The sequence below is a fragment of the Nonomuraea sp. NPDC049421 genome (genome assembly GCF_040677005.1).
GTDB classification, from domain to species: Bacteria; Actinomycetota; Actinomycetes; order Streptosporangiales; family Streptosporangiaceae; genus Nonomuraea; species Nonomuraea salmonea.
The window spans coordinates 163,605-276,132 of sequence record NZ_JBFAQA010000004.1; the positions used below are offsets into that span (position 1 = coordinate 163,605).

Below are 112,528 nucleotides of genomic sequence, written 5' to 3' on the forward strand. Positions count from 1 at the left end.
CGCCGCCGCCCGGGTGGCCGCCGCCCGCCGGCGCGTCTCCGTGGCGGAGACCGTCAGCCAGACCATGGCGATGGCGTGGCGGGCGCTGAAGAAGATGCGCCGCAACCCCGAGCAGTTCTTCGACGTGGCGTTGCAGCCCATCCTGTTCACCGCGATGTTCGCCTACGTCTTCGGCGGCGCCATCGCCGGCGACGTCGAGAGCTACCTGCCGCTGATGATCCCCGGCATCCTCGCCCAGACCGTGCTGACGACCTGCATGGCCACCGGTACGCAGCTGCGCGAGGACATGGAGAAGGGCGTCTTCGACCGGTTCAAGTCGTTGCCCATCGCCCGGATCGCGCCGCTCGCCGGCCCCATGGTGGCCGACCTGTCGCGCTACACGATCGCGGCCACGCTGACCTTCTCCATGGGGCTGGTGATGGGCTACCGGCCGGGCGGCGGGGCGGGCGGCGTGCTGGCCGCGATCCTGCTGGCCATCTTCACCGGCTGGTCGCTGGCGTGGATCTTCACCTGGATCGGCACGATCGCCAGGAGCGCCCAGGCCGTGCAGGGCTTCTCCATGATGATCCTGTTTCCGCTGACGTTCCTGTCGAACGCGTTCGTGCCGGTGGAGAGCCTGCCCGGGTGGCTGGCCGCGTTCGTCCGGGTCAACCCGGTCTCACACCTGGTCACGGCGGCCCGCGACCTGGCCAACCACGCCACCGTCTCCGGCGAGGTGGCCTGGACGATCCTCGCCGGCCTGGCCGTCATCGCGATCTTCGCGCCGCTGTCGGTCCGCAGCTACAAACGGCACCTGTGACCCGACCGTCGGCTCTGCGGCCTGCTCGACGAACCGCTGCGCCTCCCCGAGCAGGCCGGCACCGCGCCGGTCGCCGTACTCGGCGCGGACGGCCGCGAGCAGGCCGGGCGCGGCCCGCTCGGCGTGCGGCTCGATGCGCTCGATCGCCATGCTCGGCAGCAGGATGTTGTACGAGAACCGCTCGGCCAGCACCAGCAGCCTGATCGCGGGCTCGGCGGGCATGGCGCCGCGCAGCAGCCCCCAGGCGCCCAGCCCGAAGAGCATCGACCCGCACATCGGGTAGTCGAGGTGGGGGTTGTGGGGCGAGAGCAGGTCGTGGCGGGCGACGTCGGCGAACAGCCGCTCGCCGTAGCGGACGTCGTCGCCTCGGGCGTGGTACGCGTGCGCGGTCAGCGCGATCGACTCGGCGACGACCGTCCACGGGGCCGCCTCCACGTCCGCCATGCCGGGCACCCGCAGCTCGCGCGCCCGCTGCACGCCCAGCCTGAACGCGGCGAGCGCGCTGTCGGTCTCGCCCCTGGCCAGCGCGATCTCGGCGGAGCACAGCGCGAGCGTCGCCACCCCGCCCATCACCGGCTCGTTGTCGTTGATGCGCCCGATGACGGCCAGCTCGGCCTCCGCGCGCTCAAGGTCGCCGTCGGCGATGGCGGCCGACACCAGCACCGCCCGCAGCTGCGCCTCGTCGTCGGAGGCGCCGATGCGGTGCAGCACGGGCAGGGCGATCCTGGCGTGCTCGACGGCCCGCCTGCGGTCGCCGAGCTGCAGGATCAGGTGGGCCTGCATGGCGTGCATGATCGCGCCGAGCCATTGGCCGTCGTCCTGCTTCAGCAGCGCCACGGTCTGCTCGGCGGCCTCGACCGCGCCCGCCACGTCGCCCGCGTTCTCCAGCAGGTGGGCGCGCTGCCGCGTGGCCGCGAACGCGACGTACTCGTCGTCACTCGTGGACAGCTCGGCCAGCCGCTCCAGCATGGCGGGGGTGTCGAGCCCCTCGCCGGCGAGTGTCACCACGGTCAGCGCCACCAGGCGGGGGTCGGTCTCGGCGCCGACGGGCAACCGGCGCAGCAGATCGAGCAGCGCCTGCCCGCGGTGCTCGGCGACGACCATGATGTTGGAGAGCGTGACCAGCGTCGCCGCCCTGGTCACCTCGACCAGGGCGGGCGGCGGGGTCCAGCCGGTGAGCGCCTCGCTGATGGCGTCGCCGTGCACGAGGATGCGCTCGTGGTCGCCGCGTACGGACCACATCGCGCCGAGGCCGGCCAGCAGCCGCACGGTCGTGGCCGGGTCGGGCTCGGCGAGCGCCTGCCTGAGCAGGTCGGCGAGGTTGCCCTCCTCGGCGCGCAGCGCGTCGGCCGCCGCGAACTCCTCGGGACCGAACAGCCGGGTGGCGTGACCGAGCGAGTAGGCCGCCGCCCATGCGAGCTGCGCCCGCCGGGCGGGCTCCTCCTCGCCGGCCTCCTTCAGCTTCATCCTGCCGAACTCCCTGACCGTCTCCAGCATGCGGTAACGCAGGCCGTGGGCGGTCTCGCGGACGCTCAGCATCGACTGCTCGGCCAGGGCGTCCACGGCGTGCAGGGCGCCGTGACCGAGGACGGCCTCGGCCGCGGCGAGGGTGAAGCCGTCGCCGAACAACGACATCCAGCGCAGCGCCCGGCGTTCGGGCTCACCCAGCAGGTTCCAGGACCAGTCGATGACGGCGAGCAGCGTGCGGTGTCGGTCGGGGGCGGTCCTGTTGCCGCCGCGCAGCAGGGCGAACCGGTCGGCCAGCCGCCGCTCGATCTCCGCCACCGCCATCACCCGCACCTTGGCGGCGGCCAGCTCGATCGCCAGCGGCAGCCCGTCGAGGCGGGCGACCACCTGCTCGACCGTCGTGTCGTCGAGCAGGACGCCGGGGCGGGCGGCCGTGGCGCGCTGGCGGAACAGCTCGACCGCGTCCTGCCTCGGCAGCTCGCCCAGCAGGTAGACGCGCTCGGCGGGGATGGACAGCGGGGCGCGGGAGGTGATCAGCACCCGCAGGTCGCGGGTCGTCACGGTGAGGAACGCCACCAGGTCGGCGACGGCCTCGATCAGGTGCTCGCAGTTGTCGAGGATCAGCAGCGCGGGCGTCTGGGAGAGCTGCTGGGCGATCCTGGCGCGTACGTCCGAGCGCTGCTCCGCGGTCAGGATGCGGCGTCCGCTGATCGAGTCGCGCACCCCGAGCGCCGAGCCGACCTCCCCCACCACGCCCTCAGAGGAGGAGACGCCGACCAGCTCGACGAAGTGGGCGACGGGCTGCGCGGCGTGCCTGCCGACGACGTGGGCCAGCCGGGTCTTGCCCAGGCCGCCGGGGCCGACGATGGAGACCACCCGGTGGGCGTGCAGCAGGGCGTGCAGCGCGCGGATGTCGTCGTCGCGGCCGAGCAGGGTGGAGCCGTCGTACAGGATGCCCTGGCGCACCGGGCGGTCGGCGGCCAGCAGCTCGGCGTGCACGCGGGCCAGGTCGGGGCCGGGCCCGGTGCCGAGGCGGGCGGCCAGCTCGGCGCGGTGGCGCTCGTAGCGCTCGAGCGCGGCGGGCGCGCCGCGGACGGCGGACTCGCTGCGCAGCAGGCAGGCCAGCAGCTCCTCGTCCTGGGGGCGGCCGGCGGCGGCCTGCTCAAGCAGCGGCAGGGCCTGGTCGTGCGCGCCGGCCCGCGAGTGGGCGATCGCAGCCACCCTGCGGGCCTCGGCGGCGCAGGCGGCGGCGAGGTCGCGCAGCTCGGACAGCGCGCCCGCCGCCCGGTCGGCGCCGCCGAGCGCGGACGTCATGGCCAGCGCCTCTTCCGCGTGCCGGACGGCGAGCGCCGTGTCGCCGCCCGCCAGCGCGTCGCGGGCGCGCTCGGCCAGCGCTTCGAGCAGCAGGACGTCCACGTCCTGCGCGGGCAGCCCGAGCCGGTAGCCGCGCGGCGTGCGCTCCACGACGGCCGCGCCCGTCGCCGCCCTGGTGCGGGAGACGACGACCTGCAGCGCCTTCGTCGGGTTGGCCGGCGGCTCCTCCGGCCACAGCTCCTCCACCAGCCGCTCGTCGCTGACCCCCGCGCGGCCGCGCAGGGCGAGCAGGGCCAGCAGCGTGTGGGCGCGATCGCCGGACACGCGGGCACCCTGCCAGCGCAGGCCGTCCAGCAGAACCAGAGCGGGGGACATACCGACAGCTTAGGACGAGCGGCGCCCGCCCCGCTGATCGATGATCACCAGGTGGTCGTCTCCACGGTGAAGGCGGGGACGAGGTTCTCGCGCAGCGCCTCCAGGAAGGTGACGATCTCGGCGGCGACCGCGCGGTGCTGAAGGCCGTCGAGCACGTCGTGGTGGGCGCCCCTGACGACGGCCAGGCGGGCCTTCGGGAGGGTCCTGGCCGCTGCGACGATCGCGCCGAGGTCCGCCGAGGTCGGCGTCGCCGGTCAGCAGCAGGTGGGGGATGCCGGTGGTGTTCGCGTACGCCGCGTCGAGCAGGTCCTGCGGCAGGACGGTGGCCAGCGTGCCGCGCCGTACCCGCTCGTCGCCGGTCAGGACGCCGGGATGGGTGGGGCAGGACGTGCGGACGTCCAGCTCGTCCTCCCATGAGGCGTCCTCCCGCGTGCCGATGGCGGGGAGGCCGGCGAGGACGACACCGTCCGGCCACCAGACGTCGTGCGGAGGGGCGGGGGCGAGCAGGGGGCGGCTGCGGGACCCGCGACCGGCGCGTCCACGACGCGGACGCGGTAGGCGTCGTAGGCGAGGCGGGCGCCGAGGCGGGCGTAGGTGGCGCGGGTCTCGCCGCGGCCGGGCACGACGATGACCGTGCCTCGGGTCCGCAGCCCTTCGGGGGCGTGGTGGTCGCCGGTGTGCGTCATGTGCGAGCTCCAGGTGGTCATGAGAGGTCGGAGGGGGTCAGGGCGCGTACCTGCTCCCGCAGGGCCCGGCGGGCGGCGGGGTCGGGGGGCTGCTCGTCCCTGATCGACGGCACGGACGTACCAGCAGCCGGGTGTAGGGGTGGCGCGGCGCGAGGAAGATCTCCTCGGTGGTGCCGGTCTCCACCGCCCGCCCGTGGTGGAGCACGACGACGCGGTCCGCGACGCCGCCGAGCGAGCCGAGGTCGTGCGTGATGAGCAGGACGTCGAGGTCGCGGGTCTCGCGCAGGCGCAGCAGGAGTGCGGCGCGACCCGTACGGCGCCGCTCGCTGTGACGCCGCCCCATCACGCGCTCGCCGTGTCCGGGGCGCGCGCCGTCGCCGAGCGGGCCGGGGTCGCCTTCCTCCGGGCAAGCGAGCTGCCCGGTCTGCGCCGGCCCGACCGCACCACGTACGTCTTCGACGTCCGCACGGCCGCCGTACGCGCGCGGGCACCTCGACGGCGCCCGGCACGCGCCCGGCGGGCAGCTCGTCCAGGAGACCGACCACTACGCGCCGGTGCCCGGCGCCCGCATCGTGGTCGTGGACGACGACGGGGTACGCGCGGCGATGACCGGCTCGTGGCTGGCCCATCCCCGGCGCCTGGTACGCCGCCCGCGCCCTGCTGCCCGCCGCGCTCGCCGTGATCGACGCCGCGCCCCGGTACGTCCTCATCTCACCGACCGGCCTCCTGGCCCGCTTCGTCGCCGCCGACCCCCGCCACGCTTTCGCCTTGGAAGGCGGCACCGCGGCCTGGCACTTCCCCCTGGAGACGGCCGGGGGCCGGTACGCGGTCGCACCGGCCGACCGGTACCGGCGTCCGTACGAGGGCACGGACAACCCGCGGGAGGCCGTGGAGGCGTACCTGGAGTGGGAGTTCGGCCTGGTCGAGCAGCTCGAACGCGACGGCACCCGCCACTTCCAGGTGCTGCGCTGAGCACGAGGTGTCCTACAGGCCTGGAGGCAGATCCGTGCTGACGCGCACGCCGACACCGAGCCCGCTTGCAACGACCGCCCCGGTGGTGCCAGGAGACCCGTCGTACCTCTTGTTACGGGCGGCGGCGGGGTAAGCCGCATACGGCATGTCCGGCGAATCGGCGAGCTTCTGCATCTCTTTCGGGTTGAGAATGGCGAGCGTCGAATAGCCGGTGCCGATCACCCCGTCCCGGCGCCAGCGGCGGAGGGTGCGCCAGACCGACGACTCGCTGACTCCGATCCACGCAGCGAGATCAGCGTGCGACAAGGAAGGAGCGAGGACGTTACGGCCGCCGGCCTGCCGTTCTCCGAAACGGTGCAGCAATGCCAGAAGAAGCCGCGCCAGCCGGGTTTCGATGTCGAGCCGGACGGCGGCGCGCACCTGGTCGTCGAAATGTTGTTTCTCACCTTGCACCTGGTGGATGAGCGTACGGATCCCGGGCATGTCGTGCATGGCGATCGGGACGAGCTCAGGAGCGATGTGAAGGACTCGTCCCTTCGTCAGCACGATCCCCTCCACGTGCGGCGTCTCCCTGTACTGGTAGGGGACGTACGAGGAATCGACGAGATCGCCGGGCGCGGCCACATCGACGACCTGCCGCGTCGTGGAGGCACTTCCCACCTGGAGCAGGATCCAGCAGCCCGCGGTCAGGACCGTGATGCCCTGCCGGGGACGGGCGGTCAGACGGTCGCCTTTGAACACGTGCCGCTGCGTTCCCAGGCGCAGCAGGGCCTGACGTTCCAGGGCGGGAAGCGCACGCCAAAAGGCGAGCCGGCTGGGTCTTCTGGGGGGCGGTAGCGCATGCATCGCAGCGCCCCTAAGCGCCGTAGAGTGCGTACAGGATCGCCGGGATGGCGCCCAGCGTGAGGGTGAGCGTGACCAGCACCCGTACGAGAGCGGCGGGAGCGCGCTTGGCGACTTTTATGGCGACGTAGCTGTAGATGACGATGATTGCTGCAACGAGCAGCGCGCCCATACTGAAGGTGAATACGTTTCTCATTATCCTTTGCCTCTTTGTCGATTTATTCGCGCTTTGTAGGCTTGGTAGGAGCCCGCGCAGGAACGACATTAAAGGTAACTCGACGACGAGAGCCAGCGATACCTTCACATTGACGGCTTTCCACCCGAAAATCGAGTCAGACCTGCGAAAACATCAGACATTTCCTTCAGATGACGGGATTGGCGGAGGAAGATTCTCCACCTTTCGCCGTAGAAAGTATTCTCCCGGGGGACATCATTCCCCTGCCCGGTTGTTCCGTGCACGACGCTGAGGTTCGATGGTGACGCTGATGCCTCATGCCTCTTTGTCGAGTTCGTTGAGCCGTCAGTCCACGAGGATGGGGGCGTGGGGGTGGTAGCCCACTCCCCCATCCCTTCTCGCCTGACTACTACGCCGGGCGCGCCCGACAAGAGGGCGCGCATCGGGACTCGATCTTGAGCGATGCGCGCAGACAACGGTCCTCATCGCATGCCGGCTTTGTCCCGCTAACCTACCATTTGGCTAGGCAATGTTGCGGGAGAGAGGAAGCGCCGTGCCGCTGCCCACGCGACCCCTGCGCAAGCTGGGTTTCCTGACCATCGGCCTGTTCGACGGGGCCGACCCCCGCCCCGGACACGAGTCGACCCTGCGGATCAACGAGCTGGGTGAGCGGCTCGGCTTCGACAGCGCCTGGGTACGCCACCGCCACCTCCAATACGGCATCTCCTCCCCCGTCGCCGTCCTCGCCGCCGCCACCCAGCGCACCACCCGCATCGAGCTGGGCACCGCGGTCATCCCGCTCGGCTGGGAGAACCCGCTGCGGCTGGCCGAGGACCTCGCCACCGTCGACATCCTGTCCGGCGGCCGGCTCAACCCCGGCGTCAGCGTCGGCCCGCCCATGCACTACGACCGGGTCAAGGACGCGCTCCACCCCGGCACCGCCGACCTGGAGGACTTCAGCTACGAGCGGGTACGGCGGCTGCTCGGCTTCGTCCGCGGCGAGGCGGCCACCTCCTTCAGCGGCACCGAGGGCTTCGAGGTCTTCTCCGACCGCGTGCAGCCGCACTCACCCGGCCTGGGCAGCCGCATGTGGTACGGCGGAGCCGGCCTGCGCTCTGCCCGGTGGGCGGGCGAGCACGGCATGAACTTCCTGACCAGCAGCGTCGTCAAGGCCGAGGAGTCGGAGGACTTCGCGCGGATCCAGCTCTCGCACGTACGGGAGTTCCGCGCGCAGCACCCCGACGGCGACCAGGCCCGCGTCTCCCAGGGCCTCGTCGTCATCCCCACGGACTCGGCCACCCCGCGGCAGCGGGCCAAGTACGCCGAGTACGCCGCCTTCCAGGAGATCGACGAGGTGGCGTTCGCGCTGCCGTTCACCTTCGAACACGAGGACTATGTCCAGATCCTCACCGACATCGCCACCGAACTGGGGCCCGGACTGGGCTGGCACCCGGCCTGACGTCGCAGGGCCGCACGCAACGCCGGAACGTGGGCCCCGACGCGAACGCCCGCTGCTCCGGCAGGCGCAGCGGGTGCCCGCGTCCAGGGCATCTCCATCGCCTCGAACAGCCGCCGCCCGAACGGGAACGCCGGGCAGAAGATGACGTCGTAGTGGCGCTCGGGCAGCTCCGCCGTGGTGATGTCGCATCGGCGGAAGCGCACCGTGGGCGGCATCCCCTCCTCGTCGAGGATGGCGGACGTGTCGATCGCGTCCACCTCCAGGCCCCGCCCGGCCAGCCGGCGGGCGAACGCGCCGGTGCCGCAGCCGACGTCCAGGGCCTTCTTCGCACCTTCTGGGATCTCCCGGATGAGCAGCTCGTGATAGTGCTCGTTGTGATCGAAACCCATGCCCGGACTGTACTCGCGGAACTTCCTCGATCGTTTCGCGGTCAAACAGGACGGGAGTACTTGTCTCGGCGGGCAGGAGGGGCACGATGTGGAGTGAGGCGTTGGCGGCGTTGGTCGCGGCGGGAGCCACGACGTTGGTGTCGGAGATGACCACCGATGCGTGGACGTCCGTGAAGCAGCGGTTCGCCCGGTTGATCGGGCGGGGTGACCCTGAGCGGGAGGAGGTCGTGGTGCGGCGGCTGGAGCGCTCACGGCAGGAGCTCGTCGGCCGGACCGGGGCCGAGCTGGAGCGGGCCCGCGCCGAGCAGGAGGCGGCGTGGCGGTCGCGGCTGGGCGATCTGCTGGAGGACGATCCCGCCGCCGAGGCCGAGCTGCGGGAGCTGGTCGCCGAGTTCGGCGCGGGCGCCGTCGCCGCCGGCGAGCGTTCCGTCGCGATCGGCGAGAACACCGGCATCGCCTCCACCGGCGACCATGCCACGAACGTGCGGTTGCGGGCCGAGGCATCGGGCTCCGGCCGCGTCTACCAGAGCGCACGCGACCAGACCATCAACGAACGATGACCACCCCACCACCGGACGACCCACCGACGACGACCCCACCTCAACCCGAGGGGCTCACTGCGACGGGCTCCGGGGCGGTGGAGGTGCGGATGGAGGCGACGGCCTCCGGGAATGCGCGGATTTATCAGGCCGGGCGTGACCAGGTCGTCAACGAGACGGTGCTGCCGGAGATCGTGCTGCGGCCCGTCACCGAGGTCGTCGCGCCGCCTGGCCTGGTGAATCTGCCCCGGCACACCCGGACGTTCGTGGGGCGTGGGGACGAGCTGGCGCGGCTGGAGGTGGCGCTGCGGGGCGGGAACGAGGTGGTGGTCTCCGCGGTGCACGGCCTGGGCGGCGTCGGCAAGTCCACGCTGGCCGCTCACTACGCGCTGGCCCAGGCCAGAAGGCAGGACGCCGGGCGGCCGAACCCGGTGTGGTGGATCACCGCCGAGTCCGGCCAGGCCGTCAGGACCGGGCTGGCCAGGCTGGCGGTCGCCCTGCAGCCGGAGCTGACCACGGCCCTGCCCTTGGAGGCGCTGGCCGAGCGGGCCACGGCCTGGCTCGCCGCCCACCAGGGCTGGCTGCTGGTGCTGGACAACGTCGACGAGGTCGCCGACGTGCAGCCGCTGCTGCGGCGGGTCCTGACCGGGAAGGTGCTGGTGACCAGCCGCCTGGGCGAGGGCTGGCACCGCCTGGACGCCCAGGTCCTGCGCCTGGACGTGCTGAGCGAACGAGAAGCGATCGAACTCCTGACCCGCCTCGCCGCCCCGGAGCTCGTGGACGGCGGAAACCTGGACGGAGCCGTACGGTCTACGGACGCCGGGGACCCCGGCAGAGCCGCCGCGACCGAGCCCGGCGAGAGCGGGGGTCTCGATGGGGCTGCTGAGCTGGTGCGGGAGTTGGGGTACCTGCCGTTGGCCATCGAGCAGGCCGGGGCGTACCTGCATCAGACGAGGATCACGCCGCGCGAGTATCTGGAGTTGCTGCGGCGGCAGCCGGCCGTCATGTACGACCAGGTCGCCCGTGGTGGCGACGCCGAGCGGACGATCGCGCGGGTGTGGCGGCTCACCCTCGACCGCCTGGCCGGCACCCCGTACGCCGTGGACGTGCTGCGCGTCCTGGCCTGGTACGGCGCGCAGCCCGTCCCCCGCATCCTGCTGGACGGCATGGACGCGGGCCAGGCCGAGGTGCGGCACGCGCTCGGTGAGCTGGCCGCGTACAACATGGTCACCCTGGACCGCGAGACGGTCACCGTGCACCGGCTGGTCCAGGCCGTGACCCGCACCCCTGACGACGCCGACCCGCACCGCCCGGCCACGGCCGTCGACGCCGCCCGCACGCAGGCGACCGCCCTGCTCGACACCGCGGCCGCCCCTTGGCCGCGTGACCCGGCCGGCTGGCCGCTGTGGCGGGCTCTGCTGCCGCACGTCATCGCCTTGACCGAGCACGCCGCCCCCGGCACCGACACGCTCACGACCGCGGGCCTGCTCGACAGGACCGGCGTCTTCCTCAACGGCCAGGGCTCGCTGGAGAGCGCGATCGAGCTGCACACCAGGGCCCGCGCCACGTGCGAGCGGCTGCTGGGCGAGGACGACCCGGCCACGCTGTCGTCGAGTGACGGCCTCGCGAGCGCCTACCGCGCGATGGGCGACCTGGAGCACGCCGTCCCGATCTACGAGGAGACGCTGGAGCGCACGGAACGGCTGCTGGGCACCGACGCCCCGCAGACCTTGACCACCCGCAACAACCTGGCCGCCGCCTACGAGGCGGCGGGCGACCTGCGCCGCGCCATCCCGATCTACGAGCAGACCTTGGACAGCTCGCAGCGGGTGCTGGGTGCGGACCACCCGGACACGCTGACCACCCGCAGCAACCTCGCCCTCGCCTACCAGACGGCGGGGAACCTGAGCCTCGCCACCCGCCTGTTCCGGCAGACGCTGGAGGACCGCGAGCGCGTCCTGGGCCCCGACCACCCCGACACGCTCACCTCACGCAACAACCTGGCCCACGCCTACCGGGAGGCCGGCGACCTGCGCCGCGCCGCGGAGCTGGACGAGCGCACGCTGGCGGACCGCGAACGCGTGCTCGGCCCCGACCACCCCGACACTCTGACCTCACGCAGCAACCTGGCCGTCACCTACGAGTGGGCAGGCGACCTCCGCCGCGCCGTCGCCCTGTTCGAGCAGGCGCTGGAGGACCGCGAACGGGTCCTGGGCCCGGACCACCGCGACACGCTCACGTCACGCAACAACCTGGCCCACGCCTACGAGGCCGCGGGCAACGTCCGGCAGGCCCTGCGGCTGTACGAGAGGAACCTGAAGGACCGCGAACGCCTCCTGGGCCCCGACCACCCCGACACGCTCATCTCCCGCAACAACCTGGCCCACACGTACCAGTCGGCGGGGGACCTGGCCGAAGCGCGACGCCTGCACGAGCAGAACCTGAAGGACCGCGAACGCCTCCTCGGCCCCGACCACCCCGACACCCTGATCTCCCGCAACAACCTCGCCCACGCCTACCAGGCCGCGGGAGACCTCGACCACGCCATCCCCCTGTTCCAGCGCACGCTGGAAGACCGCGAACGCGTCCTCGGACCCACCCATCCCGCCACACTGAACTCCCGCAACAACCTCGCCATCGCCTACGACGCCGCCGGCGACTCGCGCCGCGCGCTCCGCCTGCTGGTGGAGATCCTGGTGGACCGCGAGCGGATCCTGGGCCCCGACCACCCCGACACCCTCGCCTCCCGCAACAACCTCGCCTACGCCTACGAGTCGGCCGGCAACCACAAGCGCGCGGTCCAGCTGTACGAGGAGACGTACGCGGGCTCGGAACGGGTTCTGGGCCCCGACCACCCCGACACCTTGATGTGCCGCAACAACCTGGCCGCCGCCTATCACGCGGCCGGTGACGTGCGCCGCGCCACTCCCCTGCTGAAACGGGCGCTGGCCGAGTGCGAGCGGGTGCTGGGCCCCGGCCACCCCACGACGACGCTGGTGCGGGCCAACCTGCGGGCGGTCCTGCGAGGCCGGCCATAAGCCGCTTCCACCAGGGATGGCGCATGGTCGCGGCCCTGGCCGTCACCCAGACCATCGGATACGGCGTGCTCTACTACGCCTTCTCCGTCTTCCTCACCCCCATGACCCGCGACCTGCGGGCGGGCGGGACGCAGGTCGCCGCCGCGCTCACCCTCGCCGTCGCGACCACCGCGCTGTGCGCGCCGTTCGCGGGCCGGTGGCTGGACGCCCGCGGCGGGCGCGGCCTGATGACGGCGGGGTCGGTGCTCGGCACGCTGGCCGTCCTGGGCTGGTCGCAGGTTCACACCCTGCTCCAGCTGTACGGGGTGTTCGTGGCGATCGGGGTGGCGTCGGCGATGGTGCTGTACGAGCCCGCCTTCGCCATGATCATGGCCTGGTTCGACGGGCCGGCGTACCGGCAGGGCAGGGCGAACGCGCTGCTCGCGGTGACGATCGTGGCCGGGTTCGCGTCGGCGGTGTTCCTGCCGCTGTCCGGCCTGCTGGTCGAGCATTACGGCTGGCGCCAGGCCCTGGTCGTGCTCGGTCTCGGCTACGGCCTGGCCGCGATCCCGCTGCACGCCCTGGTCCTGCGCGGGCCCGCGCACCAAGCCGCCAAGGCCACCGCCACGACCAGGGGCGAACTGGTCAGGTCCGCCGTACGGGGGCGCCCTTTCTGGCTGCTGGCGGCGGCGTTCACGGCGCACAACGGCGCGGTGGCGACCATCGCGGTGCTGCTGGTCACCTACCTGATCCACCTCGGGCATCCGCCGGTGTTCGCCGCGACCGTCGCCGGGCTGCTCGGCGTGCTGTCGGTCACCGGCCGCGTGGTCACGACCGGCCTGCGCCGCCGCTGGGCCGCCGCCCCGGTCGCGGCGGGCGTCTTCGCGGTGCAGGGCGCGGGCGCGCTGCTGATGCCGGTGGTGGCGGGGAGCGCGGCGGGGGCGATCGGGTGCGTGCTGCTGTTCGGGATCGGGTTCGGGGTGGGCACGATCACGCTGCCGCACCTGCTCTCCGAGCGGTACGGCACCACCGCCTACGCCAGCCTGTCGGGCCGGATCGCGCTGTTCGCGGTCGCCGACAAGGCCGCCGCCCCGCTCGCCGCCGTCGCGCTGGCCCAGGCGGCCGGGTACGGCTGGGTCATGGGGGCGGTGGCCGCCGCCTGCGGGGTCGCGGCGCTCGCCCTGCTGGCCTACCACCGCTTGTGACGCGAGCGGTGAACACGGTTATCGTTGCCTTCTGATGGCGGCGGGCGGGAGGATCGAGAGTGCGCGGACGATCGGTGATCATGGTGCTGGCGCTGCTGGCGGCCTTAGCCGGCTGCGGCCAGGCCGAGCAGGACGGAAAGAGGCTCACTCTGGCCGCTCCACGCGACCTGGTCGCCGGGCCGGAGGATCCGTACTTCGTCCACGAGACCTTGGGGGTGTGGGAGCCGCTGGTGACCGTGGACGACGAGTTGCGGCCGGTCCCTGCGCTGGCCGCCTCGTGGGACAGCGCGGACGAGGGGCGGCGGTGGACGTTCACGCTGCGGCAGGGGGTGCGCTTCAGCGACGGCACGCCGCTGACCGCCGAGTCGGTGGTGGCCAACGTCGAGCGGTTCCTGCGCATCGCGCCCCGGCAGTCGGCCTTCTTCAGCCTCGACGCGGGCATGGAGGCGGCGTACGGCAGGCTCGGGCGGGTGCGGGCCGAGGGCGGCAAGGTGGTGTTCGAGCTGAAGGAGGGCGTGGCCGACCTGCCGGGCCGGCTGGCCGGGTTCTTCAGCATGGTGCAGTCGCCGAAGGCGTTCGCGGGCGGCGACTCGTTCGGTGACCGGCCGATCGGCACCGGGCCGTACACGCTGGCGAGCTGGACCAAGGGGCAGCAGGCGGTGCTCACCGCCAACCCGCATCACCACGGCGGCGCGCCCGCGTACGACACGATCGTGGTCAAGGTGATCCCCGACGCCAACGCCCGCGTCGCCGCGTTACGCGCCGGCGAGGTGGACGGGCTGATCGACAAGGGCGCGCTGCTGCCCGCGCAGGTCGCCGCGGTCGCCGCCGACGGACGCTTCCGCGTGGTGCGCAGCCCGTCGGTGCTGACGCACTACCTGACCTTCAACGCCTCGCGCCCGCCGTTCTCGGATCCGCGCCTGCGCGAGGCGGCCGACCTGGCGATCGACCGGCGGGCCATCGCCGCCACGTTGTTCGCCGGCACGGCCAAGCCCGGCGCCGGCTTCCTGTCCCCGGTCTTCGGCGACCTCGCCGCCCCCGGTGGCACCCCCTATGACCCCGGCAGGGCACGCGCGCTCGTGTCCGCCGCGAAGGCGCCGGAGCGGCCGGTCACCATCCTGATCTCGGCGGCGGAGACCGGCCAGTTCCCCTACGCCGACGTCGCCGAGGTGCTGCGTGCCGCGTTCGAGCAGGCGGGGCTGCCGGCGCGGGTGAGCGTCACCGAGGCCACCAAGCCGGCGATGGAGGCCGGCGACTACGACGTCTTCCTCAGCGCGTACAGCGTGCCGAACGCCGACGCCGACTACCTGTTCCGCCGATTCCTTCGCTCGGACGCGTCCTGGAACGTCGATCGCCGGCTCGGCTACCGCAGCTCGGAGTTCGACGCGCTGGTGGACCGGGCGGCGGCGGAGACCGACCAGGGCGAGCGCCGCGAGCTCTACCACCGGATCCAGCGGCTGCTGGCGGCCGACCGGCCGATGATCCCCCTCGCCCATCAGGACAACCCGATCGTCACGACCACCGAGGTCGGCGGCGTGACGCAGAACGTGGCGTACGTGACCGACCTGGGCGAGCTGGCGCCCGGCACGTGATCGCCGTCCTCCTGCGCCGCCTCGCGGAGCTGCTGCTCGTGCTGCTGGCGCTGTCGGTGCTGGTGTTCCTGCTGACCTCGCTCGCGCCGGGCGATCCCGCCGAGGAGATCCTGCGCCGTGGCGGCGGGCAGCCGACGGCGGCCGCGGTGGCGGCGCTGCGCGCGGAGCTGGGGCTGGACGAGCCGCTGTCCAGCCGGTATCTGCGGTGGGTGCTCGACGTGCTGGGCGGCGACCTCGGCCGGTCCTACGTCGACCGCTCCCCCGTGGCGGCGGAGATCGCGGCGCGGCTGCCGGCCACGCTGCTGCTGGCGGTCGCTGCCGCGGCGGTGTCGGCGGGGCTCGCGCTGCTGGTCGCGTTGATGGCCGTGGTGCGGCCGCGGGCGCTCGACAGCCGGATCCTCGCGCTGGTGACGGTGGCGGCAGGCGGGGTGCCTCCGTACATTGTGGGGATTCTGCTGATCAGCGTGGTGGCGGTGGGGTTGCGGCTGCTGCCCACCGGCGGTCCTGACTCGGTGGTGCTGCCCGCGCTCACGCTCGGCCTGGCCGGGGCCGCGACGCTGCTGCGGCTGCTGCGCGCGGACCTGGCGCGGGCGCTGCGGCGGCCGTTCGTCCGGCTCGCGGCGGCGAAGGGGCTGCGGCGCCGGCGCACGGTCGTCGTGCACGCGTTGCGCGTGGCCGCGCCGAACGCGGTCACCGCCATGAGCCTGGTGGTGGCGGAGCTGCTGGCCGGGGCCGTGGTGGTGGAGACGTTGTTCGCCTGGCCGGGCATCGGGCAGCTCGCCGTGGCGGCGATCAGGCAGCGGGACGTGCCGGTCGTGCAGGGGTACGTGCTGGTCGTGGCCGTGGCGACGGTGCTGCTGCTGGCGGCGACCGAGCTGTGCCTGTCGGCCCTGGACCCGCGGCTGCGAGGTGGGGAACGATGACGGGCCGGGTCTCCGCGTTCGTGCTGGTCGTGGTGTTCTGCCTGGTGGCGCCTCTTCTGACCGGGTACGACGTCTCCAAGCCCGATCTGGGGCGTGCCCTGCTGCCGCCCGGTCCGCAGCATTGGCTGGGCACCGACCAGCTCGGCCGGGACCTGCTCACCAGGACGGCCATGGCGGGCCGTACCTCGCTGCTGGTCGCGTTCGCCGTCACCGCCATCACCACCGCGCTCGGCACGCTCGCCGGCGCGGTGGCCGGGCTGGCGGGCGGGGCGACCGAGCGGCTGCTGCGCTTCGCCGCGACCGTGGCGCTCGCCCTGCCGGGGCTCACGCCGGCGCTCGCGCTGGCGGGCGTGCTGCCGCCCGGGTACGCCACGGTCCTGGCCGCGCTCGTGCCGCTCGGCTGGGTGAGCTGCGGCCTCGTCGCGCACACGGCGGCCCGGCGGGTGGCGCGGGCCGACCACGTCCTGGCCGTACGGGCGATCGGCGCGTCGCCGCTCTACCTGCTGCGCAGGACGATCGCCCCGCACCTGGCCGGCCCCGTGCTGACCGTCGCCACGGCCGACTTCGCGCGCACCCTGATCGCCGTGACCTCGCTCGGGTTCCTCGGCATCGGGCTGCCGCCGGGCGCCGACTGGGGCGGCATGGTGAGCGAGGCCACGCCGCTGCTGGTCACGGCGCCCAGGCTCGCGGTCGTGCCCGCGCTGGCACTCGCCCTCACCGGCCTGACCCTCGCGCTCATGGCCGACGCCCTGCGTGAGCGGTCCGGGGCCTGACGTCAGGAGACGCGCCAGTGCTGGGCGGCGAGGTCGTTGCAGGTCCGCTGCCGCACCTCGGAGCCTGGCGTGGTAGGCGATCCACTGCGACGTAGTAGGAGAACCCGTTGTGGACGACCAGGGTCGGGCCGGCGCTGTTGGGGGCGGGGACCACGGGTTGGTGAACGACGGGCCGGGCACCCGTGTGCGGGGCGGGCGACGACGAGGAGGGACAGGGCGAGCGCGACGACGAAGGCCGCGACGACGCTCCTGCGACATGCTGGTCGCCGTGAAACCTGCGTGAAAAGGGGTCAGGCCAGGCCCTTGCGGAAGGCGATGGCCGTCGCCTCCGTACGGGTCGTCGCGCCCAGTTTCGTGAGGATGTGGGAGACGTGGACGCCCGCCGTGCTCGGGGAGATGTGCAGGCGGGCGGCGATCTGGCGGTTGCTCAGGCCCTCGGCGATCAGCTTGAGCACGTCGTGCTCGCGTTCCGTCAGGCCCTCCTGGGGCCGGCGGGGACGGCCGAGCAGGGCGATCTCGCGGGCGAGCGGAGCGGCGCCCAGGTCGTCGGCCAGCCGGGCGGCCTCGCCGAGGCGGGCCGTCGCGCCCGTTTTGTCGCCAGCCTCCAGCGCGGCCCGCGCGCCGTGGAACAGGCACAGGGCCAGCTCGTACGGCTGCCGCAGCTCCCGCCAGGCCGCCACCGCCTCATCCCAGCCGTCGTCCTCGATGAGCGCGTGCAGCATGACCTGCCAGGCGCGGTCCAGCCGCCCGTCCACGCCCAGCCGCGCGTCGACCGCGACGAGCTCGGCCTTCCTGGCACCCCTGGCTCGTTGGGCCAGGGCGCCGGCCACCAGGATGGGGCGGGCGTCGCTGGAGTAGATGCGGGTGAGTTCGGGGTCTTTCAGGGCGCGTTCCAGGATCAGGTCGGCTCGGCCGGGAGCGCCCTGGGCGACCGCCAGCAGGCAGAGCAGCTGGTAGCGGGAGAACAGGCCGTCGCTCTCGACGTGCTCGACGGCCGACGCGGCGGAGACCGCCGCCGCGACGTCCCCGCGCAACAGCGACAGCTGGCCGCTGAGAACGAGCAGGGCCTGCCGTGACAGCGGCGGCGGATCCTCCTGGAGGCCGTCGCGCAGCAGGGCGTCCGCCTCGTCCCACCGCCCGGCCAGGATCAGCCCGCGCGCGGCGTGCCGGGCGAGTTCGGCGCCGCGGCTGCGGCCCAGCCCGTAGCGGCGGGCGCGGCTCAGGCCGTCGCGGGCGGCGGCGACGGCGCTCGGGTGATCGCCCGCCAAGGTGTGCAGCATGGCCTCGTACATCGGGACGGTCATGAGCAGGTCGTGGCCGTCGAGCCGCCCGGCGAGCGTGCGGGCCTGCGCCACCATGCCGAGGTCGCGCGTCATCAGGCCGACGCCCAGCAGCCCGCGGATGGTGACCGTGGGGTCGCCGGTGCGCCGGCCGATCGCCAGCGCCTCCTCGAACGGCTCGCGTGCCCTGGCCACGTCGGGCAGCAGGCCCATGGCCAGGACGCCGAGCAGCCGGCCCCGCTGGACGCTCTTCGGGTCGGCGGGCAGGAGGGCGAGGGCGTGTTCCCAGTCGGAGACGCCGGTCGCCTTCAGCCGGTGCCGCAACCTGCCCCGATGCTCCAGCAGCTGGGCGGCCCGCTCGGGCTCGCGCCGCTCGTCCACGGCCTCCAGCCCCTCGGTGGCGTACTCGGCGCCGCGCGCGTAGTCGCCGCTCAGCATGCACGCCTCGGCGATCTCGGTCAGCACGCCGATCCGGTCAACGCCCAAATCTACGTCCGGATCCCAGAGGTCGAGCACCTGGCCGAGCAGGCGGACCTGCTCCTCGTACGCGTACGTGCGCCGCGCCCGCCCCGCGGCCAGGTACGCGGCGGACAGCGCCAGCCGGCGATCCCCGGCGGCGTGGGCGTGCGCGGCCAGCTCCGCGTGAGCCCCCGAGTCGCGCAACGCCTCGGCGTAGCGGGCGTGCAGGCGGGCCCGCTCGCCTGGCAGCAGGTCCTCGTACACCACGTGCCGGATCAGCGCGTGGCGGAAGTCGTAGCCGTCGCCGGAGATGACGAGCAGGCTGCGATCGACCAGCTCGCGCAGCAGGGCGTCCAGCTCGGCCCCGCCCTGCCCGGCGACCCGCTCCAGCAGCCGGTGATCGACCCTGCCGCCCGCCACCGAGGCGACGCGCAGCAGCTCGCGGGCCGGGGCGGGCAGCGCGCGCGGGCCGTGCAGGAGAAGGCTGCGCAGGCTGTCGGGGGTGCGTTCGCCGGCGCGGGCGAGTGCCTCCACGAACAGCGGGTTGCCGTCGCTGCGCTCGTGGACCCGGCGTACGGTGGCCGCGTCGGGCTCCGCGCCGAGGATGGCGGCGAGCTGGCGGCCCACGCCCTGCCGGTCGAGCCGGTCCAGCCGCAGCAGGGTGGCGCGCGGGCGGCGGGACAGCTCCGACAGCAGCTTGTCGCCGGTTTCGAACGGCCGGTGCGTGATCGTCAGGAGGACGCCGGGCTGGGTGAGGTTCCTGGCGAGGAAGCCGAGCAGCTCGCGGGTGGCGGCGTCGGCCCAGTGCAGGTCCTCGATCGCCACGACGACGGGGCGGCTCGCGGCCACCCGCTCGACCAGCGTCAGCACCTCCTCGAACAGCCGGTGCCTGCCGCCCTCCGCGTCGCCGGCGTCGCCCAGCTCGGGGAACCAGCGGGCCAGCTGCCGGTAGGGGCCGGGCAGCGCCCCCTCGACGCGGATCAGGCGGCGCAGCACGGTCACGAACGGCGCGTACGGCAGGCTGTCGCTGCCCAGCTCCGTACAGGCGCCTTCGACGACCAGCGCCCGCGGCCCCAGCGACCGGGCGAACTCCGCCAGCAGCCGCGACTTGCCGATGCCGGCCTCGCCGGCCACGAGCGCCGCCGCGGGGCCCTGCTCGATGGCCGTGTCCAGGGCCGCCGCCAGCTCGGACAGCTCCTCGTGCCGGCCCACGAAGACCGGGCTGACCACACGTTCCGCCATCATCGCGCCAGCATATAAATACAGAGATCACCCGATGTGCGGCGGTTGTTTATCCGGCCACGCTCGAAGCATGACAAGCAGGTACCCGCTGCGGACCATCGGCGCCGGCGAGATCGACGCGTGGGCCCGCATGGTCACCACCACCTACGGCCAGGACTGGGCGGAGGGCGGTCTCAGGAACGCCGCCGTCTCCCTCGACCCCTCCCGCACGCTCGCCGCCTGCGACGGCGCGGACATCGTCGGCGGCGCGTCCATCTACGGCCGTGTCATGACGATCCCCGGCGCGGAGGTGCCGGTCGCGGGCATCACGCTCGTCGCGGTCCTGCCGACGCACCGGCGGCGCGGCATACTGACCGCGATGATGCGCAGGCAGCTCACCGACCTGTACGAGTCGGGCGGCGAACCGATCGCCGCGCTCAACGCCGCCCAGGCCACGATCTACGGCCGCTTCGGCTACGGCCTGGCCAGTCAGGTGGCCGAGATCAGGGGCGAGAAGAGGTTCATGGCCCTGCGGCCGGGCACCGGCGTCGGCGACGGCCGGATCCGCCTGCTCGGCCGTGAGGAGGCCCTGCCGCTGCTGGAGAAGGTCTACGACACCGCCCGCCGCGGCGGGGTCGGATGGGTGGACCGGACGGAGCGGTACTGGGCGGCCCTGCTGGCCGACCACGAGCGGGCCCGCGCGGGCGGCACGGCGCTGCGCTTCGCCGTGCACGCCGAACCGGGCGGCGAGGTCACCGGTTACGCCCTCTACCGCTCCAGAGCCGGCACGGTGCAGGTGATCGAGGTCGCGGCCACCACCGGACCGGCGTACGCCGCCCTGTGGCGCTTCCTCATCGACCTCGACGCGCACACCGGGCTCGCCTACGACGGGGCCGTGGACGAGCCGCTGTACCACCTGCTGGCCGATCCGCGCGCGGCGCGCACCACCGTGCTGGACAACCTCTGGGTCCGGCTCGCGGACGTGGGACGCGCGCTGGCGGCCCGCCGGTACGCGGCCCCGCTCGACCTGGTGCTGGAGGTCCAGGACCCGTTCTGCCCGTGGAACGCGGGCCGCCACCACCTGCGGGCCGACGGCGGGTCCGTCACCTGTGACCGTACGCGGGCCCGTGCCGACCTGCGGCTGACCTCGGCCGAGCTGGGCGCGGCCTACCTGGGCGGCACCGCGTTGTCGTCGCTGGCCGCGGCCGGCCGGGTGGAGGAGCTGCGCCGCGGCGCGGTCGCCGCCGCCTCGCTCGCCTTCCGCGGCGAGCGGGCCCCGTTCCACCCCTCGGGCTATGCCTTTCCCGCCTTCTGACCCATCACCGACGGAAACGGAACCCCATGCATATCTCTGCTCCTCCCGACGGGCGCGCGGGCATCACCGCGGACCTGGTCAGCCGGTTGATCGCCGCCCAGTTCCCCCAGCGGGCGCGCGCCCGCGGGTGGGCGCTGTGGAAGGCCTGCTGATGCTGACCCTGACCCTCGGCTCCGATCCCACCGCCGCCGCCACCATCGCCGCCGCCACCACCGCCACCGCCACCGGGCACCGGGCACCGGGCACCGGGCACCGGCGCATCGTCACCGACGTCCTGTCCGACCACCTCGCCCACGCGTGAAGGAGACCAGTCACATGCGCACTCGTCAGCTCGGCCGCAGCGCCGTACGGGTCACCGAGCTCGGCTTCGGCGGCGGCCCGCTGGGCGGCCTGTTCGACCCGCTGGACGACGACACCGCCGCCCAGGCGCTCGCCGCCGCCTGGGACGCCGGCATCCGCTACTACGACACCTCACCCCACTACGGCATCGGCCACTCCGAGCGCCGCGTCGGCGAGCTGCTGCGCGGCAGGCCGCGCGCGGAGTTCACGCTGTCGACGAAGGTCGGCAGGCTGCTGGTGCCCCAGGACCCGCAGGGCAGGATGGACGAGGCGTTCGCCGTCCCGGCCACCCACCGCAGGGTCTGGGACTTCACCCGCGACGGCATCCTGCGCAGCGTCGAGGACTCCCTGGCCCGCATGGGCGTCGACCGGATCGACGTGCTGTTCCTGCACGACGCCGAGCAGCACTTCGAGGCCGCCCTGCGCGACGGCTACCCGGCGCTGGCCGAGCTGCGCGCCCAGGGCGTGGTCGGCGCGATCGGCGCGGGCATGTACGACTCCGCCAAACTGACCCGCCTGGTCCGCGAGAGCGACGCCGACGTGGTCATGCTGTCGGGCCGCTACACGCTGCTGAACCACACCGCGCTCGACGACCTGCTGCCCGCCTGCGCGGAACGCGGGGTGTCGGTCCTGGCCGCCTCCATCTTCAACTCCGGCCTGCTCGCCACCGAACGCCCCGCCGCGGACGCCCGCTACGACTACGCGCCACCCGCCCCCGAGGTGCTGGAGCGGGTCGCCAGGATCGCGGACGTCTGCGCCGCGCACGGCGTGACCCTCCCCCAGGCCGCCATGGCCTTCCCGCTGCGCCACCCGGCCGTCGCGGGCATCGTGGTGGGGATGCGCTCGGCCGACGAGGTACGGCTCAACCTCGCCGCGTTCGAGGCCCGCGTCCCCGAGGGGTTGTGGTCCGACCTGTGCGCCGAGGGCCTGCTGGACGAGCGTGCCGAAAAGCCCGGTAAGTGACCGGCGTACGTCCTGGTGAGCGCGGCCGCGCGGCACGAGGCTGGGGAGGATCGCACGTTCCTGACCACGGGGAGATCCCATGAAGGCACTGGAAAGGCCAGGACGATCCCTGGCGCGGCTCCTGACGACGGCGGCCACACTCGCGGCCGTCACCGCGATGACGCTCGCCCCCGCCGCGAGCGCGGCCGGCCGGGTCGCCGGCCCGGCCGGCACCAGCGTCTGCCTGCGGCTGCTGGCCGACTACAACGCGATCCTGCTGCGGCACTGGGGGTCGGACTGCAGCCCGCGCGGCACGTACCACATCCACGTCTGGGGCGGTGGCCGCGACATGAACTACCCCACCTACACCTACAGCGGCGGCAACAGGGACTTCTCCTACACCTGGCCGGTGCCCTCGGGCACCAACATCTGCGCGGAGCTCTGGTACCACAAGCCGGGTGGCGGCTACTCCAGCTACGGCCTGCCCTGCACGACGATGTAGGGACGCTGTAGGACGTTCTGAGGTATCTTCCTCCGGTTACGCCCGCACTCACGCGAGGAAGACCCCCGGTGACCGTCCCCCTGCGCAAGAACGTCCGCTTCCAGCTGCTGTGGATCGGCGGCGCGGTCTCCGCGCTGGGCACGGAGCTCAGCAGGCTCGCCACGCCGCTGCTGGTGCTGGCGCTCACCGGCTCGCCCGGGCTGGCGGGCGTCGTCGCCGGCGCCCGCACCGCCGCCTTCCTGGCGGTCCAGATCCCGGCGGGCGTCTGGATCGACCGGTGGGATCGCCGCCGCACGCTCGTCACCGCCCAGGGCCTGCAGGCGGCGGTCGCCGCGCTGCTGGCGGCGCTGATCCTCACCGATCAGGTGCAGGTCTGGCACTTCGTCGCGCTGGCGGTGCTGGACGGGCTGTGCACGGCGTTCATCGGGCCCGTCCAGGACACGGCGATCCGCGGCATAGTCCCGCCGGAACAGCTGCACGGCGCCTACGCGCAGGAGGAGTCCCGCACCCACGCGGCCGGGCTGGCGGGTCCGCCGCTCGGCGGCCTGCTGTACGGGCTCGGGCGGGCGGTGCCGTTCGTCGCCGAGACCTTCGCGCTGCTCGCCGCCACGCTCTTCTACGCCCTGGCGAAGGTGCCGCGCCGTCCCGGCACCGCCGGCGACGCCGCCGACGAAGACGGCGGGGACGGCGGGGAGCGGCGCGGCATGGGCAGGGAGGCGCTCGCGGCGCTCGCCTGGCTGTGGCGCCGGGCCGGCCTGCGCGAGGCCACCGGCGTGGTGATGGTGCTCAACCTGCTCGGCGGCGCCTCGATGATCCCGCTGATCGTGCTCGTCGGCGAGCGCGGCGGCGACGCGCGCGTCACCGGCACGGTGCTGGCCGGATTCGGCATCGGCGGGCTGGCCGGGGCGCTGCTGTCGGGCCGCATCAGCCGGCTCATGCCGCCGGGCAGGATCGTGCTGGCCGTGGTGACGGTGTTCGGCGTCTCGCTGGCGGCCACGGCGCTGCCCTGGGGGATGTGGTGGCCGATGGTCCCGCTGGTGTTCATCACGTTGTCGACGCCCTCACTGAACGTGGTGCTCAACGTGGTGATCGCCCGCCTGGTGCCGGAGTCGATGCTGGGCCGGATGGGCGCGGTGCTGAGCATGGGCGGCATGGGGCTCAAGCCCCTCGGGCCCGTGCTCGGCGGCGCGCTGGCCGCTGCTCTGGGCGGCGCGGGCGCCCTCCTGGTGCTGGGCGGCCTGCTCTGCCTGACCGCCGGGGTCGCCGCCCTCAGCCCTGAGCTGCGCCGCTTCACCGGAGAACCCGTACCGGCCGCCTGACACGGGTCCGGGAGGGGTCCGCCGCCTGGGCTGCCAGGAGACGGGCGCGCCGGTCCTCAGGCGCGCAGGAACGCGGCGGCCTGGCGGCGCAGGCGTTCGGGGGCGGAGCTCCAGACGGGGGCGCGCGTCATGGCCTCCAGCTTGACCCGCTTCACCTCGCGCGGCGCGTCCGCGCGTACGCCGAGGTGGGGCCAGAGCTGGTCCAGCTCGTCGAACGGCAGCTCCCACGACTGCCCGATCGAGCCCTCGTCGGCGGGCGGCGGCAGGAACACCTCGCCGGCGGTCCGCGGCGGATCGACCTGGACGACGGACAGCCCGAAGCGTTCCGCGGCGTCGCTCAGCAGCGCCCGGTGCCGCTCCACGACCTGCGGGCCCGGCTCGCCCTCGGCGAGCAGGGTGAGCAGCCAGCCGGTCGTGCCGAGCCGCGACAGGTCGAGGACCAGGCGCACCCCGTCGGTGAAGGTCCGGTGCGCCAGGCTCGCCTCCTCGCCTGGCCCCTCGCTGCGCGGGCCTTGATCCAGGCCGAGCAGGCGGGCGAGCTCCGCCGCCTGCTCGCGGCCCAGCTCGCCGTAGGCCAGGACTCGCACTGCCGGCCAGAGCATCGTCACTCTCCCCGCTCGTCGTCGATGGGCTGCCTCCAGGCCATGGGGCGGTCCGGCCGGTGGATGACCCAGTCGGAGTCCTGGTGGTGCGAGGACAGCTCAAGGCCCATGCTGTGCCCGTCGAACGGCCCGCTGGACTCGAACAGGCCGAGCGAGATGGGCCGCCCCAGCGTCGCCTCCCAGTCATCCTTCCACGTCACCAGCCAGGGGAACGCCTCCATGAGCGTCGGCTTGTCGATGTAGCCGTGGCCGCCCATGAAGTCGCCGGGGAAGCGGCCCGGTGTCCAGCCGACGCGGGCCCTGCGGACCATGGGCGTGCTGGACAGGTCCAAGTCGTAGTCGCTTGGCTCGGCTTCGAGGCCCAGCCGGTACATCGCGTCGAACAGGCGGCGCCCGGGGCGTACCGGGTCGTCGCCGAACCACTCACTCAGCCGCTCCCGCGCCTGCGGCGTCAGCGCATCCTCCGCCGGGAACGTCTTGTGCCGCCCGGCGAACAGCACGGCGCCGGTGCCCCTGAGCCTGATGTCCACCTGGGACGGGTCTATGCCGTCCCTGCCGAGGGCTTCGAGCAGTTCGGTGGCGTAGCGGTCGTACTGTCTCGGGGTCATGCCCAGCGGCGCCTCCCTGCGCAGCAGCCAGGCGAGCTGCCGCGGGGCGATGCCGAGGAAGTCGAGGTCGCGTTTGGCTACCGCGTAGCCGGAGTCGTCGCGCGGCCACCACGGCGGGGCCGGGTCGGTGCCGTCGAGCACCCGCGCGATGCGCCGATCCAGCGGGTCGGCGAGGTCGAGCGGTCCCGCCGTCACGGGGGTCGGCCGCCAGCTCCCTGCGGGGGCGTCATGGCGGGTGACGATCGGCGGGTCGTCCTGCGGCGGGGCGGTACGGCCCAGCGTGATGTGGCCCAGCGTGGTCAGCCGGTCCCCCGGCAGCGCCACGAACTCCCGCTGACGGAAGAACCCCATGCCCGTCACCGGCAGGGACAGGATGTCGCGGGCCGGTTTCCTGTCCACCAGCAGCACGCCGCGGCCGTCGAGGGTGTCCAGCCAGTCCATGACCACCTGGCGGTCGGCCGACCAGCTCGCCAGCGGGCGGTGCCGCATCTCGATCATGTCGCCGGGGCGCAGCGCGTCCCACACCGAGTGGCGGCCCTCCGACCAGGCCATCCCCCGGTAGGCGACGACCTCCTCGACGCCGCGCGCGGCCAGCACCTCCTGGGTGAAGTCGTACTGGGTGCGGATGAAGTCGCGCAGCGTACGGCGGTTGTAGAGCAACTCCATGTCCACGGCGGCGCGCGTCCTGCCGTCCATCGGCCACGACATCGCCCTGGTCAGCCCGAACTCCTCCTGCACCACCTCCTGGATGGCCAGCACGCGCACGTTGCTGTTGGCGTTGCGGTGGGCCCAGGCGTGCAGCAGCTCGCTCACCGCGATCCGCCGCACGAGCCGCTCGGCCTCCGGCGAGTCCATCCGCAGCGCGGCGGCCGGAGGATGGCGGGGATCGAGCTCGTCCACGTGCCGCACCTCGGCGCCCATGGAGGGGAAGCGCTCGTTGAACGGCACGAGCACGTGGTCGGGGTCGCCGAGCCGGTTGATCATGTCGGAGCCGACGTGCAGGCCGGTCGCCGCCATCACGAGCTGCGGGGTCGTCGAGCGCATCCGCTCGGCCAGCGCGTCGATCACGTACGTCTTGACGTCGCTGGTGCTGGTGAACGTGCCGTCGGCGGTCAGCAGCGCCTCGGCCACCCGGCGGTGGTGCGCGGCCTCGGCGGAGCCGGGCGGCGGCGGCGCCGGGTAGTGAGCCTCGGTCTCCTGCTCGGGGAGCGTGACCGGGTGGCCGGCCGGCCTCGGGAGCAGGTTGACGGTGCCTCGGGCCTGCTCGGCGGCCTGCTCGAAGCGCTGCATCACGCCCTCGTACAGGGGGAGCCTGTTGAGCCGCTCGAAGAGCGGGCGCAGGGCGTCCAGCTCGCGTCTGATGATCGCGACGTCGGCCGGGCTGAGCGGGTTGGCGGCCCACCGGAACACCCGGGGGTCGGTCTCGCGGAAGAACGCCTGGACGAACGGGTTCGCCGCGTCGGAAATCTGCAGGTGGGACGCGGTGCCGTCGCCGGTCGGGATGAGGCCGCCGGACGGCCCGAGCACCAGGTCGCCAAGGCCGAACCCGTGCTTGGCGGTCACCGCGTGGTAGAGCCCGAGGAACACGCCGTCGCGGGTGGCCGGCCTGTGCGGGTTCTCCGGCGCGGGCTCGCCCGGCATGTGGTCGGTGTAGACGTCGCGCAGGCCCAGCGCGTACGACAGCGGCACCCGCGCCCCCACCGCCCGGCCGACGTGCGCGTCCAGCACCCTGACGGCGGCGTCGTTCGGCCGCTCGAACCGCTCGTACGTCACCCGCGTCCCGTCCGCGAACGTCACCAGCTCCCGGTTGAGCAGCCCGTCCCCGTGCGGCAGCGGCTCCCGCGCCGCCACGGCCGCCCCGGTCACGGGATGCGCGGGCAGCGGGACGACCGGCGCCCCGCCGAACCCGAGCTGCCCCGCCTCCGGATACGGCGTCGCCTCGGCCGGTCCGGGGGGCGGCGCGCCCTCCAGCACCGCACGCAGGCGTGACCAGGACGCGGCGAACCCGGGATGCAGGTTCAGCCGCGCGACCTCCTCGATCGGCACCCAGGCCAGCTCGAGCGTCTCCTCGCCACGCGCACGGACCTGAACGCGCTCGGCGGCGACGGCGATCACCGTGTCGTACGCCCAGCCGCCGTGGTCGTCCCTGATCACGTGCTCGACCTGCACCGCGTCCTGCGCCAGGTCGCTCTCCTCGGCCGTCTCGCGCAGGGCCGCCCCGGCCGGCGGCTCGTCGCTGTCGCGCGCCCCGCCGGGCAGCGCCCAGGTGCCGCCGAGGTGGGTGTCCTCACCGCGCCGCTGCACGAGCACGTGGACGCCGTCCGGCCCCCGATGGTGGACCAGCAGGCCGGCGCCGCCGAACCTGCCCCAGTGAGCGTGGCCCTGCGCGCAGTTCACCCAGCCGTCGCCGGACATCCGGGGCAGGACGGGCGCCCGCATCGCCGGCTCCGGCCGATCCAGCTCGCGTACGGCGGCCACCAGCGACTCCGCCGCCCCCTCCCAGGTGGCGTTCGCCTCCCGCAGCAGCCGCTGGAGCTGGCGGGCCTGCTCCTGCGCCCGGGGCAGGTCGCGCAGCATCTCCTTCAGGTGCGCGGCCCACCGCCGCACCGGCACCTCGTCCTCGAAGCCCTGCTCGACCAGGCTCGCCTTGGTCAGCGCCGGGGGGAAACGGCTCGGGTCGCCGAGCATGCCGCCGAGGCCGCTCGACCTCGGGATGAGGATGGGCGCGCCCGCCCCGGCCGCCTCCAGCGCCGCCAGGCCGAACCCCTCGCCGCGCGACGGCATGATCACGACGTCGGCCGCGCGGATGTCGGCCAGCATCTCCTCCCGGTCCAGGGTGAACGGCCTGACCTCGACCTCGCGGCCGGCCACGTCCGACAGGCGCTCCTTGACCTCCTCCACCGTCTCCGGCGCCGCGCCCCTGATCACCAGCCGCACGTCGAGGTCCTTCTGCAGCTCGCGGATCATCAGCGCCGCCTCGTGGCCGCCCTTCTGTGCCGCGTCCGCCCGGCCGATGAGCAGCACCGTACGCGTCCGCTCGCCGAAGAACGGCCGCTGCCTGGGCGCCTCGAACGGCACCCCCGGCATCAGCTCGTGCACGGGCGGCTCGCGGTCGCCCGGGTTGCTGTCCGCCAGCCGCCGCGCCTCCCCGGACAGCACGGGGCCGACGCCGACCAGCATGTCGGCCTCGGAGATGACGGCCCGCTCGATGTTCTCGAAGTCGCGGCCCAGCGCCGGCCGGTCCGCGATCCGGCCGAGCGCCCCCGTCACCATGTGCAGGACGTGCACCAGCGGCGCGTCCGGGTAGAGCCGGTCGCGGGCCTGCATGGCCGCCGGGCCCGAGTAGCGGCTGTGCCCGATGACCAGGTCCACCTCGGGCGGCAGCTCCTCGCCGTCGAAGCTCAGCTGGTCCATCTCGCTGCGGCCCGGCTCGGGGCGCCTCGGGCCGATCACGTGCAGCCGCTCACCGCCGGCGCCCGGCGGCACCTCGTGGCCCACCCGGACGTACACCTCGTGCCCGGCCCGCGCCAGCCCCTCGGCCAGGTTGCGGTTGACGGCGATGATGCCGCCCCGATGCGGGTCCCATTCGGTGCAGTACGCCAGCACGCGCAGCCCGGTCCTGCCCAGGTCCTGCCGCCGGACCAGGCCGTCCCACTCGTCGGCCTGCTCCTCGCGCAGCCCCTCGCGCTCGTGCGGGGCCGCCCCTGCCAGGCTGCGCCGGTGCTGCGCGGCCAGTTGCTCGCGTTCCGCCGCGTGCTCGTCGCGCAGGATGCCGTCGGCCTCGGTCGTGTACCGTTCGCGCAGCCGTTCCGCCCTGCCCTGCGGGTCGACGTCCACGCCGTGCTCCGCGCCCAGGTCGGCGATCTCCGGCAGCTGCTCCTTCAGCTCGTCCGGGAGCCTGGTGCTCAGCCGCTCGTACGTCTCCCTGAACCAACGGGCCTCCTCCTCGGTGAACGGCCTGCCGCGTACCTCCTCCAGCACCTCGCGGGCTCTTGGCGTGCGCCGCCACCCGCCCTGCTCGTCCAGCTCGTTGCGGTAGACGGCCTCGCCGCCCCTGCGGTAGATCGTGACGGCGTCGAGGTAGCGGGCGTCGTCGATGGCCCGCATCGTGTCGGGGATGCCGTCGAACGCGGTGTCGTGGATCTCCTGGGCGACCAGCCGGCCGTACCCGTCGGTGTCGCGCATCCGCTGGTAGCGGTCGAGCACCGAGAGGCGGCTGAGCGCCGCGGGGACGGCCATGACGTACGCCTCAGTGCGGTACCCGAGCCTCCTGAACTCGGCCGCCTCCGCCTCCACGCCGGGGCTGCTGTTCATCGCGCCCTCGCGGATGAGGTTCACGCGCAGCTCGCCGGCCAGCGCGATGACCTTCTTCATCCACACGTACGCGTCCCCGCCCACCTGGGCCGCGGCGATGCGGTCGTTCCGGGCCATCAGCTCGGCGTACTTGGGGGCGTAGCGCAGCAGGCCGTCGAAATCGGCGATCAGCGCGCCGTCGGGGCCCATCGCCTCCATGGCCGCCTGCTGCGCGGTCGTCTTCCCCGACGCGGCCTGCCCCCCGATGAACACCACCCGCGGCCGCTCCGGCCGTCGCACCCCCGCCATGAGCGCGGGCACGATGTCCCGCCGGAAGATCAGCTCATTGTCGTCATCCGTCAGCTTCCAGGAGTCGGGCCCGCTCTCCACGTAGCGGTACTCCGGCACCACCTCAACGGAACCGTCCGCGGAAACCGGCCTCCCACTGAGCAGCGCGGACAACCTCCGAACGTCAGGCACCGCCGACTGTCGCGCCCCGCTCTCCCCCGGCTGGACAGCCGGCCCGCTTGCGGTCCCCTGGCCCGTGGTCGGGCCGACGGTCGAGCCAGGGACCGGACCGGAGGCCGCCTGACCGGGGGCTGCTGCGTCGCCCGGCGCGGAGGTGCTGCCGGGAGTGAGAGGGCCGGGGCGGGAGGCCGTCTCAGCGGTCGCGGCCGGCGAGCGCAAATCCGCCGTGGCGGCGTTGTTCGAGGCGGCCACCGGCCCGGCGTCGCCGGGAAGGGCCGCTGCCCGAGCCGACTGCCCGGTCGAAGGTCGCTGCGGCTGCTCCTGACCCGACGGCTGCTGCTCAGCTCGCCCGTGCTCCTGAGCACGGGATTGCGCCTGGCCAGGCCCCTCGGCCCTGCCACGGTCCTCGCCGGCCACGGGATCCTGGGTTCGCGCGGAACCTTGCGTGCGCGCGGCATCCTGGGCGGACCCGGAACCCTGCGTGCGCGCGGCATCCTGGGCGGGTCCGGAGCCCTGCGTGCGGGCGTGAGTCTCACCCCTTTCCTCAACCCGCACCTGCTCCTGGGCGCGTGGGGAAGGCGGCGTGCGGGGGTGCGTGGTCTCCGGGGTGCGGTGAGGGGTGGTTCTCGGAGGGGTGCTCGTGTCCGTGGGCGGGGATGGGGTGGGAGCCGACTGCGAGGTGTAGCCGTCGGGCGGCGGGGTGGGCGTGGTGGGCGTGGTGGTGGGTGGGGGTGGAGGTGTGGTGCGGGTGGTGTCGCTGGACAGGGCCGTTGCCGTTGCCGTGTCCAAGGCGCGGCGGGGGTTGGCCGCTGCGCTCATCACGTCCACGCTGAAGGGGCTGATCGTGTTCGTACGGCCCACGCCCGCTGCGGCGCTGCCCAGTAGGGACTCCAGGCTCGGAGCTTCCCATTTTCCGTACACGATCCCGTTGGAGATCATGCCGGCGGGCGCTGAGACGGCCATGTTCGTGAGGGCCGTCTGGGTGGCGCGGCCGGGGAAGCGCATCAGGGCGTTCAGTGCGCCTGGGGCGTCGCCGGCGGCGGCGTTGAGTGCTCTGATGCCGGGGAGGCGGTCGACCAGGCCGCCCACGGGGCGGGTCACCTTTGAGGCGAGGACCGCGCCCATGCCGTCGCCCAGGAGGGTGGCGGCGGTCGACTGGCCGTCCCACTTCGTACGGGTGCCGCGCGCAAGCTGCTCGCTCTGCGCGAGGTAGTCGCCCAGGAGGCCCTCGCCGAGCTCCTCGGGCAGTTCCCGCAGAACGTGGCTGGAGACCGCCCTGGCCAGCAGGCCCTTCGCGCCCTGACCCGCCCCGAACGCGGCCAGCCTGGGCACGGCCCTGGCCCCGGCCGCCCCCGCGTACCTGACCCCGGCCGCCCGCTCCAGCCAGGCGAACACCTTGTCCAGGAAGGTCCGTAAGCGGGCGGCGTACGGGCCGATGAAGGGCGCCAGGGCGCCCGCGCTGAGAGCGGCCGCCGCGGCGGCGATGGCGATCGACGTGACCGTGATCCAGAAGCCGACGTTGATCACCAGCTTGGCGTACTGGGTGTCGCGGGCCAGGCTGTCGTGCTGAAGGGCGTACTGATGGGCCAGCGCGGCCAGAGCGGAAATGCCCTGACCCTCGGCGAGCATCTGCTCGGCCCGCTGCCGGAACGCGTCGGCGGCGGGACCGTCCCACCCCTGGAGGATGAGGTCGCGCGCCGTGCCGCCCGCCGCCGCGAAGTCCAGGGCGGCCCGGCTCCAGTCCTCGTACGCGACGGCCAGCGCGGCCTCGCCCGACTCGCTGGTCTCCGGCCACAGCTGCCCGGACGACAGCAGCGCGATGAGCGCGTCGCACCAGGCAGGCAGGCCGGTCCCCCAGGCGGGGGTGACGTCGGTGGCGTAGCCGGAGCTGCCGATCGTGTCGTCCTGCCCGGGCAGCGGGTCGGTGACCGGGCTGCTGACGTTCGTGACCACGCTGGTCCCCCGTTAAGACGCGCGCTGGGTCCTGGGCGTGGCGAGGCCGGCGTCGGCGGAGGCGGAGGTGTTCACGCTCTCCAGGACGCCGGGACCGGCGGAGACGGCGAAGTCCGCCCAGTCGGCGCCGGCCCGCAGCAGGGTGCCGGGGCCGTCATCGGCGAGGTACGCCCGCTCGAACTCCCTGCCCGTCGCGTCCTGCCCCCATGGCCGGGCGGCGTGCAGGCTCTCGATCCTGGCGCGCGCGTCGGCCAGCCGGGCCTGGAGCGTGGCGGCGGCCCCCGACCAGCGCTTCACCCCCGCCTCCACGGTCTCGCGGTGGATCTCCAGCCGTTCCCCCATGACGTGCCCCCTCGACGCAACGGTCCCCGTGCGGCGGAACGCTAGTGCACGCCGGCGGGCCCGCCGCTCGTTTCAGCAATCATCGAAGGGTCGCGCTGGCCGAGCCACTGTTCGGCGTCCCAGGCGTGGAAGCGTTCGACCTCGGTGAACCCGAGCTTGGCCGCGAGCCGCATGGAGGCGGTGTTGGCGGTCTGGGTGGTGAGGATCACCGGCTCGCCGGGCAGCGCGCGGTCGAGCCAGGCGAGCGCCGCCGCGCACGCCTCGGTACCGTACCCGCGGCCCCAGGCGCGGGGCAGGAACAGGTAGCCGAGCTCGGCCTTGCCGACGGCGGCCGGGCGGCTGTGCTCGCTCGCCCGCTTGAGCAGCACGTTGCCGATCATCTCCCCGTCGAGCTCGACGACGAAGCTGCCCGCCCACCGCGCGGGCACCGGCGGCACGTCGCGCTCCAGCTCGTCGCGGGGCCGTGGGCCGCCGAGGTAGGCGTGCGCCTCCGGCGAGGCCAGCAGCTCGATGAACGCCGCGCGGTCGCGGGCCTCGGACGGACGGAGCACGAGGCGTTCGGTCTCGATGGGGTCGGGCGGCCAGGTGACGGGTCCGATCTCAGACATGGCGGGCAACCTATCGCACGCTCAGGCGTGGCCGATCTCGTCGGCGAGCCGGTTGTTGCGGTCGATCTGCGCCGTGTGGGTCTCGGCCCACTCGCGGAGCACGGCGAGCGGGCCTTCAAGTGACAGTCCGAGATCGGTGAGCCGGTAGTGGACGGCGGGCGGCACGGTCGGCTCGACGCGGCGCTCGGCCAGCCCGTCGCGCACCAGGCTCTGCAGGGTGACCGAGAGCATCTTCTGCGAGATACTGGGGATGCGCCGCCGCAGTTCGGCGAACCGCAACTCGCCCGGCGCCGCCTCGGCCAGCACTTTCACCGACATCGAGGCCCACTTGGCGCCGACGCGGTCGAGCAGCCGCCGGGTCGGGCAGAGCGGGTCGAGCGGCGCGGCGTCGTGGCCCGCGTACGCGATCAGCGCGACCGCCGCGCCGCCTGCATCGAGCTGACCGAGCAGGGCAAGGAGATCGCGTACGCCGCCCACCGCAAGGTGACCGAGCACGTCGAAACCCTGATCGGGGACATCGCCCCCGACGACCGCGAACGTTTGGAGCACCTGGTATGGACCATCGTCGGCACCCCGGCACCGCGGTCATGACGGACGCCGACGTGGCCCGCACGGCGGCGCTGGCGGGCGCGGCGATCGCCCGCGACCTGTTCGGCGCCACGCACACCCACTTCGACAAGGGCGCCGGCGACTTCGCCACGGAGGCCGACGTGGCGGCGGAGCGAGCCATCATCGACACCATCCGCGCCGCCAGACCCGACGACGCCATAACGGGCGAGGAGAGCGGCCACACCGGCCCGGCGGCCTCCGACCGCACGTGGCTGGTCGATCCTCTGTGCGGCACCCTCAACTACGCCGCAGGCACGAGGCTGGTAGCGGTGAACGTCGCCCTGCGCACGGGTACGGACATCGCGGTGGCGGCCGTGGCGGACCCGTTCACCGACGAGGTCTTCTGGACCGACGGCACCACCGCGACCATGTCCCGGAACGACACGAAGGAACCACTCAAGCCGTCGGCGCACCCGCCCCTCGTGGACCTGAACCTCGACCCGCCGTTCCCGAACGCCCCCGCCTTCCGCGCCACCACCCTGCTCACCGACCCGGGCTTCAAGGAGCGGTTCCGCCCACGGGTCACCTCCACCACCCTGGCCCTGGCCTGGGTGGCGGCCGGCCGGCGAGCCGCGTACGTCACCGACGGCCACGTCCACGACAGCGTGCACTTCGCCGCCGGGATCGCGCTGTGCCGCGCCGCCGGCTGCGTGGTGACCGGCCTCGACGGCAACCCACCGGAGACGGGCACCGGCGGCCTCATCGCCGCCGCCGACCAGGACACCCACGCTGCCCTGCTGGCCCTCGCCGGGGTGAGAAGGGATCAGCGGTAGCCGATCAGGCCGTCCGGGGACGGCGGCCCTGTGCGGCAGGCGGGCGGCCGCCGCCTCCGTCCGGGGCAGGCACACCACCCGGTCAGCACCCATCACCACCCGGTGGAACTGCCCCTCGAGGACGGTGAGGTCGTCCGGCTCGACGCCCGCCACCAACCGGCGCAGCAGCGTCTGCGGAATGCGCATGCCCGGCGTTAGCTGATCGGGACCGTGAGGCGGTGGCGGGTGGGTACGGCGGGGGTGCGGCGTTCGCCGAGCAACGTCATGAGCTGGTCCATGGCGACCTCGCCCAGCTTCTCGCCGTCCACGTCGATCGACGGCACGTCGTGCAGGCCGAGGCTCTCCACGACCATGCCCTCCGAGCTGACCACCACGTCGGTGACGCCGCGCCGCATCAGCGCGAACATCAGGCCGAGGCCGATCGAGGTCGCGTACGGGACGACGGCGGTGGCGCGGGCGGCCACCACGGCCTCGGCGGTCGCCACGCCCGAGGCGAACGTCGAGGGGTAGGGGCCGAGCATGGTGAGCGTCGCGCCGCTCGCGGAGGCGGCGGCGCGGATGGCGGCCTGGCGCTGGCCGTCCTGCCAGGAGCCGGCGGGGCCGCCGATGTAGACGATGTGTTCGTGGCCCTTCTCGGCGAACCAGCCGATGAGCGCGCCGAACGCGGTGGCGGTGTCGGCGACCGTCGAGGGCATGCCGTCGATCTCCCGGTCGATGAGCACGGTCGGCTTGTACGACGCCGCCGCCCGCACGATCTCGTCCGTCCCCCGTGGCGCGGCGAACAGGAACCCGTCCACCTGGTGGGCGAGCTGCTCGACGGCGGCGAGCTGCGCGGTGTGCTCCAGCGAGTGCACCGCGATCGTCAGCTGCATCCCCGAGCCGGCGGCGCGCGCCTGGGCGCCGCCGATGATCGGTGTGAAGAACGTGTTGTCCAGGGTGGGCACCACGATGGCGACCACGCCGGTCCTGCCTCTGGCGAGCTGGGTGGCGGCCCGGTTGGGGACGAATCCGAGCTGCTCGGCCGCCGCGCGCACGCGGGCCACGGTCTCGGGGGCGGCCAGGTCGGGCCGGCCCAGAGCGCGGGAGGCCGTCGCCTTGGACACCCCCGCCAGTACGGCCACGTCCGCCAGTGTCGGCACTGATCCTCCTTGAGCGGTAACACGGAATTAACGCGGCGGTTTGTGCGCGAGGCCGCTCGTAATCTATGGTCAGGCTCATGCAACCGGTTCCACAACCGGTTCCAGACCACAGCGTACGCCACGGAGAAAGGACGCCGACATCTCACGCAAATCGGCCCTCCTGCTGGCGCCAGGGCTCGTCCTTCTCCTCGCGGGTTTCCTCGTCCCCTCGGCCGCGATGCTCTTCGCGCCCCCGGACGTCTCGACCAGTGAGATCTTCGCGCGCCTGGGCGAGATGCTCAAGGACCCCTACGACCTCGAGGTCATCGGGCGCACCGTCGGGCTGGCCCTGATCGTCACCGTCATCTGCGTCGTCCTCGGGTTTCCCATCGCCTACTGGCTGGCCCGCTCGCCGTCCCGGTGGAGCGGCGTGCTGCTGGCGGTGGCGATCTTCCCGCTGATGCTGAGCAACGTGGTGCGCACGTTCGGCTGGCTGGTGATCCTCGGCTCCAAGGGGGCGCTCGGGCAGCTGCTCGTCACGCTCGGCCTCGTGGACGTGGCGCCGCAACTGCTCTACACCAAGCTCGCGATCGTGCTGGGCCTGACCCAGCTGTTCCTGCCACTGGCGATCATCTCGTGCTACTCGGCGGTCGCCCAGGTCGATCCCGGCCTGGACGACGCCTCGCGCGGGCTCGGCGCGAGCCGCATCCGTACGCTGTGGAGCGTCGTCATCCCGCTGACCATGCCGGGGATCGTGGTGGCCGCCACCCTGGTCTTCGCCGGGGCCGTCACCGCCTACACGACGCCGTACCTGCTGGGCGGGTCGAGCCAGCGCATGCTGTCCACGCAGCTGTTCACGTACGCGAGCACCACCGTCGACTGGGCCTCGGCCTCGGCGACGGCGCTCATCATGACGGTGCTGGTCTTCCTGGTCTCCGGGCTGTCCTCGCTGATGGGACGGAAGGGGGCCACCTCGTGAAGCGGCCGATCACGGCGGCGCTCGCGGTCGTCGGCTACATCATCATGATCGTGCCGATCATCTTCGTGGTGGCCACCGCCTTCACCAGCGGCAGCGTGCTGCGTTTCCCGCCCGAGGGGTTCTCGCTGCGCTGGTTCGGCGAGGCGCTCGGCTACGAGCCGTTCATGGAGGCGGCGCTGTCGAGCCTGGAGCTGGCGCTGCTGGCCACCGTGCTCGCGCTGCTGGTCGGCGTGCCCGTGACGCTGGCCATCCATCGGGGCAACCTGCCGGGCAAGGGGCTGGTCGAGGGGTTGTTCCTGTCGCCGCTCATCGTGCCCGAGCTGGTGGTGGGGCTCGCGCTGTTCCAGCAGCTGATGATCGGCCTCGACCTCGACAACTTCAGCACGCTGCTGGTGGGGCACACGGCGCTGATGCTGCCGTACGCGGTGCGGGTGACCGGCGCGTCGCTGGCGCTGGCCGATCCCGCGCTGGAGGAGGCCGCCCGCGGGCTCGGCGCCTCGCCGCTGCGCGCGTTCTTCAACGTGACGCTTCCGCTGCTGCGCCCGGGGATCTTCTCGGCCGGGCTGCTCAGCGTGGTCACCTCGTTCAACAACGTGCCGCTGTCGCTGCTGCTGCAGGGACGCGACTTCAGGACGCTGCCGGTGACGATGCTGGACTACGTGCAGCAGTCCTACGACCCGATGGTGGCCGCCGCCTCCACCCTCATCCTGGCCGCCACCGTGGTCATCGCGATGGTCGCCGAGCGCACGGTCGGGTTCGCCAAGATCTTCGGAGGGATCAACCAATGACCGCCGCCGCCGAGCTGATCGCCGTCACCAAGTCGTTCGGCGCCTTCACCGCCGTGGACGCGATCGACCTGGCCGTGCCGGCCGGCAAGCTGACGACGCTGCTGGGGCCGAGCGGCTGCGGCAAGACCACCACGCTGCGGATGGTCGCCGGCTACGCCGAGCCGACGTCGGGGACGATCCGCATCGACGGCGTGGACAGCACGCGCACGCCGCCGGAGAAGCGCGACCTCGGCATGGTCTTCCAGTCGTACGCGCTGTTCCCGCACATGACGGTGGCCGACAACGTCGGCTACGGGCTCAAGCTGCGCAAGGTGCCGGGCGCCGAGCGCAGGGCGCGGGTCATGGAGACGCTGGAGCTGGTCGGCCTCGGGCACCTGGCGGACCGCAAGCCGAAGAAGCTGTCCGGCGGCCAGCAGCAGCGGGTGGCGCTGGCCAGGGCGATCGCGATCAGGCCCAAGCTGCTGCTGCTCGACGAGCCGCTGTCGAACCTCGACGCCCGCCTGCGCATCCAGATGCGGGCCGAGATCCGGCGCATCCAGGCCGAGACCGAGCTGACGGTCATCCTCGTCACCCACGACCAGGACGAGGCGCTGGAGATGTCCGACGAAATGGTCATCATGAACGAGGGCCGGATCGTGCAGCAGGGCTCGCCGCAGCAGGTCTTCCCGCGCCCCGCCGACCGCTTCGTGGCCGAGTTCCTCGGCTACGAGAACTTCCTCACCGCCGCCGACGGCACCCCCATGACGATCAGGCCCGAGCACCTGCGCCTGGCCCACGAAGGCGAAGGGCTCGGCGCGACGGTGGCCGACGTGGCCTTCCGCGGCGTCGATCTGCTGGTCTCGCTCGACGTGGTGGACCCGTCGGGCGCGACCGTCAGGCTGCTCGCCGACGTGCGCGGCGGCGCCGCCCCCGCTCCAGGATCGAGCGTCTCGGTGATCACGCCGGACGACCGGCTGGTCCCCCTCCCCCGCTGAAAGAAGGAACACCCATGCCCACGCGCCGTGCCGTACTGGCCGTTGCCCTGACGCTGCTCGCCGCGGCCGGATGCTCGGGGTCGAGCTCCGGCGACGAGCAGGCCGCGCAGAACACCCTCGTGGTCAGCACCTTCCCCTTCGGGGTGAAGGAGTTCGAGCAGGCGGTCGTCGACCCGTTCACCAAGAAGACCGGGATCAAGGTCGAGCTGGACACCGGCTCCAACGCCGACCGGCTGTCGAAGCTGAAGCTCGCCAAGGGCGAGCCGGAGGCGGACGTGGTGCTGATCTCCGACTACTTCGCCGCGCTCGGCCAGAAGGACGGCCTGTTCGACAAGGTCGACGTGCCGGCGATGAAGGAGCTGGCGCCGTTCGCGACCGAGGGCGCCTACGACGGCCCCGCCTACACCCACCAGCTGAACGGCGTCATCTACAACACCGACAAGCTGACCAAGGAGCAGGCGGCCGACTGGCAGCTGTTCGGGAACGCCGCGTACCAGAAGAAGGTGGCGTTGCCCGACATCTCGGTGACCGCGGGGCAGCTCATGATCTCGGGCGTGGGTGAGGCGTACGGCAAGGGGCCGTACGACATCGACGCCTCGCTGCGCACGCTGGCCGGCTGGGCGCCGAACGTGCTGCAGTTCTACAGCTCCACCACCGAGGTCACGAACCTGCTGTCGCAGGGCGAGATCGTCGCGGCGGACGCGCTGAGCGGGTTCGCGACCCAGCTCGTCACCTCGGGCGAGCCGATCGCCTGGACGGCTCCCGCGAAGGGCCGCTACATGGCCACGAACAGGGCGATGATCCCCAAGGGCGCACGCAACCAGGACGGCGCGAAGAAGTTCATCGACTACCTGCTGTCGGCGGAGGCGCAGAGCGCCACGGCGAAGATCGTCGGTGACCTGCCGGTGAACCCGAAGGCCGACATCCCGCCGGACATCGCCAAGGTGACCGGCGAGGCGGCCAAGGACCCGGTGGCCGCCGGGTACGAGACGCTCGACCCGGCCCAGCTCGTGCACACCCGCGACGCCTGGGTCAAGCGCTTCACCCGCGAGGTGGCCGGCAAGTGAACCTCGCAGCGCTGCCCAAGGTCGATCTGCACTGCCACCTCATCGGCACGGTGCGCGCCTCGACCTTCGCCGAGCTGGCCCGGCGGGAGAAGCTCGACCTGCCGGACACACCGGAACGCATCTACGCCGACGTCAACTCGCTGCCGCCGGACCCCGCGCTCTATCTGAACACCAGGGTGCCGGTGCCGCAGGGCAGGGGCGCGGACGAGCCGGAGGTGTCGTACTCGCTGTTCCAGGTGTCGTCGTGGGTGCTGCAGGTGCTGCGGGACGCCGACGATCTGACCAGGATCACGTACGAGGCGTTCGAGGCGGCCCACCGCACGAGCGCGACCCGGCACCTGGAGTTGTCCTTCGACGCACTGACCGAGCAGCAGGAGAAGCTCGGCTACGCGAGCGTGGTGGAGGCGTACGCCGAGGGCATCAGGATGGCCGAGCGCGACTTCGGCATGACCGGCCGGCTCATCGCGGCGGTGGACCGGAGCAAGACCGGTGACGAGGCGCTGGCCTGGGTGCGCACGGTGGTGGACCACCCGCACGACTACGTGGCCGGGATCGGGCTGGACAACCTGGAGACGGCGGGGCCGCCCGAGCGGTTCGCGGCCGCGTTCCGGCTGGCGGGTGAGGCGGGGCTGCGGCGTACCGCGCACTCCTCCGAGCACGCGCCCGTCGCCGTCAACACGATCACCTGCCTGGACGTGCTCGGCTGCGACCGGATCGACCACGGGTACTTCGTCCTGGAGGACGACGAGGTGGTGTCCAGGGTCAGGGACGAGCAGGTTCCGTTCACCGTCATCTCGACGACGTCGCGGCGCTCGTGGCGGCCGTGGCGGCGGGCCTCGATCGCGGCAATGATCGAGGCCGGGCTGAACGTCATCCCCGCCTCCGACGACCCCGGCATGTTCCCGACGTCGCTGACGCAGGAGTACCGGATCCTGTCCGACGACCTCGGCGTGCCGGACGAGCGGCTGAAGGCGATGGCGCTGGCCGGGGTGGACGCGTGCTGGCTGCCCGAGCCGGAGAAGGCCGCGCTGCGCCGGCGTATGGAGAGCGAGCTGGCCGCCGCCGGTTGATCAGGGCCGGTACGGGCGCACGCGCGGCCACCATCCCGGCACGGCCGCGCGGTAGCGCTCGTAGTCGGCGCCGAAACTGCGCCGAAGCTTGGGCTCCTCGTAGAACCGGACGAAGAGCACGGCCGGGACCGCCATGACGGCCGCGTACACCAGCAGCCAGCCGTTGCCGAACACCATGGCCTGGCCGATGACGGCGGCGAACAGCCCGAGGTACATGGGGTTGCGCACGTAGCGGTACAGGCCGCCCACGACCAGGCGGTCCGGCGGCGCGGCGGGGATCGGTGTGCCGAAGCCCTCGATCACGAACCGGACGAACGCCTGAGCCAGGATGACGAGCCCGGCCGCTAAGAGCAGCGCCCCCACGGCCCTGAGCGGCACCATCGCCCAGGCCGGGAAGGGCTCGTGCAGTTGCCAGCGGGAGACCCACCAGGGACCTGCCACGGCGACGAGGCCGGGGCCGACGGCGAAGAACGCCGTGCTCACTGTTGCTGCCGTCGTTCTGTGCATCGTTGCCTCCGATCAATTCATCATGTGATGAGTTTAGGTCGGGGGCGGCGGCCGGTCAACGCTCTCGGCCCTGAACTGGCCCCGGGCAGGGCGAGGCACGGGTTGCCGTGTCCTCGCCCTGAGGATTTCGGGGCGTCACGGTCTCCACTGCTCCGCCGGTGACACACCGGGAAGCGGCTTGCCGATGAGGGCCAGGGGGAGGAAGAAGCAGACCTGGCCGATGGCCATGATGAGGGTGGCGAGCGCCTTGTCGTCGTACTGCTCGCAGGCTCGGGCGTACAGCTCGTCAGGGACGCGTTCGCCGGACGGGTTCGGGGTGAGCACGGATTCGACGAGTTCCAGCGCGATGCGTTCGGCGTCGGTGAAGTAGGGCGCGTCCTGCCAGGAGGCCACGGCGGCGATGCTCTCTTCGGTGGCGCCGGCCTTGCGGAGGTTGCCGGTGTGCAGGACGGTCAGGTACGTGTTGCCGGCAATCTGGCCCGCGCGCAGCTGCATGAGGCTGATGGTGGTCTGCGGGATGGTGCCGTTGCCGGTTGCCTTGTACAGGGCGCCGCCGATGTCCTTGAGTTCGGGGACGAGCACGGCGGGGTTGGGCAGGCGCGACTCGATGGTGGTCATGGTGGGTGTTCCCTTCGGGAGTCTCAACTGGTGGATCGCTGCTTTGACGGATCGTGTGCGGCGAAGGTGACCGGTTGGGGCGGTCGATTTCAGCCGGGCGTGTTGCCGAGGGCCTGCGGTGTGGGCCCAGCGTCCCGGTTGGCGGGCCGAGGGCGCCAGCGAGCTGGGCGGGCAGGAGCGCGAGCAGGGGGTTCTGGTCGGGGGTGAGCAGGCTGAACCAGCCCATCGCCGCGGCGGCCACCGCCATCCCATCGCGAGGACGGCCCGGGTGGAGGTGCGGGCCTGCGAACGGGGTCCGATGCCGCGCTCGCGGCTGCCGGGTGTCAGGGTGGAGGATCCGGCGAGGACCACGAGTGCGACGGCGGGGAAGGTGTCGGCGAGCAGGGACAGCGCGGCCGGAGCGACGATCGCGGCGCCGGCGCCCTGCAGCACCCGGGCGGCGATCAGCACACGACGGTGCCGTCCATCACCGTCAGCAGTTGCGCGGCGGCGATCACCAGCAGGGCCAGGCCGCTTCTTCTATCGGGAACACTCATCACCAGGCTCCTCAGGCGGCGATGGCGGCGATGGCGGCGATGGCGGCGCGGTGGACGGCTGCGGCGAGCCGGTCGTGCTCGGGGTAGGACCAGGCGAAGCCGAATCGGCGGCGCGTGTAGCCGAACGCGATGCCACTGACCGGGTCGGCGAAGGACTCCGAGCCCGCCGAGCCGTCGTGGCCGAACGCGTTGGCGCTGAGGAACGTGTACCGCAGGCCCTTGGCCTGGAAGCCGAGCGCGTAGTTGCCCTGGGCGCCGCGGACCAGATCCGAGCCGGACGAGTGAAGCTGGGCGAACTCGGCGACGGTGTCCGGTTTGAGGAGCGGGGGGCGTCCGTCGAGGCCCGAGACGGCCGCCGCGTACAGGCCGGCCAAGCCGCGTGCGCTGCCCACCCCGCCGGCTGAGGCCGGGCCGTTGGCGCGGACGGCGCGGGTGTTGGCGAAGGCGACCTGGTCCAGCGGCGGCGTGCTGTTGAGCCCGTAGCCGATGCCGAGGATGCTGTGCGGGCCGGGCAGGTTCGACCAGAACGCGGCCTCCTGTTCCGGTGTGGCGGTCCACCACTGGATGGGCCGGAACCGCTGCTCCTCGGCCGCGGGCAGCCCCAGGAAGAGGTCCAGCCCGTACGGGATCCGGATGCGCTCGTCGTAGAGCTGCTGGAGCGAGTGGCCGGTCACCCGCCGGATCACCTCGTTCACGATGGCGAACGTGACGAACCCGCCGTAGCCGTAGGCCGAACCGGGCCGCCAGTACGGCCGCTGCCCGGCGAGACGGGAGGCGATCACCGCGTCGTCGGCCAGTTCGGCCGCCGACAGCCCGCCGTCGATCCCGATGACGCCGGAGCGGTGTGTGAGCACGTCCCGCAGCGTGATCGTGTCCTTGCCTGCGGCGGCGAACTCCGGCCAGTGCCGGGCCACCGGCTCGTCCAGGTCGAGAACGCCCTCCTGCACCAGCAGCGCCGTCACCAGCGTGGCGGCGCCCTTGGTGGAGGAGTAGACGGCGGTCAGCGTGTCACCGCCGGCCTCGTCCCCGCTCCACAGGTCCACCACCCGCCGGCCGCGGACGTAGGCGGTGAGCTGCGCGCCCGCCTGGCCGTCCTGCTCGGCCACCGTCGCGGTGAACTCCTCGCGCACCGGCTCGAAGCCGTCCGCGACCGTTCCGTAGACATTCATCCTGCTCATCGTTCGGCAACCCTTCGTCAGGAGTGTTGGGCACCGGCATGACGCATGGTCCGCGGGAAAGGTGACCGGGTGCGTACGCGGTCACCTTTCCTTGATTTGATGCGTCAGCGCTTTGACGTGACTGAGATGGGAGGAAGACGACCGTGACGCCGCATGACTTTCTGGCCGACCAGTTCCAGGGGCACCGTCCCCATCTGAAGGCGGTTGCCTACCGCATGCTCGGCTCGCTGAGCGAGGCCGAGGACGCGGTCCAGGAGGCATGGCTGCGCCTGGCGCGCTCGGACTCGGGCGACATCGACAATCTCGGTGGCTGGCTGACCACCGTGGTCGGCCGGGTGTGCCTGGACATGCTGCGTGCCCGTAAGTCCCGGCGGGAGGAGTCGCTGGAGGAGCGCCTGCCCGATCCGGTGGTCAGCCTCGCGGATGCCGCCGACCCGGAGCAGGAGGTGCTGCTGGCGGATTCGGTGGGCCTGGCGCTGCTGGTCGTGCTGGAGTCCCTGACCCCGGCCGAACGGCTGGCGTTCGTGCTCCATGACATGTTCGGCCTGCCGTTCGAGCAGATCGCGCCCATCGTGGACCGCACGCCCGTGGCGGCCAAGAAGCTCGCCAGCCGCGCCCGTCAGCGCGTCCGCGGCGCGGCCCCGAACCCCGACCCCGATCCGGCCGATCAGCGCCGCGTGGTGGACGCGTTCCTGGCCGCCGCCCGCGGCGGCGACTTCGCCGCGCTGGTGTCCATTCTCGACCCCGACGTGGTGCTGCGCGGCGACGGCGGGACGCTCGCCGGCGGCATGAAGGTGCTGCGCGGTGTCGCGGCGGTGGCCGGGCAGCTCGCCACCTTCCAGCGCATGGCCACCAGCGCCACCGCCCACCCGGCGCTGGTCAATGGTCTCGCCGGCCTGGTCAACACCATTGACGGACGGCTCATCTCCGTCATGAGCTTCACCGTCTCCGACGGCAAGATCTCCACCATCGACATCCTGTCCGACCCCGACCGGCTGGCCCGGCTCGACCTCACCAACCTGGAGCTGTGAAACCCGGCCCGCGCCGGGACGGCCTCGTCGCCGAAAGTCCCGGGTGGCGGGCCCTCGTGCCGACGACGACTGAGCATCCGCCACGCGCCGCGGTCGATGTGACAGGGCAGATGGATCATCGGTCACACTGGCGTTCCCCAGCTCAACCCGCCCCACGGGCTCGAGCACCGCCGCAGCCATCGAGCGCTTCCTGGAGTCCCGCACCGCGGCCACCACCCGCGCCGGCTACGCCGGGACCCTCACCCACCTCACCGCGATCACTGGCGCAGGGCCACCAGCCCCGGCTGCTCGTACGCGGCAGCACGGGCCCCGCCCCCGGCTGAGCGTCAGGAGCGCACCAGCCTGGCGATCGCGTCCGAGGCCTCCTTGACCTTGGCGTCGGCCTCGGGGCCGCCCTTCTGCGCGGCCTCGGCGACGCAGTGGGCCAGGTGCTCCTCCAGCAGCGACAGCGAGAACGCCTTCAGCGCGCTGGTCGCCGCCGACACCTGGGTGAGGATGTCGATGCAGTATTGGTCGTCCTCCACCATGCGCTGCAGCCCGCGGATCTGCCCCTCGACGCGGCGCAGCCGCATGGCGTGGTCCTGCTTGTTGGCGCTGTATCCGGCCATGTCACGCCTCCCCTCGCTCCTGCGCAACACCATACCCCTGTACCGTATTCCGGGTCGCCGCTGAACCGGACGGCGCCGCGCCTGCGTACCTCGTCGTGACGACGGAGGAGGCGCACACGTGAGGGTACGGGCGGCGGCGGTGTCAGCGGTGGTCTGCACGATGGCCCTGGCCTTACCCGGCCCCGCCATGGCCGACCCGTCACCGGCCCAGGCCAGGGCCAGGCTGGTCAAGCTCAACGAGAAGGCCGACCAGCTCGTCGAGCGCTACAACCGGGCGAGCGAGGCGTACAAGACGGCCCGTGACCGTTACCGCGCGCTCGACGCGGAGGCGGCGGCGGACGACGCGCGGGCCGAGGAGCTGCGCGCGGAGCTGGCCGACCTGGCCGCGCGCGACTACCAGCTCGGCTCGCCGCTGAGCTGGCAGCGCTTCGTCGGCAGCGGCGACCCCGAGGCCGTGCTCGGCGGCATGGCGGCGCTGGAGCAGCTCGCCCGCGACCGCGCCGCCCGGCTGCGCGCCTTCGAGTCGGCCACCGCGCGGCTGCGTCAGAAGCGCGACCGGGCCAAGGCCGTGCTGGCCGAGGCCGACGAGGCCCGCGACGAGGTACGCCGCGAACAGGCCCAGGTCGACAAGCTGGTGGACCAGCAGACCGCGCTGCTGCGGCGGCTGGGGGCGTTCAAGACGGGCGATCCGCAGAGCACCGGCAAGACGTACACCGGGCCGGCGTCGGGGAACGCGCGGCGGGCGCTGGAGTTCGCGTTCGCGCAGATCGGCAAGCCCTACCGGTACGGCGGCACCGGGCCCGGCTCGTGGGACTGCTCCGGGCTCGTGCAGGCGGCCTGGCGGGCGGCAGGGGTGAAGCTGCCGCGCACCACGTACACGCAGTGGAGCTGGGGCGCCGCGCGGCGGGTCCCCGTGACGGCGGCGCAGCCCGGCGACCTGCTGTTCAGCAGGGGTCTCGGGCACATGGGCATGTACGTGGGCGACGGCAAGATGGTCCACGCCCCGCAGACCGGCGACGTCGTCAAGATCGTCACCCTCGACGGCTACTGGCGTAACCGCCTGATCGGCGCCGTACGGCCCTGACCTCCGGCGCTGTGATTTCTGCGCATTTTCCGGTCGCGCTCGGGTACCGCGTGCTAGTGATCTGTAAGCGCCCGCCACACCGGCGAGGCCACCGGCCGCCCATCCCCCGCGGCGGCCGTGCACCGCGATGACGCGGTCATCTTGTCCTCCCACACCGAAGGTTGTGAGCATCATCGAGACGCACCACGGAGGTCCTCGATGCCTTTCCTGACCCAGCTCGCCGACGTCGCCCGGCGCACCGGGCACCCGGTGACCGAGGTGTCCGGCTGGCGTGGCCGCGGCCACGGCCCCCAGCCCGAAGTGCACGGCATCGTCTGCCACCACACCGCGGGGCCCGCGGGCGGCGGCGACTATCCCTCGCTCGCGGTCGTCCGTGACGGGCGGCCCGACCTCGAGGGGCCGCTGTCCCACTTCGGGCTCGGCCGGTCCGGTCACATCTACGTGATCGCCGCCGGCCGGTGCTGGCACAACGCGCCCTCCACGTCGGCCTTCCACGACAACTCCAGCTCCATCGGCATCGAGGCCGAGAACGACGGCTCCCAGCCGTGGCCGGCCGAGCAGCTGGACGCCTACCGGAAGTTGTGCGCGGAGCTGTGCCGCGAGTTCGGGCTGCCCGCCTCGCGCGTCAAGGCGCACCGGGAGGTCAACACCTCCAAGCCCGACCCCCATTCGATCGACATGGACGACTTCAGGGCGGCCGTCACGGCCCTCGTCGGCGACACGCCCGCCCCTGGAGGCCCCGGCCCCGGAGGGTCCTGGACGGAGGACATCGTGAAGCAACTGCCACTGGTCCGGCTCGGCGACGACAACTTCGACGTCAAGACCGTCAGGGGGTGCCTGTTCGCCCGCGGGCACGTCCCGCCGGCCGCGTACGCGCAGGTCGCGGACGGGCTGGAGGGCTGGCTCAAGTCGACGCTCTGCGACGACCAGCTGGTGGAGCTGGTCCGCGGGTTCCAGCAGGCCGAGGGCCTTGAAGCCGACGGCGAGGTCGGCCCCCGGACGTGGCCGCCGCTGCTGCGCGTCTGACGCCAACGGCACCACCCGCCGAGCTGGGGGCGCCGGCCACGACCCGGCCGGCGTTCATGCGCCGAGCAGGGTGCCGACCATGACCCGGCCGTCCTGGCCCTGGCCGGCGGTCCAGGCGAGGATCGGCCGTCCGGCGGTGTCCAGGGTCATCGCCAGGCGGCCGCCCGCGCCGTTCAGCCTGGCGACGGCGACCGTGCCGCAGCGGGTGGCGGTGCACGAGGTGAGGGCGATCCTGTCGCGGGCCACGTCCTGGTAGGCGACCAGGGCCCGGCCCGCCCGGTCGAGCACCAGCACGGGCGGGCCGTGGACGGCCTCGGACAGCCGCGTCGTCCGCCCGTCCGCGCAGTCGGCGGTGCGGCAGTCGAGCAGCGTGACGGTGCCGTCCGCACCCGCCTGGTACGCGATCACCGGCCGCCCGTCCCGCCGCATCGCCAGCGCGAGCCCGGATCGGGGCGTCCCCAGGGCGAGCCCCCGCGCCGGCGCCGCCGAGCCGCTCACGGGCGTGCTCACCGTGGCCCGCTCGCAGGCGGCGTCCTGGCAGGAGACGACGTGCACGGCGCCGGTCGTCGCGTCGAGCTGGGCGGCGACCGGCCGTCCGTCAGGGGCGACGGCGAGCGCGAAACCGTCCTCTTTATCCAGGTACGCCGGCACCTTCAGCACCGCCGCCTGCCGCGTGACCGGCGTGGAGCAGGCCAGGTCCGCACAGGAGGTGAACGCCACCGTCTGCTCCCCCGGCTTCCCGGCGCCCGACTCGCCCGCGTGCGCCAGCACCATTCCGCCGCCGCCGGGCCGAGCGGCCACCGCCAGCGCGAACTCGTGCGGCCCCGCCGACACCCGCCCCGCCGGGCCCGGTGGCCTGGTGCAGCTCTTCGCGTCGCACAGCAGCAGGTCGAGCCGCCCGGTGCCGCCATCGGTGGTGGCCCAGGAGGCCAGCAGCAGCCGGCCGCCGGGCATGGGAGCCGAGGCCACATCCCGCCACAGGTCCTCGCCCGCCGGGCCGGCGTAGACGGTGGCGGCGTCCGTGCAGGCGGGATCCGTGCAGGCCAGCAGGGTCGGCGGGGTGTCCAGGTCGTCCAGGAGCAGCAGCAGCCGGCCGTCGCCGGTCAGGTGCGCGGCGGCCGGGCCGGAGACGGCCGTGACCGGTCGCTGGTAGAGCTCGGGGCGGTCGAGCAGGTTCGCGGTGGCGGTCATCGCGTACAGGACGGCGGGCAGGAGGACGGCGGCCACCAGCCGCCACAGCCAGGTCCCTGCCGGCTCTGCGCGGCCGTTCCGGCAGGAGGGGATGTCCTTGAGTGCGACGGTCTCCGGGAAGACGGCCGAGTCCTGGAGCGCGGTGTGCCGCCACGCCAGCCGTTGCAGGTAGGCGCGGGTGAGGACGCTCGCCTGGAACGGCACCACGGTCACGGCCAGGGCGGCGGCGAAGGTGATCGCCAGCGGTGCGGGGACGGCGTCCAGAGCCCACAGCGCGGCCCGTACGGCGAGGGCGGGCACGAGCACCACCCCGGTGAGCAGCGCGATCACGTCCGGCCACGTGCCTTCGACGGCCAGCCGGTACGCCCGCCCGACCGCCTGGACGGGCCCCCGCCGTTCGAGCACCAGCACCGGCCCGGCCAGCAGGACCGGCGAGGCGGCCAGCGCCAGCCCGCCCGCCGTGAGCCAGGAGAGGAACTCCCACCGGACGGCCACCTGCACCCCCACCCCCGCACCCACCACCGCCGCCGCGCCGAGCACCGTGATCGCGGTGACCGCGAGCAGCGCCGGCCACCGCCGCACCGCCGTTCCGAGCGCCGCCGCCGGCTCGGCCTGGCGCCCGGTCTGCCTGGCCGCGGCCAGGAGCGTCGTGGCGCCCGACACCACCGCGTACGCCGCCACCACCACGACCGCGACCCCCGCCGCCCAGCCCGGCTGCCACGGCCCGGGATCCTCGGCCAGCACCAGCTCACCGTTGACCACGGCCACCGACCCCACCATGGGCAGGGCGGCCAGCCCCGCGAACCACGCCAGCGGCGCGAACACCACCAGACCGGGCACCGCCAGCCGCCCCACATCGACCCCGGCCGCCCGGGAACCGGGCCACAACACCCCACCCCGCCGCAACCGCGCCACAAGTCGCACACTCTCCACGCCGCGACTGTCCCAGCCGAAATCGCCCGTGTCGGTCAACTCACCGCAATCGGTCTGGCACGACCCCCGTGAGCCGGCCTCAGGTACCGCAGGCAGGCCGGGCAAGGGAGCTAGGACCAGGCGACCGGGAGCGAGTGCACGCCGAAGATGAGCATCTCGTTGCGCAGCGGCACCTGGTCGGCGGGCACCGCCAGGCGCAGGCCCGGCAGGCGGGTGATCAGCTCGCGCAGCCCGATCTGCATCTCGACCCGGGCGAGCTGCTGTCCCAGGCACTGGTGGACGCCGTGCCCGAAGGCCAGGTGCGAGGTGCGCGGGCGGCGTACGTCGAGGCGGTCGGGGTCGGGCCAGTGCCGCGGGTCGCGGTTGACCTCGGGGGTGGCGACGACGACGGTGGCACCGGCGGGGATGTCCACGCCGCCGAGGGTCACCGGCTCGGTGGTGACGCGGCTGACGCCGAGCTGGATGATACTGAGATAGCGCAGCAGCTCCTCGACCGCGTTGTCGATCAGCGACGGGTCCGCGCGCAGCGCGTCGAGCTGGCCGGGGTTCTCCAGCAGCGCGAACGTGCCGAGCCCCAGCATGTTCGCGGTCGTCTCGTGACCGGCGCCGAGCAGGACCAGCGCGATGTCCACGAGCTGGCCGTCGGTCAGCGGCGGCTCGGCCTCGTGGATGAGCCCCGACAGCAGGTCGTCGCCCGGCTCGGCGCGCTTGGCCGCGACCAGGCCCTGCATGAACGCGTACAGCTCGGCCCCGGCCTTGGCCCGCTCCTCGGGCGGGGTGTTGGAGTTGAGCGAGATGGCGGTACGTTCCTGGAACTCGGCCCGGTCGGCGTAGTCGACGCCGAGCAGCTCGCAGATGACCAGCGAGGGCAGCGGCAGCGCGAACGCCTGCACCAGGTCGGCCTGGTCGCCGGCCGCCTTCATGGCCTCGATGTGCTCGACGGCGATCTCCGTGACGCGCGACTCCAGGGCCTTCATGCGCCGCACGGTGAACTGGCCGGTGAGCAGCCGCCGGATCCTGGTGTGCTCGGGCGGGTCCATGAAGACGAAGAAGCCGTCCTCGCGGGTCTCGATGGCCGGGCCCTGCGGCAGGCTGCCGGCCTTGAACGCCTCGACCTCGTGCGGCTGCAGGGACGTGGCCTCGCGGTGCCGCATCCTGTCGGCGCTGAAGCGCGGGTCGGCGAGCACCGTCCGGGCCTCGTCGAACCCGGCCACCAGCCACGCCTCGGCCCCGTTGAGCAGCGGCAGCGGCTGAACGGCGCCCTTGCCGCGCCGCTCGACCAGCCCGGGCGGCGGGTCGAACGGGCACCCGCCGCGCTCCACCATCCCGGCGGGCAGGATCCTGCGCATCGCCGTGGGGTTGGCGGCGGGGGTCTCCTCGGTCAGGCTGTCGTTGCTCATCGGCACATCCTGTTCCCGGGCTCGGGCCGGCCCGTCAGCGTTCGGAACGTCCTTCTGCGCAGAACTTACACGACGCGCATGTATGCACGGTGTGCACGAATCGCGGAAAATCGGTGGCGCCGGCCGGCTCGCGGCTGCCATGATCACGTGCTTGTGAGCACCGAGATCCCCGCCGTGATCGCCGAGCTGGCCGGCGACGACGCCGTCACGCTGGTGTGGCGCAACGAGCTGGGCGGGCTGACGTACCGGCTCGACGGCGCCGGCGTGCGCTACGCCAAGTGGGTCGCCGCGGGGACGCCGGAGATCGACCTGATGGCCGAGGCCGAGCGGCTGACGTGGGCGTCCCGCCGGGTTCACGTGCCGCCGGTGCTGGAGCACGGCACGAGCCCCGGCGAGGAGTGGCTGGTGACGGCCGCCGTGCCCGGCACCTCGGCCGTGGCCGAGCGGTGGCGGGGCAAGCCTGAGGTGGTGGCGCGGGCGATCGGGCGTGGGCTGCGGCTGCTGCACGACACGCTGCCCGCGAGCGCGTGCCCGTACGACTGGAGTGTCGAACGGCGGCTGCGGCGCGCCCGGGAGCGGTTCGCCGACGGGGAGGGGCCGGACGACTGGTCGCCCGAGCACCGCCGCCTCGGCCTCGACGAGGCCCGCGTGATCATCGAACGTCCGCCGCCGATCGACCGGCTGGTCGTCTGCCACGGCGACGCGTGCGTCCCCAACACGCTGCTGCACGACGACGGCACGTTCGCCGCGCACGTCGACCTCGGCTCGCTCGGCGTGGCCGACCGGTGGGCCGACCTCGCCGTGGCGGCGTGGAGCCTCGACCACGACTTCGGCCCTGGCCACGACGCCGGCCTGTACGAGGGGTACGGCATCGAGCCCGACCCCGTGCGCGTCGCCTACTACCGGCTGCTGTGGGACCTCGCGTGAGCCCCGCTCATGGCTCGATGGCGAAGTTGTCGCGGAAGACGTTGCCCGGGTCGTAGCGGCGCTTCAGCTCCCGCAGCCGCCGCAGGGTGGGCTCGGGGTAGGCCTGGAGCAGCCGTGCGGGGCGCTGGTCGGTCTCGAAGTTGATGTAGAGGCCGGAGAAGTGGCCGAGCATGGCGTCCCAGGCGGCGTCCAGGCCGCGGCGGCTGTGTCCGAACGCGACGAGCTGGAAGTTGGCCGAGCGGCCGGCGTACGCGGTGGCGTCCCACGGCACGTCGCGCGAGGCGCCGCCGATGCCCCTGATGTGGAAGAAGTACGTCTGCCCGCTCGCCACCAGCCGCTGCGCCGCCGCGGCCAGCTCGGGCGTGAGGTGGTCGGCCAGCCCCGACCTGGTCACCGGCTCGCCCCGGCCCTCGTGCGCGGCGGGCGGCACGTGCATGACCGCGTCGTACGGCAGCACCTGGATCGAGTAGTCGAGCAGCGGCGCCGCGGCCGCGATGGGCTGCAGCCTGGCGACGATCGTCTCGGCGTCGTCCGAGTCGACGACGGCCATGATCTGGCCCATGAGCGGCTGCCCCGGCCGGGCGCGGCCGATGATGAGGGCGCTGGTCAGGTCGCGCGGCGCGGCCTCCATGGCGGCGCCCCAGCGTTCCAGCAGGCCCGCCGTGTCGGTGGCGTCCACGACGAACTGCGCGAACCCGACGTCGCCCACCTCGTCCACCTCGAACTCGAACGCCGTGACGATGCCGAAGTTCGCGCCCGCGCCGCGCACGCCCCAGAACAGCTCGGCGTTCTCCTCCTCGTCGGCCCGCACCCGGGTGCCGTCGGCCAGCACCATCTCGACGGCTTTGAGGTGGTCGATGGTCAGGCCGTGCTCGCGGACGAACCACCCGATCCCACCGGACGTCGCCAGCCCGCCCACCCCGACGCCGCCGTAGTCGCCCGAGCTGAGCGCCCAGCCGTGCGGGGCGAGCGCGGCGGCCACGTCGCTCCAGCGCGCGCCCGGCTCGATGCGGACCCGCCGGGTCTCCTTGTCGAGGACGTCGATGGCGTGCAGGCGGGACAGGTCGATGACGATGCCGCCGTGGTTGGTCGAGCGGCCGCTGATGCCGTGGCCGCCGCTGCGGATCGACAGCTTCACCGGCTGCGTACGGGCGTACCGCACGGCCTCGCTCACCTCGTCCGGCGTGCCTGGGCGCAGGACCAGGCCGGGGGATCCGCCCCTGAGGTACGTCGAGCGCACGCGGGCGTAGCCGGGGTCGCCCGGCTCCACCGCCGAGGCGGCCAGGCTCGCGGGGACGGCGTCGTAGTCGATGCCCGGGTGGCGGTGTTTGCGCACGAACAGGCTCTTGACCTGCGTCGTCTTGTCCTGCGCCGCCGCCCGAAGGGCCGGGGCGGTCTCCTCGGCGAACCGTCTGATCGTGTCGGGGTCGTCGGTGGCCAGCAGGATGGTGCCGATCCCGGCGTCCTCGATGAGGGGCAGTAGTTCGGCCGCCGTCGCCTCGCCGGTCACCTGGACCATCCGGCGGATCTCGCGTGGATCGCGCCCCGCCGCCTCAGCCGCCTCGTCGATGACGGCGTTCGCCGCAGTGGCCGCGGTGACCAGCCGGTCACCCGCACCTCCTGCTGGGGGCGCCGCGTCGGCGCTCTGGCCGGAGGCGGTGAGAAGCCAGGCGTCGGCCTTGCGGGCGGCGAGGCGGAGCACTTCGGGGCCGGGGTCGCCGGCGATCCAGAGCGGGATGTCGTGGGCGGGGGCGGGGCCGCGTTCCGCGCCCGGTACCCGGTGGTGCTCGCCGTCGTGGCGGAAGGGCGAGCGCTCGGCGGCCGACCAGATGCCGCGGACGATGTCGGCCGCCTCACCGGTGTCGGCGCCGGCGAGCAGCCCCAGCTCGACCCGCCCGCCCGTGAGCAGGTCAAGGCTCGCCGCCGCACGCGCGGTCACGGTGGGCACGGCGGCGAGCGCCGTGTCCTGCGACGTGGCGGGCTTCGCGGCGGACGCGGTGCCTTGAGCGGTGGCGGGCTTCGCGGCGGGCGCGGTGACGGCGGCCAGGGTGATGCGGTCCGTCCGCCCCGCCACCCAGCTCATCAACGTCCACGCGTCCAGACCCGCCGCCTTGTCGCCATCGCCGGAGGTCGGAGGCTCGTTCTGGAAGGTGATCAGGTCGTAGCCCAGTTCCTCGGCCAGCCGGGCCAGGTCGGCCGCCGCGTCGGGGGCGGTGCCGGTGAGGAGGAGGCCGAGGCGGAGGGGGTGGGCGTACCGGGTGGTCATCGGGCGCGCTCCTGCGCCACGAGCGCGCGGGTGGCGGGCGCGACCTCTTCGCCGAACGTCCTGATCGTGCCGGCGTCGTCGGCCATCACGATGTAGCCGGAGAAGCCGTACTCGAGGGTGAGCGCGGCCAGCTGCTCGGCCCACTGCTCGGGCGGCCCGGCGAGGAGGCGGTCACTGCGGGTGGAGCCGAACCGGCCGCCGATGTTGAGCAGCCGCCGCACCGCCGCGGGCTCCCGCCCGGCGGCCTCAGCGGCCTCGTCGATGATCGCGTTGGACCGGGCGACCTCGTCCAGGCTCTTGACGTACGGCAGCGAGGGCAGCCACCCGTCGGCCTTGGCGCCGGTGAGGCGGAGCATCTTCGGCTTGTACGCCCCCAGCCAGATCCCGATGTCGTGCGCCGGAGCAGGCCCCCGCTTGGCCCCGTCGACCTGGTAGTACGTCCCGTCCACCCGGAACAGCGACCGGTTGTCCGCGTCCCACAGCCCGCGGATGACGTCGATCGCCTCGCCGAGCGCGTCCACGGCCTGGCCGGGGCTGAGCCGGCGGCCGCCCATGGCCTCGATCGCGTCCCAGAACCCGCCGGCCCCCAGCCCCAGCTCGAACCGTCCATGACTGAGCAGGTCGAGGCCGGCCGCCGCCCGGGCGAGCACGGCGGGCGGGCGCAGCGGCAGGTTGATGACGTTGCCGGACAGGTGGACCCGTTCGGTCTTGGCGGCGACGTAGGACAGCAGCGTCCAGGTGTCGAGGAAGCCCGACTGGTAGGGGTGGTCCTGGAAGGTGACCAGGTCGAGCCCCGCGGCCTCGGACTCCTGTGCCAGGCCGACGACCTCCTTCGGTGCGGAGTTCGCGGGGGTGATGAAGGTGCCGAACGTGAGCTCGTGGCCGTAGTCAGGCATCGTGCCCTCCTCAAGATATGTTGTCGCGAAGACTATCTACGCGCCAGACGAGTTGCACAACCACGGATCAGCCGGGCACATTCCCGCCTCAGTCCGCCAGCATCTCCTCGGCCACCTCGCACGGATCCTTCGCCGGCTCGATGTCGCTCACGTCACACGCCACCCGCCGCAACATGCTCCTGAACGCCTCGCGCTCGTCCGCCGACAGCGCGCCGAGCAGGTGGTCCTCGGCGTCGCCCACCCGGCGTTCGAGGTCCTCGTAGACGCGCACGCCTTCGCCGGTGGCCACGATGCGGCGCTGCCGCCGGTCGGACGGGTTGAGCCTGCGCTCCACCAGCCCCGCCTCGACCAGATCGTCCACGAGGTACGTCAGCACCGTGCGGTCGATGCCGAGGAAGGACGCCAGGGAGAGCTGGGTCGGATGCCGGCCGCCCACCACGGCGGCGAGCGTCTGGTAGCCGCGCGGGCCGTGGGGCAGGTCGCCGATCACCGTGACGACCGTGCTCTGGTAGGCGCGCAGCAGCACGCCGAGCGTCCAGCCGAGGTTGTGGTCCGGCTCGGGTTCGTCACTCATACCGAGATACTACCGACCACCGACTTTCGGCACCGCAGACGTTCTGTCACACAACGCGTCACCGCTTGTCCTTGAGCACGTACCGGCCCTTGATCACCGGCGCGGTGAGGGCGAGGGCCGTGGCGGCGCGTGCGTACGTACTCATATCGTCTCCTGACGAGATCGGCGTGAAGTGCGGTCACGACTCTCGCGGAGGTTCCGCCTCTTCACCTCCCCCGTCCGGGTGATGTCGTACGGCGGCCCGGGCACGCTTCGCAAAACCCTGAAGCGTGACATCTCCCCTGCTCACCCGCGTTAACGTGACATGTCATGACGTACGGCCCCCACAACCCGCCCTATCCCCCGCCAGGACCAACCGCCCCGCCGCCTCCCGTGATCATCGACGTGGCCCGCGACACCAAGACCAAGTCGGTGATCGGCGCGTCGGTCGCGGGCGGGATCGGGCTCCTCGCCGTGGTCTCGGCGCTGACCGGGCAGACCACGGGCGGCTCGGGCACCGCCGTGGCCGTCGGCATCGTGGGGGCGATCTTCCTGCTCATCGGCCTGCTCCCGGTCTTCACCTGGAAGAAGCTGACCCGCCCGCGCCGGCTGGTCTTCGACGCCCACGGCGTGCGCTGGGACGATCCGCAGGGGCAGCCGTGGGCGGCGGCGTGGCAGGAGCTGGCGGGGGTGGGCATCTCGCGTACGCAGCAGCGCCGCGTCAAACTCGCCGACTACATCTTCCGCAAGACGATGGTCAGACTCGACCTGTTCCCCGCCGACCCCGGCTTCCGGCAGCGGCACCCGGAGATGGAGCACCTGTGGGAGTTCCACACCGTCAAGAACGGCTACCTGCTGCCGCTCGGCTCGAACCCCAAGTACATCCCGGTCATCGAGCAGGCCATGCGCCAGTACCGACCGGCCGCCTATTGGGGCATCAAGGACGAGGGCTTCATGGTGGGCCTCGTCTGACGACCGGCCGACCACGCCGGCGGCCGACACTGCCGCTGCTCGCCGTACCGCGCCGACCGTTGAGGCCGACCGTTGAGGCCGACCGTTGAGGCCGACCGTTGAGGCCGACCGTTGAGGCCGACCGTTGAGGCCGACCGTTGAGGCCGACGGTTGGCGCCGGCCGTTGACGCCGCACCGCCACTGCGTTCGGCCCCGCGCCGACCGGGACGTCGTACGGCGGGTGGATCCTCATCTGACGTTAAGGATGCTCCTCTAGCCTGGGCGCTCGTGCTGGTGCAAGAGGACGTGGAGACGGCGGCGCCCGAGGTGCGGCCCAGGCGGGTGTGGCGCAGGCGGCTGACGGTCGCCCTGGCGGTGCTGTTCGCGGCAGGCACGGTGGTGCGGCTCGGCGGGCTGGAGACGGGCGTCTTCCTGGTGCCGATGGCCGCCTTCACCCCCTGCTTCGCGGTGCTGGCACTGGTCGTGCTGGGCGTCGCGGTCCTGCTCAGGAGCCGGGCCGCGGCGGCGATCATGCTGGTGGTGTGCGGCTGCCTGGCCTGGTGCGTGGCGCCGCGCGCGTTCGGTGACGGCGCGGCGCCGGCCGGGGGCCGTACGCTGCGGGTGCTCACCGCCAACCTCAACGGCGGGCGCGGCGACGCGGCGGTCATCGTCGATCTCGTACGCCGCCTCGACGTGGACGTCCTCAGCATCCAGGAGCTCACCTGGTCGGCCAAGGTCCGGCTGACGGCGGCCGGGCTCGACGACCTGCTGCCGTACGACATCAGCGTGCCCGACGTACGCGGCCCCGAGGGCAGCGGCATCTACTCCCGGCATCCCCTGCGCGAGCGGAAGGGGCTGTTCCGGCCGGTCGGGCACCACATGCCGGTCGCGGAGGTGTCCCTGCCCGGCGGCTCGCCGGTCGAGGTGGTCGTCGTGCACCCGGTGGCTCCCGTGCCCCGCACGGTGCCCGAATGGCACGCCGGCGTCGCCTCCCTGCCGCCCGCGCCCACGTCGGGGCCGCCCAGGATCCTGGCCGGCGACTTCAACGCCACCCTCGACCACGCCGTATTCCGTGACCTCCTCGGCACCGGCTACACCGACGCCGCCGCCTCCACCGGCAACGGCCTCGTCCCCACCTGGCCGCACGGCCGCTCGCTGCCGCCCTTGGTCACCATCGACCACGTGCTGACCGACGCGCGTGCCGGGGCGGTGGCCACCCAGATCTTCGACGTGCCCGGCTCCGACCACCGGGCCCTCTTCGCCGACCTCCGCGTCCGCCCCTGACACGCCGGGACCGTTCGCGGAGAGGCGAACCCGGCCAAGAACAAAAGCCGCACCTTCCGCAATTTCCATAAATACCCGCCACACCTGAATATCCCAATGTCGGCTTTTGATACCACCCGACGTAAATAAAAGACCGCTGCGTCAATTTGTTTGAGCGGGATCGGGAACCTAGGGTCTACCTGTCGGCCGGCACCTTTGTACCAAGGCCGGGGGTGGGCGGGAATTGCCGGTTCTTTTTCGCACGATACGCGCGCGGACAATCGCCGCAGGCGTGGTTCTCGGGTGGGTCGTTCTCACGGTGGTGGCCGTGCTCACGAGCGGCCCGCTCGAGGACGTCCGCGTCACGAGCGGCACGTCGATGCTGGCCCGAGGCGTCGAGTCGGCGCGGGTGCTCGACCTGGTGGCCGAGCAGTCCGGGCGGTCGGTGCCCACCCTCGTGATCTACGAACGCACGGGCCCGCTGCGGCCGGCCGACCTCGCGGCCGTACGCCGTGACCTGCGGAGGTTCGCCCGCCTGCCCGACGTGGTCGGCACCTCCTCGATGCCGCTGCCCAGCGCCGACCGGCGCGCCCTCCAGGTGACGGTGCTGCTGTCCGGCCGGCCCGGCGTGGTGATCGCCCCGCTCGTCGATCAGGTGCGCGACATCGCGGCCGCCGCCAACCCACCGGGCCTGGTCAGCCACGTGACCGGCGCGGGCGGGGTCGCCGCCGACTACGCCGACTCGTTCCTGCGGGTCGACGGCACGCTGCTGGCCTTGAGCGTGGCCGTGGTGCTCCTGGTCCTGCTGGCCGTCTACCGCAGCCCAGTGCTCTGGCTGATCCCGATGCTCGCCGTGGCGGCGGCCTATCTGTGCTCAGCCGCCGCGATCTACGCCCTCGTCCGCTCAGGCTGGATCACCTTGCGCGCCGCCACGCCGGAGGTCTTCACCGTCCTGGTCTTCGGCGTCGCCACGGACTACGCGCTGCTGCTGGTGGCCCGCTTCCGCGAACGCCTCCGCGTAACCCCCGGCACGACAACGGCCCTGAAACAGGCCCTCTCCAGCGGCATCCGCACGGTCATCGCCTCGGCCCTGACGGTGGCGGGCGGTGTCGGCTGCCTCGCCGCCGCCGACACCAACGCCCTCCGCTCGATCGGCGCCGCAGCCGCCGTCGGCGTCCTCATCACGATGGCCGTCATGGTGACTCTCCTCCCCGCCCTCATGCTTCTGGGCGGCCGCCGCGCCTTCTGGCCCGCCATCCCCCACCACCGACCCACCCTCACCCCACCGAACGACACACCCCGCCACGACGTCACCTCCGTCCAGTGGACAAGCCTGCCGCGGGACGACGCGCCTCCCATCCAGGGGGCCGCGCAGTCACAGCACGACCCGCTCTCCAACCAGCGGGCCGGACTGTCGCAGCACGGTCCGGCGCTTCGCCCAAGCGGGCGGCCGGATCGGGTGTGGGGGCGGGTGGCGGGGTTCGTGGGGCGGCGGGCGCCCCTGGCGTGGGCGGGGTCGCTGGCGCTGCTCGCCCTGATGTGCCTGGGGCTGACCACGCTGGACGCGTCCGGCATCCCGCCGTCGGCCATGTTCACCATCCGCACGGGGTCGGTGGAGGGTTACGACGCGCTACGGCGCCACTATCCGGCCAGCGCACCCGTCGTGGTGCTGGCCAGGCAAGGCGCGACCGCCGCCGTGGCGCGGGCCGTACGCGGGGCCGACGGTGTGGTGTCCGTGCGGCGCGGGCCGGTCGCCCCCTGGCGCGTCTACGACGTGGTGCTGGCCGCCGAACCCAACACGCCGCACGCCGAGCGCCTGGTGGAGAACCTCCGAGCGACCGTACGCGCGGCGGCCGGCGACGCGGCCCTGGTCGGCGGCTTCACCGGCGAGCTGCTCGACGCCAAGAACGCCGCCCTCGCCGACGCCCGCCTCGTGGTGCCGCTGATCCTTGTGGTCGTCGGCCTGATCCTGATCGTCCTGCTGCGTTCGCTGGTGGCGCCGCTGCTGCTGATGGGCACGGTGGTGCTGTCGTTCGCGGCCACGCTCGGGCTGTGCTCGGCGCTGTTCACGCAGGTGCTGGACCATCCGGTGATGGACGTGTCGTTCGCCCTGTACGCCTTCGTGTTCCTGGTGGCGTTCGGCGTCGACTACAACATCTTCCTGATGGCCCGCGTACGCGAGGAGACCGCACACCTCGGCACCCGCGGGGCGACCCTGCACGCCCTGCGCGCGACCGGCGGCGTGATCACGGCGGCCGGCGTGGTGCTGGCAGCCGCCTTCTTCGTCCTCACCGTCCTGCCCTTGGTGCCGGTGGTCCAACTCGGCCTGCTGGTGGCGGTAGGGGTGGTCATCGACACCGTGCTGGTCCGCTCGTTCCTGGTCCCAGCCCTGGCCCACCACCTGGGCCCCCGCATCTGGTGGCCCGCCCACGAACACCACCACAAGCCACCGGCACCCCACCCGACCGAGCAACCCACGCAAGCCGTCCCCACCGGCTGACACGCCGCCCACCGGACGAACCCGCCCACACCATGCCCCATCCAATGGCGCCCCTGCCCGGGGGTGCGCTGGGCGTCCGAGGTCCGGGCGCAGCGCCCAGCACGCCGGCACCCGCCCCTGCTCGGGGGTGCGCCAAGCAGCGATGGTCCGAACGCGGTGCCGGGGCCGCGGACGTCCGTGTCTGCTCGGAGGCGGGCGGCGGAGGGCGGGGTGTCGGTGGGGGCTTTGGAATGCGCTGCTCATGTGGCGCTCGTTCGTAGGAGGATTGTGGAGATTCGGCCGGTCGAAGGGCTGTTGCTGGGCTACTTCGCGTTGATGGCGACCGTTGTCGTCCTGGCCCACGAGCGGGTGCCCGGCGCGCCGGGGCTGCTTGGCGGGTGCTTGCTTGGTGGTGCGTTCCTGGTGCTGGCGGCGCGGGCCGGGCAGTGGCGGCCGGGTGATCGGCGGGTGGCGGGCCTGCGGTTCATGGCGCCGTTGCTCGTGATGCCGGTCGTGTACTCCATCGCTGCCGAGGCGGCGCTCGCCGTGCATGGCCGGTTCCTCGACGATGCCGTACGCGCCTGGGAGCGAGGGGTGTTCGGAGTCGATCCCAACGCCGTCGTCGCCGAGTGGGCCATGCCGCCGACCACCGAACTGGTGACGTTCTGCTATTTCTCCTTTTATGGGTGTTTTCTGATCGCGCCGGTGCTCTACTTTCGAGGCCGTGCAAACCTCGCGGAGGGATACCTGTTCGCGCTGCTCGCCACGCTGATCATTTGCTACGTCGGTTTCATGGCGCTTCCCCTGGAAGGACCGGCGCCGGCGCCGCCGGAGCTGTACGCCGCCCAGCGCCCCTCCGGCTACCTGATCACCCCGCTGCAGAACGCCATCATGGCCGCCCTCGACCCGCCCGGCGCCTGCTTCCCCTCACCCCACGTGGCCGGCGCCTGGATCACGGTGCTCACCCTGCGCCGCCACGTCCGCGGACCGGCGAGCCCGCTGCTGTGGCTCGCGGCCGTGGGGCTGACGGTGGCGGTGGTGCACAACTCGTACCACTACGTGTCGGACCTGGTCGCGGGCTTGATGGTGGCGCTGGTCGTGCACGCGGTGATAAGCCGCACCCAGAGCGCCCGCCGCACCCTGGTCAGGACGGGGTGAAGACGAGGCCGGCGTTGTGGCCGCCGAACGCGAACGACGTGGACACCACGGCCCCCGCTCCGAGCGGACGCGGCGACCGGACGACGTCGACCTCACACTCGGGATCCAGCACGTCGAGGTTGATGGTGGGGTGGATGAGGCGTTCGTGCAGGGTCAGCACGGAGACCACGGCCTCGATGGCCCCGGCGGCGCCGATGGCGTGACCGACGATGCTCTTGGTGGAGGTGACGGGCACCTGCCCCGGCCCGAACACGCGGGCGATCACCCGCGCCTCGGTCACGTCGTTGAGCACGGTGCCGCTGCCGTGGGCGTTGACGTGGGCCACGTCGCCGGGGGTGAGCCGGGCGTCGGCCAGGGCCTGGCGCAGGCAGCGTTCGGCGCCGTCGCCCTTGGGGTCGGGCGAGGTGAGGTGGTGGGCGTCGGAGGTGCGGCCGTAGCCCGCCAGCTCGGCGTAGACGCGGGCGCCGCGGCGTACGGCGTCGTCGAGACGCTCCAGCACGACGAACGCGGCGCCCTCGGCGAGCACGAACCCGTCACGGGCCGCGTCGAACGGGCGGGAGGCGCGCTCGGGCTCGTGGCCGCGCTGGGACAGCGCGCCGCAGCGGTGGAAGGCGAGCAGGATGGTCGGCGACACGCACGCCTCGGTGCCCCCGGCCACGACGAGGTCGGCGGAGCCGTCGCGCAGCAGCCGCAGCCCCTCGCCGACGGTGTGGCCGCCGGAGGCGCACGCGGTGGAGACGGTCATGCTGGGCCCGAGGATGTCGTGGCGCATGCTGACGAACGCGGCGGAGGCGTTGGGCATCGTCCGCGGCACGTAGAGCGCGCCGGGCTGGCCGCCGCCGAGCAGCGCGGCCTCGGAGGTCTCGGTGCCGCCGAGCGCGGTGCCGGTGACGACCGCGCGCCGCTCGGGCGGCACGTGCGGCCCGCCCGCGTCGGCGAGCGCGTCGGCGGCGGCGCACACGGCGAGCAGCGTCGCGCGGTCCATGCGCCGGGCCTCCTTGCCCGTGACGTAGGGGGCCGGGTCGAAGCCGGGCACCTGGCAGGCGAACCCGACGGGCAGCTCACCGGCGTCGAACGAGGTGATCGTGCGTGCCGTGGACCGCCCCTCGACCAGCGTCCGCCAGAACCCGGCCAGGTCGTTGCCCGCCGCCGTACGCACGCCGAGCCCGGTGACCGCGACGCGGACCCGCGCGCCCATCAGCCGACCCGCGCCCCGGCGTGGACCAGCCCGGCCATGTCGGCCAGGGTGCGCGCCTGCTTGGCGGTGTCGAGGTCGACGGCGATGTGGAAGCGGTCTTCGCTGGCGGCGGCCAGCTCGGCCATGTCGAGGCTGTCGGCGTCGAGCTCCTGGCGCAGGTCGGTGTCGGCGGAGATGCGCGCGGGATCCACCGACAGGATCCGGGCGCAGATGGTGCGCAGCTGCTGGAAGATCTCTTCCTCGGTCATGCGTACGTCCTTGTCGGGGTGTCTGGGGGCATGCGGGAGGCGGACCGGCCGGCATGGACGCCCGGGAACCGGATCAGCGGCGATTACTCTACCCTTACGACCGGACACTGTCAGCTACGGCCATCCGAGGTGAAGTGCGTGGGGCGGAGAGACCCGTTCACGAAATGCCGGCTCCCCCAGGAGGTCGAGGCGGTGGCCGCGGCCGGCGTCTACCCTTTCTACCTGCCGGTGGAGGGCAGGCCCCGCGGCGGCGAGGTGGTCGCGGCGGGGCGGCGGGTGCTGCTGGCGGGCTCCAACGACTACCTGGCGCTGTCGGGCGACCCGCGGCTGGCGGCGGCGGGCGTGGCGGCGATGGAGGAGCTGGGCGCGGGCAACTCGGGCTCGCGGGTGCTCAACGGCACGCTGGCCCTGCACGAGCGGCTCGAGCGGGAGCTGGCGGCGTTCCTCGGGCACGAGGCGGCGATGGTGGTCTCCACCGGCTACCAGGCGAACCTGGCGCTGAGCGCACTGTTCGGGCCGCGTGACGTGGTGGTGGCCGACCGGCACATGCACGCCTCGCTCATCGACGCGGCCCGGCTGGGGCAGGCTGAGCTGCGGCGCTACCGGCACAACGACATGGCGCACCTGGAGAGGCTGCTTGAGGGGGTGGGCGACGAGCGCGGGGCGATGGTGCTCACCGAGGGCATGTTCTCGGTGGGCGGCGATCTGTGCGACCTGCCGGGCGTCGCCAAGCACGCGGCGCGGCACGGTGCGCGGGTGGTGCTCGACAGCGCGCACGACGCGGGCCTGCTGGGCGCGGGCGGGCGGGGCGCGGCCGAGCATTTCGGCCTGGGCGCGGCGGTCGACGTGCAGACGGTGACGTTCTCGAAGTGTTTCGGCACGCTGGGCGGCGCGGTGGCGGGGCCCCGGCACGTGGTCGACTACCTGCGGCACAGCGCGCGGCCCGCGCTGTTCTCGGCGTCGCTGCCGCCGTCGTGCACGGCCGCGGCGCTGGCGGCGCTCGACATCATCCGTACGGAGCCGCAGCGCCGCCAGGCCGTCCTGGCGGCGGCTGACCGCCTGCGCGCCGGCCTGACGAGGCTCGGCTACGCGATCCCGCCCGGCGGCACCCCCACGGTGGCGCTGCCGATGGCGGACGCGCTGACGTGCTGCCGCTTCTGGGCGAAGCTGCTGGAGGAAGGCGTGCTGGCGAACGTGATGCTGCCACCGGGCGCGCCGGGCGAGCAGCCGCTGATCCGCCTCAGCGTCACCGCCGCCCACACCACCGCCCAGGTGGACCGGGTCCTGGAGGCGGTGGCGACGGTCACCGGTGAGATGTCCGGTGAACGGCCTGCCCACGCCCTGGGCCATCGCCGCCCGAACGCCCGAGGCTGAGCGCGATCACTCCCGCGAACCCGGCAGGAGACCGCGCCCGCCCGAGCTAGCGCGGGACGAACCTGACGAACGGGATGTGCTTCCCCACCTCGTGGTAGTCGTCCTGGCTTTCGTCTACGGCGTAGCCCATGAGCTTGCACAGCCGCCGGGCGGCGGTCGGATGCCGGGACGCGTAGCGGGCCATGATGACGGCCCCCGCCTCGGCCGGCAGCGGAACGGCCGTCACCGGGTGGACGCGTCCGCCGACCTGGATCGTCACCTCGGGGGAGGCGGTGACGTTGCGATACCAGTCGGCCTTGACGCCGAACCCCGAGGCGGCCACGTAACCGTTCTCGTCATGCTCGACGACCTCGATGACGACCTGGCGCGGCAGTCCGGACACCCTGCCGACGTGGTTGAGCAGCATGACCCGGCCGCCCAGCAGGGCGCCCAGGCCGAGCCGGTAGAGCAGGATGGGCAGCCGCCACAGCTTGCGGCGCAGCCCGGTCGGCGGTGCCGGCCTCTTGACGATCTCCATGACGTCACCTTCCTCGGGTGGTCGCGGGCGGCAGGACGCTCCCCGCGCCGAACTGCCGGCGCAGCACGGGCGCGAACGCCTGACGGGTGATGATCCGGTTGGCGAGTCCCTGCACGGCCAGCCCCGCGCGGCCGGAGGGCAGCAGCATGCGGGCGAACAGCAGGGCGTTGCGCTGGCGTCGCCGCACCTCGGGACGCATCCTGGCCTCGTACCGGGCGAACGCGCGCTCGTGGCCCGGCTCTTCGGCCAGCGCCTCGGCCAGCGCGTACGCCCCGGCCATCGCCATGGAGACGCCCTGAGCCGACACCATGGTCATGCAGCCGCAGGCGTCCCCTATCAGAGCGACCCGGCCGCGGTGCCAGACAGGCATCATGACCTGGGCCATCTCGTCCATGAAGATCGAATCGCCGGCGGGTGCGTCGGCGAGCAGCGCCGGCGTGAGCCAGCCCGCGCCGGCGAAGCGCTCCCGCAGCAGGCCCGCCCGCTGCTCACGCGGGACGCTCCCGCCACGCGGCGCGCGGAACAGCAGCAGGGCGACCAGGGTGCCGGGCTCGCCGCTCGGATAGAGGACGGTCTGGCGGCCGGGCTCGGTGTAGTGGGCGCGTACCCGGCCCCAGCCGTAACGGTCGGGCACCGGGTAGGACGCCAGCCGCGTACCGAGCGGGTGCACGAACCGCGACTCAGGGCCGAACACGAGCTCCCGCGTCCGCGAATGGATGCCGTCGGCCCCCACCAGCAGGTCGAACCGCTCACGGCCACCGCCGGCGAAGGCGACCTCGACCGCGCCGCCGGTGTCGCGGACGTCGGCGACACTGTCCGCGAAGCGGATCTCCACCTCACCGTCCACGGCGTCGAGCAGGGCGCCTTCCAGTGTGGTGTGCATCAGCGGCAGGTGCGGCCCCCTGATGACCCGCTCCAGCAGCTCAGCCGGCAACCGGGCCGAGGACCGTCCTGAGGCGTCGACGAACTCGACCGCGTCGACCGGCAGCCGGTGCGGGGTCAGCCGGTCGAGAATGCCCATGCGAGCCGCGACGTCGTAACCGCTGCCGAAGAAGTCGACCCCGTAGCCGCCCAGGCGGCCGTGTGGCGCGCGCTCCACGACCACCGGCTCGAACCCGCGGCGCCGCAGCCAGTAGGCCAGCGTGAGCCCGGCGATCCCAGCCCCGCTGACGAGCACTCTCCCGCCTTTCCTCCGGCAAGCAGGCGGGTCGAGGGCGCTCACCCCACCGCTCATCTCTCCTCCACGGGAAGCAGCCCCTGCGCCACATCCAGTGCCTCGCCGACGGGCAACTCCCCGTCGATCATGCGATGCAGCATCAGCCCGTCGATCGCGGCGACGATCAGCGTCGCCACCCCGGCCGCGTGGCCGGCCGCCCAGCCGGGATGCCGGACCCGCAACCGATCGGCGATGTGCTGCCTGGCACGGCGAAGCTCGTCGCGCAGCATGGCGCCGAGCGCGGGATCGCGCGTCGCTCCGATGATCAGCTCGGCGGCCAGCCGGGAGCCGTCCTCGTCGCCGGCGATCGGCCCGGATGCGGGCACGCCGTCCGCCGCCGGCCGGGACGCGGGCTCGTCGGCGGCGGTCCGCGGCAGCAGCATGCGGATCGCGTCAAGCGCGGCTCGCTCGTCCTCCGCGGCCAGCAGCTCATCGACGAGCGGGTTGACGAGCAGGTCCGTGCCGCGCCGGAAGATCGCCGCGTGCAGGCCGGGCAGGCCGCCGAAGTGATAGTGGATCAGCCCGGCATTGGTCCCGGCCCGCTCGGCGACGGCACGCGCCGTGATGCCGGGCCAGCCGTGCTCACTCAGGAGCGCCAGGCCGGCCTCCACGAGCTGCTCACGCCGCCGATCCCCTCGCGAAGATTTTGGCCGATCGACCAAGTTAGTCATGCGGCCAACTTAGCACGCCGTGATCGGGAGGCCGCCATGCCTGGGCCACCTCACCCTCGCTCGGGCCAGCGCACCACGCCTGACCTGCGCCCCTTCGAGTCCAGGTGGATCATCACCGGTGCCGACGCCGCCACGCATCTCCGGCGGCGAGGTTCGCCACTCCCACGTCGCTCTGATCGCCCGGCTCGCCGGCGACAGAGGTCACGACGGCTAGCGGCGGCCGTACTTCTTGTGGACCGCCTGCTTGCTCACCCCGATCGCGTCGGCGATCTGCGACCAGGCGAGCCCGGCGACCCGGGCCCGCCGCACCTGGACCGCCTCCAGGCGCTCGATCTCGCGCCGCAACGCGGTCGTGGCGTGCAGCGCCAGCAGCGGATCGTCGTCCTGTGCCTGCCTCATGAGGGTCGCCAGGTCGTTCGTCATGCACTAAAGGTAATCCAGCAGCAGCGCGTTGATCTCCTCAGGACGTTCGAGCGCCGGCAGATGCCCCGCCCACTCCAGCTCCAGCAGCCGCCCCTGGGGCAGCTCGGCGGCCAGGTGGCGGGCGCTGTCGCGGAAGTACGGCAGATCGCGCCCGCCGGCCACCACCAGCGCGGGCACGTCGATGCCGGCCGGGGAGAACTCGCCTTCGACCTGCTCGGGCTCGGGGTCGGCGGCGAGCTGCACCTCGAACGCGTGCCGCTGCATCGCCACCACCTTGTCCCACGCCTCCCGGCCCGCGTCGGGGCCGAGCAGGGTGCGCGCGTTGAGCTCGGCCGCGCCCTGCACGTCGCCCTCCTCCAGCAGGCGGTCCTCCTCCTGCCAGTACGCCCGCAGGTCGGGCGTCGGCTCCAGCGTCGAGAGCGGGTTGAGCAGCACCAGCCGCCCCGCGAGACCGGCCGCCGCCAGCTCCAGCGCCACCCGGCCGCCGCCTGACGACCCGACCAGCGCCGCCCTGCTGACGCCGATCGCGGCCAGCACCTTGGCGACGTCGCCTGCGTCACTGTAGGGGGCGTCGGAGCGGTAGGGGGTGTGGCCGTAGCCGCGGAAGTCCACCTTGATCACGCGGAAGCGGTCGGCCAGCGCCTCCTCCTGGGCGTCCCACATGCCGGAGTCGGCCGCCGTCGCGTGCAGCAGCACCACCGGCTCGCCGGCGCCGCGCTCGTCGTACCAGATCGTCATCGGGACTCCACCGCCATCCGCACGCCGAGGCCGATCAGCACCACGCCGGAGATCTGCTCAAGGCGCCGCTTGACCGACGGCCGGCCCAGCCACGTCTTGGCCTGGGCGACGGCCCAGATGAGCACCAGGTACCAGAGCACGTCCACCGCCACCCACACGACGGCGAGCGTGACGAGGGTGATCGGCACGTCCTGGCCCGCCGGGACGAACTGCGGCAGGAACGACATCGCGAACACCGCCGCCTTCGGGTTCGCCACGCAGGTGCCGAGCCCCGCCAGGTAGGCGCCGCGCCGGCCCGGCACCGCATCCCCCTCGACGGCGGCGACGGGGACCGGCTTCCTCGCCTGCCACAGCGCCTGCGCACCCATCACGACGAGCACGGCCGCGCCCGTGACCCGCATGACGTCGTAGGCCAGCTGCGAGGCCACGACCAGCGCGGACAGACCGAACGCGGCGGCCAGGCCCCACAGCAGGATGCCGGTCTCGTTGCCCAGCGTGGCCGCCATGCCGGAGCCGCGGCCCGAGCGCAGGGTCTGCCGCAGGATGACGGCCGTGCTGACCCCGGGCGCCATGGCCACCAGGACGCACGCGCCGATGAAAGCGAGAAGGTACATGCGGGGATGCTGACAGAACCCGCGGCGGGGTGTCGCCTCATTTTCGCCGTGGGCGTCAGCCGTACAGTTCGGCCAGGTCCGTGACGGCTTCGCTCATCAGCGTGCGCAGCTCGGGCGGGCCGAGCACCTCGACGTCGGCGCCCATGCGCAGCAGCAGCCAGCGGGCGTGCGTCAGTGACTCGACCGGGACGGTGAGCGTGAGCCAGCCCTCGGGGTCTGGCTCGCCGGCCGCGGCGAGCGCGGCGCCGACGACGTCCGCGCCCATCGTGTACGCCAGCAGGTCGCCCCGCCCTGGTGCGAGCTTGATGACGGCCTCGGCGGTGTACATCCGCTCGCGGAACTCCTGGGCGTACTCCCGCCAGAAGGCGGCCAGCTCGAACCCCTCCGGCCTGGCGAAACGTCCCGGCATCGTCTCCAGGGTCAGGATGCGCGCCACCCGGTAGGTGCGCGGCGAGCCCCCGGGCGGCGCGGCGACGAGGTACCAGGAGCCGCCCTTGAGCACCAGCCCGTACGGATGGATGACCCGGTCGACCTCCTGCTTGCCCCAGCGCCGGTAGGTCATGTGCAGCGGCCGCTGGTCCCACACGGCCTCGGCCACCTCGCTCAGGTGCGGCACGTCGTCGGCGGAGCGGTACCAGCCGGGCACGTCGAGCAGGAACCGCTCGCGCATGCTCGCGGCCTGCGAGCGCGGCTCCGGCGGCAGCGCGGCCAGCAGTTTCAGCTCGGCGTTGGCCGCGAACTCGCCCAGGCCCAGCTCGGCCGCCGGCCCCGGCAGACCGGCCAGGAACAGCGCGGACGCCTCCTCGGCGGTCAGCCCGTTGAGCCGGGTGCGGTAGCCGTCGAGCAGCTGGTAGCCGCCCGCGGGGCCGCGGTCGGAGTAGACCGGGACGCCGGCCGCCGACAGGGCCTCGACGTCGCGGTAGACCGTGCGTACGGACACCTCGAGCTCGTCCGCGATCTCGGACGCCGTCATGCGGCCGCGCGTCTGCAGGAGCAGGAGCAGCGAGAGCAGGCGGCTGGCACGCATGCCGGCCATTCTATTTCCGGCAGGTCAGGCGAACTGCTGCCAGCCGAGCCTGATCACCATGGCCACGACCACGACCAGCAGCACGATCCGGACGAACGCCGCGCCCCGCTTGAGCGCCGTCCGCGCCCCGAACTGCGCGCCCGCCACGTTGCACACCGCCATGCCCAGGCCGAGCGCCCACTGCACGTGCCCCTGCACCGCGAACACGGCCAGCGCGCCGACGTTCGTGCCGATGTTGATGATCTTCGCGGAGGCGGACGCGGAGACGAAGTCCAGCCCGAGGATGGTGGTGAAGGCGATGATGAGGAACGTTCCCGTCCCCGGCCCCATGATCCCGTCGTAGAAGGCGATGCCGGCCCCTGCCGTGGCCACCGCCGCCACCACGCGGGGCGGGGTGCGCAGGTGCGGCACCGGCACCGCGCCCATGCTGGGCCGCAACGTCACGAACACGGCGACCGCGACCAGCACCACCATGACGGCGGGCCGCAGCACCTCGGCCGAGATGGACGCCGCCGCCCATGCCCCGAGCCCGGCACTCACCATGGCCATGGCCGCCCCGGGGATCGCGACCTGGCGGTCCACCTTGGTGGAGCGCGCGTACGCGACGGCGGCGGAGGTGGTGCCGAACACCGACGACAGCTTGTTGGTGGCCATCGCCTCGACCGGCGGCATCCCGGTCACCAGGATGGCGGGGAGTTGCAGCAGCCCGCCGCCGCCCACGACGGCGTCGACCCACCCGGCTCCGGCCGCTGCGGTCAGCAACACGAGGACCTGCTCCAGCGGCACGCGCGATTCCCCCCGATTCCCCCAAGAAACGCCAAGAGTGTACAAGCCGGGATCTGGTCACCCTGGCACCGGCCCTGGGGGACTCGAACGCGGAGCGGGACCCGTGACGAGGTCCCGCTCCGGCGCGTTCAGAGGGTCAGGCAGCCCACGAGCGGGACTTCGGGCGGGATGACGACGGCCCCGGCGGGGTCGGCGATCGTGCCGGTGGCGCAGTTGGCCATCACGATCGGGTCGGTCTTCTGGAGCGACTCGATCACGTTGATCTTGGCCGGATCGATCACGGCGTGCGCGGCCGGCGCCGCCATCAGAAAGCCGCCCGCCAGAGCCGCGACCAAGGCGAGGCTACGAGGGGATGGACGCATGGATACCTCCATGGTTCAGGGAACAGAAGCGCGGCGTGACGCCGCGCACCTGCTGTGATTACCCTCCGCAACATCACTCACCGTAACCGTCGGTGACGTTGCGCTGTCGTGGGCTCGGCCTGCTTCTATCGCTCCGGCTAGGTCCGCGCGGTCACTCTCACGCCGGTCGCGACCACCGCGAGGCAGATCAGCGCCACGCCGGCCACCACCGCCAGCATGATCGGGTACGACAGCCACGCCGACAATCCGGCCAGCAGGGCAGGAAGCAGGAATCCCGTGTACGCCAGCATGTAGTAGACCCCCGTCAGGCCGGCCAGGTCGTCGGCGCCCGCCATGCGCTGGATCTCCAGCAGCCCCGACACGACCGCGATCCCGTACCCCATGCCGAGCACGGCCGCCGCGGCGGCGGCCAGCCACGGCGACAGCAGCACCGCGTCCGCCGCGCACAACGCGGCACCGGCCGGCATCACGCTCATGGCCGCCACCGGCGCGCGCCCGCGCAGCCTCTTGGCCACCGGCTGGACGGCCACGCCCATGCCGAGCATCAGCACGGTCAGGCCCGTCGCGTACGCCAGGCCCCACTCCCCCACGCGGGTGTCCACGAGCTGCGGCATCACCGCGTACGCCAGCCCGGCCGCCCCGAACACCCACGGCGCCATCGGCAGCACCACCAGCCAGAACCGCCGCCGCGCCGGGGCCGGCACGCGCAGATCGTCCGCCAGCCTCGCCAGCAGCCCCGCCGGGGCCGGGCTGGGCGCGCGCGTCTCGGGCACGCGCAGCAGCAGCGCGGGGACGGCCGCGGTGAGGAGCACGTGCACGACGTACGGGCTGACCATGGGCCACGGACCCCACTGGGCCAGCGCGCCCGCCACCCCCGCGCCCAGCCCGAACCCGGCCGTCTGGCACAGCGAGGCGCGCCTGGCGGGCAGAGCGCCGTCCTCGCCCGCCGACAGCTCCTTCACCCAGCTGCTGCCCACGGCCATCGCGATGCCCACCGCCACCCCGGTGATCAGCCGGCCCGCGTAGATCGCCCACGCGCTCTGGGCGCCGAAGCACAGCACGAGGCTGGCCAGCGCCGACGCCGCCGTGCCCGCCACGAGCACGGGACGCCGGCCGCGCCGGTCCGACACCGGCCCGGCCAGGAGGAGGCCGGGGACGAGGCCGACGACGTACGCGCCGAGGAAGGCGTCCACGTCGAGCGTGGAGTAGCCGCCGAGGCGGCGGTACATGAGCAGCAGCGGCGTGAACTGGTTGCCGCCCCATCCGCACAGGAGCATCGCCGCCGCCACGACCCGCCAGGAGAAGGTGCGGCGGGCGGCCGGCTGGGTTTCGAGCATGGAAGGAGGAACTTTCGAGGTCGTGACGGGCAGGCGTGAAAGGTCAGTGCGGGGTGCCGTGGGTGGCCGTCAGGTGGACTTCGAGGGCTTCGGCGAAGGCGGCGGTGTCGCCGGCCCGCAGATGCTCAAGGAGGGTCTCGTGCTCGCCCGCCAGCAGCGGCAGCCGCTCGGGACGCAGGCGCAGGGCCGAGATGCTCATGCGGCGCTGGCGGTCGCCGAGGGTGGCGTAGAAGCGGCCGGCCAGCCGGTTGCCCGACGCCTCGACGATGCACCGGTGGAACGCCTCGTCCGCCTCGGCGAATCCCCCGACGTCGGCCGCCGCCGCGAGATCCCGCTGCCGGGCCAGGAGGTCGCGCATCCGCTGGTCGTATTCTGTGGGCAGACCGGTCCTGGCGATGCGCCCGGCGGCGGAACGTTCCAGTGCGAGGCGCAGCTCCAGCACGTCGGCCGCCTCCCCGGGCGGCACCGGCACGACCACCGCGCCGCGCTTGGGATGCAACGCCAGCAGCTCCTCCGACTCCAGCCGCAGGAACGCCTCACGCACGGGAGTCCTGCTCACGCGTACGCGCTCGGCGATCTCCCCTTCACTGATGAGGCTGCCACCGGGCAGCTCGCCGGAGAGGATCAGCTCCTTCGTGACGGTGTACGCGGTGTGAGCAGCGGACGGCCGCTTGGCGGTTCCGGGCATATGTCGAGGTTATCAGCCTAGGATGCAAGCTTGTATCTATGATGCCGCCGCGCGGGAGAAGCGTTCGGCGAGGTGGGCGAAGGCGGCCTTCAGCTCGGGCGGCCCGACGACCTCGATGTCGGCGTCGAACCTCCCGAGCGCCGCCGCCAGCCCCGGCCACGACCACGAACCCAGGACGAGCCGGCACCGATCAGGCCCGAGCGCCTCGACCAGCCCTTCGCGGGTGTACTGGGACACGACGTCGGCGGGCAGATCGAGAATCACCTCACCCCGGCACGGCCAGTCCGCCCCGGATGTGGGGCTGGTGGCGCCGCGGAAGCGGGCGGCCACGAAGGTGGCCACGTCCCCGCCGGGCAGCTCGCGCGGAGTGAAGCGGGGGCCGTTCGGGGTGCGCGGGGTGATGCGGTCGGCGCGGAACGTCCGCCAGTCGTCGCGGTCGAGGTCCCAGGCGACGAGGTACCAGCGCCCGCCCCAGGTGAGGAGGTGGTGCGGCTCCACCCGCCGCAGCACCTCCTCTTCGGCGGAGCGGTAGCCGAAGCGGAGGACCTCGTGGTCGTGGACGGCGGTGCTGACGGCCATGAGGACGCCGGTGTCCACGGTCGGGGCGGGCCGGTCGGTGGGGCGTCCGACGGCGGTGACGCGTACGGTGTCGATGCGGCGGCGCAGCCGGGACGGCATGACCTGCCGCACGGTCGTGAGCGCCCGCGTCGCGGCCTCCTCGATGCCCGCGCCGGCGGCGGTGGCGAGCTGGAGCGCGACGGCCACCGCCACGGCCTGCTCGTCGTCGAACAGCAGCGGCGGCAGCTGCGCACCCGCCCCCAGCCGGTAACCCCCGTCGGGCCCCTTGAAGGTCACGATGGGATAGCCCAGCTCGCGCAGCCGGTCGACGTCGCGCCGGACGGTTCGCGGGCTGACGTCAAGCCGCTCGGCCAGCAGCGCCCCCGGCCAGTCGCGGCGGGACTGCAGCAGGGAGAGCAGGGCCAGCAGGCGCGCGGAGGTCTTCTGCATGCCTGCCATGATGCCCGCGGTAGCGGCCACATCCTGTCCCCTTCTCCTGCCACGATCAGCGGCGCCGTAGAAGCGGCCACGACCTGGCCGCAATCCCTGCCAGAGTTGTCGGCGCAGCGCCGATCTCGTACCCCCAGAAGGATGCTCATGGTCGTTCTCAGCACGCGGGCGCTCAACCGCGCCACGCTGGCCCGGCAGTCCCTGCTCGAACGGGCCGCCGTCCCGGCCCTCGACGCGGTCGCGCACCTGTGCGGGCTGCAGGCGCAGGAGCCGCAGGAGCCGTTCGTGGGGCTCTGGTCGCGGTTGTCCCCGTTCCGCCCTGAGGCGCTGTCGGACCTGCTGACGGGGCGGCAGGTCGTCCGCGTCCACCTCATGCGCAGGACCGTGCACCTCGTCACCGCCGAGGACACCCTGGCCTGGCGGGCCCGCCACGACGGGATGCTGCGGCAGAAGGTGCTCACCACGTACCGGAAGGAACTGGCCGGCGTCGACGTGGAGAAGCTGCGCGAAGCGGCCCTGGAGATCATGGCGGACGGCGAGCCGCGCTCGATGGGCGAGATGGGACGCGCGCTGGCCGAGCGCTGGCCCGGCCCGGGCCCGCGGCCGCTGGGCGAGCTGGCGATGGCCGCGCTGGTCCCGGTGGTGCAGCTGCCGCCGCGCGGGTTGTGGCGGACGACGGCGGGGGTGCGGAACGCGCTGCTGGAGTCGTGGCTGGGCAAGGAGATCGAGCCGCTGCCCGCCGACGGCACCGACCTCGTGGGCCGGCAGCTCGTCCGTCGTTACCTGGCCGCCTACGGCCCCGCCGCCTCAGCCGATCTGCGCGCCTGGTGCGGCCTGAGCGGGCTGCCCGCCGCGGTGGCCGCGGTGCGGGACGAGCTGGTCACGTTCAAGGACGAGCGCGGCCGGCTGCTGCTCGACCTGCCGGACGCGCCGCTCCCCGACTCCGGCACGCCCGCCCCAGTACGCTTCCTGCCCGCCTTCGACAACGCGATCCTCGGCTACGACGACCGTACGCGGATCATCGACGACGCCCACCGGAGCCTGTCGGTCAGCGGGGCCCGCGTGGTCCTCGTGGACGGCCGGGTGTCCGCCACCTGGATCACCGCCCGCGAGTCGGGTGCGGTGGTCGTCACTCCCTTGCGCGAGCTCACGATGGCCGAGCGGGACGAGCTGGTCGAGGAGGGGCAGGCGCTGGCCTCATTCCTGTCGGACGGCGAGACCGACGAGGTACGCCTCACCTGAACGCCACGTACGTCATTTGTCGTGTCCCGCACCCGGCATCCGCCCGTGTTCCGGGGCGACCGTAGGCGCTTACGGTAAGCGCAGTCTGCCCCCTGTCGAGGACGATGCTCATGGACGTCTCCTTCGCCACGATCTGGGAGGCCGTCGCCCGCAGGCTGCCCGGCGCGGTGGCCGTCCAGGAGCCGGGCCGGGAGCTGACGTACGCCGAGTTCGACGACCGGGCTGCGCGGCTGGCGGAGGTGCTGGTGAGAGCGGGCGTGGGACCGGGCGGCAGGGTGGCCTGCTACCTGCACAACGGGGCCGCTTATCTGGAGGCCGTGTTCGCCGCGTTGAAGATCGGCGCGGTGCCGGTCAACGCCAACTACCGCTACACCGGCAAGGAGCTGTCGGGGCTGCTGACCGATGCTGAGGCGGAGGCGATCGTGTTCAGCGGGTCGCTCGCCGCCGGGGTCGAGGAGGCGGCCCGCACAGTGCCCTCCCTGCGCCTGCTCGTACGGGTTGATCGCCCCGGCCAAGCGGCGGCGCACGAGCAGAGACTCCTCGACGTTCCCGGCCGGACATCTGCCGGCTTGGACGACCTGATCGCGGCCACGCCACCAAGACCTGCGGAGCCGCGCCCCGGTTCCGACCAGCTGTTCCTCTACACCGGCGGCACCACAGGCCGGCCCAAGGGAGTCGTGTGGCGGCTGACGGACCTGCTGCACTCCCTGGCGGTCCCGGTCTTCGGCCCGCTCGGCGTACAGGGGCTGCCCGCCACGCTGGAGGAGGCCGTGGAGATCGCGGTGGCGGCGCACGAGGACGGGCGAGCCCCGGTGACGCTCCCGGTCGCGCCGCTCATGCACGCCACCGGCCTGTTCAACGCGATGGGCGCCCTGCTGACCGGCGGCCGGGTGGTGACCACGCGGCCGGGCGGGCTCGACGCGCGGCACGTCTGGGAGACGGTGGCGGAGCGGCGCGTGCGTACGGTGATCGTGGCGGGCAACGCGGTCTGCGCCCCGCTGGTGGCCGAACTACAGGCAGGACGGTCCTACGACCTGAGCTCGCTCACCTCACTGATCAGCTCGGGCACCGCGCTGAGCGACGACCTCAAACAGGTCCTCCACGAACGCGCCGACGTCACGATCTTCGACGCGATCGCCTCCAGCGAGGGCGGGCCGTTCGCCTTCGCGGTCACGTCGTCGGCCGCCGACCTGCCTGCCCGTTTCTTCCCCGTACCGGGCACCAAGGTCATCACCCCGGGCGGCCGGCGGCTCACGCCGGGCAGCGACGAGACGGGCGTGCTCGCGTACGCGGGCCCGATGCCCCTCGGCTATCACGGCGACCCGGTCAGGACGGCGGCCACGTACCGCGTCGTCGACGGCGTCCGCCACGCGATCCCCGGCGACCTGGCACGGCTGGAGGCGGACGGCGCGATCCGCTTCCTCGGCCGCGGCTCCTCCGTGATCAACACCGGCGGCGAGAAGGTCTACCCGCAGGAGGTCGAGACCGCCCTGCTCGCCCACCCCGACGTGACCGACTGCGTGGTGGTGGGCCTGCCGGACGAGACGTGGGGCGAACGCGTGGCGGCGGTCGTGGCCACCGCGAGCCCGGCCCTGACCGAGGACGTTCTCCGCGAGTGGGCACGAAAGGACCTGGCCGGCTACAAGGTCCCCCGCCACATCCTCCTCCGCCCCGCCCTCCCCCGCTCCCCGGCGGGCAAGCTGGAACTGGCCTGGGCCAGACGCGTCCTCACAGATCACGGAAGTAGTGGTCGTACCAGGTGCCGTCCGCGTCCTGGCTCCGCCTGACGTACCGGAAGCCGGACCGCCGGGCGACGGCGATGGACGGGGCGTTCTCCGGCTCCGCCCGGATCAGCGCCCGTATCGCCCCTTCCGAGGCCGCGAACCGGCAGGCCAGGTGGACCGCGCGGGTGGCCAGGCCGCGTCCCCGCCACTGCGGATAGAGCCCGTAGGCGAGGTTCACCTGGTCATCGGGCAGCTCCTCCGTCCCGAAACGCACGTCCATGGTGCCCACCAGGTCCCGATGGCCGGCGACGTGGATCCCGAAGGCGCGATGCGGGCCCTTGGTGGCCCACAGCTCCATGCAGCCCCGTATGTACTCCTCGGTGTCAGCCCGGTTGCTGGGCCCGCCGTTGAGCCAGCGTACGAGCTGCTCATCCTCACCGGCCAGATGCGCATCGAGATCGTCCAGGCACAGCGGGGAAAGGGTGACGACACCGTCGGACAGCGACAAGACGCCCATCTGTCGATGTGTAGCCGCCGATACCCGCTCGAGCAACCGAATATCGGCTGGAACCGGCCGCTGATCAGCGCGTGATCAGGCCGAGCGCCGCGTCCAGCGCCGCGAGCTGCGGTACGGCGTCCCCGTTCGAGGCGGCGGCCGCGGGATCCAGCAGGATGGCCCACATCAGGCCGTCGATGATCGCCAGGATGAGGCGGGCGAGCGCTTCAGGGTCCTGTTTCAGGTCCAGCTCTCCGGTGAGGCGCGCGTACCGCAGGGCCTGGTCCAGGTTGCCGAACGCCTCCTTGTGCAGGTCCGCGATCACCGCGGCGAAGTCCGGCCGCACGGCGGCCCTGGCGTAGAAGGCGGCCCAGACGCGGGCCTCACCCAGCCTGGCCGGGTCCAGGGGCAGCGACTGCAGGATCGCGGCGCGCAGCGCGTCGGCGAACGTCATCCCGTCCGGGCCGCCCAGGCGGATCCGGATCCCGTCCAGGCGCCGCCTGGCCGACTCGACGAGCACCGGCTGGTGGAGATCCCGTACGCCGACCACCAGTTCGACCTGAGCTGGGGCGGTTTCGGCAGCCAGATCACCCGGCACGCGATCGAGCGGTTCCTGCGCGAGATCCGGTGACTTTGCCCCCTTGGATACGCTTCCTCCCGGAACACGACGAACGGGATGGGGAACGTGCGGCACGAGGCTGACGGAGCGACGCGGGCGGCGTCCCTGCACGTGTTCGACATGGACGGCACGCTGCTCACCGGCTCGTCGGCCAGCCTGCAGATCGCCCGCCGGCTCGGCACGTACGACGACCTGGTCGAGCTGGAGGCCAGGTTCGCGGCCGGCGAGATCGACACGCGGGGCTTCGCCGCCGCCATCCACGAGCTGTGGCGTGAGCTGACGCAGGCCGCGGTGGCCGAGGCGTTCGCGGCCAGCCCGTGGCTGAACGGCATCGAGCAGGTCTGCCGCGACATCCGCGAACGGGGTGAGCGTTCCGCCGTCATCACCATGTCGCCGGACTTCTTCGCCCGCCACCTGCTCGACCTGGGCTTCGACGAGGTGGTGGCGTCCCGGTTCCCGGTGCCGCCGTTCGCCGAGCCGCTCGACCCCGCCGCCATCCTCACCCCGGCCGACAAGGTCGGCATCACCGAGCGGCTGCGCCTGCGCTTCGGTCTGCCGTACGAGCGGTGCGTCGCCTACGGCGACTCCATGTCGGACGCGCCGCTGTTCCGCCGTCTGACCAACACGGTCGCGGTGAACGCCGACCACCACCTCGCCGACCTGGCCGCGCTCAGCTACCGGGGCGGCGACCTGACGGAGGCGTACGAGCTGGGCCGCTCCCTCCTGACCCCTTGACACCCCGCGCCACCCGGGCAGAAGCTCTATTTCAGAACATTGTTCTAAAATAGGGAGTGGCCATGGGCGAACTGGACGGGCGAGTCGCGATCGTCACCGGAGCCAGCAGGGGCATCGGCGCCGCGATCGCGGAGGCGTTCGGCGCGGCAGGCGCGCAGGTGGCGGTCACCGCCCGCACCCTGGAAGAAGGCACCAGCCGCCTGCCAGGCACCCTCCGCGACACGGTCGGCCGCATCCGCGACGCCGGCGGCACCGCCGAGCCCTTCGCCGCCGACCTCTCGATCCCCGACGACAGAACTCGTCTGGTGAAGCAGGTCCTCGACCGCTTCGGCAAGGCCGACATCCTGGTCAACAACGCCGCCGTCACGTTCTTCACCCCCGTCGCCGACTTCACAGCCCGCCGCATGGCGCTGATGTTCGAGGTCCAGGTCAACGCCCCGACCCACCTCGCCCAACTCGTCATCCCCGGCATGCGCGAACGCGGCCAAGGCTGGATACTCAACATCAGCTCGGTGGCCGCCCGCCACCCGTCCTTGCCCCCTGGCCCGATGGCCGGCTTGGGCGCCACCGTCTACGGCATGTGCAAAGCCGCCCTCGAACGCCTCACCACCGGCCTGGCCGCCGAACTGTACGCCGACAACATCGCCGTGAACTGCCTCTCCCCCACCCAGGTGGTCCCCACCCCCGGCACCGTCTTCCACGGCCTGACCACCGAGAACGACCCGAACGCCGAACCCCCGGAAGTGATGGCCACCGCCGCCCTGGCCCTGTGCCGCGCCCCGGCAGCCACGCTGTCGGGCCGCATCGCCTACTCCCAGGACTCACTCCCCTGAAGACCCAGCCGTTCGATTCCTGCCGGGTCGATGACCAGAAAGCCGTTCTGACGGCGGCAACGTCCAGGCGCTTGCATGAACAGCGGATCCTCCCGCTGCAGAATCCCGGCACCGCCGAATCGGTCTCCGTCAAGCAGCCGCCCGCCCCCAGGCAACGCCACCCCGCGCCGCTCCCCCACCCGCAGCGGTGTCGCGCCTTGCGGCCAGATCGGCACCATCCTGCCGCTCTCCGTGTCCACGTACAGGCACGCTTCGCCGCCGATCCACTTCACCCGTCCAGTGATCGGGACGGCGCCTTCTTCTCGAGTGCCGTGCACCAGAATCTGTGGATCCACACCGACCATGCAGACCGCATTCGGACAAGCTTTTGAGGAGACTTCGAGCGCAGGAGGCTCAGAGGTGCATCCCGCCGATAGAGCCACACCGACCAGCGTGACAGCGAGGGGGACCGAACTCATCGAGGCTCCGCAAGCTTGAAGAGTGACTGTTTTCCCTCTTCTCCCTGACACTCATTGCAGCGAGTTACGTCCGGAGGATGACGGCGTAGTGAACGACATCATAGGTTGCCAAGCGCGGTGGTGACCTTGGAGCATCTCCTTACCTACCGATGCAGGCGACGTTCCCGGGAGCGGCCCCATGATCACCGAAGATCTGTCCGAGCCGGAGATCGCCCTCTGGAAGGCGTATCCCGCGGCCCGCCCGGTGAACCTCTCCGGCTCCCCCGTCCGGGCGACGGTCATCGCCAGGCTGCTGCTCGGCGCCCTCGACGACCTTCCCGGGCAGACGCCGGGCCTGCGCCTGTCCGGGGCGCGGATCACGGGCCGGCTGGACCTGTCGTACGCCGAGGTGCACCACCCGCTGAACCTGACCGACTGCGACTTCGAGGAGGCCCCGGTCCTCACCGGCGCCCGCACCGGCCTGGTGCGCCTCGCGGCCTGCCGCTTACCGGGGCTGCTGGCCGGCAACGCGATGATCGGCGGCGGTCTGCGCCTGGAAGGGTGCCGGCTGGACGGCCCGCTCCAGCTCGGCGGAGCGCACGTCAACGGGGTGATGGAGCTCAGCGGCACGACGATCCACGCCGCCCCGGCCGTCGACGCCGCCGGCCTGATCGTCGATCGCGACCTGTTGTGCGCGAACGCCGTCCTCGACGGCGAGTCACGCCTCGCGGGCGCCAGGATCGCCGGGACGATGATCTTCGACGGCACCCACGTCGGCAGCACGGTCGGCAGCACGGTCGGCAGCACGGTCGGCTCCTCGGACGGCCGCAGCCTCACGGCCGACGGCATCGTCATCGACGGCGGGTTGTCCTGCGGCCGCGGCTTCCGCTCGTACGGCGAGCTGAGCGTCCAGGATGCCCGGGTAGGGCGGAAATGCGCGTTCAGCGGTGCCCGGCTGTCCAACCCGTCCGGCATCGCCCTCAACGCGGAACGGCTCTCCGTCGAGGGCGGGCTGCACATCGACGAGGGCTTCACCACCGAAGGCGAGGTCCTCCTGCGCGGGGCGCGCGTGACCGGCCAGCTCTCCCTGGCCCATGCGACCCTCGTCCACCCCGGTGGGCGCGCGCTCAACGGGCCACTGATGGAGATCGGCAGCGGGCTGCGGGCGACGCCGGGGTTCGTGGCGGACGGAGTGATCTTCCTGGACTCGACCCAGGTCCGCGGGTCGCTCAACCTCGACGGCGGGCGGCTGTCCAACCCGGAGGCGACGGCGCTCTCGCTGCGCCGGCTCGGGGTGACCGGCAGGTTCAGCTGCGGCGAGGGGTTCCGCGCCGACGGGGAGATCGTCCTCATCGACGCCAAGGTCGAGGGGATCATGGAGTTCCACGGCGCCGTCCTCAGCAATCCCGGGGCGCGGGTGCTGAGCCTGTGGGAGGTGAACGTGGGCGGCGGCGTCGACTGCTGCGAAGGCTTCACCGCCCAAGGCGGCGTCTCCATCAGGAACTCCCAGATCGCGGGCGCGCTCTGCTTCGCGCACGCCACCATCGACGGTGATCTTCAGGTACGCCGTGTCCAGGCGGCCGCGCTGAAGATCGGACCGGAGACCGCGCTCCTCGGCGCCGTCGACCTCCGCAACACCCGGGTCGGCGTGCTCGACGACGTCCCCGGCCGCTGGCCCGCCCGGCTCCAGCTGAACGGCTTCACCTACGACAACCTGGAGCACGTCCTGCCCGTCCAGGAGCGGCTCGACTGGCTGGCCAAGGAAGACTACCTGCCGCAACCGTACGAACAGCTGGCCACCGTCTACCGGCGCCACGGCCACGACGAGGCCGCCCGCGACGTGCTGCTGGAAGGGCAGCGCCGCCGCCGCTCGGGCCAACGGCTCGCCGCACGGCTGTGGAGCCACCTGCAGGACTGGACCGTCGGCTACGGTTACCGCCCCCTACGCGCCGCCCTCTGGCTCGCCGCCCTCCTCCTCATCGGTACGTTCGTCTTCGCCACCGACCACCCACCGGCCTTCAAACCCGGCGAAGCGCCCCCGTTCAACGCCTTCCTCTACACCCTGGACCTGCTCCTCCCGGTCATCAGCTTCGGCCAGGAGAACGCCTTCGGCCCCCACGGCACCCAGCAGTGGCTCGCCGCCACGATGATCGCCGCGGGCTGGCTCCTCGCGACGACCATCCTGGCCGGCCTCACCCGCGCCTTCTCCCGCCGCTGAGCCCTCGCAGTGAGGTGGACTGTACGTGCGATTCGCCATTGCCTACCGCGAACGTGAATTCCGGCTGTGGAGTTACGTCCCTTCGCACTCCAGGCTCCTGCTACGCAGTGGCCGGGAGACTTCCGGCACCACGCGCATCGACATCGCGTTCGGTGACGTCTCGGCCGTGAGCCTGCCCGTCCTGATGGACGGCCTCACCGTCGAGCAGCCGGATGCGCAGGCGACGCACGACGTGGCCGCGCGACTCGGACCTCGCGCGCAGCTCGATGATCTGCTGATCCTGCGCGGACACGGCTATCACGGATACGTCCTGGCGAGCCTGGTGGAGGTAGATGAGTCCGACCGTCCTCTTTGGGAGCCGGACAAGTGGGGGATCTGCTCGCCCGGCTGAAACCCGCTGCGCACCCGGGCGGTCTGCGATCAGTCGAAGGCGCACAGCCCGTTGAACTCCCTGATGTCCGTGTTGATGTCGGTGATCACCTGGTTGGGGTCGGCGTCGACCATGCCGGTCAGGCGGAAGCCCAGCTCCTGGAACTCCGCGGCCAGCCGTCTGATCTTCGCCGCGACCACTCCCTGCGCGCTGAGCCCCGCGCCCATCAGGTCGCGGTACGGCTGCTGAGCCGCGGCCGCCTGGCCGCTGCCGCTGGTGCCGGCGTCCCTGCGGTACGCGTTCAGCGCCGTAGCCGCCTCGTCACAGCCGGCGGGCCGGACCTCCGGCAGCGGTGGAGGGGTGTCCTGGGTCGCGCGCGTGCGTTCCGGCGGCCGGGACGTACTTCGTTCAAGCGAAGGCGATGGGGAGGGCCGGGCGTCTTCCCGGTCCGGCGAGGACGGCTCCGGGGACGGGCTCGAGACCGCGGACGGAGTGGAGACCACCGCGTCGGACCCCGTGACGGGCGGCCTCAGGTAGGTGAAGAGCGCCACCACGGCTGCGAGCGAACCCGCCACGGCGCTCACCGCCGTCCAGTTCAGCCGCGAACCCGCTCCCTCGCCGCGCGCTGATCCACTCCCCATGGCCCCATCGTGGCGGACCCGCCCAGCCCGGTCCAGGACACCACCGGCCTTCCCTATCGTGGTTCGACGCGCATGAGCAGCCGTCTCGGGTGCAGGGTGATGCCGATCTTGGTCCTGGTGTCGGTGCCTGGGGCAGGGGCCAGGCGCCAGCGGCAGGTGAGCGTGGCCAGGATGATGGCCAGTTCGGTCAGTGCGACGTGATCCCCGGGCACTGCCGGTTGCCGACGCCGGCGGGGATCATCGCCGTTCTCGGTACGCCGGCGGCTCGGCCGGGTGTCCAGCGGTCGGGGTCGAAGGTCAAGGGCCGGGGGAAGGATGGCGGGTCACGCTGCATCGCGTACGGGCTGTAGGCGATGTCGGCCTGCGCCGGGATGCCGTACGCGGCCAACCGAGCAGGCTCGACCGAGTGGCGGGTGAAGGGGTGCCGGTAAGAAACGCGTCATGAGCCCCAAACGAGCTGCTGGCCCAAGCTCGCGCTTGGCTGATTCTCTTCAGGAATTGACCCCGCCTGCACGACGCCCAGATGCCTGACCCCGACCGCAAGCTCGGCACCCTGCGCCCGCACGACGCCCGCCACACCTTCGCCTACGGTCTGTCGCAGGCCTCCGGCCACAACCGCGCCGAACTCGAACGACGCCTCGGCCACGCCAACGACCGCTACCTGCGCCTTTACACCAACCCACCCGACGACATCGCCGCCGACTACCTCGAAGACCTATGACCGCGAGACCTGCTCACGCCTCAACACGACGGGCAGCGTAGCCATCCGCCCAGTCGACGATCCGGTCGGCGAGTCCTATGACGGCAGCCGCGACGCCGGGAGCGCCTGGACCACCGGCTGCGTCGATGACTCTGAGTGTGGGCCGAGTATGGAACACCGCTTGGCCTGGCGTCGCCTACGACCCCGTAGCCGATACTCGGGCTCGACGGTTCAGGAGTCGCGGCGGCCATTCCTTCGCGGCGCGATGAAGACGGCCCAGGCGGCCACACCCAGGCCCGGACCGATGGACGAACCTAGCGCGACACCGTAAGCGAGGTTGTCGAAAAAGCCCCCGACGACGACGCCGACGAGGACGCCGAAAACAGCGCCGAAGGCGATCCAGACCCCAAGATTTGCCCAGATCCCGAGACCTCCGGCGGGCGGGGGCGTGTTGTTGCTCGTCATTGCATCTCTCCTAAGGACGCGTGGACAGGGCTGACAATCTGGCGGCCCATCACGGCGGATGTCGGTGTTCGCGTTGTCCGGTGTCCGGAGCGGCCGAGTGCCCGCCGCGCCTACGCCGTGGCACGGCGGATGAGCCTGTACCCGCCGACCGCGAACGCGGCGGCCACCAGGGCCGGCCAGCCGGCGAGCAGCGCCGTGGGGGACTGGTCGAGCAACCAGCGGCCGATCGCGTGCCATTGCCGGGTCCACGTGATCAGCGCGGCGGCCAGCCCAAGCGCCGTGAACGCCAGGGTGAGGCAGGCGATGACGCCGGTGGTGCCCCAGCGCAGGTACAACGTGCCGAGCAGGATCCCGAGGTGGGTCACGACCAGCATGGGTACCGCGTACCCGAGCAGGAGCAGCACCGGGTGGGCGTCATCCATGAACGGCAGGCCGAAGAAGCGCATCCCCACCCCCCAGTAGCCGGTGGCCTGTTCCACGGCGCGCAGCAGGCAGAGCACCAGCGCGTAGAGCACCGACTGGACGACCGCGAGCAGCGACCAGGCCAGGTAGAACTCCCGGCGGGTCACGCTCATGCCCAGCGCGTACGGGAAGATCTGGGTGACCGAGACGGCGGCCATCCCGATTGCGACGCCGCACAGGCTGACCAGGCCGCCGGTGTTCGTCACGCCGTCGCCCAGGTCGTAGTTCGCCATGAAGGTCAACAGGTTGATGCCGAACACGACGGCCGTCATGCCCCACGTCCAGCCCAGGATCTGCGGCCAGGCCGGCATCTGGAGACGGGCCACCTGACGGATGCGGTTCATCGGGCGGCCTCCCGGCCCGCCGGCGCCGTTGTCGTCGGCGGTACGGTCAGGCGGACCACGAGTTGCTGCAACGACAGCGGCTCCAGCTCGACGTTCAGCGTCTGCGCGTGCGCCTTCGCGTGCGGTCCGAGCCCGCCGAGGATGGTCGACCGGACCAGGCCGCTCAACCGCTCGCGGTGCAACTCGGTGCGTCCGGCGGCGAACCCGTCCACGGCCTCCGCCCGTCCGGTGGCCGCCACCGCCCGCCCGCGCAGGTCGTCGGCGTCCTCATCGAGCAGCAGCCGACCACGGTCGATGAGCAGCACCCGCTCGACCAGATCGCTCACCTCGTCGATGAGGTGGGTGGACAGCACCACGGTGCGGGGATGCCCGGCGTAGTCGGCGAGCAGGCGGTCGTAGAAAAGCTGCCGGGCGGCCGGGTCGAGCCCGAGGTACGGCTCGTCGAAGAACGTCAGGGGCGCCCGCGCGGCCAGCCCGACGGTCACGCCGAGGGCCGACAGCATGCCCCGCGAGAGCCTGCGGACCAGCCGCCCGGCCGGTAGCTGGAAGTCCGCGGCGAGGTCGTGCGCGAATGTGTCGTCCCAGTTCGCAAACAGCCGGCGTGCGGTGCGAAAGACGTGGCGCACGGTGTAGACGTGGGGGTAGCGCTGGCTCTCCCGGACGAAACAGACCTTCGACAGGACGGCCGGGTTCTCCACCGGTGGCGCGTCGAAGACCGACACGTCCCCCGACGACGCGAACGCCTGCCCGGTGAGGATCTGCATCAGGGTGGTCTTGCCCGCCCCGTTGCGCCCGAGCAGGCCGTAGATCGTGTGCTCGGCCAGCGCGAAGCTCACGTCGTCGAGCGCCGTGACGTCACCAAAGCGCTTGGTCACCCCGTGTGCGGTTACCACCGCCGTCATCCCAGGTCCCTCCCGACAACCGCACCAAATGAATCGATCATCTTCATCAGCTCGTCGTGGCCGATGCCGAGCTTGCGCGCCTCGGCGAGCAGGGGTTCCACGTACTGTTCGGTGAACCGTTCCCGTCGCCGCTCGCGCAGCCTGGCCCGGGCGCCACCGGCGACGAACATGCCGATGCCGCGTCGCTTGTAGAGCGTTCCCTCCGACACGAGCTGGTTGACGCCCTTGGCCGCGGTGGCCGGGTTGATCCGGTGAAAGGCGGCAAGCTCGTTGGTGGAGGGGACCTGGGCCTCCTCCGCCAGCGACCCGTCGATGATCGAGTTCTCGATCAGCTCGGCGATCTGAAGGAAGATCGGTCGGTCGTCGTCCATTGCTGGCTTAGCCGCCCAACTGGTTAGCTACATGTGTAAGCAACCATGCAACCTTGTGCCCCGGCTGTCAAGCCACCCGGGCGTCCCGCAACCTCAGCCGGCGGCGGCGCCGGGACCCCCGTTTCCCGCCCAGGAAAGGCCAGCCGGGGATGCGTGGGCAGCGTCGTCTCGACGCAAGTGGCCATCTCGAAGTCCATGCCGCGCAACACACGCAGTTCCTTGTACGACTTCTCCAGGCCTGCACGTGCCGTGCCGGACCGTGCCCTCGATCATCGCGTGCACCTCCGAGGCCGAGGCGCGCAGGGTCTGGGAGTGCACCACCATGGACCCGCGCTCGATGTGCCAGTAGATGAGGATGCCGCGGCCTCCATACCTGGAGTGCCACTCGGTGAAAATATTCTGATCGTAGGCGCGCGTGCGTGAAGTCGGAGGCGACCGTGGTCGTCCCCTCGCCCCACAGCGCCACGTCCCGGGCAGTGAAGGTGGCGTTCGCGATGGCGATCGCGATGTCGGTGGCGACCTGCGGGGTCAAATAGCGGCGCCGCACGTAGCGGATCTCGTCCTCGCCGTGGGCGTGGCCACCGGAGGCCACGGCCCGGATCCCGGTGTTGGTGCCGTACCCGAAGATCGCCAGCATCAGCCGCTCGGCCAGCACCTCGGGCTTGAGGCTGGATCCGCCCGCCACCGAGGTGACCGCCTTCAGGCAGCCGGTGCGCAGCACCGCCTCGTTGAGCATGTCGATCGGCGGGACCGAACCCCAGCGGCGGCTCACCTCGTTCTTCATCCGGCGCAGGTTCCGCGGCTCATCCGCCGGGCCGAGCTTCGTCAGCTTGATCGCGCCGGACTTGCGCTCGGAGATCGCCAGCCAGTCCAGCTTCGGCAGCGCGGTGTCGAGCGCCTCCAGGTCGGCGCGCATCTCGGCCTTCAACTCGGCGATGAAGTCGGCCGGGTCCAGCGGCTTGCGCAGCTCGGCGTAGTTCTCCACGCGGCGGGCGGCGAAATCTTGGGCAGGTCCTCCTCCGGGTCGCGGAAGGAATGGGCGCCGACCACCCAGATCTCCTTGCTCCGCAGGGCCTCGCGCAGCGCCTGGAAGGTGACGATCTCATACACCATCCGCACCACCCGCCGGCGCCCGCGCTTGTCGTTCTTGAACACCAGGTCCTCCCACTCACCAGCGGTGCCGCGGTGCTCGGGCACCACCTCGCCGCGCGGGTAGTAGGTGGTGTTGCCCGCCTTGGCGTAGCGGCGGATCAACTTCAGCGCCTCGATCACCGGCTGGAAGGCGGTGTTGTTGCTCTTGAGCTCCAGGGTGTCCAGCAGCGCGATCAGGCCGCGCCGGTAGTGGTTGGTGTAGGAGGCGCGCAGCGTGGTCTGCACCGTGATTCGGTAGGCGGGGCCCTTGGTCTTGAACTCGTGCACCAGATCCCGCAGCGTCTGCTCGCCGCCGCTGACAGCCGGGAAGATGACCTGGCGGACCGAATCGTCGGGCTGGCCGAGCGCGGCGTCGGCGACCTTGAACAGGATGTTCTCCTTGCCGGTCACCCGCTTGAACGCGTTGATCAGCTCCTTGGTCACCTTGCTGTCGGCCCGCGCCTTGATCCGATGCACGGTGGCGATCAACAGTTCCACTAGCGCGTCGGTGATCTCCCGCTCCCGCTCCTGGACCAGCGCCGCCAGCAGCACCGTCAGCTCGCGCGGATGCGTGCGCATGTGGGAGGGCGCTTCCACCGCCGCCCGGGCCCGCCAGGCGGCCAGCACCTTGGGCGCCACGTCGGCGAACAACTCGGGCGGCAGTTCGATCGAGCGCGCCGCCGCCAGCTTGCGGATCTCGGTCATCATCGACTCCAGGCTCACGTTGCCCGGCGCGGACTCGATCAACGCCAGGAGGCCGGATTCGATGTCGTCATCGTCCTCGGCAGGTGCCTCACCCATAGGTTCCTGACAGTCACCGGCCCCCTCGTTCACCGCGCGGCTCGCATCTTCGATGCCGACCAGCGCATAGATCCGCTGCGTGGTCTCGGGACTCAACCGGGAGGCGATCCGCACCGACCAGGCGACCTCCGCGTTGCGCAGGGCCGAGGCCACGATCCGGGGATCCGTCCAGGCGCCGGCGGTTCGATCCGCTCCTCGCGCAGGTGCTTGAGCAACTCCTCCCGAACCCGTTCAGGCCGTCGCTCGGCGTGCGCGACCTCCTCGGCCAGCCACACCGCCCGCTTCGTTGCGTCCTCGGTCGTGCAGGTGCGAAAGCCCAGGTGCGTACGGATCTGACTGCGGTGGTAGTCGATCGTGGAGCCGGACCACTCATAAAAGCCGAGCTCCGAGGCAGGAATCTGGACCTGCTTGGCCACGTGCTCAACCACGTCTTCCGGCAGCTCTGAACGGCCACGCGGGAACCTGCCGTGCTGCGTGTAGAACTACAGCAAGATCGCGAAACCGAGTCGCGTGGCGTCGCGCTTTCCGGCGATCAGATCGCGCTCTTCATCCAGGATCGTCCAGTGCTCGACCAACTCGTCGATGTGCATCGGGGGTGTTTCATGACCACCCACCATTGACCAGGCAAGTTACAGCAAGATCAACGCCGTTTGGGGCTCATGACACGTTTCTTACCGGCACCCCGTGAAGATCCATGCCGCGGGGCGCAACCGCATGGTTTCGGTGATGACGTTGCGGGTGTGCGGCAGATGCGGCAGATCGGCGAACGTGACCGGGCTTCCTGAGGTGCGCGTGCACACTTCGTCCGCGAGCCGGCGTTCGTGCTCGGGATGCTCGGCGAGCAGGTGGAACGTCCACGCCAGCGTGGAGGCTAGCGATCGTCACCAGCAGCTCGTCGGGCGCGCCCAGGTAGTAGCCGGCCACCAGGTCGGTGTAGCGAAGGTCGTGGGCGAAGAGCTCGGCCTTGCGCCGCGACAGCAGCCGCTGATCGTGCAGCCAGGTCCGGGTCCTGGCCTGCGGGGCGGGCCAGTAGGGGTGCCGCTGTCTTGTGAAGCTCTCCTCCACCGCCGGCAGGGCCACCTCTGGTGGGACGGTTGGTGGGACGGTGCGGCCAGAGCCCACCGCGCGATGGGCCTGCCGGCGGTAGCCGTCTGTCATGGCGGAGGTCAGGGCAGGACGCGGCCCAGGAACCAGTTGCCGGGAGCGTTGACGTCGTGGCTGGTCAGGTATTCGCCGATGCTGCGGGGGAACTCGTCGCGGGCGAGGTAACCGCTGCCGTCGCGGTCGAGGTGCGCGAAGGCGTCGAGCACCTCCTCCTTGTCCAGTGTGGGAAGGTCGCCGCGTAGAGCGCGACGAACTCCTCCTGGGAGAGCCTGCCGTCGCGGTCGGCGTCCCCCGCCATGACGAACGCGTCCACCGCCATCCCCAGCGAACCGGCGTAACCGTCTCTCAGTAGTTATTCAGTTACCTTCAGTATCAACGTGCATCCGGTACGCCACATTCCGTACTAGTTGACGACACAAAATCACTCTTGTCGCCTGATCTTGCAAAAGATACGCTTCTCCCGTTTGTCAAAGAGCTCCAGAGCTGCACGAGCCAGGTTGCACCTGCCAGGTGGGTGGAGCGACGTTCGGCGCCCGCTGTGGTGTTCCTCGTTGTGGTTCGGAGTGTGACAACTCATGCGCAGGTTGTTTTCGCGTGCCATCTTCTCCCGTTCTGCGGCCCTTCTGCTCGTCGCCGCCCTTCCGGGGTTGCTGTCGCTGGCAGCGGTTCCCGTGTCCGCGCAGACCGTTCAGGAAGGAGCGGTGAGCGTCGAGCAGGGCAGCGTTGTGACACCGGTGCAGCAGCTCGGCTCGGCAGGGGTCTTACCGAGCTTGACGGTCGCGTCTGGCTCGGCGGTGTCGGACGACGGTGGCGACCCGCCCGTGAAGGGCGCTCTGCCGCGAGATGGCGGGGCGTGGCCGCGTACGGCATTGCAGGACGAGTCCGGGTCTGGCCTGCCCGCAGGCACGCGCCGTGCCGAGCAGAAGGACCGGGCGACCGCGGCGAGCACCTTCCCGCTGATCTACGACGTGTATCCCGTCGCGGGGTCGTTGGTAGGAACGACGACTCCGCTGCTCACCGTGCGGGCCGAGCGGGTCGGCGTGCCGACGGATCCGTTCAGCGAGTTGCGGTTCACCTACCACATCTGCGAGGTCCCGGAAGAGGACGAGGACGACACCGGCGCTTCCGACCCGACGCCGCCGTGCTGGAACTCCGGGGCTCTATCGGAGGCGGAGACCTGGCAGGTGCCGGCGAATCGGCTGGAGTGGGGCAAGCAGTACAACTGGTGGGTCCGCGTCGTTGACTCCGAGAGCAAGGCGGTCGACACCAGCGACAAGCAGTTGATCGCCATCAGGCCCGCGCAGCCGGTCAACGGCTCGCATCTAGGCGAACGCATCGGAGATCAGGAAGAGTTCTCCCTGGTCAACGGCAACTACACCACCACGGCGGTGGACGCGCGGGTACAGGTGGCCGGTCCCGCCCTTGCGGTGGTCCGCACGTACAACAGCTCCGACGCGCGCACCAAGGGGATCTTCGGGGCGGGTTGGTCGACCGCCTGGGACATGAAGGTCATGGCCGAGCGGTCGGGAACGACCGTGACCGGCCTGCTGGTGACCTACGCCAGCGGCCGCCGGGTCCGGTTCGCGGCCAAGGGCGACGGCACCTACCAGCCGCCTCCCGGCATGAAGGACGCGCTGGCGGACGTGGACGGCGGCGGATGGCGGCTGAAGGACACCACCTCGACGATCTACGTCTTCAGCGCCGACGGCCGGCTGGTCAGGCTGGAGGACAACCGCGGGCGCGCGCAGACGCTGAACTACAACGCCGACGGCACCTTCGACACAGTGACCGGAGCCGGCGGCAGGAAACTGCACCTGACCTGGAACGGCCCGCGCGTCGCCACGGTGTCCACGGACCCGGTCAACGGCGAACCTCAGACGTGGACCTATGGCTACACCGGTGACAACCTCACCTCGGTGTGCACGCCGCTTACCGCGCCGAACTGCACCGCCTACACCTACGAGGACGGCTCCCGCTACAAGGGCCTGGTGCTCGACTCCGAGCCGGTCGGCTACTGGCGGCTGGGGGACGCACCGAACAGCCCGGCCGAGAACCTCGGCAGCGACGGCGGCACCGGCCAGTACACGAAGGTGACGGTCGGCCGGCCGGGGGTGTTGGAGGGCAGCACCGACACCGCCGGCGGCTTCACCCAGTCCACGATGATGCTGCCCCTCAACCTGCTGGACCACCTGCGCGATCAGGTTTCGATCGAGGGCTGGATCAAGACGACCGAGCCCGGCGTGCTCTTCTCCGAAGACGACTTCGGCGGCGGGCTCGGCGGGACGAGGCCAGTCCTCTACGTCGGGACGGACGGGCGGCTACGCGGGCAACTGGGTGAGCTGGTCAGTGGCGGATACAAGCCGGTCACATCCGCAAGTGCCGTCAACGACGACCAATGGCACCACGTGGTGCTCACAGTGGCGGGTGAGAAGCAGCGTCTCTACCTGGACGGTCAACTGGCCGGCGAGCTGACCGGTGCCGTCTTCGGCGACAGGCGCCCGTACGCCTTCGTGGGCAGCGGGGATCGCGCCAGTTCGTGGTCCGATGTCCCCGGCGGCACCACCACCAGAGGTGCCTGGCCGTTCCAGGGCACGATCGACGAGTTCGCGGTGTACGCAAAGCCGCTGACGGACACCGAGGTGCAATCCCACTGGGCCGCCCGAACCAAGGTCGGCCACGAGCTCTCCCAGGTGACGCTGCCTTCCGGCCGGATCTGGGCGAAGAACACCTACGACCCGGCGACCGACCGCCTCCTGACGCACACCGACCGGCACGGCGGCCTGTGGAAACTGAGTGATTCCACCATCGATTGGGTCAAGGGTCTCTACACGTTCACCTTGACCGATCCGCGCGGCGGCGCCCTGGACTACGCCTACGACTCGCTGCGCGATGAGCAGCCGGCGTACGTGACCGACCAGGCCGGCGCCCAGACCACCTTCGAGTACGACACCGGCGGTTTCTCCATCAAGACCACCGACCCGAACGGCAACGTGTTCCGGCGGTGGAATGACAAGCACGGTTATGTGATCAAGGAGAAGTCCTGCCGTAAGACCGGCGACTGCCAATTCACCCACCACGACTACTACACCAACGAGGACGACGACCTCGACCCGCGCAACGGCCGTCGGATGGCGTTCCGCGATGCCCGCTCGCCTGACGCGACCAGCGACACGTACGCCACCAAGTGGGAGTACAACGCGTCCGGCCAGCAGACCAGGCAGACCACGCCGGCCACGTCCGACTTCCCCGACGGCCGCTCCACCACGATCGCCTACACCGACGGCGGCGAACCCGCCGTCGGTGGCGGCACCACTCCCCCTGGCCTGGCCAAGACCCTCACCGACGCCAAGGGCAACGTCACCGAGTTCCGTTACGACGAAGCCGGCGACCTGGCCGAACGGACCGACCCGTCCGGGCTGGTCACCAGGTTCACGTACGACGAACTGGGCCGTCTCACCGCCCAGACCACGATCTCCGACGCCGAACCCGACGGGGTCACGACCACCTTCACCTACGACGCCATCGGCCGGCTCGCCACCTCCACGACGCCCGGCGTGAAAAATGAGATCACCGGCATCACGCACACCGCCGAGACGAGCTACGCCTACGACGCCGACGGCAACACGCTCACCGTGACCGTCAAGGACCTAACGGGCGGCGACGCGGAACGCACCACCACCTACACCTACGACGACCACGGTCGTCAGAAGACCATGACCGACCCCGAGGGCGGGGTGGTCACCACGACGTGGGACGCGTTCGGCCAGCAGGAGACCATCACCGATCAGCTCGGCTCGGTGTTCGGCTACACCTACACGCCGCGCGGCGAACTGGCCACCGAATCGCTGCAGAACTGGACCGGCAGCCCGGTCGACCCGCAGCCGGCCACGAAGATCGTCCTGAACTCCTATTCCTATGATCCCGGCGGGCGGCTGGTCGCCCAGACTGACGCGATGCGCCGCAAGACGACCTACACCTATTACGGCGACAACCTGCTGTCACAGGTGATCGCCGACGACGCCAGGGTCAACCCTGGTCTCACGACCAAGGACGTCATCCTTGAGAGCAACACCTACGACAAGGCGGGCAACCTCCTCAGCCGGGTGACCGGCGGCGGGACGGTCACCACGTCGTACTCCTACGACGCCGCCAACCGGCTCACCTCAGCCACGCTCGACCCGGACAAGCTGGCCCGCAAGACGGTCTTCGCGTACAACGCCAACGATCAGACCATCAAGGAGACCCGTACGGGAGCGGCCGGGGGAACCCGGCAGGAGATCACCACATACGCCTACAACGCGGCGGGCATCCTGACCCGTCAGACCGTCGAGAACGGCGATCAGGACCTGACCACCACTTGGGATGTGGACGACCGCGGTCTGATCACCGCGACCACCGATCCACGGGGCAACGCCGACGGCGCCACCGCCGCCGACTACACGACCACGACCGGCTACGACCCGCTCGGCCGCGCGGTCGAGGTCAAGGCGCCCAGCGTCACGATCGAAAAGGCCGGCACGGCCGAGCAGAGCCGCCCCACGATCCGGATCGGCTACAACGCCGCGGGAGAGCGCACCCACGTCATCGACGCGGAAGGGCGCCTGTCCACCTCGGGCTTCGACCGCATGGGCCGTCTGACGTCCGTGACGGGCATGCCGTACACGCCGCCCGGCGGCACCCAGCTGGTCCCGAAGACGAGCTACGCCTACGATGCCGCCGGACGACGGATCACGGTCACGAACGCCCGCGGGCAGACCTCGACGACGGAGTACGACGCGCTCGGCAACCCGGTCAGGGTTACCGATCCGCCCGCAGCAGCAGGACAGCCGGCCGGGCAATGGATCTCGGAATACGACCTGCTCGGTGAGCAGCTCGCCACGGTCGACCCCACCGGCGCCCGCGTCCAGGCCACCTACGACGACCTGGGCCGCAAAATCACGCATACGGTGCTCGAACGCAAACCCGCGAGCGCCGCGTACGTCACCGAGCTGCACTACAACGACGCCGGCTACCTCACGCGGCAGGTCCAGCCGGGCGGTAAGACCACCGTCTACACGCCCAACGCGGCCGGCGAGCCGGAGAAGGTCACCGACCCGGCGCAGGACAGCGTCACCTATGCTTATGACCTGGCCGGACGAACGGTCGAAACCACCAACCCGCTCGGCAACGCCACGGTCGGCGACTACGACCTGGCCGGCCGGCTCACCACCTTCAAGAACCTGGACGGCACGGGAACCCCGGTCCGGAGCATCGGCCTGGGCTACGACGCCGCCGGCAACCTCATCCGCTCCACCTCCGGCGAAGGTCACGTCACCCGTCACCGCTACGACGCCACCAACCTGCTGGTGGAAATGATCGAGCCGGTCACCGACAGCACGTCGATCACCACGAGCTTCGGCTACGACGCCACCGGCGCCCGCACCCGCGTCACCGACGGCCGCGGCAACGCCACCTGGACCGGCTACAACACGCTCGGCCTCATCGAGACCCTGACCGAGCCGGCCACCACTGCCCACCCCGACCTGGACGACCGCACCTGGACGCACGTCTACGACGCCGGCGGCAACGAGACCGCGCTGATTCAGCCCGGCGGCGTCCGCCATGACAAGCAGTACGACAACCTCAACCGGCTGACCAAGATCAGCGCCTCCGGGGCGGGCATCGTCGCCGACGACAAGACCTACACCTACGACCTGGCCGACCGCCCCACGTCGGTGAGCGATCAGAGGCTGGAATACAACGATCGCAGCCTGCTCACCAAGCTCACCCCGCCGACCGGAACCCCCACCACCTACGTCTACGACGCCCTCGGCAACCCGACGCAGCGCGCCGACGTCACCGGCACCACCACCTACACCTGGGACGCCGACAACCGCCTCAAAACCGTCGCCGACCCGGTCAGCGGCCGCACCAACACCTACGACTACGACGGCGCCGACCGGCTCACCACGATCACCTCGGTCAACCCCGCCAACACTCAGGTCTTCACCTACGACGCCCTGGATCGGCCGCTGACCCACGCCCTGAAGGACAGCGGCGGCGGCCGGCTCGCCAAGATCGCCTACGGCTGGGACAAGGACGACAACCTCACCTCCAAGACCACCGAAGGCCTGGCCGGAGCCGGCGGCAACACCTACGGCTATGACCACGCCGGCCGCCTCACCTCCTGCACCGGCCCCGACGGCACCACCACCACCTACGGATGGGACGCCGCAGGCAACCGCACCAGGGCCGGCGACAAGACCTACACCTACGACGAACGCAACCGCCTGATCGAAGGTGACGGAAACACTTACACGTACACACCGCGCGGCACCCTGGCCACGCAGACCAAGAACGGCGTCACCCGCAACCTCACCTTCGACGCCTTCGACCGGCTCATCAACGACGGCGACGCCTCCTACACCTACGACGCCTTCGACCGCATGGCCACCCGCCAGAAGAGCGGCTCCACCGAGCAGCGGTTCGCCTACGCCGGCCTGGACAACGACGTCATCGCCATCACCGACCAGGGCGGCGCCGTCCAGGCCGGCTACGGCCGGGACCCCTTCGGCAACGTGACCAGCGTCAAGGAAGGCATCGCCCCCGCCGCCGGCGCCTTCACCGACCTTCACAATGACCTGGTCGGCACCTTCACCGCCACTGCCTTGTCCAGCACCACCACCTACAACCCATTCGGCGAAGTCACCGCCCAGACCGGCAGCACATCCGCCCTCGGTTACCAGAGCGAATACACCGACCCCGACACGGGCAACGTCAACATGCACGCCCGCTGGTACCAGCCCGGAACCGGAAACTTCACCAGTCGCGACACCTGGGACATCGACCCCTCCCCATCCATTCTTGGCAACCGCTACTCCTATGGAGCAGGAAGTCCACTCCTCTATCAGGACCCGACTGGACACGCCCCGAATCCACGTTGCTACAGAGCGGTCTCGATTCCCATAGTCGGTGTCCCGCTCGCCGCCATCTGTGACGTCTTCACCGACGCCAAGCCAACCGCCAGCGATGACGTCTGTAAGGACAAGTACGGCAGGACCGCCGCCTGTAACCCACCCCCGCCACCTGACAAGTGTGCCGAGTTCAGCAACAAGTGCCCCGCCAAACCGTCCACGAACGGAGACGAACCGTCCACGAACGGAAAGAAGAAGAACCCGACGACACCCGATCGCCCGTCCTCCGAACCTCAGCCGGCGAATCCCCCACGTCCGAAGAACCCTACGGATCCCAAGAAGGTCCAAGACAAGGAGGATCCGTGTGAGATCTTCTGCTGGGGACGGTATTTTCCCGGGAAAAATTGCGGCAAGAAATGCATGGTCGACGGCCACGGCCCTCTGGAACCGGAGGACGACTGCCGCATAGGCGAGCCGTGCTGGTGGCTGCTGCCCGCGACGGTGGCGGCCACGGGACTCTTCGAGGCGGGCACCTTCGTCGCCGCCCACGCCGGTCCGGCGCTCGTACTCGGTGCGACCTTCGTCGCCACTACGGCCACCGAGACAGTCACCAGCCTTTTCACCGACGACCCGGTTCCCGCTGACATCCCGACCTACACCAGCGAACGGCCCCCATCCACCGTCGACTGCAACCCCAACAGCTTCGTCACGGGCACCCGAGTTCTCTTGGCCGACGGCAGCAGCAAGGCCATCGAGGACATCAAGGTCGGTGACCGTGTTCTGGCGACCGACGCGGCCACCGGCGAGACCGGGGCCGAACCTGTCACCGCGCTCATCACGGGCAACGGCACCAAACACCTGATCACGATCACCGTGAATGTCGGCGGTACGGGCGATGTCACCACCGACACGATCATCGCGACGGACCACCATCCTTTCTGGGTACCGGATCTGGACGCCTGGATCGACGCCGGCGATCTTCAGCCCGGCATGTGGCTGCGCACGTCAGCGGGCGCCTACGTGCTCGTATCCGCGGTCGAGCGGTGGACGGCCGTCCGGCAGGTCCACAACCTCACGGTCGACGACCTGCACACCTACTATGTGCTGGCAGGAACGACGCCGGTACTGGTACACAATGATTGCGGCACTTGGGACCACGCCGAGGATTGCTACTGCAATTACGAGGGCATGCCAGTGGTTCCGCGCTCTCAACCTGTGCGCGGCGAACCTGAGCCGGCTCAACCTGTGCGCGCCGAACCTGAGCCCGGCCCCGAGCCTGTCGCCGACGACCTCACCAAGCATGCGATCGAACGTTTGGCACGGCGCCAGGTACCAGAAGAGCAAGCTCGAGCCGTTCTCAACAGGGAACCATTTTCCTACTTCCATGAAGGCCAGTGGAAGCTGGGCTATTACCATCCAGGTTCCAAGCTGTTCGTCGCCAAAACCATCGATGGGAACATCAACACAGTGATGATCAATGTCGACCGGGCCTACATCAGAAGACTCATGGACGGGCACCATGGCTGATCTCAAAGTCACTTACGATCTAGTGGCGAACGCGGCCTATATACAGCTCGCGGATCCGCAGGCCCGCCCGAATGTGGCGAGCATGTATCCCTGCGACCCAGTCAAAGTCGGCGGCATGATCAACCTTGACTTCGATGCGGGCGGGCGCCTGGTAGGCGTCGAGGTGCTGGACGCCAGGTCAAAGCTGCCCGAGTACATGCTTGAGGCGGCGGAGCGCATCGATCTTGAAGGCACCTGACCTGTGGCGGCCGGCGGGAGGGCCGTCTCTCGCCAAAATGCTGCCGGTTCTTGAGCTCGCCTGAGCGCCATGCGAGGATCCGCGCGCATGATCCGAAGCGGCGGCGGATAGCGCGGGCCATGGCGGAGTGCGCCGGCTGGGACGTGCGCTGATTTCCGCCCCACCCTCTTCGGGCGGTGGGGCGACCAGAGGTTTTTGGTAGATCTTTTTGCTCGTCGGTTTCGGCTGATGCGGCGACAGTGCCTCTCCTGCTTGGGTTTTCGCTCCCGGCCGGGGCTTTGATCGCGCCGTGTGACCTGCGAGGACATCCGGTACGCTCGCTGCACCCCACATGCTTCCGGTTTAGCCTCAACAGTCCTTTCTGCGCGGTTAAGTCCGGTCTCGCCCCGGGAGGTCCCCCGCTTCCATGACGCACGATCTCCAGCAGTTCATCGACTCGGTCTCCTTGACGGGTCAGCCGGATCACCGGCCGCCCTATGACCACGTGGGTCCGCCTGAACGCGAGCCCTATGATGGGCCGCGCACCGGCACGGACGACGCACAGGAAAAACACCAGGGCTCGCATGGGAAGGGCTCGGATTCTCACGGGTTCGGGTGGAAGGGCTCCCCGGAGGAGCCGGACTTCTCGCCGGCTCCTCCGGAGCGCGGCGAGAGCGACCATGACGGCCCGAATCGGGACGGATCCCATCAGCACGGATCCGATCAGGGCGGCTCCCATCAGGGCGGGCCCCAAAAGGGCGGTTCCCACCACGAAGGTGGCGGTCCGTCGTCCGCGCCGACTCGCCCCGAGCCAGAGCCGACTCATACTCCGAGGCCGACTCATACTCCGAGTACGTCGCCGTCCGAGAGCACGCCGACGGCCACCCCCACCTCGACGCCGAGCGGGCCCCACACCACAAATACGCCGCAACCCACCGCTTCGGACACCCCGACGTCCACCGCGACGCCGCCGGCCACCCCGACCGATTCGTCCTCCCCCACGCCCACGGTCACCGAGTCCCCTTCGGCCACCCCCACGGCAGCCCCCGCCGAGACCCCTACGGCGTCCGACTCGGCGTCGCCCACGGAAACCGCGGTCGAGCCGTCGTCGCCCGCGGAGACCGCCACGGCCTCCGACGCGCCGGCGCCCACAGAGACCGCGGCGGCATCGGAGTCGCCGGCTGCTCCGACGACCGACGAAGCCGAGGCGTCCACCACGTCCGCTTCAGAAGCGGCGGCGGGCACGTCGACGTCCACGTCACCCACGCCGGAGGCCGAGGAGGACGAGGGCAGTGCCGCGGCGCCGTCGGCGTCCGCCACGGCTTCCAGCGCGGTCCCCACGCACCTCACCACCACGGTGGCCAGCCAGCAGCGGGACGTCTCCACCACGATGGTGATCACCTCGACCGTGCTCCTCGTGGCCGCTGTACTGGCCGTGCTCGCGGTGATCGTGACCAGGTCCCGCCGGACCCGCCTGGCCACCCCGGAACCCGTCGCCGACCCCGTACCCCCACCGCCGGCCCCGCGCCCCTACCCCGTGCAGGAGGACAACCCCTGGACGCGGCAGCTCCTCGAAGCCCTCGAGAACGTCGTCGCCCTCGACGACCAGAACAAGGCGGACGGCCCGCGCCCCGGCTCACCCCCGCAGGACCCCGGCACGGACCCCGACGCGGACCCTGAGGCGACCGCCGCCTGGAGGCCGCCCTTCGCGTCCTCTGATCCGCCTGGAGCTCTGGACTCCTGGTTCAAGCCCGTGCCACGCGATCCGGACGGGAACGCCGCCTCATCCGAGAGCCCCGCCGATGATGACGACGACACCCGACCTGGGAGCGCGGGCAACCCCACGCCGTGACCATGATCAGGCGCGCATCCGCCTTCGTTACGATGATCGCTTCATGACGGTCGGCACACTCGCGTGTCGACGGAACGCGCGAGGAGTGCGGATACAACCAGATCACCGGCAGCCGGTTTCCCCCAGTCTGGTCACGCACCGGCACCAGGCGGCCCCGCGCTGTGAGGTGGCCCGCCGAACCCGATGCCGCCCAAGCCGCCCGAACCGAAGGCCAACGCCCCGGCCGCGATCATCGCCGGCGTCCTGGCGGCGATCGTGGCGGCGATCGCCGCGAGCATGCGGTCGTATCCGCGTCCGTGACGGGAGGCTAATTGCGGGTCTATCGTTGTTGCGAATAGTTCGCAACAACGATGAGGAGCGTCATGGGTCAGTACTCGCTGCCCGACATGCCGTACGACTACGCCGCCCTGGAGCCCGCGATCACCGGCGAGATCCTGGAGCTGCACCACGCCAAGCACCACGCCGCGTACGTCAAGGGCGCCAACGACACCCTGGAACGACTGGCGGAGGCACGGGACAAGGGTGAGTTCGGCGGGCTGGTCGGGCTGGAGAAGACGTTCGCGTTCAACCTGTCCGGGCACGTGCTGCACACGATCTTCTGGCAGAACCTGTCCCCCGACGGCGGCGACCGCCCCGACGGCGACCTGGCGGCGGCCATCGATGAGCACTTCGGGTCGTTCGAGGCGTTCAAGAAGCAGTTGACCACCGCGACCAGCACGGTGCAGGGCTCGGGCTGGGGCATGCTGGCGTGGGAGCCGCTCGGCCGGCGGCTCGTCGTCGAGCAGGTCTACGATCACCACGGCAACGTCGGCATGAACACCACCCCGCTGCTCGTCTTCGACGCCTGGGAGCACGCGTACTACCTGCAGTACCGTAACGTGCGGCCGGACTACGTGGAGAAGCTGTGGGATCTGATCAACTGGACCGACGTGATCGCCCGCTACGACGCCGCACGTAGCGCCTGACCCCTGAGCCGGCGGCGCCCACCCGGCCCGAGCTTGGTCCGCGGGGCCAGGCGGGCGCCGCCTTCAGGAACCGGCCTGCGGCTCATGCCGGTTCCGTCCACCCTTCGTCCGGTGACGAGCACCACGACGCCGCCGATGACGGCGAGGCCGAGCCGCACGTACCCATTGCGACCTGGGCTGACGAGCCCATGTGCGGCCCTGACCGGCAGCGCCTCAGCCGACGTCCTTCAGGGCGTCGACCAGGCCGTCCAGGCCGATGGGGCCGAGGCCGACGGCGGTGGTGTGCCAGCGCCGGAGGTCGAAGCCAGGGCGCCGGCTCGCCGCCTGGCGGGCCGTCAGCCAGGCACGCTCGCCGAGCTTGTACGAGATCGCCTGAGCGGGCCAGCCGAAGTAGCGGGCGACCTCGGGACGGATCCGGTGCGCGGCGGCATGACCACGCTCGCGCAGCACCTCGCAGGCCTTGTCGAACGTCCATCGGGACCCGTCGGGCAGCGGCAGGTCCAGGTGGACGCCGATGTCGATGACCACGCGGGCCGCGCGCAGCGCCGACGCGGCCAGCATGCCGAGACGGGTTCCCGGGTCGGAGAACCAGCCCAGCTCGTCGGCGAGGCGTTCGGCGTAAAGGGCCCAGCCCTCGCTGTGCGCGCTCACCCGGGACGTCTTCGCGAAGCGCGACAGCGTGTCCCCGGCCGCCATCATCCCGCCGATCTGCAGGTGGTGACCGGGCACGCCCTCATGGAAGACCGTCGTCAGCTCACGCCAGATCGCGAACCGCTCCCGGCCCGCCACCGGCCACCAGGTGCGGCCAGGCCGCGACAGATCCTCCGTCGGAGGCGTGTAGTAGGGGGACCCGGCGGTGGAGCCGGTGGCGATGACCACTTCGACCTCGCGCAACGGCTCGGCGATGTCGAAGTGCGCGCCGTGCAGCGTGCTGATCGCGCGGTCGTGCTGGTCCTGCAGCCAGCCCCGGTAGGCGTCCACGTCGGTCACGCAGTGGGTCCGATCGAGGTACGCGGCCACCTCCGCCCAGCTCGCGCCCGGGCGGACGCGCTCGATCTCGGCGGCCATCTCCGCCTCGATCCTGTCCAGTTCGGCCCAGCCCCACGCGTACGCCTCGGCCGGGTCGAGGTCGGCGCCGAGGATCTGCCGGGCCGCCACGGCGTAGCGTTCCGCCCCCACCCCGTCCCGTTCCGCCGCCCGGGGCGCGTAGTCCGTACGCAGGTAGCGGGCGGTCTCCGCGTAGCCCGCGTGCGCCGCGGACGCCGCCTCGGCCAGCTCTGCGGCCAGCGGCCCATCGCCATAGGACGCCACCAGCGCGTCGTGCACCCCGGCGAAACGCTCGGCCTGATCGGCGGCCTCGAGCGCCTGCCTCCGAGCCACCACCAGCCCTTTCTCCACGCCGAGATCGAGGCTCGTACGCCAGCTCGCGAGCATCTCCGGCACGGCCGCCAGGCGGGCGGCGACGTCGCGCCACCGGTCATCGTCGCCGCGTGGCAGCAGGTCGACGCTGTCGCGGATGACGTTGATCAGCCCGAACTGGCCGCGCAGCATGCGCAGGGGCTCCCCGCTCTCGTGCCAGGCCAGCTGCGCCTCCAGGCGTTCCCGTAGGTGCGCGGCGGCGTGCCGATCGGCCTCCGAAGTGGGGCTCAGCCCGGCGAGTTCGGCCAGGGTGCGGCGGATCAGGTCGGCGCGGGCGGTGTGGCCGTCCGGGCTGTAGTCGGTGGCCGCGGCGAAGTCGCCGGTGACTCCACGGACTCCCATGCTGATGGGATCGAGGGCCGCCGACTTCCCGACATATCCCTCACAAAGTGCAAATATCGGTGTCATCCGGACACAGTAACGGGGTCCGGGCGAGACCCGGTTCTGGTCCGGGAGTTCTCCGGGGTGAGTCCGAGGTGGGTCAGAACGGCGGCGGCCACGTCCGGCGCCGGGCGGTCGTCGGTGTCGACGCGCAGGTCTCCGGCGCGCGCCCGGTCAAGCGAGGCCGCCTCGGCCGCCGCGCGGGCGGCGGCTTCGTGCAGGGCGTGCTCGTCCAGCCCGCGCAGCTCGTCGCCGGGGATCGTCGGGCCGCCGCCCCTTCCGCGCTCGGTGACGCGTTCGCGCAGCGTGGCCGGGGAGGCGTGCAGGCGGAACACCGTAGGCTGCACGCCTGGCAAGAGGCCGAGGTAGTCGCGGATGGTCTCGTCGGTGTCCGCCTCGCCGCAGACGATCAGGTACGTCGCCCCGGCCGCGCGGTAGCCGGCCCAGAGCGCGGCGAGGTTGCGGGCCTTGAGCCGGTGTCCGTCGCCGGAGGCGGGCCGCAGCATGGCGATCTGTTTCAGGTCGACGTACGCGGTGCGCGTGCCGGAACGTACGACGTGGCGGAAGACCTCGTACGCGACCGTGGACTTCCCCACCGCCGTCGCCCCCGTGAACCACAGCAGCGGCACCGGCGCCGGCTCCGCCCGCACGGGACGTCCTGGGCCGGGTGCGGTGGTTCCCGGCCAACCCGTGCGTTCCCGGATCATGCGGGCCGTCTCCGGGACCGTCAGCCCGGTGGTGTCCAGGGTCAGGTCGGCGTAGGACGTGCGGTCCTGAGCCGCGGCCTCGGCCAGCGCGTGCTCCACCAGGTCCGGCTGCCACCCGCGGCCCAGGAAGCGCCGGCGCAGCTCCTCCGCCGGGGCGCGCAGCCGGCACACCGTGAACGCGACGTCGGGCAGGACGGAGGGGTATTCGCGTACCTCGTCCGGAGTGCCCACGAAACCGGCCAGCACCAGACACTCCGCGCCCTCCGCCCGGAAGCCGTCCCAGAGGGTGGCCAGGTTGCGGGCGCGGAGGCGGTGGGTGCTCTCTTCGGGTTCGGGGTGGATCAGGCTGATCTGGTCGGCATCCACGAACGCCGTCCTGACGCCCTCCCGGCCGAGCTGAGCGCAGATCTCCCACCCGGCCGACGACTTCCCGACGCCTGAAGGGCCCGACAACCAGAGCACAGCGTTCATCCGCGCGATGGTAACGGGACGTCCGTGATGGACACGAACGCTTTTCCGGCGGGTGAACCGCGTGCGGACGGGCGTGCGTACCTCCGGTGGGAGCTTCCCTGAATCGGAGGAACATCACCATGACGCTCACACCGCGGCCGCCGTCCCCCGCACGTGCACGGAGACGGGTGACGGGGCTGCTGGCCGTCTCGGCGGGTGCCGCCGTGCTGGGCGCGTGCCTGGTGTCCTGCGGCAGCGCGCAGACGCCGGCCGCCAAGGCCGTGACGCCCGTCGCCGCCGCGCAACACCCGTCGCACCATCAAGGGCACGTGGCGGGCGGCGGCACGCAGCCCTCCACGGCCGTGAAGCTGCCGCGCCGGAGCATGAAGAAGCTCAAGACCAGCGCCGGCTGCCCCAAGGCCCGCCTGCAGATCGACGCCGACGAGCTGAAGCAGGCCGCCTGCCAGACCAAGCGCGGCCGGTACACGATCGTCACCTTCACCACCGACAAGGGCAAGCGTGACTGGCTCGACTACGCCCAGGCTTATGGAGGGACGTACCTGGTGGGCGACCGCTGGACGGTCGTGGCCGAACCCGCACTGCTGGAGGACCTGCGCAAGAAGGTCGGCGGCCAGATGGAAACCGGCGCCCAGCACCACTGACCACGTCGCTGAGCTTGTTTTGAACCAGCCGACTGGTGACGCTTCAATGCCAACGCCTTTACAAAGTAGATCACCGACCACGTGAGCGGCTCCTTCACAGGGCGGGCAGGCTTGCGGCGACGCGGGTGGCGGTCGTGCGGAGCCAGGTGTGGGCGGCGTCGTGGGTGTGCACCGGATGCCACCACAGCGCCTCCCGCAGCGGCACCGCCTCGAACGGGAGGGCCGGCATGCGCACGGGCGCGACGTCGCGCAGCAGCTCGGCGAGCCGCCGCTGGACGAGCGCGACCCGGCGGGTGCCCGCCACCAGGCTCGGCAGCAGCTGGAAGTGCTGCACGGACACCTCCACGTGCGGCTCCAGCCCCAGCATGCTGAGCTGCCGGGTGACGGGCGCGTCGAAGGTGCGCTGGTAGACCACCCAGGGCAGGCGGGCGAGGTCGTCGAGGGTGATCCGGTCGCCGATCTCGGGATGGTCGTCGGCGACCAGGCAGACCCAGGCGTCCTCGTACAGCTCGACGGCGGGCAGCCCGCTGATCACGCCGTGCGGCATCATCGCGCCGTCCACGGCGCCGAGCACCGCCTCGGGGTTCTCCACGAAACCGGGCGGCACGTGCCGGAAGTGCAGCCGGAGGCCGGGCGCCTCGGCGTGCAGGGTGCGGGCCAGGGCGGCGCCGAAGACGGCGATGGCGTAGTCGGAGGACAGCAGCGTGAAGTCGCGCTCCTCGTCTCCTGGACGGAAGTCGGCGCGGCTGGTGAACAGGCGGTCCAGCATGGCGTACGCGTTGGCGGCCGGGGCGCGCAGCGCGTTGCCGAGCGGGGTGAGCTCGTAGCGGTTGCCCTGGCGGACGAGCAGTTCGTCGGCGAAGTGGTGGCGCAGCCTGGCCAGGGCGGCGCTCATGGCGGGCTGGCTGAGCCCGACGCGCAGACCGGCCTTGGTGACGTTGCGCTCCTCAAGGAGGGCGTGCAGCGCGACCAGGAGGTTGAGGTCGAGGCTTCGACCACGGCCGGGCGTGGAACGGCCGGCCCGCCGACAAGGTCGTCACCAGCGAGGGCGACCTGGTCACCGGCATCGAGCACCTGGCCGCCCCGGTCGCGGGGCGCGGCGTGCTGCTGGACGTGGCCGCCGTGTACGGCGAGCTGCCGGACGGTTTCGCCATCACCGAAGAACACCTGACCGCCACCGCGCGGGCGCACGGCGTCGAGGTGGGCCGCGGCGACCTGGTGTGCGTGCGCACCGGGCAGCTGGCCAGGGCCAAACGGGACGGCTGGGGCGACTACGCGGGCGGCCCGGCGCCGGGCCTGTCGTTCTGGACGGCGGGCTGGCTGCACCGTACGGAGATCGCCGCCGTCGCCACCGACACGTGGGGCTTCGAGGTGCGGCCCAACGAGTTCGAGAACGCGTTCCAGCCCCTGCACCAGGTCGTCATCCCGCACCTCGGCCTGCTCGTCGGCGAGATGTGGGATCTGGACGCCCTGGCCGCCGACTGCGCGGCGGACGGCGTCCACGAGTTTCTCCTCACCGCCGCGCCGCTGCCGGTCACCGGCGCGGTCGGCTCCCCCGTCAACCCCCTCGCGCTCAAGTGAGGCCCCCATGCCAGCAGTAGACAGCGTCCTCATCGTCGGCGCCGGCACCGCCGGCTCCGCCCTGGCGATCCTGCTCGCCCGCGCCGGCGTCGCCGTCGACGTCGTCGAGATCGAGCCTGGACCCGCCACGCACGGCTCGGGCATCACCCTCCAGGGCAACGCGCTGCGGGTGCTGCGCGACCTCGGCGTCTGGGAGCGGGCGAGCGCGGCCGGCTTCGCCTTCACCTCGGTCGGGCTGCGCGCCCCCGACGGCACACTGCTCGCCGAGCCGCCCGAGACCCGCACCGGCGGCTCTGACCTGCCCGCCACGCTCGGCATGAACCGGCCCGAGCTGGCCGCCATCCTCGCCGGCACCGTCGGCGAGGCCGGGGCGCGCGTCCGGTACGGCACGGCCGTCACCGGCGTCGCCGAGAGCGGCGAGGCGCGCCTGTCGGACGGCACCATCGGCCGCTACGACCTGATCGTGGGCGCGGACGGCATCCGCTCGGCCGTGCGCGGCATGCTCGGCATCGACGTCGCGCCCGAGCCGACCGGCATGGGCATCTGGCGGCTGCACACCCGCCGCCCCAAGGAGGTCGAGCGCACCGACCTGATCTACGGCGGCCCCTGCTTCATCGCCGGCTACTGCCCGACCGGCCCCGACACCATGTACGCCTACCTCGTCGAGCAGGCCCGCCCCCGCGAGGAGGTGGGCGACAAGTGCGCTCACATGCGAGCGCTGGCCGAAGGGTACGGCGGCGTCTGGGCTGAGATCCGCGCCGGCATCACCGACCCGGCCCGCATCAACTACACGTGGTTCGAGTCGCTGCTGATCGACCGGCCGTGGAACCTCGGCAGGGTCGTGCTCGTCGGCGACGCCGCGCACGCCTGCCCGCCCACGCTCGCCCAGGGCGCCGCCCTGTGCCTGGAGGACGCCGCCGTGCTCGCCGAGCTGCTGCTCGCCGCCGACCGGCTGGACCAGGAGCTGTTCGACGCGTTCATGGACCGCCGCTACGCGCGGGTCCAGGCCGTGGTGGAGGCGTCGTTGCAGCTCGCGCGCTGGCAGCTCGACGGCGTGCGCGACGCCGACGTACCGGGGCTGATGGGGCGGATCTCGGCGATCGTGAGCGAGCGGCCATGACCGGTCATCCGCTCACCGTGGACGTGCACGCGCACGTCCTGCTGCCCGAGATCGACCAGGCCGTGGCCGGGCTGGCCGGCCACGACCGGCAGCGCGAGCTGGACGCCCGCCGCAACGGCCCGGCCGCGCTGGAGGTCAGCGGCCCGATGGTCGCGGCCAGGATCCCCCTGCTCACCGACGTGGACGCCCGGCTGGCCGCCATGGACGCGGCCGGCGTGGACGTGCAGATCGTCAGCCCGTCGCCCTCCCACTACCACTACTGGACCGGCGAGGAGGCGGCCGCCGAGGTGTGCCGGCTCGCCGCCGACGGGGTGGCCGCGCACGTCGCCTGGGCGCCCCACCGACTGCACGGCCTGGGCCTGGTGCCGCTGCACCACCCTTCCCTCGTGGTCGAGGCCCTTGACCAGGCGCTCGCCAGGGGCCTGAAGGGCGTGGAGATCTCCTCGCACGCGCCCGGCCGCGAGTTGTCCGACCCCGCGTACGAGCCGTTCTGGGCCCGCGCCGCCGAGACGGGCGCGGTGGTGTTCCTGCACCCGTTCGGCTGCACGCTGGACGAGCGGCTGGACCGCTGGTACCTGTCGAACATCGTCGGCCAGCCGGTGGAGAACGCCGTCGCGCTGTCCCACCTGATCTTCTCCGGCGTGCTCGACCGGCATCCCGGGCTGAAGCTGCTGGCCGCGCACGGAGGCGGCTACCTGCCGTACCACCTGGGCCGTTCCGACCACGGCCACCGGGTGCGGCCCGACGCCCGCGGCTGCGCCAGGCCGCCCAGCAGCTATCTGCGCGACCTGCACTTCGACTCGCTCACCCACGACCCGGCCGCGCTGCGCGAGCTGGTCAGGGTGGCCGGGCCCGAGCGGGTGCTGCTCGGCTCCGACTTCCCCTTCGACATGGGCGATCCCGACCCGCTCGCGGCCCTGCGCGCGGCCGGGCTCGCGGACACCCCCGTCCGAGGCGGCAACGCCGTCCGGCTGTTCGACCTGAAGGACCCTTCATGAGACTCATCACGCACCTGCGGCACGTCGATCTGGCCGTGCCCGACTACGACAAGCAGCGCGACTTCTACGCCGGCGTCTGGGGCCTGACCGAGGTCGCGAACGACAGCGGCATCAGCTTTCTGGCGGCCGAGGGCTCGCCCGAGCAGTACATCGTCCGGCTGCGCAAGGCCGAGGAGAAGCGGCTCGACCTGATCTCCTTCGGCGCGGCCACGCCGCAGGACGTGGACGCCCTGGCCGGACGGCTGCGCGCGGCCGGCGTCCGGCTGGTCTCCGAGCCCGGCAAGCTGGACACCCCCGGCGGCGGTCACGGCTTCCGCTTCTTCGACCTCGACGGCCGCACGGTGGAGGTCTCCGCCGACGTCGCCGTCCGCGCCCACCGCAGGCTGGAGGCGAAGGAGGCGGTGCCCGTACGGCTCTCGCACGTCGTGCTCAACGCCCCCGACATCGACGCCACCCGCACCTGGTACGAGACCCACCTCGGCTTCGCCCTGTCCGACACCCTCGCCCACCCCCGCATGGGCCAGGTCATGCACTTCATGCGCTGCAACCCGCAGCACCACAGCATGGCCATCGCCCGCGGCCCGCACGCCAGCCTGCACCACATCAGCTTCGAGCTGCGCGGCCTCGACGAGTACATGTACGGCACCGGCAGGCTGCTGCGCGCCGGCGTCCGGATGCTCTGGGGCCCAGGCCGTCACCTGGCGGGCGACAACACGTTCTCCTACTTCCTGGACCCGCACGGCAACACCGTCGAATACACCACGGAGCTGGAGGAGCTCGACGAGGACGCCTGGCACCCGCACGTGTACGACTTCTCCCGGCCCGAGGTCAGCGACCAGTGGGGCACCGCCAACCCCATGAACGAGCTGATCGCCAAGGAGTCGTTCAACGACGTCGACCGCGGCGTGTTCGTCGCCCCGCCGGTGTGATCATGCGCCTGGCCACCTTCACCCACCAGGGCCTGCGCGGCTGCGGCGTCGTCTCGGGCGACGCCGTCCTGCCCTTCCCCGGCGGGACCGTCCTGCTCGACGTCGTCCGCACCGGCGGCCTCCCGGCCACCGGGGAGCCGCTGCCGCTGGCCGGCGTACGCCTGCTGCCGCCCGTCGAGCCGCCGTCGGTCCGCGACTACGTCACCTTCGAGGAGCACGTCGAGGGCGTGCGCAAGAGCGTGGACGGCCGCGGCGGCGTGCCCGGCGCCTGGTACGACGCGCCCACCTTCTACTTCAGCAACCCGTACGCGCTGATCGGCGCGCACGACGACGTGCCCGTCCCGCCCGGCTGCCGGGCCTTCGACTTCGAGCTGGAGGTCGCCGCCGTCATCGGCGAGGAGGGCGCGGGCCTCAGCCCCGAGCAGGCCCGCGAGCACATCTACGGTTACACGATCTTCAACGACTGGTCGGCCCGAGACCTGCAGTCCCGCGAGATGCAGGTCGGCCTCGGCCCCTGCAAGGGCAAGGACACCGCCACCACCCTCGGCCCGTGGCTGGTGACGGCCGACGAACTGGAGCCGTACCGGGACGCCGACGGCTTCCTGCGCCTCGCCCTGTCCGTCAGCGTCAACGGCGAGGAGGTCGGCCGTGACCTGCTGTCCAACATGGCCTGGACCTTCGAGGAACTCGCCGCCTACGCCTCACGCGGCACCCGGATCCGGCCCGGCGACGTGCTCGGCTCGGGCACCTGCGGCAACGGCGGCTGCCTGGCCGAGCTGTGGGGCCGCCACGGCCGCCAGGACCCGCCGCCGCTGGAGGTGGGGGACGTGGTCGAGATGACGGTCGAGGGCATCGGCACCATCCGCAACACCGTCGTGCCCGGGACGTCCCCGCTGCCCCTGCCCAAGGCGCGTACCCGCCCTCGCACCTCCCCGATCTGACGGGAGGCTCATCACGAGCCGGTCGTGACCGTGGAGAACGATTCCCGCCGATCGGCCACCCGCGTCCGGCCCGGCGACGTGCTGGGCTCGGGCACCTGCGGCGACATCGTCCTGCCCGGCCCGCATCCGCCCTTGGACGCTGGTCAGCCGGCGGGTTCGATGCGGATGACGGCGGTCTTGCCGGCGGCCTTGACGACCTCCAGGCTCATGACGTCGTTGATGGTCGCGACCGTTCCCTTGTCGCAGCTCATCCGGACGGCCCCGCCGCCCGCCGACGACACGCTGCCGCCGCCGGCACAACCGGCGACGCTGTACCCCGGCCCCGTCAGGGGCGCGAGCATCTCGACCGAGCCGCGGGAGATCTCCTTCACCTCGATGGGCCCGAGGCCGTACCGTTCCGGCACCGTCACGACGTCCCCCACGGCGACCTTGACCTCGCACGTCCCGTCATCGCACGGCCCGGTCGGCGACGGCGAAGGCGTCACCGACGGGCTTGCCGAGGCGGGCGGCGCGGATTCGCCGGGCCGGGCTCCGGCCGGAGCCACGTCCGAGGAGCATGCGGTGAGCGCGGCGAACAGCACGGCGACGGCCAGGGACGACCTTCTGCACATCATGATCTCCATGCAACCCTGTCGTCACCGTACGCGTCCAGCGGGTTACGTCAGGCCGCCTCGAGAACGAAGAACAGGAAGCACAGGAACCGCGTACGGCCGGGCTCGATGCCGCCGAACTCCTCGGGGAACAGCTCGCGGGCCTCCGGCGCGAACGGCGGCTCGCTGATGACGCTGATGCGGAAGCCCGCGGCGGCGAAGGCCTCGGTCATCGCGTGCAGCGGCCGGTCCCAGAACCTCATCCGGACCGTCTCCCCGCCCATGGCCCATTCCTCGGTGCGGGTGCGGGTCTCGAAGTACGCGGGCTTCTCTCCGGCCATCTGCTGGAAGAGCGTGATGGAGAAAGGATGGTCCACCGAGATGAGGAGCCGGCCGCCGGGCTTCAGCACGCGTCGCAGCTCGGCCAGCGTCGGCCCCCAGTCCTCCAGGTAGTGCAGCACGAGGGACGCGGTGACGTCGTCGAACGTGTCGTCGGCGAACGGCAGCGGCCCGGCCAGATCCACCTCGTGCAGATCGGCGTCGGGGCCCAGCCGCCGCCTGGCCATCTCCAGCATCCCCGCGCTCGCGTCGATGCCGGTCACGATCGCGCCTCTGCTGCGCAGCTCGGCGAACAACGGCCCTGAGCCACACCCCGCGTCGAGAACGCGCCGCCCGGCCACGTCCCCGGCCAGCTCCAGCATGGCGGGGCGCTCGTAGTAGGCGTTCACGAGGTTGGTCTCGTTCTCGGCCGAGTAACCCTCGGCCATCTGGTCGTAGTCGTTGTACGGCGACGAAGACGTGGCCTCGGCGAACTTGTGCGGGATGGTAGGCATCGGGCCATTCTGCCCAAGATCCACACAGGACGCGGACATCTTCGCGGTTTGCCAAGCGGAACGCTGCTCCGTATATTGATGCGGAGCAGCGTTCCGCTTTCGCTGGAAGGTATCTCCTCTGATGAACGACATCGCCCTCATCTCCGTCCGCCCGGTCGTGCTTCCGGCCCCTGGAGGGGCCAGGACCTCCACGTCCGGGTCACGGCGCCGGCGACCGGCCACGGTCTGCCCGTCGTCGGTCGCGGCGGCCGTGCTGCTGTGCCTGCCCGGAAGCGGCGGCGACGACCTGAGCCCGCTGGCCGCCGGGCGCTGGCGGCGGCCGGCGAACCGCTGGGCCGGATCGACACGAAGTGACCCGCGTCAGCCCACGTCGGACGGCCGGGGCCACCAGCGGCGTACCGCGTCCACGGTGGTCCACGGGCCGGTGTTGAAGCAGAGCACGGAGGTCGGCGAGCAGGTCCGCGCGATGTTGACGAGCTTCTCGAAGAGCGGGGTCATCGCGGGTTCGAGGCGCACTCCCCCGCCGAACACGATGACGTCGTAGTGCTTGCCGCTCACGGCCTCGCGGAACTTCTCCTCCGCCCCCGCACCCCGGTCGAGGAGACAGGTCTCGAAGGCGAGACCCATGTCCGCCAGCTCGGCGGCGGCCTTGGCGAGCCCGGCCCTGACCTGCTCCGCATCTACCGTGGGGAACGCCTCGCTCGGCGCGTCGGGGTCACCGACGACCTGCGGATCAGAGCCCCACGTTGAGTACGGTGCCGTTCGTCACAGTCCCTCCCAGAAAGATCTGACCGGCGCGCTCTCCCTGACTCTCGACCTGAGGCGGTCGAGCTTGTCGCCGAGGGTTCCGACGCCGATCGAGATGTGCCCGTGTCCGCGCTCTATATGAGCACGGACGTTGCGCAGGTGCGCGGTCAGCCACTGCCCGTGCGCGACGGGCACCATGCGGTCGAGCGTTCCGTGTCACAGCTCGACGGGGACGGTGACGCCGCCCAGGTCGAAGCCCCACGGCGTGGTCAGCGCCTGGAAGTCCCCCAGCCAGCCCTCCTCGCCCGGCGCGAGCGCGTGGTGCATGTGGGCCATGTTCTCCGCGCCGTAGGCGCCGGCCAGCTCGGCGGCGTCCACCTCGGGGAACAGGCTCGCCATGCCGGCGGCGAGGTCGGCGGCGCCGGCGACCGTACGGCCGGGCGCCGGGGTCGAGGCGCCGTAGCCGGGGCGTGAGTACGGGACGACCCGGTATCCCTTGTCAACACCGAACGTTCTATCTCCGCTCACGCGCGGCCTGGCGGAGAACTCGCGGCCCGCTGACGGCGGCCACCCGCCTGGACGCCGTCACCGCCGCGCTGATGATCTCCATACCGAAATGGGTCCGGGCTTGTGTCGTACCTGACATGACGTACGCGCGCGTTTACCATGACCGGGACGAGATCGACTTGCGGGGTGCCGAGGTGATGCTCAGTTGGCGAAAAAGGGCAAGTCTTTCCTCGGTTTAAGCATTGACCACTGGCAAATCGTCGGAGCCGTCGCCGGAGCAATAGGAGCCTGCGCCGCCCTGGTCACGATATGGCAGGGCATGACCCCTGCGCCTCCTCACCCTGCGACCGCGCAACAGACGACGTCACCGTCATCGACGGCCGCGTCCGCGGCGCCCTCGGCCACCGGCTCGGACGAGCCCGTACGTGCATCGTCTTCCCCTGTCGCGACCAGGACGGGAACCGCCCGGCTGACGTTCGCCCAGGACGGCTTCGACCTGGACACGATCAGCGTCGGAGCCGTTGACAACACGCCCGATCTCAGCCTGGAGAACGGCGTGTTCTATGTGGCTTTGGAGCCGCTGAACGATTCGCGCATGGCCAGGGTGGAAGACGATGAGTCGCGAACGCTCGACGCCTGCACCAA

At 72.0% G+C, this 112,528-nt stretch carries 105 protein-coding genes and 3 pseudogenes (2 of these 108 only partly in view); 48 read left to right on the forward strand and 60 right to left on the reverse strand.

Annotated elements, in window-relative coordinates; genetic code table 11:
- On the forward strand, positions 1-799 hold the 3' portion of the coding sequence (locus AB0K18_RS08995) for an ABC transporter permease (protein WP_364912025.1). Its footprint begins 38 nt before the window's first position; only the last 799 of its 837 coding nucleotides appear in the window; the start codon falls outside the window, past its left edge; its stop codon occupies positions 797-799.
- A 1,686-nt stretch (positions 800-2,485) separates the two neighbouring features.
- Here AB0K18_RS08995 and AB0K18_RS09000 read toward each other — a convergent pair.
- From AB0K18_RS09000 to AB0K18_RS09010, 3 genes and pseudogenes are all read right to left on the reverse strand, one after another.
- A pseudogene (locus AB0K18_RS09000) lies at positions 2,486-3,955 on the reverse strand (BTAD domain-containing putative transcriptional regulator); the annotation flags it as partial.
- A 359-nt stretch (positions 3,956-4,314) separates the two neighbouring features.
- Complete coding sequence (locus AB0K18_RS09005; RefSeq protein ID WP_364912028.1) at positions 4,315-4,641, reverse strand: hypothetical protein; 327 nt, start codon at positions 4,639-4,641, stop codon at positions 4,315-4,317.
- Positions 4,642-4,678: 37 nt separating this feature from the next.
- Entirely contained in the window at positions 4,679-4,984 is a 306-nt protein-coding gene (locus tag AB0K18_RS09010; protein WP_364912031.1) for a hypothetical protein, read from the reverse strand.
- Positions 4,985-5,319: 335 nt separating this feature from the next.
- On the opposite strand from AB0K18_RS09010, the gene AB0K18_RS09015 reads away from it, so the two are divergent.
- Entirely contained in the window at positions 5,320-5,613 is a 294-nt protein-coding gene (locus AB0K18_RS09015; RefSeq protein WP_364912034.1) for a hypothetical protein, read from the forward strand.
- A 12-nt stretch (positions 5,614-5,625) separates the two neighbouring features.
- Here the strand turns inward: AB0K18_RS09015 and AB0K18_RS09020 are convergent, their stop codons facing one another.
- Both AB0K18_RS09020 and AB0K18_RS09025 read right to left on the reverse strand, forming a co-directional pair.
- On the reverse strand, positions 5,626-6,354 hold the full coding sequence (locus tag AB0K18_RS09020) for a helix-turn-helix domain-containing protein (protein ID WP_364912037.1): 729 nt from the start codon (positions 6,352-6,354) through the stop codon (positions 5,626-5,628).
- Positions 6,355-6,469: 115 nt separating this feature from the next.
- On the reverse strand, positions 6,470-6,652 hold the full coding sequence (locus AB0K18_RS09025; RefSeq protein ID WP_364912039.1) for a hypothetical protein: 183 nt from the start codon (positions 6,650-6,652) through the stop codon (positions 6,470-6,472).
- Between the two features lie 532 nt (positions 6,653-7,184).
- On the opposite strand from AB0K18_RS09025, the gene AB0K18_RS09030 reads away from it, so the two are divergent.
- The gene (locus AB0K18_RS09030) at positions 7,185-8,090 is read left to right on the forward strand and encodes an LLM class flavin-dependent oxidoreductase (protein ID WP_364912041.1); all 906 of its coding nucleotides are present in this window, start codon (positions 7,185-7,187) and stop codon (positions 8,088-8,090) included.
- On the opposite strand, the gene AB0K18_RS09035 is transcribed toward AB0K18_RS09030, so the two are convergent.
- The gene (locus AB0K18_RS09035; RefSeq protein WP_364912044.1) at positions 8,024-8,479 is read right to left on the reverse strand and encodes a class I SAM-dependent methyltransferase; all 456 of its coding nucleotides are present in this window, start codon (positions 8,477-8,479) and stop codon (positions 8,024-8,026) included. The genes AB0K18_RS09030 and AB0K18_RS09035 overlap by 67 nt on opposite strands.
- A 146-nt stretch (positions 8,480-8,625) precedes the next feature.
- Here AB0K18_RS09035 and AB0K18_RS09040 point away from each other — a divergent pair, with 146 nt between their 5' ends.
- The 6 genes from AB0K18_RS09040 to AB0K18_RS09065 are packed head-to-tail and all read left to right on the forward strand — an operon-like array spanning position 8,626 to position 16,528.
- Positions 8,626-9,039, forward strand: a complete 414-nt coding sequence (locus AB0K18_RS09040; RefSeq protein ID WP_364912047.1) for a hypothetical protein — start codon at positions 8,626-8,628, stop codon at positions 9,037-9,039.
- Positions 9,036-12,056: an FxSxx-COOH system tetratricopeptide repeat protein gene (gene fxsT / locus AB0K18_RS09045; RefSeq protein WP_364912050.1), complete on the forward strand. Its 3,021-nt coding sequence runs from the start codon at positions 9,036-9,038 to the stop codon at positions 12,054-12,056. Before AB0K18_RS09040 ends, fxsT begins: the two co-directional genes overlap by 4 nt.
- Before the next feature lie 23 nt (positions 12,057-12,079).
- Positions 12,080-13,240, forward strand: a complete 1,161-nt coding sequence (locus AB0K18_RS09050) for an MFS transporter (RefSeq protein WP_364912053.1) — start codon at positions 12,080-12,082, stop codon at positions 13,238-13,240.
- A gap of 59 nt (positions 13,241-13,299) precedes the next feature.
- Entirely contained in the window at positions 13,300-14,832 is a 1,533-nt protein-coding gene (locus AB0K18_RS09055; protein ID WP_364912054.1) for an ABC transporter substrate-binding protein, read from the forward strand.
- Positions 14,829-15,755, forward strand: a complete 927-nt coding sequence (locus AB0K18_RS09060; protein ID WP_364912057.1) for an ABC transporter permease — start codon at positions 14,829-14,831, stop codon at positions 15,753-15,755. The genes AB0K18_RS09055 and AB0K18_RS09060 overlap by 4 nt, the downstream gene beginning before the upstream one ends.
- A complete protein-coding gene (locus tag AB0K18_RS09065; RefSeq protein WP_364912060.1) occupies positions 15,752-16,528 on the forward strand; it encodes an ABC transporter permease in 777 nt (258 codons plus the stop codon). Before AB0K18_RS09060 ends, AB0K18_RS09065 begins: the two co-directional genes overlap by 4 nt.
- A gap of 290 nt (positions 16,529-16,818) precedes the next feature.
- Here AB0K18_RS09065 and AB0K18_RS09070 read toward each other — a convergent pair whose 3' ends face one another.
- Positions 16,819-19,512, reverse strand: a complete 2,694-nt coding sequence (locus AB0K18_RS09070; RefSeq protein ID WP_364912063.1) for an AAA family ATPase — start codon at positions 19,510-19,512, stop codon at positions 16,819-16,821.
- A 67-nt stretch (positions 19,513-19,579) separates the two neighbouring features.
- On the opposite strand from AB0K18_RS09070, the gene AB0K18_RS09075 reads away from it, so the two are divergent.
- The 6 genes from AB0K18_RS09075 to AB0K18_RS09100 all read left to right on the forward strand — a co-directional run bounded on the left by AB0K18_RS09075 (position 19,580) and on the right by AB0K18_RS09100 (position 23,905).
- On the forward strand, positions 19,580-20,803 hold the full coding sequence (locus AB0K18_RS09075; RefSeq protein ID WP_364912066.1) for a GNAT family N-acetyltransferase: 1,224 nt from the start codon (positions 19,580-19,582) through the stop codon (positions 20,801-20,803).
- A 26-nt stretch (positions 20,804-20,829) separates the two neighbouring features.
- Positions 20,830-20,955, forward strand: coding sequence for a hypothetical protein (locus AB0K18_RS09080; RefSeq protein ID WP_364912069.1), 126 nt, complete (start codon positions 20,830-20,832; stop codon positions 20,953-20,955).
- Complete coding sequence (locus AB0K18_RS09085; protein WP_364912071.1) at positions 20,955-21,104, forward strand: hypothetical protein; 150 nt, start codon at positions 20,955-20,957, stop codon at positions 21,102-21,104. Before AB0K18_RS09080 ends, AB0K18_RS09085 begins: the two co-directional genes overlap by 1 nt.
- 14 nt (positions 21,105-21,118) lie before the next feature.
- The gene (locus AB0K18_RS09090; RefSeq protein ID WP_364912074.1) at positions 21,119-22,105 is read left to right on the forward strand and encodes an aldo/keto reductase; all 987 of its coding nucleotides are present in this window, start codon (positions 21,119-21,121) and stop codon (positions 22,103-22,105) included.
- Positions 22,106-22,184: 79 nt separating this feature from the next.
- Positions 22,185-22,586 carry a hypothetical protein gene (locus tag AB0K18_RS09095; RefSeq protein ID WP_364912077.1) on the forward strand — a complete coding sequence of 134 codons (402 nt, stop codon included), beginning with the start codon at positions 22,185-22,187 and terminating at the stop codon, positions 22,584-22,586.
- A gap of 68 nt (positions 22,587-22,654) precedes the next feature.
- A complete protein-coding gene (locus AB0K18_RS09100) occupies positions 22,655-23,905 on the forward strand; it encodes an MFS transporter (protein WP_364912080.1) in 1,251 nt (416 codons plus the stop codon).
- A 56-nt stretch (positions 23,906-23,961) separates the two neighbouring features.
- Here AB0K18_RS09100 and AB0K18_RS09105 read toward each other — a convergent pair whose 3' ends face one another.
- From AB0K18_RS09105 to AB0K18_RS09125, 5 genes are read right to left on the reverse strand one after another with little or no spacing between them, the layout of a single operon-like run.
- The gene (locus AB0K18_RS09105) at positions 23,962-24,507 is read right to left on the reverse strand and encodes a hypothetical protein (protein WP_364912083.1); all 546 of its coding nucleotides are present in this window, start codon (positions 24,505-24,507) and stop codon (positions 23,962-23,964) included.
- A 2-nt stretch (positions 24,508-24,509) separates the two neighbouring features.
- The gene (locus tag AB0K18_RS09110; RefSeq protein WP_364912086.1) at positions 24,510-31,829 is read right to left on the reverse strand and encodes a zeta toxin family protein; all 7,320 of its coding nucleotides are present in this window, start codon (positions 31,827-31,829) and stop codon (positions 24,510-24,512) included.
- 12 nt (positions 31,830-31,841) lie between these two features.
- Positions 31,842-32,171 (reverse strand): hypothetical protein, encoded by a 330-nt coding sequence (locus tag AB0K18_RS09115; protein ID WP_364912088.1) that lies wholly within the window; start codon positions 32,169-32,171, stop codon positions 31,842-31,844.
- Between the two features lie 41 nt (positions 32,172-32,212).
- The gene (locus tag AB0K18_RS09120) at positions 32,213-32,779 is read right to left on the reverse strand and encodes a GNAT family N-acetyltransferase (RefSeq protein ID WP_364912090.1); all 567 of its coding nucleotides are present in this window, start codon (positions 32,777-32,779) and stop codon (positions 32,213-32,215) included.
- Positions 32,780-32,800: 21 nt separating this feature from the next.
- Complete coding sequence (locus tag AB0K18_RS09125; protein ID WP_364912093.1) at positions 32,801-33,274, reverse strand: helix-turn-helix domain-containing protein; 474 nt, start codon at positions 33,272-33,274, stop codon at positions 32,801-32,803.
- 59 nt (positions 33,275-33,333) lie between these two features.
- On the opposite strand from AB0K18_RS09125, the gene AB0K18_RS09130 reads away from it, so the two are divergent.
- Positions 33,334-34,161 (forward strand): inositol monophosphatase family protein, encoded by an 828-nt coding sequence (locus AB0K18_RS09130; RefSeq protein ID WP_364912095.1) that lies wholly within the window; start codon positions 33,334-33,336, stop codon positions 34,159-34,161.
- Between the two features lie 194 nt (positions 34,162-34,355).
- Here AB0K18_RS09130 and AB0K18_RS09135 read toward each other — a convergent pair whose 3' ends face one another.
- Positions 34,356-35,300, reverse strand: coding sequence for a LacI family DNA-binding transcriptional regulator (locus AB0K18_RS09135; RefSeq protein WP_364912098.1), 945 nt, complete (start codon positions 35,298-35,300; stop codon positions 34,356-34,358).
- 217 nt (positions 35,301-35,517) lie between these two features.
- On the opposite strand from AB0K18_RS09135, the gene AB0K18_RS09140 reads away from it, so the two are divergent.
- From AB0K18_RS09140 to AB0K18_RS09160, 5 genes are read left to right on the forward strand one after another with little or no spacing between them, the layout of a single operon-like run.
- The gene (locus AB0K18_RS09140) at positions 35,518-36,258 is read left to right on the forward strand and encodes an ABC transporter permease (protein ID WP_345407605.1); all 741 of its coding nucleotides are present in this window, start codon (positions 35,518-35,520) and stop codon (positions 36,256-36,258) included.
- Positions 36,255-37,046, forward strand: coding sequence for an ABC transporter permease (locus tag AB0K18_RS09145; RefSeq protein WP_364912101.1), 792 nt, complete (start codon positions 36,255-36,257; stop codon positions 37,044-37,046). Before AB0K18_RS09140 ends, AB0K18_RS09145 begins: the two co-directional genes overlap by 4 nt.
- Positions 37,043-38,020: an ABC transporter ATP-binding protein gene (locus AB0K18_RS09150; RefSeq protein ID WP_364912103.1), complete on the forward strand. Its 978-nt coding sequence runs from the start codon at positions 37,043-37,045 to the stop codon at positions 38,018-38,020. Before AB0K18_RS09145 ends, AB0K18_RS09150 begins: the two co-directional genes overlap by 4 nt.
- 14 nt (positions 38,021-38,034) lie before the next feature.
- Positions 38,035-39,087 (forward strand): ABC transporter substrate-binding protein, encoded by a 1,053-nt coding sequence (locus AB0K18_RS09155; protein ID WP_364912106.1) that lies wholly within the window; start codon positions 38,035-38,037, stop codon positions 39,085-39,087.
- A complete protein-coding gene (locus AB0K18_RS09160; RefSeq protein WP_364912108.1) occupies positions 39,084-40,157 on the forward strand; it encodes a hypothetical protein in 1,074 nt (357 codons plus the stop codon). The genes AB0K18_RS09155 and AB0K18_RS09160 overlap by 4 nt, the downstream gene beginning before the upstream one ends.
- Here AB0K18_RS09160 and AB0K18_RS09165 read toward each other — a convergent pair whose 3' ends face one another.
- From AB0K18_RS09165 to AB0K18_RS09175, 3 genes are all read right to left on the reverse strand, one after another.
- The gene (locus AB0K18_RS09165) at positions 40,158-40,664 is read right to left on the reverse strand and encodes an isoprenylcysteine carboxylmethyltransferase family protein (protein ID WP_364912111.1); all 507 of its coding nucleotides are present in this window, start codon (positions 40,662-40,664) and stop codon (positions 40,158-40,160) included. It abuts the gene before it with no gap.
- A 135-nt stretch (positions 40,665-40,799) separates the two neighbouring features.
- Positions 40,800-41,282, reverse strand: coding sequence for a carboxymuconolactone decarboxylase family protein (locus AB0K18_RS09170; RefSeq protein ID WP_364912114.1), 483 nt, complete (start codon positions 41,280-41,282; stop codon positions 40,800-40,802).
- Positions 41,283-41,829: 547 nt separating this feature from the next.
- Positions 41,830-42,996: a serine hydrolase domain-containing protein gene (locus AB0K18_RS09175; protein ID WP_364912117.1), complete on the reverse strand. Its 1,167-nt coding sequence runs from the start codon at positions 42,994-42,996 to the stop codon at positions 41,830-41,832.
- A gap of 143 nt (positions 42,997-43,139) precedes the next feature.
- Here AB0K18_RS09175 and sigJ point away from each other — a divergent pair, with 143 nt between their 5' ends.
- Complete coding sequence (gene sigJ, locus AB0K18_RS09180) at positions 43,140-44,027, forward strand: RNA polymerase sigma factor SigJ (protein WP_364912119.1); 888 nt, start codon at positions 43,140-43,142, stop codon at positions 44,025-44,027.
- Positions 44,028-44,353: 326 nt separating this feature from the next.
- On the opposite strand, the gene AB0K18_RS09185 is transcribed toward sigJ, so the two are convergent.
- Positions 44,354-44,635 carry a metal-sensitive transcriptional regulator gene (locus AB0K18_RS09185; RefSeq protein WP_345407621.1) on the reverse strand — a complete coding sequence of 94 codons (282 nt, stop codon included), beginning with the start codon at positions 44,633-44,635 and terminating at the stop codon, positions 44,354-44,356.
- A 118-nt stretch (positions 44,636-44,753) separates the two neighbouring features.
- Between AB0K18_RS09185 and AB0K18_RS09190 the strand changes: the two genes are divergently transcribed.
- Positions 44,754-45,719 carry a C40 family peptidase gene (locus tag AB0K18_RS09190; protein ID WP_364912122.1) on the forward strand — a complete coding sequence of 322 codons (966 nt, stop codon included), beginning with the start codon at positions 44,754-44,756 and terminating at the stop codon, positions 45,717-45,719.
- A gap of 198 nt (positions 45,720-45,917) precedes the next feature.
- On the forward strand, positions 45,918-46,745 hold the full coding sequence (locus tag AB0K18_RS09195) for an N-acetylmuramoyl-L-alanine amidase (protein ID WP_364912125.1): 828 nt from the start codon (positions 45,918-45,920) through the stop codon (positions 46,743-46,745).
- Between the two features lie 54 nt (positions 46,746-46,799).
- Here the strand turns inward: AB0K18_RS09195 and AB0K18_RS09200 are convergent, their stop codons facing one another.
- Entirely contained in the window at positions 46,800-48,869 is a 2,070-nt protein-coding gene (locus AB0K18_RS09200; protein WP_364912128.1) for a hypothetical protein, read from the reverse strand.
- 110 nt (positions 48,870-48,979) lie between these two features.
- Positions 48,980-50,269, reverse strand: a complete 1,290-nt coding sequence (locus tag AB0K18_RS09205) for a cytochrome P450 (protein WP_364912130.1) — start codon at positions 50,267-50,269, stop codon at positions 48,980-48,982.
- Between the two features lie 147 nt (positions 50,270-50,416).
- Between AB0K18_RS09205 and AB0K18_RS09210 the strand changes: the two genes are divergently transcribed.
- Complete coding sequence (locus tag AB0K18_RS09210) at positions 50,417-51,196, forward strand: aminoglycoside 3'-phosphotransferase (protein WP_364912133.1); 780 nt, start codon at positions 50,417-50,419, stop codon at positions 51,194-51,196.
- Between the two features lie 7 nt (positions 51,197-51,203).
- Here AB0K18_RS09210 and AB0K18_RS09215 read toward each other — a convergent pair whose 3' ends face one another.
- From AB0K18_RS09215 to AB0K18_RS09225, 3 genes are all read right to left on the reverse strand, one after another.
- Complete coding sequence (locus AB0K18_RS09215) at positions 51,204-53,462, reverse strand: LLM class flavin-dependent oxidoreductase (protein WP_364912136.1); 2,259 nt, start codon at positions 53,460-53,462, stop codon at positions 51,204-51,206.
- Positions 53,459-54,358: an LLM class flavin-dependent oxidoreductase gene (locus tag AB0K18_RS09220; RefSeq protein WP_364912139.1), complete on the reverse strand. Its 900-nt coding sequence runs from the start codon at positions 54,356-54,358 to the stop codon at positions 53,459-53,461. Before AB0K18_RS09220 ends, AB0K18_RS09215 begins: the two co-directional genes overlap by 4 nt.
- 88 nt (positions 54,359-54,446) lie before the next feature.
- Positions 54,447-54,932, reverse strand: coding sequence for a MarR family transcriptional regulator (locus AB0K18_RS09225; protein WP_364912142.1), 486 nt, complete (start codon positions 54,930-54,932; stop codon positions 54,447-54,449).
- 309 nt (positions 54,933-55,241) lie between these two features.
- On the opposite strand from AB0K18_RS09225, the gene AB0K18_RS09230 reads away from it, so the two are divergent.
- The 4 genes from AB0K18_RS09230 to AB0K18_RS09245 all read left to right on the forward strand — a co-directional run bounded on the left by AB0K18_RS09230 (position 55,242) and on the right by AB0K18_RS09245 (position 60,762).
- Entirely contained in the window at positions 55,242-55,883 is a 642-nt protein-coding gene (locus AB0K18_RS09230) for a hypothetical protein (protein ID WP_364912144.1), read from the forward strand.
- Between the two features lie 267 nt (positions 55,884-56,150).
- Entirely contained in the window at positions 56,151-57,146 is a 996-nt protein-coding gene (locus AB0K18_RS09235; protein ID WP_364912146.1) for an endonuclease/exonuclease/phosphatase family protein, read from the forward strand.
- 271 nt (positions 57,147-57,417) lie between these two features.
- Positions 57,418-59,625 carry an MMPL family transporter gene (locus AB0K18_RS09240; protein WP_364912147.1) on the forward strand — a complete coding sequence of 736 codons (2,208 nt, stop codon included), beginning with the start codon at positions 57,418-57,420 and terminating at the stop codon, positions 59,623-59,625.
- Between the two features lie 267 nt (positions 59,626-59,892).
- On the forward strand, positions 59,893-60,762 hold the full coding sequence (locus AB0K18_RS09245) for a phosphatase PAP2 family protein (RefSeq protein WP_364912150.1): 870 nt from the start codon (positions 59,893-59,895) through the stop codon (positions 60,760-60,762).
- On the opposite strand, the gene AB0K18_RS09250 is transcribed toward AB0K18_RS09245, so the two are convergent.
- Together AB0K18_RS09250 and AB0K18_RS09255 are read right to left on the reverse strand one after the other, a co-directional pair.
- On the reverse strand, positions 60,749-61,960 hold the full coding sequence (locus AB0K18_RS09250) for a beta-ketoacyl-[acyl-carrier-protein] synthase family protein (protein ID WP_364912153.1): 1,212 nt from the start codon (positions 61,958-61,960) through the stop codon (positions 60,749-60,751). The genes AB0K18_RS09245 and AB0K18_RS09250 overlap by 14 nt on opposite strands.
- Positions 61,960-62,208, reverse strand: a complete 249-nt coding sequence (locus AB0K18_RS09255) for an acyl carrier protein (RefSeq protein WP_364912156.1) — start codon at positions 62,206-62,208, stop codon at positions 61,960-61,962. Before AB0K18_RS09255 ends, AB0K18_RS09250 begins: the two co-directional genes overlap by 1 nt.
- A 138-nt stretch (positions 62,209-62,346) precedes the next feature.
- On the opposite strand from AB0K18_RS09255, the gene AB0K18_RS09260 reads away from it, so the two are divergent.
- Positions 62,347-63,582, forward strand: coding sequence for a pyridoxal phosphate-dependent aminotransferase family protein (locus tag AB0K18_RS09260; protein WP_364912159.1), 1,236 nt, complete (start codon positions 62,347-62,349; stop codon positions 63,580-63,582).
- A gap of 46 nt (positions 63,583-63,628) precedes the next feature.
- On the opposite strand, the gene AB0K18_RS09265 is transcribed toward AB0K18_RS09260, so the two are convergent.
- The 12 genes from AB0K18_RS09265 to AB0K18_RS09320 all read right to left on the reverse strand — a co-directional run bounded on the left by AB0K18_RS09265 (position 63,629) and on the right by AB0K18_RS09320 (position 72,969).
- Positions 63,629-64,099, reverse strand: coding sequence for a nitroreductase family deazaflavin-dependent oxidoreductase (locus AB0K18_RS09265; protein WP_364385905.1), 471 nt, complete (start codon positions 64,097-64,099; stop codon positions 63,629-63,631).
- Between the two features lie 4 nt (positions 64,100-64,103).
- Complete coding sequence (locus AB0K18_RS09270; RefSeq protein WP_364912162.1) at positions 64,104-65,276, reverse strand: FAD-dependent monooxygenase; 1,173 nt, start codon at positions 65,274-65,276, stop codon at positions 64,104-64,106.
- Between the two features lie 53 nt (positions 65,277-65,329).
- Positions 65,330-65,986: a TetR/AcrR family transcriptional regulator gene (locus AB0K18_RS09275; RefSeq protein ID WP_364912164.1), complete on the reverse strand. Its 657-nt coding sequence runs from the start codon at positions 65,984-65,986 to the stop codon at positions 65,330-65,332.
- A 210-nt stretch (positions 65,987-66,196) separates the two neighbouring features.
- Entirely contained in the window at positions 66,197-66,409 is a 213-nt protein-coding gene (locus AB0K18_RS09280; protein WP_345407674.1) for a hypothetical protein, read from the reverse strand.
- 3 nt (positions 66,410-66,412) lie between these two features.
- Complete coding sequence (locus AB0K18_RS09285) at positions 66,413-67,147, reverse strand: alpha/beta hydrolase (RefSeq protein WP_364912166.1); 735 nt, start codon at positions 67,145-67,147, stop codon at positions 66,413-66,415.
- Positions 67,144-67,761, reverse strand: a complete 618-nt coding sequence (locus tag AB0K18_RS09290) for a LysE family translocator (RefSeq protein WP_364912169.1) — start codon at positions 67,759-67,761, stop codon at positions 67,144-67,146. The genes AB0K18_RS09285 and AB0K18_RS09290 overlap by 4 nt, the downstream gene beginning before the upstream one ends.
- 55 nt (positions 67,762-67,816) lie before the next feature.
- Positions 67,817-68,788 carry a YafY family protein gene (locus AB0K18_RS09295; protein ID WP_364912172.1) on the reverse strand — a complete coding sequence of 324 codons (972 nt, stop codon included), beginning with the start codon at positions 68,786-68,788 and terminating at the stop codon, positions 67,817-67,819.
- Between the two features lie 24 nt (positions 68,789-68,812).
- Positions 68,813-69,574 carry a TSUP family transporter gene (locus AB0K18_RS09300; protein WP_364912174.1) on the reverse strand — a complete coding sequence of 254 codons (762 nt, stop codon included), beginning with the start codon at positions 69,572-69,574 and terminating at the stop codon, positions 68,813-68,815.
- Between the two features lie 128 nt (positions 69,575-69,702).
- Positions 69,703-69,936, reverse strand: a complete 234-nt coding sequence (locus AB0K18_RS09305) for a hypothetical protein (protein ID WP_364912177.1) — start codon at positions 69,934-69,936, stop codon at positions 69,703-69,705.
- A 137-nt stretch (positions 69,937-70,073) separates the two neighbouring features.
- On the reverse strand, positions 70,074-71,273 hold the full coding sequence (locus tag AB0K18_RS09310; RefSeq protein ID WP_364912180.1) for an MFS transporter: 1,200 nt from the start codon (positions 71,271-71,273) through the stop codon (positions 70,074-70,076).
- A gap of 43 nt (positions 71,274-71,316) precedes the next feature.
- Positions 71,317-71,961 (reverse strand): GntR family transcriptional regulator, encoded by a 645-nt coding sequence (locus AB0K18_RS09315; RefSeq protein ID WP_364912183.1) that lies wholly within the window; start codon positions 71,959-71,961, stop codon positions 71,317-71,319.
- A 36-nt stretch (positions 71,962-71,997) separates the two neighbouring features.
- Complete coding sequence (locus AB0K18_RS09320) at positions 71,998-72,969, reverse strand: WYL domain-containing protein (RefSeq protein ID WP_364912186.1); 972 nt, start codon at positions 72,967-72,969, stop codon at positions 71,998-72,000.
- Between the two features lie 147 nt (positions 72,970-73,116).
- Between AB0K18_RS09320 and AB0K18_RS09325 the strand changes: the two genes are divergently transcribed.
- Together AB0K18_RS09325 and AB0K18_RS09330 are read left to right on the forward strand one after the other, a co-directional pair.
- Positions 73,117-74,211, forward strand: a complete 1,095-nt coding sequence (locus AB0K18_RS09325; RefSeq protein ID WP_364912189.1) for a winged helix DNA-binding domain-containing protein — start codon at positions 73,117-73,119, stop codon at positions 74,209-74,211.
- A gap of 110 nt (positions 74,212-74,321) precedes the next feature.
- Positions 74,322-75,998, forward strand: coding sequence for an AMP-binding protein (locus tag AB0K18_RS09330; protein ID WP_364912192.1), 1,677 nt, complete (start codon positions 74,322-74,324; stop codon positions 75,996-75,998).
- Here the strand turns inward: AB0K18_RS09330 and AB0K18_RS09335 are convergent.
- Both AB0K18_RS09335 and AB0K18_RS09340 read right to left on the reverse strand, forming a co-directional pair.
- Positions 75,940-76,452, reverse strand: coding sequence for a GNAT family N-acetyltransferase (locus AB0K18_RS09335; RefSeq protein ID WP_364912195.1), 513 nt, complete (start codon positions 76,450-76,452; stop codon positions 75,940-75,942). The two genes, AB0K18_RS09330 and AB0K18_RS09335, sit on opposite strands and share 59 nt — an antisense overlap.
- Positions 76,453-76,516: 64 nt before the next feature.
- Positions 76,517-76,951: a TetR family transcriptional regulator C-terminal domain-containing protein gene (locus tag AB0K18_RS09340; protein ID WP_364912198.1), complete on the reverse strand. Its 435-nt coding sequence runs from the start codon at positions 76,949-76,951 to the stop codon at positions 76,517-76,519.
- 165 nt (positions 76,952-77,116) lie between these two features.
- Between AB0K18_RS09340 and AB0K18_RS09345 the strand changes: the two genes are divergently transcribed.
- Positions 77,117-77,785, forward strand: coding sequence for an HAD-IB family phosphatase (locus tag AB0K18_RS09345; protein WP_364912201.1), 669 nt, complete (start codon positions 77,117-77,119; stop codon positions 77,783-77,785).
- A gap of 62 nt (positions 77,786-77,847) precedes the next feature.
- Positions 77,848-78,618, forward strand: a complete 771-nt coding sequence (locus AB0K18_RS09350) for an SDR family NAD(P)-dependent oxidoreductase (RefSeq protein WP_364912204.1) — start codon at positions 77,848-77,850, stop codon at positions 78,616-78,618.
- Here the strand turns inward: AB0K18_RS09350 and AB0K18_RS09355 are convergent.
- The gene (locus AB0K18_RS09355) at positions 78,594-79,076 is read right to left on the reverse strand and encodes a hypothetical protein (RefSeq protein WP_364912207.1); all 483 of its coding nucleotides are present in this window, start codon (positions 79,074-79,076) and stop codon (positions 78,594-78,596) included. The two genes, AB0K18_RS09350 and AB0K18_RS09355, sit on opposite strands and share 25 nt — an antisense overlap.
- A 178-nt stretch (positions 79,077-79,254) precedes the next feature.
- Here AB0K18_RS09355 and AB0K18_RS09360 point away from each other — a divergent pair, with 178 nt between their 5' ends.
- Both AB0K18_RS09360 and AB0K18_RS09365 read left to right on the forward strand, forming a co-directional pair.
- Positions 79,255-81,273: a hypothetical protein gene (locus tag AB0K18_RS09360; protein ID WP_364912210.1), complete on the forward strand. Its 2,019-nt coding sequence runs from the start codon at positions 79,255-79,257 to the stop codon at positions 81,271-81,273.
- A gap of 25 nt (positions 81,274-81,298) precedes the next feature.
- A complete protein-coding gene (locus tag AB0K18_RS09365; protein WP_364912213.1) occupies positions 81,299-81,664 on the forward strand; it encodes a hypothetical protein in 366 nt (121 codons plus the stop codon).
- A gap of 29 nt (positions 81,665-81,693) precedes the next feature.
- Here the strand turns inward: AB0K18_RS09365 and AB0K18_RS09370 are convergent, their stop codons facing one another.
- The 3 genes from AB0K18_RS09370 to AB0K18_RS09380 are packed head-to-tail and all read right to left on the reverse strand — an operon-like array spanning position 81,694 to position 82,672.
- Positions 81,694-82,284 (reverse strand): hypothetical protein, encoded by a 591-nt coding sequence (locus AB0K18_RS09370; protein ID WP_364912216.1) that lies wholly within the window; start codon positions 82,282-82,284, stop codon positions 81,694-81,696.
- 53 nt (positions 82,285-82,337) lie between these two features.
- Positions 82,338-82,496: a hypothetical protein gene (locus tag AB0K18_RS09375; RefSeq protein WP_364912749.1), complete on the reverse strand. Its 159-nt coding sequence runs from the start codon at positions 82,494-82,496 to the stop codon at positions 82,338-82,340.
- Positions 82,472-82,672 carry a cytochrome P450 gene (locus AB0K18_RS09380; RefSeq protein WP_364912219.1) on the reverse strand — a complete coding sequence of 67 codons (201 nt, stop codon included), beginning with the start codon at positions 82,670-82,672 and terminating at the stop codon, positions 82,472-82,474. The genes AB0K18_RS09375 and AB0K18_RS09380 overlap by 25 nt, the downstream gene beginning before the upstream one ends.
- Before the next feature lie 135 nt (positions 82,673-82,807).
- Between AB0K18_RS09380 and AB0K18_RS09385 the strand changes: the two genes are divergently transcribed.
- The gene (locus tag AB0K18_RS09385) at positions 82,808-83,005 is read left to right on the forward strand and encodes a tyrosine-type recombinase/integrase (protein WP_364912222.1); all 198 of its coding nucleotides are present in this window, start codon (positions 82,808-82,810) and stop codon (positions 83,003-83,005) included.
- A 210-nt stretch (positions 83,006-83,215) separates the two neighbouring features.
- On the opposite strand, the gene AB0K18_RS09390 is transcribed toward AB0K18_RS09385, so the two are convergent.
- From AB0K18_RS09390 to AB0K18_RS09430, 9 genes and pseudogenes are all read right to left on the reverse strand, one after another.
- A complete protein-coding gene (locus AB0K18_RS09390; RefSeq protein WP_364912224.1) occupies positions 83,216-83,449 on the reverse strand; it encodes a hypothetical protein in 234 nt (77 codons plus the stop codon).
- A gap of 110 nt (positions 83,450-83,559) precedes the next feature.
- Positions 83,560-84,255, reverse strand: a complete 696-nt coding sequence (locus AB0K18_RS09395; protein ID WP_364912227.1) for a hypothetical protein — start codon at positions 84,253-84,255, stop codon at positions 83,560-83,562.
- The gene (locus tag AB0K18_RS09400) at positions 84,252-85,157 is read right to left on the reverse strand and encodes an ABC transporter ATP-binding protein (protein ID WP_364912230.1); all 906 of its coding nucleotides are present in this window, start codon (positions 85,155-85,157) and stop codon (positions 84,252-84,254) included. The genes AB0K18_RS09395 and AB0K18_RS09400 overlap by 4 nt, the downstream gene beginning before the upstream one ends.
- Positions 85,154-85,528: a GntR family transcriptional regulator gene (locus AB0K18_RS09405; RefSeq protein ID WP_345407710.1), complete on the reverse strand. Its 375-nt coding sequence runs from the start codon at positions 85,526-85,528 to the stop codon at positions 85,154-85,156. Before AB0K18_RS09405 ends, AB0K18_RS09400 begins: the two co-directional genes overlap by 4 nt.
- 93 nt (positions 85,529-85,621) lie before the next feature.
- Positions 85,622-86,444 (reverse strand): annotated as a pseudogene (locus AB0K18_RS09410) (Tn3 family transposase).
- An 8-nt stretch (positions 86,445-86,452) separates the two neighbouring features.
- Positions 86,453-87,613 carry a hypothetical protein gene (locus tag AB0K18_RS09415; RefSeq protein ID WP_364912234.1) on the reverse strand — a complete coding sequence of 387 codons (1,161 nt, stop codon included), beginning with the start codon at positions 87,611-87,613 and terminating at the stop codon, positions 86,453-86,455.
- Positions 87,553-87,918: pseudogene (locus AB0K18_RS09420) on the reverse strand (DUF4158 domain-containing protein); the annotation flags it as partial. The gene AB0K18_RS09415 and the pseudogene AB0K18_RS09420, both read right to left, overlap by 61 nt.
- 213 nt (positions 87,919-88,131) lie before the next feature.
- Positions 88,132-88,323, reverse strand: coding sequence for a cytochrome P450 (locus AB0K18_RS09425; RefSeq protein ID WP_364912736.1), 192 nt, complete (start codon positions 88,321-88,323; stop codon positions 88,132-88,134).
- 303 nt (positions 88,324-88,626) lie between these two features.
- Positions 88,627-88,770, reverse strand: a complete 144-nt coding sequence (locus tag AB0K18_RS09430; protein WP_364912237.1) for a hypothetical protein — start codon at positions 88,768-88,770, stop codon at positions 88,627-88,629.
- A 495-nt stretch (positions 88,771-89,265) separates the two neighbouring features.
- Between AB0K18_RS09430 and AB0K18_RS09435 the strand changes: the two genes are divergently transcribed.
- Together AB0K18_RS09435 and AB0K18_RS09440 are read left to right on the forward strand one after the other, a co-directional pair.
- Positions 89,266-96,984 carry a polymorphic toxin-type HINT domain-containing protein gene (locus tag AB0K18_RS09435; protein ID WP_364912240.1) on the forward strand — a complete coding sequence of 2,573 codons (7,719 nt, stop codon included), beginning with the start codon at positions 89,266-89,268 and terminating at the stop codon, positions 96,982-96,984.
- Positions 96,977-97,222, forward strand: a complete 246-nt coding sequence (locus AB0K18_RS09440) for a DUF2283 domain-containing protein (protein WP_364912243.1) — start codon at positions 96,977-96,979, stop codon at positions 97,220-97,222. Before AB0K18_RS09435 ends, AB0K18_RS09440 begins: the two co-directional genes overlap by 8 nt.
- 819 nt (positions 97,223-98,041) lie before the next feature.
- Here AB0K18_RS09440 and AB0K18_RS09445 read toward each other — a convergent pair.
- On the reverse strand, positions 98,042-98,602 hold the full coding sequence (locus AB0K18_RS09445; RefSeq protein ID WP_364912246.1) for a hypothetical protein: 561 nt from the start codon (positions 98,600-98,602) through the stop codon (positions 98,042-98,044).
- 16 nt (positions 98,603-98,618) lie between these two features.
- On the opposite strand from AB0K18_RS09445, the gene AB0K18_RS09450 reads away from it, so the two are divergent.
- Together AB0K18_RS09450 and AB0K18_RS09455 are read left to right on the forward strand one after the other, a co-directional pair.
- On the forward strand, positions 98,619-99,053 hold the full coding sequence (locus AB0K18_RS09450; RefSeq protein ID WP_364912249.1) for a hypothetical protein: 435 nt from the start codon (positions 98,619-98,621) through the stop codon (positions 99,051-99,053).
- Between the two features lie 362 nt (positions 99,054-99,415).
- Positions 99,416-100,018 carry a superoxide dismutase gene (locus tag AB0K18_RS09455; protein ID WP_364912252.1) on the forward strand — a complete coding sequence of 201 codons (603 nt, stop codon included), beginning with the start codon at positions 99,416-99,418 and terminating at the stop codon, positions 100,016-100,018.
- A gap of 213 nt (positions 100,019-100,231) precedes the next feature.
- Here the strand turns inward: AB0K18_RS09455 and AB0K18_RS09460 are convergent, their stop codons facing one another.
- Positions 100,232-101,779, reverse strand: a complete 1,548-nt coding sequence (locus AB0K18_RS09460) for a DUF885 domain-containing protein (protein WP_364912255.1) — start codon at positions 101,777-101,779, stop codon at positions 100,232-100,234.
- Positions 101,780-101,841: 62 nt separating this feature from the next.
- Positions 101,842-102,996 (reverse strand): hypothetical protein, encoded by a 1,155-nt coding sequence (locus AB0K18_RS09465; RefSeq protein ID WP_364912257.1) that lies wholly within the window; start codon positions 102,994-102,996, stop codon positions 101,842-101,844.
- Between the two features lie 119 nt (positions 102,997-103,115).
- Between AB0K18_RS09465 and AB0K18_RS09470 the strand changes: the two genes are divergently transcribed.
- The gene (locus AB0K18_RS09470; RefSeq protein WP_364912260.1) at positions 103,116-103,637 is read left to right on the forward strand and encodes a hypothetical protein; all 522 of its coding nucleotides are present in this window, start codon (positions 103,116-103,118) and stop codon (positions 103,635-103,637) included.
- Between the two features lie 94 nt (positions 103,638-103,731).
- Here AB0K18_RS09470 and AB0K18_RS09475 read toward each other — a convergent pair whose 3' ends face one another.
- Positions 103,732-104,610 carry a LysR family transcriptional regulator gene (locus tag AB0K18_RS09475; protein WP_364912739.1) on the reverse strand — a complete coding sequence of 293 codons (879 nt, stop codon included), beginning with the start codon at positions 104,608-104,610 and terminating at the stop codon, positions 103,732-103,734.
- Positions 104,611-104,711: 101 nt separating this feature from the next.
- Between AB0K18_RS09475 and AB0K18_RS09480 the strand changes: the two genes are divergently transcribed.
- The 5 genes from AB0K18_RS09480 to AB0K18_RS09500 are packed head-to-tail and all read left to right on the forward strand — an operon-like array spanning position 104,712 to position 109,206.
- The gene (locus AB0K18_RS09480; protein ID WP_364912742.1) at positions 104,712-105,218 is read left to right on the forward strand and encodes a cyclase family protein; all 507 of its coding nucleotides are present in this window, start codon (positions 104,712-104,714) and stop codon (positions 105,216-105,218) included.
- Positions 105,219-105,225: 7 nt separating this feature from the next.
- Positions 105,226-106,338, forward strand: a complete 1,113-nt coding sequence (locus AB0K18_RS09485) for an FAD-dependent monooxygenase (RefSeq protein WP_364912263.1) — start codon at positions 105,226-105,228, stop codon at positions 106,336-106,338.
- Positions 106,335-107,336 (forward strand): amidohydrolase family protein, encoded by a 1,002-nt coding sequence (locus tag AB0K18_RS09490; RefSeq protein WP_364912266.1) that lies wholly within the window; start codon positions 106,335-106,337, stop codon positions 107,334-107,336. Before AB0K18_RS09485 ends, AB0K18_RS09490 begins: the two co-directional genes overlap by 4 nt.
- The gene (locus AB0K18_RS09495; protein ID WP_364912268.1) at positions 107,333-108,265 is read left to right on the forward strand and encodes a VOC family protein; all 933 of its coding nucleotides are present in this window, start codon (positions 107,333-107,335) and stop codon (positions 108,263-108,265) included. Before AB0K18_RS09490 ends, AB0K18_RS09495 begins: the two co-directional genes overlap by 4 nt.
- Before the next feature lie 2 nt (positions 108,266-108,267).
- Positions 108,268-109,206: a fumarylacetoacetate hydrolase family protein gene (locus tag AB0K18_RS09500; protein ID WP_364912271.1), complete on the forward strand. Its 939-nt coding sequence runs from the start codon at positions 108,268-108,270 to the stop codon at positions 109,204-109,206.
- 143 nt (positions 109,207-109,349) lie between these two features.
- Here AB0K18_RS09500 and AB0K18_RS09505 read toward each other — a convergent pair whose 3' ends face one another.
- The 5 genes from AB0K18_RS09505 to AB0K18_RS09525 form a co-directional block, all read right to left on the reverse strand.
- Positions 109,350-109,829, reverse strand: a complete 480-nt coding sequence (locus AB0K18_RS09505; protein WP_364912275.1) for a hypothetical protein — start codon at positions 109,827-109,829, stop codon at positions 109,350-109,352.
- Between the two features lie 38 nt (positions 109,830-109,867).
- Entirely contained in the window at positions 109,868-110,629 is a 762-nt protein-coding gene (locus AB0K18_RS09510) for a class I SAM-dependent methyltransferase (RefSeq protein ID WP_364912278.1), read from the reverse strand.
- Between the two features lie 360 nt (positions 110,630-110,989).
- A complete protein-coding gene (locus AB0K18_RS09515) occupies positions 110,990-111,256 on the reverse strand; it encodes a hypothetical protein (RefSeq protein ID WP_364912281.1) in 267 nt (88 codons plus the stop codon).
- Between the two features lie 138 nt (positions 111,257-111,394).
- Positions 111,395-111,574, reverse strand: coding sequence for a hypothetical protein (locus tag AB0K18_RS09520; RefSeq protein WP_364912283.1), 180 nt, complete (start codon positions 111,572-111,574; stop codon positions 111,395-111,397).
- 18 nt (positions 111,575-111,592) lie between these two features.
- Complete coding sequence (locus AB0K18_RS09525) at positions 111,593-111,904, reverse strand: hypothetical protein (protein WP_364912286.1); 312 nt, start codon at positions 111,902-111,904, stop codon at positions 111,593-111,595.
- Positions 111,905-112,088: 184 nt separating this feature from the next.
- Here AB0K18_RS09525 and AB0K18_RS09530 point away from each other — a divergent pair, with 184 nt between their 5' ends.
- Positions 112,089-112,528, forward strand: the 5' portion of a protein-coding gene (locus tag AB0K18_RS09530) for a hypothetical protein (RefSeq protein WP_364912288.1). The gene runs 193 nt beyond the window's last position; the window shows 440 of its 633 coding nt (coding positions 1-440); it begins with the start codon at positions 112,089-112,091; its stop codon lies beyond the right edge, outside the window.

Coding starts and splice junctions, on each gene's coding strand:
- AB0K18_RS09185 (WP_345407621.1), bottom strand. CDS start 44,635: ATGGCCGGATACAGCGCCAACAAGCAGGACCACGCCATGCGGCTGCGC.
- AB0K18_RS09400 (WP_364912230.1), bottom strand. CDS start 85,157: ATGACGGCGGTGGTAACCGCACACGGGGTGACCAAGCGCTTTGGTGAC.
- AB0K18_RS09010 (WP_364912031.1), bottom strand. CDS start 4,984: ATGGGGCGGCGTCACAGCGAGCGGCGCCGTACGGGTCGCGCCGCACTC.
- AB0K18_RS09460 (WP_364912255.1), bottom strand. CDS start 101,779: ATGGGAGTCCGTGGAGTCACCGGCGACTTCGCCGCGGCCACCGACTAC.
- AB0K18_RS09325 (WP_364912189.1), top strand. CDS start 73,117: ATGGTCGTTCTCAGCACGCGGGCGCTCAACCGCGCCACGCTGGCCCGG.
- AB0K18_RS09310 (WP_364912180.1), bottom strand. CDS start 71,273: ATGCTCGAAACCCAGCCGGCCGCCCGCCGCACCTTCTCCTGGCGGGTC.
- AB0K18_RS09405 (WP_345407710.1), bottom strand. CDS start 85,528: ATGGACGACGACCGACCGATCTTCCTTCAGATCGCCGAGCTGATCGAG.
- AB0K18_RS09315 (WP_364912183.1), bottom strand. CDS start 71,961: ATGCCCGGAACCGCCAAGCGGCCGTCCGCTGCTCACACCGCGTACACC.
- AB0K18_RS09385 (WP_364912222.1), top strand. CDS start 82,808: ATGCCTGACCCCGACCGCAAGCTCGGCACCCTGCGCCCGCACGACGCC.
- AB0K18_RS09085 (WP_364912071.1), top strand. CDS start 20,955: ATGCTGACCCTGACCCTCGGCTCCGATCCCACCGCCGCCGCCACCATC.
- AB0K18_RS09075 (WP_364912066.1), top strand. CDS start 19,580: ATGACAAGCAGGTACCCGCTGCGGACCATCGGCGCCGGCGAGATCGAC.
- AB0K18_RS09070 (WP_364912063.1), bottom strand. CDS start 19,512: ATGATGGCGGAACGTGTGGTCAGCCCGGTCTTCGTGGGCCGGCACGAG.
- AB0K18_RS09095 (WP_364912077.1), top strand. CDS start 22,185: ATGAAGGCACTGGAAAGGCCAGGACGATCCCTGGCGCGGCTCCTGACG.
- AB0K18_RS09220 (WP_364912139.1), bottom strand. CDS start 54,358: ATGCCTGACTACGGCCACGAGCTCACGTTCGGCACCTTCATCACCCCC.
- AB0K18_RS09080 (WP_364912069.1), top strand. CDS start 20,830: ATGCATATCTCTGCTCCTCCCGACGGGCGCGCGGGCATCACCGCGGAC.
- AB0K18_RS09175 (WP_364912117.1), bottom strand. CDS start 42,996: ATGAGCAGGATGAATGTCTACGGAACGGTCGCGGACGGCTTCGAGCCG.
- AB0K18_RS09215 (WP_364912136.1), bottom strand. CDS start 53,462: ATGACCACCCGGTACGCCCACCCCCTCCGCCTCGGCCTCCTCCTCACC.
- AB0K18_RS09470 (WP_364912260.1), top strand. CDS start 103,116: ATGACGCTCACACCGCGGCCGCCGTCCCCCGCACGTGCACGGAGACGG.
- AB0K18_RS09275 (WP_364912164.1), bottom strand. CDS start 65,986: ATGACTAACTTGGTCGATCGGCCAAAATCTTCGCGAGGGGATCGGCGG.
- AB0K18_RS09285 (WP_364912166.1), bottom strand. CDS start 67,147: ATGACGATCTGGTACGACGAGCGCGGCGCCGGCGAGCCGGTGGTGCTG.
- AB0K18_RS09295 (WP_364912172.1), bottom strand. CDS start 68,788: ATGCGTGCCAGCCGCCTGCTCTCGCTGCTCCTGCTCCTGCAGACGCGC.
- AB0K18_RS09035 (WP_364912044.1), bottom strand. CDS start 8,479: ATGGGTTTCGATCACAACGAGCACTATCACGAGCTGCTCATCCGGGAG.
- AB0K18_RS09105 (WP_364912083.1), bottom strand. CDS start 24,507: ATGCTCTGGCCGGCAGTGCGAGTCCTGGCCTACGGCGAGCTGGGCCGC.
- AB0K18_RS09250 (WP_364912153.1), bottom strand. CDS start 61,960: ATGGGCGCGCGGGTCCGCGTCGCGGTCACCGGGCTCGGCGTGCGTACG.
- AB0K18_RS09500 (WP_364912271.1), top strand. CDS start 108,268: ATGCGCCTGGCCACCTTCACCCACCAGGGCCTGCGCGGCTGCGGCGTC.
- AB0K18_RS09115 (WP_364912088.1), bottom strand. CDS start 32,171: ATGGGGGAACGGCTGGAGATCCACCGCGAGACCGTGGAGGCGGGGGTG.
- AB0K18_RS09440 (WP_364912243.1), top strand. CDS start 96,977: ATGGCTGATCTCAAAGTCACTTACGATCTAGTGGCGAACGCGGCCTAT.
- AB0K18_RS09510 (WP_364912278.1), bottom strand. CDS start 110,629: ATGCCTACCATCCCGCACAAGTTCGCCGAGGCCACGTCTTCGTCGCCG.
- AB0K18_RS09350 (WP_364912204.1), top strand. CDS start 77,848: ATGGGCGAACTGGACGGGCGAGTCGCGATCGTCACCGGAGCCAGCAGG.
- AB0K18_RS09165 (WP_364912111.1), bottom strand. CDS start 40,664: ATGCACAGAACGACGGCAGCAACAGTGAGCACGGCGTTCTTCGCCGTC.
- AB0K18_RS09305 (WP_364912177.1), bottom strand. CDS start 69,936: ATGCGTCCATCCCCTCGTAGCCTCGCCTTGGTCGCGGCTCTGGCGGGC.
- AB0K18_RS09490 (WP_364912266.1), top strand. CDS start 106,335: ATGACCGGTCATCCGCTCACCGTGGACGTGCACGCGCACGTCCTGCTG.
- AB0K18_RS09395 (WP_364912227.1), bottom strand. CDS start 84,255: ATGAACCGCATCCGTCAGGTGGCCCGTCTCCAGATGCCGGCCTGGCCG.
- AB0K18_RS09330 (WP_364912192.1), top strand. CDS start 74,322: ATGGACGTCTCCTTCGCCACGATCTGGGAGGCCGTCGCCCGCAGGCTG.
- AB0K18_RS09005 (WP_364912028.1), bottom strand. CDS start 4,641: ATGACGCACACCGGCGACCACCACGCCCCCGAAGGGCTGCGGACCCGA.
- AB0K18_RS09515 (WP_364912281.1), bottom strand. CDS start 111,256: ATGGGTCTCGCCTTCGAGACCTGTCTCCTCGACCGGGGTGCGGGGGCG.
- AB0K18_RS09320 (WP_364912186.1), bottom strand. CDS start 72,969: ATGCAGAAGACCTCCGCGCGCCTGCTGGCCCTGCTCTCCCTGCTGCAG.
- AB0K18_RS09265 (WP_364385905.1), bottom strand. CDS start 64,099: ATGGAGATCGTCAAGAGGCCGGCACCGCCGACCGGGCTGCGCCGCAAG.
- AB0K18_RS09195 (WP_364912125.1), top strand. CDS start 45,918: ATGCCTTTCCTGACCCAGCTCGCCGACGTCGCCCGGCGCACCGGGCAC.
- AB0K18_RS09455 (WP_364912252.1), top strand. CDS start 99,416: ATGGGTCAGTACTCGCTGCCCGACATGCCGTACGACTACGCCGCCCTG.
- AB0K18_RS09390 (WP_364912224.1), bottom strand. CDS start 83,449: ATGACGAGCAACAACACGCCCCCGCCCGCCGGAGGTCTCGGGATCTGG.
- AB0K18_RS09170 (WP_364912114.1), bottom strand. CDS start 41,282: ATGACCACCATCGAGTCGCGCCTGCCCAACCCCGCCGTGCTCGTCCCC.
- AB0K18_RS09130 (WP_364912095.1), top strand. CDS start 33,334: ATGGACCATCGTCGGCACCCCGGCACCGCGGTCATGACGGACGCCGAC.
- AB0K18_RS09230 (WP_364912144.1), top strand. CDS start 55,242: ATGACGTACGGCCCCCACAACCCGCCCTATCCCCCGCCAGGACCAACC.
- AB0K18_RS09355 (WP_364912207.1), bottom strand. CDS start 79,076: ATGAGTTCGGTCCCCCTCGCTGTCACGCTGGTCGGTGTGGCTCTATCG.
- AB0K18_RS09505 (WP_364912275.1), bottom strand. CDS start 109,829: ATGGAGATCATGATGTGCAGAAGGTCGTCCCTGGCCGTCGCCGTGCTG.
- fxsT (WP_364912050.1), top strand. CDS start 9,036: ATGACCACCCCACCACCGGACGACCCACCGACGACGACCCCACCTCAA.
- AB0K18_RS09335 (WP_364912195.1), bottom strand. CDS start 76,452: ATGGGCGTCTTGTCGCTGTCCGACGGTGTCGTCACCCTTTCCCCGCTG.
- AB0K18_RS09120 (WP_364912090.1), bottom strand. CDS start 32,779: ATGTCTGAGATCGGACCCGTCACCTGGCCGCCCGACCCCATCGAGACC.
- AB0K18_RS09370 (WP_364912216.1), bottom strand. CDS start 82,284: ATGGGGAGTGGATCAGCGCGCGGCGAGGGAGCGGGTTCGCGGCTGAAC.
- AB0K18_RS09065 (WP_364912060.1), top strand. CDS start 15,752: ATGACGGGCCGGGTCTCCGCGTTCGTGCTGGTCGTGGTGTTCTGCCTG.
- AB0K18_RS09290 (WP_364912169.1), bottom strand. CDS start 67,761: ATGTACCTTCTCGCTTTCATCGGCGCGTGCGTCCTGGTGGCCATGGCG.
- AB0K18_RS09465 (WP_364912257.1), bottom strand. CDS start 102,996: ATGAACGCTGTGCTCTGGTTGTCGGGCCCTTCAGGCGTCGGGAAGTCG.
- AB0K18_RS09255 (WP_364912156.1), bottom strand. CDS start 62,208: ATGACCGAGGAAGAGATCTTCCAGCAGCTGCGCACCATCTGCGCCCGG.
- AB0K18_RS09520 (WP_364912283.1), bottom strand. CDS start 111,574: ATGGTGCCCGTCGCGCACGGGCAGTGGCTGACCGCGCACCTGCGCAAC.
- AB0K18_RS09150 (WP_364912103.1), top strand. CDS start 37,043: ATGACCGCCGCCGCCGAGCTGATCGCCGTCACCAAGTCGTTCGGCGCC.
- AB0K18_RS09025 (WP_364912039.1), bottom strand. CDS start 6,652: ATGAGAAACGTATTCACCTTCAGTATGGGCGCGCTGCTCGTTGCAGCA.
- AB0K18_RS09140 (WP_345407605.1), top strand. CDS start 35,518: ATGCTCTTCGCGCCCCCGGACGTCTCGACCAGTGAGATCTTCGCGCGC.
- AB0K18_RS09485 (WP_364912263.1), top strand. CDS start 105,226: ATGCCAGCAGTAGACAGCGTCCTCATCGTCGGCGCCGGCACCGCCGGC.
- AB0K18_RS09205 (WP_364912130.1), bottom strand. CDS start 50,269: ATGAGCAACGACAGCCTGACCGAGGAGACCCCCGCCGCCAACCCCACG.
- AB0K18_RS09360 (WP_364912210.1), top strand. CDS start 79,255: ATGATCACCGAAGATCTGTCCGAGCCGGAGATCGCCCTCTGGAAGGCG.
- AB0K18_RS09280 (WP_345407674.1), bottom strand. CDS start 66,409: ATGACGAACGACCTGGCGACCCTCATGAGGCAGGCACAGGACGACGAT.
- AB0K18_RS09225 (WP_364912142.1), bottom strand. CDS start 54,932: ATGAGTGACGAACCCGAGCCGGACCACAACCTCGGCTGGACGCTCGGC.
- AB0K18_RS09050 (WP_364912053.1), top strand. CDS start 12,080: ATGGTCGCGGCCCTGGCCGTCACCCAGACCATCGGATACGGCGTGCTC.
- AB0K18_RS09040 (WP_364912047.1), top strand. CDS start 8,626: ATGACCACCGATGCGTGGACGTCCGTGAAGCAGCGGTTCGCCCGGTTG.
- AB0K18_RS09090 (WP_364912074.1), top strand. CDS start 21,119: ATGCGCACTCGTCAGCTCGGCCGCAGCGCCGTACGGGTCACCGAGCTC.
- AB0K18_RS09155 (WP_364912106.1), top strand. CDS start 38,035: ATGCCCACGCGCCGTGCCGTACTGGCCGTTGCCCTGACGCTGCTCGCC.
- AB0K18_RS09495 (WP_364912268.1), top strand. CDS start 107,333: ATGAGACTCATCACGCACCTGCGGCACGTCGATCTGGCCGTGCCCGAC.